Here is a 98,959-nt window from a genome sequence, read left to right as displayed (position 1 = left end):
ATTATGGCTCTGGCTGAAAAGTTAACCCACGAAAATGCGGGGGCTAGCACTTTTACAGGGAGTCATTGTGTCTATGTAGTAAAGTAAATTTTAAGGAAGTAGAGAATATGCCTGAATGGGGAAAGACTGCGACGTGGTTAATGTTAGTTACTGCTATCGTAGTGTTTTTGGCTGCTGTATTTGTAGTTGGTTCAACGATTGGGAGGCTATTCATATTAGGGGCTATTGAACTATCCATTCCCCAAATCGGAATCATTTGTGCTGGGGTCACTTCTGTTTCTGTTTTTGTACGTTGCGTTAAAAAATTGGAAGGTCGGGTAAAGAACGTGGGTGTGTAACATGCCACTTTATAAACAGCATGGATATAAAATTCAGTGGGTTTAACACGGGTATTCTAAAACAGATTGTAAGTAAAGTACTGCTAATAAGGTTTTCAAAATGGGCAATGAAAGTCATAACATGCACCTGCATTCATACTCACTAAGGTAGTTATGAGTATTGAAAAACCAACAATTTGGGGGAATGGTTCATACAAGCCTTCAGCTAAATGTCCTCAATGCGCATTGATAATGCACCTCAAAAACCAATGCCCACACTGTCATTATTGGTTAACTGATTTTGAAAAGCGGAAGCAGCAATACTTTTGGAAACAACAAAAGAGAGCTTCAATTCTAAAAGGTATTGTACTATTTCCTGCATTGCTCTTATTGTTGTACGTGGTTTTTACGTTATTTCTATACTGAGATAGCTATTTTGTATATTCACGCAAGGATGTTCCATGAATATTAGTGTAAATTTCATTTATATCGTTTTAATAGTTTTCTCCATCGCTCCAACCATCCTGTCTGTTTTTCTAGCTCGAAAACAAAAGCGCTCAATGTGGATTGCGGGTCTGGTCACTTTTTTTCTTGGCCTGTTCACATGGATAGGTAGTTGGATTTATCTTGGTGTTATGAATCTCATGCCTCCCAAACATGCAGCTAGTGAGTAGCCGTATAGCATCGCGCTCAACGTTTTACATGACCACATGAGCAAACCATTTGAGCACACGTCAATACGCCTTACACTTCGGCGTCTATCGGGCTAAAAAAGAGTGATAATTTTGCTTAGGTGAGTTATTGAAATATAGAAAGGATTAGAATGGTTACCCTGAGAGACTTCAATCAAAACGATATTGATAGGTTAGTGCACATCTTAAATGATGAGGCGGTCACCAAGTTTCTTTCTACTAAAATCCCTAATCCTTATACAAAAGAGGATGCGGCTTGGTGGGTTAATGAGGGCAGTCAATCTGGCATCATTAAAGCCATTTCTTACGACGATGTTTTAGTTGGTTGCATTGGCGTTAATCGAGGGCAGTTTGAATACGAGCGTTCTGGTGAGGTTGGCTATTGGCTTGATAAGCGCTATTGGCGTAAGGGCATAACAGCCGAGGCTATTCGGCAAATATCTGACTTTGTATTTACCCATACCAATATCGTGAGACTGTTTGGCGCTGTGTTTGCGGGTAACCACGCCTCTATGCAGTTGCTTTTGAAATCAGGCTTTAGCGAAGAAGCTATACTGAAAAAAGCCATTTATAAAAATGGAGGTTTTTACGACAAGCATGTTTTCGCGAAATTGAACTAGATTCATTACTGACTTTTTAACGCTATGTATAGTTAAAGAGCGCTTCTCAGGTAAAACCATAAAAGCTGTAGGGAAATAAAACACTTCTTTTAATACATCCCTAGCGAGCATATATCTCAGCCTTCGTTCAAGTAACAATATGATAACAACATGGGCTAATCACACGTAGTGATGGTATAAATAGAAATATTGTCACTGCGAGCGCCGGTGTGCTCGCCAATAACTTAAAAATTAAGGTGCTATTGTGGACTTTTTACTCAATATTTTAATTTCAGTTGGGTTTGTTATTTTTATCATTTTTATTGTCGGGTTGATGGCGGCAAAGAAGCTAAATTCGAAACAAGATTAACGGAGGCTCCCTCCCCCGTTATTACTGCTACTTATTGATAGATACCGCACTTAAAAAGGCGCAAATTTATCTTGCGGTTGAGATGGTACTGTCCACCTTTCAAGGGCATCAACATCAACGCTTTTTACACTTTGTGGTGGCATTTGACCGCGATTACCATACAACCAGAGTACGAAGTTGGTTCTTTCGCCACTGGTGATAGGCTGTGCCGCATGCGGTACGTTTCCACGGTGAAGCATAGCGCTGCCAGGCGTAAACGTTAGTGGGTTTACTTTCCCTGCTTTTACATCATAAAAATCCACTGTCGAACCCGTAAATGTTTCACCCGGAACGTTTAGATTAATATTTAACGTTACTGCTGACGCGTCGGTATGCGGTCTTATCGACGTATCGGTATTTGGCTGATAATGAATTGAAAAGCCAAAGGTTTGCGCGTCGTATCCCATAATTTCCGGAAACAACAATCGAGCGATAGGGCGCATATATGTGTCTAGCATAGTGCGATAAAACGCTTGGAAACTTGGCGCAGCCAAATAACCTTCTGAACGCTTATCTAGCATGGCACCACGGCGATTTAATACTATGCCGTACGGCGGTCTTAGTGCAATTTTGGCATCCCACACTTTTTCAAGATAGGCGCGTAACTCAACCAGCCTTTCAGGGTCGAAGAATTGGAATTGATACACGTCAGGTGATACCTCTTCTAATAGCGCTTTCACCTCTGTTTCTTTTTCAGGATTTTCCCACGCTTGCGTGACTGCGCTGCGTAATTTGGCATCTAGTAAAGAATCATCAAGGGTGAATAGGTTGTCTTTTTCACTGGCTTCCCACTCGCTCCACGCGTTGCTAAGCAACTCGTTATTTGTACTCCAAAACTGTTGCACAGAGGGCGCACGATGAAGCATAGCCTCGCGGCTTGGTAAATCTAAAGCACGTGCTTGCTGTAATTGAGTAAATGTCATAATAAATTATCTCCAATGGCAAAATGGGGGACAGGCGTTGTATTTCAAACCGAGCCCCAAACCTATGCCTATAATCTATTACACCTGATTTGGTTAATAAATGCGGCTATTCTGGAAACAGAATTTAGATTTAGAAGATAATCAAAAATGGATATTCGCTGCGATGATTTGCGATTTTAGCTTCAGTACATCAGTATGGTTTCCACCAGCGGTGTTAGTAAACTACACCGAATAGTTTTGGAAAAGGAGCATACCAATGAAGTTTCTTATTTTTTTAGGCACTGTTCGGGATAGCACGCCACCTAGGCCCGCTCGTCTTGGGGAGCGCGTGGCAAAAGCGGTAATGGCCTGTTTGCAGCTTCGCTATGACGAGCATGAAGTGGAGTTAATAGACCCATTAGATTATCCCTTAGACGCTATCTTTAAGCCCCATTTTGCCTATGCCAAAGGTAAGGCGCCTGCAGAATTAAATACATTGGCAGAGAAAATTGCCAATTGCGATGGTTATGTCATGGTTAGCCCCGAGTGCAATCACTCTATGAGCCCTGCCCTTGCTAATTTGCTTAATCACTTCGGTAGCTCGTTATTTGCTTACAAGCCTAGTGCTATTGTCACTTATTCAGCTGGGCAATGGGGTGGTATGCGGGCAGCGGTAGGCATGCGTACTTTTTTGTCTGAGTTAGGCTGCTTGCCAGTGTCGGCTATGATTCATATTCCCAAGGCGCAACAAGTATTCGAAGAGAATGGTGAGATGTGTTCAGGGGAAGACCAGTCTTCGTGGTTTGATTACTTCACTCGTACTTTGAATCAATTGATGTGGTGGGCAGAAGCAGCCAAGCGCCATAGTGAAGATGTTAACCCTCATGAGGTGATTCAAAATTTTAAAACAGCACCGTCAGAGCGTAATGCGCCCTAAGGTAAAAAGCGCAATGCCTTCTAAATTAAAGAGGGCAATCGGGGCAAACTACCCAACCCGCACGTTGACGTGCTTTTAATTTGAGTTACTGCCGGTAAGTATGACGAAACCTATCTACATCGCTTTAGCTTTGCTGTATAACAAGCCTCTTCTTACCTTGTCGAGCGCACAGGAAACAAAATGAAAATATTAATACGTAATTTAGACAGACAAACTACACAAGAAGAGCTTGCGAGTTTATTCGAAGCTTTCGGTTCTGTGCAGTCTTGCACCATTGTGGTTGATGAAAAGAGCGGTGCCTCTAAAGGCTTTGGATTTGTAGAAATGCCTAAGCCAGGTGAAGCTAAAGCGGCCATTAAGTCGTTAAACAATCATGCGTTAGGCGATGCGAATATCCGCGTTAAGAAAGCAGAAGATAAACCCGAAACAAAGTAAATCCGATACAAAGAAAATAGTGGTAGTGCAAACCCTCCAGCATTGGTTCTCATTTTAAGTGGGATCTATATCAAGCTGGGGTCATATAAAGAAGTGAAGGTATGTATGAATATAGAAATCATAAAAGCAGATTATTTTGACGACGCACATAAGCAAGCTATTCCTTATTTGCTAAACGAATATGCGAAAGATCCTATGGGCGGCGCTGAGGCACTTTCTAAACATACCTACGACAACTTAGTCGATAAACTCTCTACACTACCCCATGCCTTTAGTATTCTTGCTTATGTTGACGGCAAACCCGCTGGGCTAATAAATTGCTTTGAAGCATTTTCTACTTTTGCCTGCAAACCACTTATTAATACTCACGATATCGCTGTGTTGCCAGAGTTCCGTGGTTTAGGACTTAGCCAAAAAATGTTAGATAAAGTAGAGGAAATAGCGCTAGAGAAAGGCTGCTGCAAGATTACCTTAGAAGTATTAAGTAATAACACAGTGGCAAAATCGGCCTATGAAAAGTTTGGTTTCACCAGCTATGAACTGGCGGAAGGTGAAGGCCACGCGCTATTTTGGCAAAAGAAGCTAGGATAGCCTAATCGTGGAAAACGCACTTTTAATTATAACCACCGTGGTAGTTGGCCTAATTTGCGCCACGGCACTTATATTAGGCGCTATAGACTTACTTGCTAGGGCGTCTGAAATAGGGGTGAAAGGGCTTGTTCTTTACGTGTTGTGCTGGCTATTGTTAAGCCCATTTATTGCAGCAGTTTCATTGCTGGTAGGCTTTTACGTTCTGTACAAGATAGTTGCACTTGCCTTCACAAAACGCACGCCATCGTAACGTAGCGGGTTTAGTTAGAATGCTTAGCATTCTGCTAATGTGATCCTAGCCCCACTTCCACCAAACAAATAGCAGTAAAAAGCCAAACAAATACACCAAGCCTACATAGCTAAGCAATGTTACCCACCAGCTGGCTTTTGCATCTTCATGCAGCGAAGCACTTTTTACCAAACGATGATTTAGCCATGCAAACATGGGCGTGGTAACAAAGGCCAGTGTCATAGCAAAGCCTAACATGGCCAGTAGCGCAGATTTAAAAAACAGTACGATACTAAAACTAATGGCTGCCATAGCCAGCAGTACGGGAACGAATACCGCATCACGCGCCATTTTATGTGGCGATACCAATGATATGGCTTCGGCAATCACGCGGGCATAACCATCGTAAACCGTTAATGCCGACCCAAATATACAAAGAAAGGCTACCACGGCAATAAGCCAGTGTGCCCAATCGCCAATTGTATTGGCATATAAGCTGACCAGTTGCTGTGAAAAGCCTATGCCACCTGTTGCGAGTGTTTCACCACTTCCATGTAATACTAAAGCGCCTAAGCCTAAAAAAAGTAAGGCTAAAATAGTGGTCACCGCATAACCTAAGTTAAAGTCGAACAGCGCATTTTTGGGTGTAACGGCTTGGGTTTTACATTGGCGCTTTAACCATAACGATGTAATGCTAGATATTTCTATTGGTGCGGGCATCCACCCCATCGTTACCACTAGAAAACCTACAGTAGCAAGTGTCCACGGTGAGGGTGACTCAAAGTTGGCTGGCCTAGGCTCAATATTTATTATTGCCGCACAAAAAGCCGCAATAGTGGCTAAAACCAGCACCCCCATAATGGCTTTTGCCACGCCTTCAAGGGCTTCAAAATGCCCTGCCAGTAAGATAAATAATATGGCACCGAGAATCGCCGCAGAAGTGATAGCAATAGAGATATTGAAAGGCAAAAAATAAGACAACAAACTTGCAGCAAATAACAAAAGTGCGGCGGCATTCACCACTGAAGCCAAGGCATTTAGGCACAATGCCACAATTAAATAACCCTTACCCATCTTATGGTAACCGAACTGCAAGGTTTGCCTAGTACTGATGGTATAGCTAACGCCTGCACGGAAAAAAGGGTACTTTAAAACGTTAACCGCCAGAATAAGTACCACCAACTGCCAACCGAATTTCGCACCCGCTTGGGTGGAGGCAACAAGATGGCTTCCGCCAACGGCGGCAGTGGCCATTAGAACGCCTGGGCCAAGTAACTGCACCATGCGCATGAAGCGTTGATAATGTGTGAGTGAAGTACTGTCGCTCAATCTTTTCCCTTAATCGCAAACTGCTAGAAGCGGTTACGGAGTATACCTATTCCCGTCACAAAATTGCGAGCTTCCAACAGTATTAGATTAAAATGAGTAAGAATTAGTACTTATTTAAAACGTATATAGCGCGCCGGTAAATACAAATTGGCTATCATCAGGGTAATCCCCTCGCTCGAAGCCGTCGCCTTTCAGCAGATAAGCCGCACCAATAGCTAGCCTAAGTGAAGGTTTTACCTCCCAACGCCATCTTGCTTCTAACTGTTGCCCAATGAAGTTATCTACAGACTCTGGGGCTTTTTGATACCACATGGCCTTATAGCTCACCATGATATTGTGTTTTTTCGAAGGTTTGGTCACACTTCTCGCGCCCACTGTGTATAAGTTTCTTCGAGGCATAGCCTGATAAACATCTGTTGGGCCAAAATCGAAACGCCTTACGCCATAAAGGCTATCAAAGTCGGTAATGGTATTATCTGCGCTATTATTGTCGCCGCTAATCGCGTCTACTTCTGCCCTTAGAAAAGTAAAGTCAGTGATTTTTTTCCCAAAATTAGCGTGCACCATCCAGCTTTCTACATCTAGCTCAGTGGTGTCAGTTGCACTTGCGGTTTGATGTGACGTGCCGGTTTGCCCAATCACTTCAATATTCGCTTTCCATGACTCTGCAAACGGTTTAGTGTACTCAACGGCAAGTGTATATAGGTCACGATTTTTCGTGGCAAGTTTTTCAGAGTCTTCCTCTTTTAACCAGTAACTGTGAACCTTCAGATTTTTATCTGGCGAAGTAACATATAAACCAAAGAACTCTCGCTCACTGTAGCTTTTATCAAAAGCCCGTTCTGCGTCGGCCAATGCCCCGCTGTCGCTGGGTAATCGACTGACCGGCAGCAAGTAAAAACCACGAAGGCTCCAATCGCTAACTTGATAATCTACCAGTACCCCATCGAATGCATTTTTGGTATTGCGGTACACGCCTTGTCCTATCAGCCTGCGACTGCCGTGATCGAAGGTCACTCGTCCCGCGGTAATCCCTTTTAAATACTGACTGTCTTTGGGCGTATAATGAGCGAAAAACTGTAAGGGTTCTAGCGTATTCACCTGCGCTGATTTTAACGTGGGGTCATTATCATCTAGCCATACGCGGGAGTCGGCTAACTCAAGGGTTACATTAAACACATCCCAATTAGCCTGTGCTTTCACTAACAGGCGAGATGAAACTCGTCGATTTACTTGGGCTCTATCTTCACTGGAAGAAGGAAAAATGGGGTTATTGAGATGTTCGTATTTAAGCCTATAAGAGCCACTAATATCAAATATGGGGGCTTGGGCTTTCAAGATCTGAGGTTTCAATGTCTGAGTTTTCAAGGTCTGAGTTTTCAAACTGTCAGCAGAACTGCTATTTGGGCTAGATGTAACACTTACTTCTGGAATGGGCTCTGCGCTGGCATTGGCATTGGCGGAAAACGCGAATGCAGCGGCCATAATAGTGCAGGGTAAAAAAAGATAAAACGCAACATTCTTAACTGGGTTTGGCCACCCATTTATACTACTGCATGTATACATTTAGTGCTCTCTCGCTGGTTTTCCGCCGCTTTAACAATGCTTACAGCATTGTTGAACTACCAATTGGCAGACTAATCATTGAGCATATTCTCAACGCCTGAATTATATATGCGCATTGAAAACTTTCCTTATATCTTTGGTATACACAGGAAGTAACTATTTATTTTTCCGTCATTTTTAGCCCACAAAAAAAGAGAGCAAGCTCTCTTTTTTTTGTAGCAAATTTTAGTATAGCCTTTACCGGTTATCGTATTCGCGCGAGTACAAAACCGTTAGCGCCTGTCGAAGTTAACCGGCTTTTTAGGATCTTGGTAAAAGCCGTCTTTTAACAACCGTTTGAAGCGAGTTAGCTTCCCTTCTAATGTTAATTCTTCCAGGCCTTTGTTGAAAAGCTCAATAAGAAGTCTGTCGTCATTTCTCCCCTTTGCTACCAGTAAATGCGTGGTGACGGTAGAGATAAACGGGTCGATGGTCATTACCGCTTGGCGCTGCTCGTTAGTGAAGTCGCGTTGAAGTAAATACCAACCAGTGAGGTCATCGATGGGAAACAAATCAATTTCCCCACTCACCAAGGCTTCAAGGTTCTCTTTATCTGTAGCGTAGGTGGTTACCGAAGGGGTATTTTTAATATAAGCGGCCAATTCGTTATTGTACAAATAGCCTTCTGTCACCCCCATTTTTTTATCTTTAAGTTCATCAAAACTAGACCATGAGGCTATGTCAGATTTTACATTTACATAAAAGACTAAGCTTTCGGCAGTGATAGGGTCGCTGTGCCAGAATTTCTCACCACGCGCGCGCACAAAATTACCGTAAGACAGTGCATCAAATTCGCCTTTCAATGTGGCTTCCACAGCTTCATCCCACGGCATTGAGACAAATTCAACCACCACTCCGGTTTCCAGAAAAGCTTGAGATATAATATGATTAATATAGCCATTATGCTCCATCTCTGAAGAGGTGTAAGGCGCATATTCAGTGGTAGCAATTTTAATTTTTAACCAGGCATGCCCCCAGCTTTGCAGTGGGACTAACGCCAAAAGTAGTGTGAAAATAGCTAATAAACGCATAATCTTCCCTTAGAAATAGATACCTAAATTAATATTCAATCTGTGTGTTGTTTCTTGTCGACCACCTAGGTCTAAGCCCACGCCTGGACCACCAGAAAACCACATATTTTTCCCTTGAATACTATCTACATAAACAAACAATTTGTCCCAGCCAAAACTACAGCCATTTATCCACTGCGATGAATCTCGGCCTGACGCTTCGTCACCCTGCGCCACACTGTACTCGGTGTAGCACGTAAGTGAGTCAATACGGGTGAATTTATAAGGTACGGAATACACCAAATTCGCCGAATACGTCGACCCATCGGCCGCAGCTAAGAAAGGAAAGGTGAATGCAGAAAGCGAAATTCTATCGGTCGCTTGGCCCTCAGGCGCAGCTAAATCGTATTCGTAATCAATGTATTGTAGTTCTACTTTAAAATCACCTTGCTGATGACGAACGTGAACAGCGTAAGCCGTCATGTCACCATCTTCTAGTGTATCTAAGTTTAAGATATCGCCATATTGGTAAGACACACCAATGTCGGTAGTACTTCTAGGCAACAGCTTCGCGGTATAGTTCGCACGTAAGTTGTATTGGCCATCTTCTTGGTTACGAAACTCACCATCATCGGCCACATCGAATGAGTAACGGCCAAATTCAGCGGCATCGTTATATTCATCATTCATGAAGTAAGCGGCTTGAAAGTCCCAATTACCGTAATCATGATTTATCTTAATACCGGCTTCATAGTCATCTTCAAAGCCTAAGTAATAATTTACCGAAAACCAGAAGTTGTTTGAACCAAAGGGCTGTAAGCCGAAAGGGGTTTGGGTGATACCTGCCGTAATGTCGGTCGATTCGTCCCAATGGTAGGTAAGTTCGGCAAAGCGAATTGTGTCGAAATCGGTATTCTCGTACCATCGGTATTCTGCTTTATAGCTAAACTGATCTGACTCGCCAGCGACACCTAACTTGATAGATTCAAATTCGAATCCATCTCTTATCTCAGGGAGCTGCCAATCTTGGTGCCCATAGTTAACCCGTACGTGGCCACTCAGCGTAAAAGGAAGCTCATCTGCCTGCACTGCTAAGGAGTTAGTGCCTAGTAGCGCGGCTAAGGAAAGTAGTGGAAGTTGTCTGTTCATTCCTTGTCCTAATGTCAATTTATTCACAATTTAGATCACTCCAATTTGGAGAACCTCGGTGTGATATATATTCCTTCAATACAAATTTTATAGAGTGAACCTTACAAAAAGATCATTGTCGTACACGAAATATGTAAAGCGCATTTGTCGATGAAGCGCATTTCATTTGCGTTAAATTATGGGTAAGATTTCACAAAATTCACGTAAAACAAGATTCTATGCAACATCATATTTCAGCTATTACCTTCCTTGTAGACAATTACGACAGTGCTATTGCCTATTTCACCCAAACCCTTAATTTTTCACTTACCGAAGACAGAGATAAAGGGGAAGGAGCACGCTTTGTATTAGTCACACCGAAAGGCAGTGCAACGTCACTTTTGTTAGCTAAAGCTAAATCGGAAGAAGATAAAGCGATGATTGGAAAGCAAGCTGGGGGTAAAGTGTTTATGATTTTGCATACCGACGACTTTTGGCGCGATCATCAATCAATGTGTGATAAAGGCGTTGAGTTTTTAGAAACGCCGCGAGAAGAAGCTTACGGTACAGTAGCTATTTTTAAAGACTGTTTTGGCAATAAGTGGGATTTACTTCAGCCTTCGCCTGCCAACCTTAATTAGGTGTAACTACACCCTCTGGAGATTTGTTTTGTCCCCCATGAAGCGTTCGATCATTACCGACATTGTGGCTATATTGGCCATTGCGATTCTCATTGCAACGGCGTTTTATGGGCTTGAAGCCAGAAAAGAAGTTATTTATTTATGTGATAACTTTACGCCAGGGGTATCGAAAAATAGTGTGGAACGACAATTAAATACCACCAATTTACTGGTATGGGATACCGAATTTTTAGCGGTTGGTAGCCGAATAGTGGCCTATAGCCCGCTAAACTTCGGCTACATGCACTGCCGTGTTGAATTCAATAGACAAGACATTGTAGTGTTTTCAGTGGTGGAATAACCCATTTTTCGCTCATAAATGGTGCAATATTTACAAGTCGGCAACTTACCGTTTACCCTGCGGTTAAAAGTCGTAAAGCTGTGCGTACCAATAGATTTTAAGCTTAGCATGTTATCTAACCACAACCCTGTATACCCCACCAACGTAAACGTATAATTACAGCGTGTCTTATCAACTAAGAATCGCCACTTATGCAAAACTCCAATCACAGTGTTATCGAAGATATCTTTGCATTAGTTAGTGCCGGATTATTCGTAGCATTTGGTGTCTTTCTGTTCCAATCACAAGATTTGATGGTGGGTGGCGCTGCGGGTATCGCATTGCTGGGGACTTACGCAATTGATATGGACTTTGGTGTTCTATTCTTCCTGATTAACTTACCCTTTTATACCCTTGCTTGGACTCGCATCAGCAAGCGCTTCACATTAAATACGTTTATTTCTGTGACCACGGTATCTGTCTTGACTGAGCAGATCCCAGCCTTCGTCGACATTTCTAGCATCGATCCTATTTTTGCTGCCATTTTTGGTGGCTTGCTTATTGGTGTAGGCATGCTGATTATGTTCAGACATAGCTCTAGTTTAGGTGGTTTGGGTATTTTAGCGTTTTACCTGCAGTCTCGATTTAATGTGCGCGCAGGTACGTTTCAACTTACGGTAGATAGCGTTATTCTGCTTTGTGGGCTTTTCTTTATTCCATGGCATCTAGTGCTTATTTCGATTCTAGCCGCGTTCTGCCTAAATATGGTCATTTCGTTAAACCATCGCCCTGAACGTTATATACCTGCGAACAAAAAGAGTGAAAAGTCGCCTGAAAAAAAGGGGCCTAGCGTGCAGTCGTGTGCAACAGTAAACACTAATCTACACGCTCAAAATAACTAATCTGTTAATTTTCGCCTGCGCTAAACGTAAAAAACCCGGCCATATCAATGCCGGGTTTTTATATTATTCCTAACGTAACGCTTTGTATCCTTGTCGCTACCCTACTGCTTTTTTCTGCACAGGCTTAAACGGTCGACTTACTAGTCCTCGATTCACCCTAGGGCGAGAAAACGAAGTACGCATACAAACCTCACTTACGTGATATACCCACAACAGTCGAAGATGAAATATTCATCTCAATACTGAAAGTGAGACGTTAGTATAGGCACAAGCGAGTGAAAAATACCCCATTGTTTCGGTGAATGGTCATCCATCAGCGCATTTTCAAGAATGTAAAATACTGTAAATACTAGCGATATTTCACTATGCGAGGTACACGGGCTGATACTCGGGTTAACAATTCGTAATCTATGCTACCGGCAGCTTCTGCCACTTCGTTAATAGGTACATTCTCACCCCAAAGTTCTACTCTATCGCCAATGTTAACGTTCGAAATATGGGTAACGTCGATGGTGATCATGTCCATAGACACCCGCCCTGCTAGGCCAGCGCGCTCGCCGTTTACGGCAACAGGCGTACCGTTAGGGCAATGTCTTGGGTAACCATCAGCATAGCCAATACCTACCGTAGCAATGCGGCTATCTTTTTGTGCCACCCAGTTTTGGCCGTAACCAACCGACTCGCCTTTTGGCACATCGCGAAGGGCAATAATACTAGAACGTAACGTCATGGTAGGGGCTAATGCCACATTGGCCGTATTAGGCTGGCCGCCGTAAACAGCAATACCTAGGCGGTTCCAATCGCCTCGACTTTGTGGCCATTCAATGGTGGCCGGAGAATTAGCAATACTGACAGGAAGCGCTAACTGTGTAGCTATCTGTAAAAACGCACTAAGTTGCTTCTGCGTGAAGTCGTTGCTGGTGTCGTCTGCACAGGCTAAATGAGTAACTAGCACGGTATCTCGCGTAATAAGCGACGCATATTGCTTAACAATACTCGGTAGCGTGTTCAGCGCGAAACCCAACCGATGCATACCACTGTCGGCTTTTAGCCAAATAGTAGGGCGACGGTCTTCAGGGCAGGCTAACATCCATTCTAATTGCGCTTGATTGTGCATCACTAGAATACAGCCATGTGCTGCAGCCATAGCGCACTCTTTAGCTTGGTGTGCACCTTCTAATACTACGATAGGCGCCGTTATCCCTGCCTCTCTAAGTGCAATAGCTTCTTCAATAATTGCCACTGCAAACCGGGGGGATACATGTTGTAGAATACGTGAAACGTTAACTGCACCATGCCCATAAGCATCTGCTTTTACCACCGCCATTGAACGACTTGTAGGGGCTAATTCTGCTAATAGTTTAAAGTTACTTAAAATAGCATCAGCGTGAATAATGGCTTGGGTTTGACGGCTCACAGTAAACAGATAATCCTTTGTATTTGCATAGGGGCTGAGTGTATCACGAGTTGAATGAAATCGAATTCTCGGTATACAAATTTATGCGTGCATGTACGAACTATGCTTCTGTTATGTTAAGCCCTATGGAGCACGCCTTGTTGATTTGCGTTTCTCTCGTATGCGCCTTGGTTTGCGCCTCTCTGGTTTACGCTACAGGTCCGCCACATTATAATGCGTTGTAAATATGGTTAATTTGCTCTTACACATATGTACAACTTCAGTATGCTAGCCAAGACATCCAGCATGAATGTATTTTATGCATGTACTGAATACGTGTACTGAATGCGGGTATAGCAAATTAACTCCCTTTGTCTTTCGTAAGGTATCACCATGCAGCCCACCGACTCATCACGCAGTATTCACCACCTCGCTAAAGATTTAGAACGGGTAGTGTCTGAAGGGCGAAACCCCAATACTGTAGATATTGATACCCTTTCTACAGAAGGGATGCTGGCGCGAATTAATCATGAAGACGCCAAAGTTGCACCAAGTGTGGCTACAGAAATTCCAGCCATCGCCAAAGTGGTAGACGCCGCAGCTCAAAGCATCGCAAAAGGGGGGCGACTCATTTATATAGGCGCGGGCACCAGTGGCAGGCTAGGTATTTTAGATGCGGCCGAATGTAGGCCCACCTTCAGTGTGCCAGATGGGGTTGTAGTAGGCATTATTGCTGGCGGCGAACGAGCGGTTTTACACGCAGTTGAAGGGGCAGAAGATAATCAAGAAGCCGGCAAGCAAGACGTTATTAATATTACGCTTAGTCAACACGACACATTAGTTGGGTTGTCGGCGAGTGGGCGCACGCCTTATGTATCAGGCGCTCTTGCGTATGCGCAATCTATTGGCGCGACGACAGCAGCTATCGCTTGTAGCCCAAACTCGGCCATATTTGAACATGCCGATGTTACCATTTGTCCAGTGGTTGGCCCCGAGGCACTTACCGGTTCAACAAGAATGAAGTCTGGCACTGCGCAAAAGCTGGTACTTAACATGATAAGCACCGCCACCATGATCAAACTGGGCAAAACCTTTGAAAACTTAATGGTAGATGTCAACGCAACTAACGAAAAGCTAAAAGCCCGGGCCCTACGCATTGTGATGCAAGCCACGGAATGTAATGAACACGATGCCACTACCGCGCTAAAAGCCTCGAACAACAATGCAAAGCTGGCTATCTTAATGGTGCTAACGGGGGCCAATGCCGACGACGCGGCTAAACAATTGGTGGCAAGCAATGGCTATTTGCGTCACGCTGTAAAACAACCGCTTTAAAAGGCCACCTTCATAAATGCCTATCAAGTCGCTACTAACATTCGTTTTGCTATTAAGCGCTGCTATTACTTTTAGTAGGCCAAGCTATGCCCAAACTGCTACAAATACCAAAGCTTATGAGGGGGCTGACGTTGCTGAGCGTAGGTTACAAGTGGGTGCGGCGCAATTTGATGAATATTTGCCTTTACTTGAAGGCAAACGAGTCACTCTGGTGGTTAACCAAAGTTCAATTATAGAAGGCTCGGGGGTAGAAGGCTCAACTATAAAAAGCTCGGCTGTAAAAAACAGTTCGTTGGAGCCTATTCACTTAGTCGACGCGCTGCTAAGTCGTGATATCAATGTGGTGAGCATTATGTCACCTGAACATGGCTTTCGCGGCAAGGCGGGAGCGGGTGAAAAAATAGATAACGATGTTGACGCTAAAACGGGCCTTCCTATTCACTCCCTTTACGGTAAAACGAAAAAGCCAACGGACGACATGTTAGCCAATACCGATATTTTGGTGTTCGACATTCAAGATGTAGGGGTGCGTTTTTATACGTATTTAAGCACCTTACATTACGTGCTAGAGGCCGCTGCTCAGGCGCACATTCCTGTCATAGTATTAGACAGACCCAACCCTAATGGCGCCTTTACTGATGGCCCTATTTTACAGCCTGATTATGTATCGTTTGTAGGCATGCATGCCATTCCTGTATTGCACGGTATGACGTTAGGCGAACTCGCATTAATGATAGTGGGTGAACAGTGGATTGCGACCGATGCTAGTGATGCCAAACAGCCAGCGCAGCAGTATCAATCTAAGCCCCAGACACTTCAGTCGCAGCCGCATCAGCCCAAGCCGCAGGCGCAGGCGCTGTTAACGGTTATTCCCGTGGCCAATTACCATAAACAAATGCCTTACTCTTTGCCTGTTGCCCCCAGCCCGAATCTGCCTACTGATGCTGCCATTACCTTATACCCCACCCTTTGTTTTTTTGAAGGCACGGACGTAAGTGTGGGAAGAGGTACACCGCTTCCTTTTCAACTTATCGGCCACCCTGTTGTAGCGCTTGGCGATGAAAGTATAGGCGTAGCTGCTAACCAAGCAGCACCATCGCCTAAACACAATAACACTACCCTGAAGGCTTCATTAATGACTCAAGCCCTTGTTTCAGGGTTAGATATTGAGGTACTACTTAGCGCTTATGCTCAGTTTAAAGAACAAGGCATTACCTTTTTCACTCGCCCAGATTTTTTCGATAAATTAGCCGGTACGGATTCACTCCGCCAGGCCATTATCGCAGGGAAAACCAGCAAGCAAATACAAGCAAGCTGGGCTGAAGGCTTAGCCACATTTAAACAACTTCGCGCCCCCTATTTGCTATATCCGGCAACGGCTTCTGAATTACCTAGCGAAGGAAAAGGCGGCGTTAACACTATCAATATGAAAGCAGAAACGCATCATGAATAACCATAATGGGAAGGGAAAAGCCAAGACCGAACAGGTAGTGGATAACGCAACTAATAACTTTCATGCCTTTTTAACGGGCATTAGTGAATGGTTAGCGCCTGATAATATTATTAGCGATAAACCTAGGCTAATTGCCCTTGCTACTGACGCCAGTTTTTACACCAAAATTCCTAAGTTAGTCATAAAAGTGCCGAGTATTCACGTTATGGGCCGCGTATTAGCGATGGCTAATCGCTTAAATATTGCCCTGACATTTCGTGCGGCGGGCACCAGTTTATCTGGTCAAGCAATTACAGACTCGGTATTGGTCATGCTAACCCCAGATTGGCAACAGTTTGAGGTAATAGATAACGGCGAGGCAATATCATTAGCGCCGGGGATTATTGGCGCCAAAGCGAATCGAATATTGGCAGGCTATGGCCGAAAAATTGGGCCAGATCCGGCTTCGATTAACGCCTGTAAAGTGGGCGGCATTGCAGCGAATAATGCGTCGGGCATGTGCTGTGGGGTAAAAAATAACTCGTATCACACCCTGCGTCACATTCACGTATTGTTGCCCGACGGCAGTGAAGTCAATACCGCTGATGCGCAAAGCGTTGCAGCGTTTGAGCAAAGCCATAGTGTATTATTAGCCTCTCTTGCTGCGCTTCGCAGCACGTTATTAGCGAATAAAGCACTGACTGAAAAAGTGCGCTATCAATATCGTCTTAAAAATACCATGGGCTATGGCCTCAACGCCTTACTTGATTATGAAAACCCGCTAGATATTTTTACACACCTAATGATTGGTTCAGAAGGTACATTGGGCTTCATTGCCAACATTACCTACAACACCGTACCTTTGCCTCGGGCGCGAGAAACCGGGTTGTATTTATTTGAAAACTTCAAAGACGCTTGTGCAGTTATTCCTGCGCTAAAAACCTGTGATGTAGATGCTGTAGAGTTGATGGACGCCAGAGCATTGCGCGCAGTTGCGCCTTTGATAGACAAGGTGGTGGTTAGCAAACCCAATCACGATATTAGCAACCCAGATGCTGTTGCCCTACTTATTGACGTGGGTGCCCCTTCACAGGCTGAACTAGATAGTAAGCTTAAGACGGTGCGCAAAATTTTAACCCAGCCAGCAGTGGGTATAAGCAAAGAACATGAGCACCCACCTAAACAAGAGCATAAGCAAGAGCAGAAGCAAGGCCAGCCTCTGCAAGATTTTACCGCAGAGCCCAACATCATCGAAAACTTGTGGAGCATTCGAAAAGGGCTATTTCCCGCAGTAGGCGCAGTAAGGCCCACTGGCACCACGGTCATTATTGAAGATGTAGCCTTTCCATTGGAAAGTTTGGCCGATGGGCTAAATGCGTTAGTCGCCTTATTTGAAAAACACGATTACCACGACGGCATTATTTTTGGGCATGCGCTCGATGGCAATGTGCACTTTGTGTTTAGCCAAGGTTTCAATACCCCAAATGAAATCATCCGCTATCACGCCTTTATGGCCGATATAAGCGTGCTTGTTACGCAGCGCTTTGCGGGAAGCCTAAAGGCCGAGCATGGAACGGGGCGTAATATGGCACCGTTTCTTACCGCACAATGGGGTGATGAAGGTGTGGCGTTAATGCGTGCTCTTAAAGATATTATTGATCCTAAGGGTATTTTAAACCCAGGGGTTATTTTAAATGACGATCCTCAAGCGCATATTACTCACCTTAAGCCGATGCCTGCAGTACAAGACACGGTAGATGCCTGTATTGAGTGCGGCTTTTGTGAACCTCAGTGCCCCTCGCTCAATTATACGTTGTCGCCCCGTCAACGTATTGCATTAAAGCGCCGACAAACGTCTTTGACAGAACCTGCGGCTATTAATGAAATTAACGAAGCATTTTCACATCTAGCCGTAGATAGTTGTGCCGCAACGGGGCTATGCGCAAGCGCTTGTCCGGTAGGCATTGATACAGGGCAGTGGATAAAACAAATACGTGGCCAGCGTGCTAGAGGTCCCGCGACCAAACTAGTCAGTGACCTTGCCGCTAAACATACCGATAAGGCGTTATCAATTGCACGTTTTTCACTAAATGCCGGCCATAAAATAAAAGGGGTAATTGGTGAAAAGGCATTCAATTCTATTACAGGTGCACTACATTTACCGCAGCTTCATAATGCGGTACCCCAAGCTTCGCAGTATAACCAAAATGCTTCGCAGTATAAAAACGAGGCAAGTTTTAAAGCTATTACCCACGCTAATGAAATAGCATATGAAGCACATACTGCGACTAAAAAAGATGCTGAATACATCGCAGAATTACCTACTCATTTAGGTCAACAAAACTGCTCTGAAAATACCGCTGAGAAAGTAGCTGAGAGAATGACTGAGAAAGCGCTTTCTGAGGCGGTTTCTCAGACGGCTCCTCAGACGGCTCCTCAGACGGCTTCAAAAGTAGTTTACATGGTAAGTTGCCCAAGCAAAGTTTTCGGTGGCAACGCTAATGAAAAAAGTGTTATTCAGGCTGTGGTTTCTTTGTGTGAAAAGGCCAACGTGGAAGTGGTGTTCTCTAGCGCAAAAGACCATTGTTGTGGCCAGCCTTGGGATAGTGAAGGTGAAGCAAGCACCGCGAGAGATAAACTCGCGGCGTGGACACAAGAGGTTTACACACTTTCAGAACAAGGGCGCTGGCCTGTCATCATTGACAACAGCGCTTGTGCTTATAACGTAACTTCAAAAAACACCAACAACTCAGACTTCAACAAAATAGAGATATTGGAAGTTAGCAAGTATTTACTTCAGTACATTTCACCTCGGGTAAAGGTGGTTAAAACAGATGCCCCTACAATGCTTCATATTGGGTGTTCAAGTACTAAGCTAGATTCAGGGGTTGCTATTAACGCGTTGACGAACCTTTGCACTTCAAACGTTATTGTTCCTACTGACATCACCTGTTGCGGCTTTGCGGGTACTAAGGGCTTCACTAATCCGGATTTGAACCAAAGTGCACTGGCACCGCTTGCCAGTCAGGTGCCTGAAGATTGTTATAGAGGGGTATCGAATAGCGCAACCTGCGCGATTGGTTTAAGCCTGCACAGTGGGGTGGTTTATTCACACATCGCGGTGCTGCTCGACGAGGTCAGCCAGCCGCTTTTCTAACGTCGCTTTGTGTGTTTTCAACTGTTCTTTTTCGTCCCCCTCTGCGATCTCAAGTTGCTTGCTGATAGCCGCTATTTGCTCGGCTAGACCTTCTCGATTTTTCTCGTGCTGCTCAGCCTCTTCCGCTTTATCAAAAACGATGGCCTCGGGATTAGTTTCCTCCTCTTCCTTAGAAGCAGCTGCCTCTTTTGATGAGCCAGGTTGCCGAGGAATCATTTGCACACCGTCTACTTGAGGCCGCTGATTCATGAAGGTCGGTGAGACAATTTCAATGCCCGTGTTATGCAATGCATCAAGCACCGATTTGTGTAATCGCGAGCGCGCACTTAGCATGCTTTTCACTTCTTTAAGCAAACCTGCAACTCGGTAGCTAACCGAGAAATCTCCTAAGGAGATCACTTGAACGAAAGGTTCTTCCAATTCAGCATTGGCCGCTGCAGTTAGTAAGTGCTTCTCAACCTCTGAATGGTGAATATCGTATCCTAAGCTTAAATCAACCGAGACAATCGCACCTGAGGCACGGGTTACTCTCACTGGTGTGTTCACCATTAGGGTGTTTGAAAAAGCGATTAACTCACGAGTTTCAGTTTGAATTTCCGTGTCTAGTAAGCCCATCTCAGCTACCCTTCCGCTGTAATCTTCTACGCGAATAAAGTCTCCCACTTTGAACGGTTTATTTACACGTAATACCAAACCTGCCATCAGATTTCCCACCATGGTGGTAGATGAAAACGCGATGACACCGGATAACAAAACGCCAATTAACGCGATCACCTGATTGCGCGTACTTTCGTTCACCGGCAGCGCCATGGAGATGACGACCAAGCCTATAATAGTAAGTACTAACAAAGTAACTTGGCGTGGCAATTTTTCTTCACTGGTTAAGTGAGATTGTCGCGCAAGTAGCACGTAATGAAGTGCACCTAGCCCCAATACCACCAGTACAATTGCTAGTACTAGCGGAATAAAAGGCATGAGAAAAGCCACCACTGTATCCACACTGAAACTCCATTTTATTCTTATTACCAAGTCACACTTAACTTAGTGTTTCGCCGTATGGCGTCGTATTTTTGCGTTACTTTGTTTTTAGTTTATTAGCACGGCTTACTGTAAACCACTAAACTTAATTGCTTATTATCAATGCGTTATACGCGCTATCAATTATTTAAATTTCCACTGACTGGTCGACTGATCGGCGCCATAACGCTAACACTAATCAGATGCGCCGCTCCACTGAACAGGCACATAGTCGTTGGGTCTGTTCAGACCTAATATGGTTTCTATTAAAGCATCAAAAATAGGGCTATATATCTCACTATCTACGTTGTAACTGAATGTAGCAATAGCGATATCGGTGTGCGGCTGCATTTCTTTAGCTATATAGGGCATACGAAGCGGCACTAAAACCGTGGTAAGCCCTTGTTTTTTAGCTTGTTGCAAGGCTGATTTAGTAAATCTATGCACATCATCTAGCGGTGCCCTTGAAGCCATCGCTTCTTCATTATCGAAGCCTTTCATCTCATAAACGGCATGTTGCGGTGAGATATCCCCCACGATTAACAGGTCAGCTTGCTTAAATGCATATTCGAAGGTGGCTTTGTTTGGCAGCTTAGTAAGCGGCAGGCAAGCCATTCCCAGCGTGGGCGCAATACTAGTCAAACTTTTTTCAAGCGCTAAACACCTAAGCGCATCAGGCATTAACGCCAGCCAGGTTTTCTGAGTAACAGGGAGTTTTTCGGCGCCATAAAGTGATGTGATCGCCGCCCTAGAAAGCGCTTTCTCAATTTGAATATTACGTGTTTTTTTAACATTATTCTGTACGTCTGAAACCCGCCAGGAAAGCGCTTTCTCAGCGTACCTATTCAGGCTAAATTTAGCTTTAAGCAACGCAATGCGTTGTACGGAAGTTGCAAGCTGTGTTGAGGGAACTTCACCACTGCTTATTCGCTTACTTACCTTGCCCATTAATGCAGCAAACATGTTGATATCTTGTGGTGTTCTAATGGTGAACGGCATTAAGGCAATGTCGGCACCCGCTTGATAGGCTTTTATCATGGCATCTTCTGGTGAGAAGTATTTAGCAATGCCCGCCATATCTAATGCATCGGTAACAACCACGCCTTGGTAACCCAGCTCGTTTCGCAATACATCATGGAGAATCTTACGTGACAAGGTTGCAGGAATGGTCATCTCCCTCCCCTGTTTGTCTTTGACGGTAGTGCTATCTAATGATGGGTATTGGATATGCGCACTCATCAACATACCTGGCGGGTTTCCACCGCTGATAATTCGGCTAAAAGGTAATAGGTCACCTTTTAGCGCTTGCGCTTTTGAATGCTTAACGTTGGGCAGGCCGGTGTGGCTATCTGTTTGTGTATCGCCATGACCAGGAAAATGTTTAATAGCACTTATTACACCGCTTGATTGCAACCCATCTACAAACGATTGCCCTAGCACCGCAACATCGCTAGGTGTTTCGCCAAAACTACGTACATTAATGACTGGGTTTTTAGGTTCACTGTTAATGTCTACAGACGGGGCGAAATTTGTATTTATCCCTAAGGAGCTCAAACTACTTCCAATGCCCTTCGCTACGTTTTCGGAAAAAGCAGTGCCGTGCTGATAATAGCTTGCCCCTATTGCCAAATTTCCGGGGAAAGGCGCGAGCATAGAAGAAGGCAAGCGGGCCACTCTTCCCCCTTCCTGGTCTACAGCAATAAATAGCGGTGGCAGCTTCGCTTTTGCCATGGCCTGTTGCATGGCGTAATTCAACTCTATTAGCTGCTTGTTGGTTTTAATATTTTCAGAAAATAAGATAACGCCACCAATGTTGTGGGTGATGAGTAAGTCTTTAAGCGCATTTGGTAGCGTGGTTACCGGCTTTTTACATGCTTTCGAGCTAGTGCCATCATCGCAGTAGAATCGAAAATCTAGAATGATTTTTTGGCCAAGAGATTTTTTTATCTGTTCATGCTGGTTTGATTGGTTCGCATAAGTACTAGGCAACAGTAAAATGCATAGACTAAATAAAAAAACGCGAGATAAAACGGTTGCTAACGAGGGAATAAGGCGCAAATAAGATCCTAGGTAATTATAGATTTTTTAACAGTTAACGGTGTACTTATAACGATAAGTTAAGCTTTGATACGCATAATAATTGCCATAGTATCAAAAACCAATGCATACAGAATAAATACGTGTCATTCTGTGGAATTAACCGTGTGCTCTGCGGTACGCTAGTCGCTATTGCTCACATTAATGCATATGAATGGCTAATAGATGTGCAGTTTACTAGCAAGTCGATGGTTTCACATTCTCGAACATCGACGTTTCGATTTAGTATCAACGTACAAGCTCAGATATTCGCTCTTTAAGCGAATGGCAGTATTTCACAATAATAAAGTATGGAAAGTAGTATGGATTGGGTATCAATTATCCCCCCATTGGTTGCGATCATTGTCGTATTCTGGAAAAAAGAAGTTATCTTGGCATTGCTATTAGCGGTGCTGTGCTCTGAAGCACTTATTTTGTTAACTGCAAGCCCCGCCACCAGCTTTCTTGCTCCAATAAATGCTATAGAACGCGTAGTCGATACCGCTTCCAGCCCAGGTAATACCCGAGTCATTCTATTTTCTGTATTAGTAGGCGCGCTATTAGCATTTATTCGCGACTCTGGCGGAGTAACGGCTACGGTTAACTACTTAGTTGGTAAAGGGGTAGCTAAGAATAAGAAACAAGTTGGCAGCCTGACTATGTTTACCGGTATTGCGGTATTTATAGAATCGAATTTAAGTGTGCTAACGGCAGGTATTTTTGCCCGAGGGTTATTCGACCGCTTCGGCATGAGCCGCGCCCGCTTAGCGTATATTATCGACTCCACCAGCGCACCAGTATGCATACTCATTTTACTCAATGGTTGGGGTGCATTCATATTAAGCTTGCTCGACACCTACGAACTGCCAGCGTCATCAGCCTCAATATTATGGGGCAGCGTGTTTTTTAACTTCTACGCTATTTTTACCTTGCTAATTGTGGCTTACACCATAGCTGCAGACAAAGTGCACGGCCCATTGGCAGTGGAAGAGAAAACCCTATCGAAGACAGACATTCCCCAACAAACAGAAACGGCCACCAAAGCGCGTTACATGTTAGTGCCATTGCTTACCATGGTATTAAGCATGGTGGGCTTTATGTTTTGGACCGGTAATGGCACTTTATCTGAAGGCAGTGGCAGTAAATCTGTGCTTTATGCCACGGCACTTGCCACCGCTATCGCTTATGGTCTTTTACTTTGGCACAAACGCTTTACCCATAAAGAAGCCGTGGAAATCGGCTTTAAAGGCATGGGGGAATTGCTTCCCCTCGTCACCATTGTGCTGCTATCTCTTACCTTAGGGAATAGTTTAAAAGACTTAGGCACTGGCGTATTTGTTGCCGGTGTGGTGGGTGAATACCTACCCCTTGTTTTCATCGTACCTATGTTGTTTATTGCAGGGGCGGTAATGTCGTTTACCACAGGCACCTCGTGGGGCACATTTGCCATTCTTATCCCTATTGGCGTGCCACTAATTCAAACCCTTGGATTACCGCCTTCGTTAGTAGTTGCAGCTATTTTAGGTGGTGGTATTTTTGGCGATCACTGTTCGCCTATTTCCGACACCACTGCCGTATCGTCGTTAGCCGCTGGTTGTGACGTATTAACCCATGTAAAAACCCAGTTTCCTTACGCGCTTGTGGCAGGCGGGTTAACTTTGGTGGGTTATCTTATTGCTAGCATTATTATGATTGGCTAGCGGGAATTACGACAAGCTTGCGCTAGGTCTATTTTTCACAATTCTGATAATAAGTTTTATCTAAGTTTCTCAATTTTAAGGAGTTAGACGGTGTTGAAGAAAACGTTTTTTCTGTTCTCATTTGTAATTCTGACAGCGTGTAGTCAAACAGGCGTTGAAGTAACGCAAACTCAACAGCAAGCCGTCGCGATGCCCGATACTTTTAGTGCCGACGCCGCATATGCTGTTTTAGAAGACGGCGGTAATGCGGTAGATGCTGCCATTACGGCGCAGTTTGTGCTGGCAGTGACTTTACCTGAAGCAGGTAATGTGGGCGGCGGAGGCTTTATGACCATTGCGTTTGAAGGCATCACTGACTTTCTTGATTACCGTGAAATGGCACCGTCTGATGCACACCGAGATATGTACTTGGATGACGAGGGGGATGTGAAACCTTACGAATCACTTTTTGGCGCGAAAGCAGCAGGTATTCCAGGCACGGTTGCCGGTATGTGGGCTGCCCATCAGAAATACGGCAGTTTGCCGTGGAGTCGCTTAGTAGCACCTGCGGTTGAACTTGCTGAAAATGGCTTTTTAGTGCCTGAAAAACTTGCTAGCAACATCACTCGATATTTAGCTCGTACCCGCGAACAAGGATTAAACAGCAACTTTGCTAGTTACTTTGAACAAGCTAAAGCCAATACAATATTCAAGCAACCTGAATTAGCCACTACGTTAAAGGCGATTCAACAGCATGGCCAATATGGGTTTTACCAAGGCGAGGTTGCTGAGAAAATTGTTTCCTTTATGCAAGAAAACGGTGGGCTAATTAACCACACCGACCTTGCGGCTTATAAAGCCGTATGGCGTAAACCTCTTGAACTGAATTGGCAAGGGTTCACACTAGTTACAGCACCACCACCAAGTTCAGGCGGCGTGGCGGTAGCCCAGTGGATTGGTATGCTTGAAAGCTATGGAAGCAATCATACACTGCCAGATCATAACAGCGCGGAATACCTGCATGTTATGTCTGAAATTGGTAAACGCGTATTTGCAGATAGAGCAGAATACTTAGGCGATCCTGACTTTGTTGAAGTCCCTGTAGCTAAGCTTGTTGCTCCTGATTATATCAAAGCCCGCGCTGCGCTTATTCAACCCAATAGTATTTCAGACACGCCAAGTGTTAAACCTGGCTTGAAAGAAAGTGAAGATACCACCCACTTTTCTATTATGGATAAATGGGGCAATGCTATTGCCAACACCACCACTATTAACCTTACCTTTGGTAGCGGCGTGGTAGTAACGGGTGCAGGGTTCTTGCTTAATGATGAGATGGATGATTTTAGTGCTAAGCCTGGCGTGCCTAATTTCTTTGGTGCTGTTGGCGGTGAAGCGAATGCCATTTCGCCTTATAAGCGCATGCTATCTTCAATGACACCTACCCTAGTAACACAAGGCGGTGATGTGGTTTTAGCAACCGGCTCGCCTGGTGGCACAACCATTATTTCGTCGGTAGCACAGTCGTTATTAAACGCATTATTGTTTGATTTTGATGCCACAAAATCTGCTAACGCTCCTCGCTTTCACCACCAATTACTGCCTAAAGATACTATTCGTGTTCACCCGGGGTTTGACGAGTCAACATTGGCTGAATTAACTGACATGGGCTACACCATAGATGCCCGCCGCTTTGGAGATGTGCATTTAATTAAGCGCACCTCACAAGGTGTAGAGGCGGCTTCTGAAGCAAGTGGTCGCGGTAAAAGCATAGTGTCTGCGCGCTAAATCGTGCTATTGCTGTAGCGCTTTCGCCCTAGAAAGCGCTCACGGTTCAATACAGGCTAATCAGTCGCAAATAACTGTTCGATAGAGGCAAATGCTTTGAACTCCAGCGCATTACCGCAATAGTCCATGAAGAACATAGTGGCTTGCTCGCCTGGCTGATCTTTAAATCGAATGTAAGGCTCTATAACAAATTCAATATCGGCGGCGCTTACTTTGTCAGCCAGCGCCTGCCATTGAGACATTTCAAGCACCACGCCAAAATGCGGAACGGGCACAGCATGGCTATCTACCCCATTATGGGAAGGGGGTGAAGGCATTTTCTCAACGCAATGGGTAACCAACTGATGACCGAAGAAATTCCAATCAATCCATTGGGTATCACTGCGCCCTTTTTCACAACCTAATAGTTCGCCGTAAAAGGCCTCTGCATTGGCAAGGTTACTGACGGGTATTGCTAAATGAAACGGCTGCGCCATGGTCACGTCCTATAAAAATTTCTTTAGTAACGATAGTTTGAATTTAGAAAATGGCGCATAACGTACGGGGGCATCTAAAGCGAAAGCCCGCTTCATTACGGTTTTGACATGACTAAAAGTATCAAACCCTGCTTGGCCGTGATAACTGCCCATGCCGCTATTACCCACCCCACCAAAGGGAAGTTCTGGGTTAGTCATAAATATCATCGTATCGTTAGTACACACACTGCCAGAGCTGGTTTTATCAATAATACTATTAAGTACTTTATCGTCGTCGCTGAACGCATAAAGCGCTAGTGGTTTTGGCCTATCGTTGATAAAACCGATAGCTTCGTCGATAGAGGCAACAGGCACTATGGGTAAAATAGGTCCGAATATCTCTTCTTGCATAATAGCGCTGTCTTTCGCGGGGTCGAGCACCAAGGTGGGTGTCATGGCAGGTCGCGCTTCGTTAATATCGCCACCGTAAACCACATTTACACCATCTAGATATCCTTGAAGGCGATGCAAGTGGCGAGTATTAATAATGTTGCCATAATCATCTGAAGAAAATGGGTTTTTACCAAACTGAGATTTGAGCTCTTTTTTAATGGCGTCTATTAGCTTTTGTTCAAAACCTTTCACTACTAGCACGTAGTCGGGCGCAATACAGGTTTGCCCGGCATTCATCCACTTACCCCAAACGATTCGACGCGCGGTAATTTTCAAGTTGGTGCTGCTATCAACAATACAAGGGCTTTTACCGCCAAGTTCTAACGTAACAGGGGTTAAATGCCTAGCGGCTGCAGACATGACAATTTTGCCAACTGCTTCTCCGCCAGTATAAAAAATATGATCCCATTTACACGCAAGTAATGCCGACGATTCTTCCTTCCCGCCTTCAATGACTTCTACACATGAAGTATCCATGTACTGGGGGATGAGTTTTGCCACAATCGTTGAGGTTTCAACGGCCAGCTCAGACGGCTTTAACACCGCGCAATTACCCGCTGCTAGTGCTGCAATGTAAGGCGCTAGCAACAACTGAAGGGGGTAGTTCCACGCGCCTATGATAAGCACTGTACCCAAAGGTTCTGGTTGCTGAAAGCTTTTACCCGGCCACGCAATAAGTGGGGTGGATACCTTTCGAGGCTGCATCCATTTATTTAAATGCTTTAGGGTATGCTTAATATCCGTTAGCAAAAAGCCATGTTCAGCCACGTAGGCTTCACTTTCACTTTTGCCTAAATCTTGATGAAGTGCATGTAGAATATCTTTCTCATTTTCAATCAGCAGGCGCTTTAGCGCGTCTAATTGACTCTTACGCCATTCTAGTGAGTGGGTTTTGCCAGATTTAAAACTAGTTTGAAGCGAGGCCACCGTATCAAGAAAGCAAATGCTGGGTTCTACGGCGTGAAGCGTTGGTTGATTAGACATAATACATTCCACCTACATATGAAGACTGTTGACCTGCTGGGATTTAAATTCAGGTTCAGGGGCAATCGGATAAGCTGTTATTCATCTTATAGTAATGAGGGCGATAAAACACAACCCAATTATTTTGTTAATTGATGTTTAATTATTACCTGAATATCAGTTGACTGCCTACACGAAAAAGCCCGGTACTTAAAAATAAGTACCGGGCTTTTAAAGTGTCTAACTAGACGGGTTAGTTTACGCGTCGTATGGGTTACGTAAAACAATCGTCTCGTTTCGATCAGGCCCGGTAGAAACGATATCTACTGGAACACCGGTAAGGTGCTCTAGGCGCTGAATATAATTTTTCGCAGCTTGTGGTAAGCCCGCAAACGTAGTGACACCATACGTGTTGTCGCTCCAACCTGGCATTTCTTCATACACTGGGGTGACTTTATCGTAACCGTCAGCCGCCATTGGAGGCACGTCTTTTACGTTACCGTCTGCATCTTTATAACCGATACAGATTTGTAAAGTTTCAAGGCCGTCAAGCACGTCTAGCTTCGTTAAGCAGAAACCGGTAATCGAGTTGATTTGTACCGCACGTTTCATTGCCACGGCATCGAACCAACCAGTACGGCGTTTACGACCGGTAGTCGCGCCGAACTCATGACCTTTAACACCTAAATGATTACCCACTTCGCAATCAAGCTCGGTAGGGAATGGGCCAGAACCTACACGTGTGGTGTATGCCTTAACAATACCCAATACATAATCTAACTTTAACGGACCAAAACCAGCGCCGGTGGCTACGCCGCCAACAGTAGTATTAGAAGACGTTACATAAGGATACGTACCGTGGTCGATATCAAGTAATGTACCTTGCGCACCTTCGAACATGATTGGCAAACCCGCTTTGTGGGCTTTATCTAGTTCGTCGGTAACATCAACCACCATCGCTTTAAGGATGTCAGCAACGGCCATGGCACCTTTTAAGGTTTCATCAAAATCGACCGCTTCTTCACCGTAGTATTTAGTCAATGTGAAGTTGTGTACATCAAGTACTTCTTTGAGCTTAGCTGCAAAGTCTTCTGCATTGAATAAATCGCCAACGCGCAAACCACGGCGAGCCACTTTATCTTCGTACGCTGGACCAATACCACGGCCAGTAGTACCAATTGCTTTAGCACCACGGGCTTTTTCACGCGCCACATCTAAAGCAATGTGATAAGGAAGAATAAGCGGGCATGCTTCACTGATTTTCAAACGCTCACGAACTGGAACACCACGCTCTTCAAGCATAGTCATTTCAGTCATCAGAGCGTCAGGGCTGAGTACTACGCCGTTACCAATAATGCAGGTAACGTTGTCACGCAGAATGCCTGATGGGATTAAGTGAAGAACGGTTTTTTCACCGTCGATTACTAGAGTATGACCTGCATTGTGACCGCCTTGATAGCGAACCACAAATTTTGCTCGATCAGTAAGTAGGTCTACTACTTTGCCTTTACCCTCGTCACCCCATTGAGTGCCGAGTACCACAACGTTCTTTGCCATGAATCATATTGTGTAAGAAAATTAGGCGGGGATTCTACCAAAATTTCATACCCTTTATCATCTGTTTTATGCGCAAAAATACGCCAGTTATTGCAGATTTATGGACTTTATTAGTCTGAACCTCGCTAACCATCTGTATATTAGAGCTATTTTTAGTTACGCATTCGAGCTTATTAAGACAAGTAAAAAAGGCAAACCACACCGATGACAACTAAAACACCGCCGGTTTGGCGTAATTGATTGGTCGGCATCTGACTTATTTGCAATAAATATAAGCGCCAGCGCGTAGGAAATAACAAAGGGCCAATTCCCTCTACAATAAGCACTATTGCTAGCGCGGGCCAAAGCCAGTCCATTCTATACCTCATTGTTTTATTTAAATTATTGTTACCTAAACCGTGTAACATACCATAAAGCGTACTAGCAGCTAGCGGCGCTTAAGGTAATCACGTAAGCATAGTAATCACTCATCAGAGAATAACGCACACATAAATACCTTATTTTGCTAACCTAATGGTTATTTGAGTATTTAATATTCAACCTACTGAAATTTTTCACTTTTTTTAACGCAAAATAGTGCAAAAAATCTATCATCTGCTATACGTAAAGTATTGCACTTAATCACACGGAAACAAATTCATGCGTTTTCCTAAATATGGAAACTATGCGTTAGATATCTCTGGGAATGTATTGGAAGTGTTTGCTACGGGTGCGTGGAATTTAAAAACCGCTGAAGCCTTTTCTGAAGAAATGCATGACCTAGTGGACAGGTTCGAAGATAAACCATGGGGCGCCATTCTAGATGGCCGCAGATGGGTATTGTCTACGCCAGATACACAACAAGTCGTCATTGACGCTATTAAATATAGCATTACTAAAGGGCTACGACGCTCTGCCTATGTGTTAGACACCGGCATGGTAAAGCGCGCGCAGCTAGAATATACCCACCCTGCCAAAGAAAGAGACTTTAATCTTCAAGGCTATGAAAGAAACTACTTTCAGCATTACTTCTCGGCGCTTAATTGGCTAGACAAAGAAGGCTTTTCACCTATAGCCAAAACGTAAGGGCACATAAGCGCCCTTACATTCAATGTTAATAAAGCAAGCTGTAGACCTTGCGTCTATATTCAGATTTGAGCGCATCACCGTCGGTTAATGCATTAATCATATCCAGCATTATTTTACGTGCATCCCCAAAGCCTAGCTCTTTTTTAAGTACGCTGAGCAACAAGGATAACGCCTCTTCCGATTTATTAGCTTGGTGTAACTGCACAGCCAAATCCACTTTAAGTTGTAAGTCATCTGGATTAGCCGCTACCGACGCCTGCAATTGGCGAATTTCAGGTGTATCAGCTGCCTGTTCAGCAAGTTCTATTTTACCGTTAAGGGTATTATAACGCGCATCTTGATCGACTAACTTAATCTCGTCCAACATGGCTTTAGCCTGTGTTATCGACCCTGTCTCAATGTAGCAATCAATAACCATATACTTGGCATTGATGTTGTCAGGGCTCATCTCTAAAACTTGTTTCGCATTCGATAAGCCTTCTACATAGTCGCCCCGTTGAATAGCTTGTCCTGCCGCCGCAAGAAAATCATCTTCTGGATTAGGCAGATACTTAGCTAGCATCTCACGAATTTGCGCTTCGGGTTGCACACCCGCAAAGCCATCTACAGGTTGACCGTTTTGCACTACCATTACGGTCGGCAAACTACGGATACCAAATTGGCCTGCAACTTCCTGCTGCGTTTCACAGTCTACTTTGGCAAGAATAAGGTGTTCGGCATACTCTCCTGCTATCTTTTCTAAGATAGGCAGTAAATCTTTACATGGCTCACACCAGTCTGCCCAAAAATCAATAAGCACTAGCTTTTCTTGTGATGCTTCTAAGATAACTTGCTGAAAATTTTCAACAGTGATATCAACGATAGTTGCCGCATTGTTCGCAACAAGATTGTCCATAACGTGGGCCTTTTAAAACATTTATTTTCTGACAATGAATATGGGGTAACTGATAGCAAAAAACAACCGCTACAAAAAATCGGCAACAATGTCGTATTCACGACATACTTACCTTGGCTGGCGTGTTAATTTGTTGTTAACTCACGCATAACGATACTCACTGGAGGGCTACGTCATGGCTACCGAGTCAAACGTTCAAACTCAATTTCAATCTTTTAGCGAGTTCTATCCTTATTACCTTGCAGAACATGCCAATGTAACCTGCAGAAAATTACACTTTGTTGGTTCTTGGTTAGTGTTAGGTGTCATCGCCAGCAGCTTAATTACGAGTAACTTCGCATTGTTATGGCTGATCCCAGTAGTAGGCTACGGCTTTGCGTGGGTGGGGCATTTCTTTTATGAGAAAAATAGGCCTGCGACTTTTCGCCACCCGCTTTATAGCCTGCTGGGAGACTGGGTGATGTTTAAAGACATTCTAATAGGTAAAGTAAGTCTTAGCGCTTAACGACGGTAAAACCCTACCACCTTTTCAGTACAAAAAAACAAAAGAGCCAGACGCACGCAGTGAAGTGACACCCAGTACGCTGGCTTTTGAAATCATAGTCTCAGTATTTAGCCGTTTTCAACACGGCAAAAATAAGGCTACGCCACTCATTTACTTGGCAGGGGTAAGCTTTAACACTTTGCCGTTGGTGGCATCGGTTAGCAGATAGATAGCGCCGTTAGGCCCAACTTCTACATCACGAATACGGGCTTGATTGTCACGCACATATTCATGCTGCTCACCAGGCTTACCGCCATCCATCTCGATACGTCGTAAGTGAGTGAACTTTAACGAGCCTACCAACAAATCTCCGTTCCACTGTGGAAACAAGTCACCTTGGTAGAACGTCATACCGCTTGGTGCAATAGAAGGGTCCCAGTAAAGTACTGGTTGTTCCATGCCATCCATATGCGTTTTATCACTGATAATGTCGCCGCTGTAATCAATACCATAGGTAATGACCGGCCAACCGTAGTTTGCACCTTTCGACAGCAGGTTAACTTCATCACCGCCCTTTGGCCCGTGTTCCATTGCCCATACTTCACCCGTTTCTGGGTGAATGGTAATGCCTTGAACATTTCGGTGGCCGTAACTATAAATTTCAGGCGCTTTACCGTCAGTAAAAGGGTTATCGCTAGGCACACTGCCATCGCGGTTAATTCGCACAATAGTACCGAAATGGTTATCGGTATTTTGCGCTTCCTTCATATATTTATAACGGTCGCCCAGGGTGATAAACAATTGCTTGTTCGCATCAAACGCTAAGCGACAACCAAAATGAAAGCCATTATCAATAAGTGGCGCGGCACTAAAGATAGTTTCTACATTTACCAGCGCATTACCGCTTAGTGTTGCTTTGGCAACACTGCTGCCACTTCCACCCTCGCCAGGTTGGCTGAAACAAAAGTAAACCGTGTTGTTAGCTTCAAACTCAGGGTCGATAGCAATATCTAACATACCGCCTTGGTTGTTCGCTTCTACCTTAGGCACATTTGATAAGCGTGGCGATAGTTCACCGGATTGACTTAGGCGCCTAATACCGCCCTCGCGCTCGGTAATCAGCATGTCACCGTTAGGGAGGAAGGTCATCCCCCAAGGGTGAACTAACCCTTGTGCTAATTCAGTAACAACAAGATTTTCATCTGTCGGTGTTTTAGCGTCTGCTTGTTGCGAAAACGCTGGCTGAGTTGCCCCAGCCAGCGTTAATGTACAAACAGACAGCACGTTAATCATAGTGCGTGTCATAATTTTTCCGCCGTGAAGTATATTCCGACTTATTTTGCCAACATTGCGCGAAGCATCCAAGCAGACTTTTCGTGAACGCGCATACGATCGCCAATAAGTGCAGCAGAAGACTCGTCATCTGCGTCTTGCGCTAACTTAAGTGAATCACGTGATGTTTTAACTACTTGCTCATGACCATGGGTAAGTAACGCCACCATTTCTGATGCTTCAGGTACACCTTCCACTTCATCAATTGCGCTTAATTCAGCGAATGATTTGTAAGTACCTGGCGCCGAAACACCCAGTGTACGAATACGTTCAGCAATTTCATCTACGGCTTCTGCAAGCTCTGTGTATTGCTCTTCAAACATCAAATGTAGTTGTCTAAATTGTGGACCTTCTACATTCCAATGGAAGTTATGGGTTTGTAGGTAAAGCGTGTAAGAATCTGCTAATAGTTTTTTAAGGCCTTCAGCCACTGCATTACGATCTTCTTCTGAAATGCCGATATCAATCTTGCTCATATATCTCTCCTTGGGTTAGCAACTAATTCACTAATTTAGAATTGGAAATACCATTCAAATGTTACCTTAATGATACTCTAAGAATATTGATTTGGATTATAATTTTAACGATTGTACACATCTACTTTGACGATTTACTTCAATGATGATGCTGATGACCTGCTTCTTTATCCATTCCTTTTACCGGTAATTCTACGATGTAGTCAGCGGCGGAATCAAAAGACAAGGTCAATGACACACTATTGCCTTCAACAAGACCTTTTTCTAATCCCAACAACATCACGTGATACCCGCCAGGCGCAAAGGAAAGCGAATCATTTGGCGCAATGACTATCCCTTCTTTTACTTCTCGCATACGCATCATGTCATCATTCATTTCGGTGGTATGAATTTGCGCGTCGCTGGCAATATCACTGCTGACCGAAACGCCCGTTATTTTAGTCGGTGTTTCGCTTTGATTATGCAAAGTGAAATAAAGTGCTGCAGATTGTGCCATTGGAAACGTAGCGCGGGCGTAACCGTCACTAATAGAAATAGGGTGCGTAGCTTGAACCCTGCACGCCGACAGCGCAAACATAAACAGGGCGAGTAATTTAAAGGGTAAAGAATGAGTAATAGGTGTCATACCGCTGCTTCCAAAAAAAAGTTGGCTGCTAGTGTACGGTAGGTTTATTTAATAAAGAAGAGAATATAGAAAATCTGGAGATATATCCCGAAAGGGAAAAACTATAACAACGAAGCTAACCTAGAAAGCACTAGGTCAAAACATTGTATGAAGACCTTTATGTGAGAGAATGGTGCCGACTGCCGGAATCGAACTGGCGACCTACTGATTACAAGTCAGTTGCTCTACCAACTGAGCTAAGTCGGCACACTTTTCACACCCGCTGGGTTAACAGCGGATGCGTATAATAGCCACAATTAAAAGGTTGTCAACCTTTTAAACGTTTTGCCTCGCCAATCAGTTTCGGAAAGTACTCTAACGGCAAATATTGGCTCAAATCGTGTAATTTTTCGCCCAATTTTGCGTAGTTGTCAGTAGTCACATTAATATGACCCATCTTGCGTTTTTCGCGCACCGACTTTCCATACCAGTGCAAATGACTGCCATCAATACTCAAAAGTTCTCTTGAGAAACTGCTGCAGCCAATAATATTAATCATTGCGCTTGGGCCAATAGCCGATGTGTCACCCAAAGGTAAACCACAAATGGCACGAAGATGATTTTCAAATTGACTGGTTACTGCTCCCGATTGACTCCAATGACCAGAATTATGCACTCTTGGCGCAAGTTCATTAACCAGGAGTTCATCACCACACTGAAATAATTCCACCGCTAACACGCCGACATAGTCCATGCCTTCAGCCAGTTTCACGAAAATATCGTGCGCTTTGGCTTGAAGTGCTTCGTCCACGTGGGTAGCAGGGGCAACCGACACATGAAGTTGGCCTTGATAATGTAAGTTTTCAGCAAGCGGGTAAGTGCGCACATCACCCTGCTTATTTCGTACTCCAATTAATGAAAGCTCACGTTCAAAAGGCACCATCTTCTCTACCACAAGAGGCACTTTCTCTAAATTTAAGGTAGCTAAAGCCCGTTTAAGCTCAGGCAACTCTTCTTTATTGGCTAATCGCCATTGGCCGTAACCATCGTAGCCATCACGACTGGATTTTAGAATGAGCTTTTCACCAAGCGTTTCAATGCATTCATCAAGCTGTTCTAGGTGAGTCACAATGCGGTGCGCACTGTTAGCGACCTTCATGCCCTCAAGCAATGCTTTCTCTCGCACTCTATCAGCACCGACTAAAATGCTTTCAATGCTGGGCATTAACTTACCCGTTTTGGTAGCTTCTTCAAGCAGGTGCTCTGGCACGTGCTCAAATTCTACCGTGAGTGCATCAGCACCTTCTAAGGCTTGATCTAAGGAAGTATCTAAAGGGCTTTTACTTACAGGGTGCACGACAGTATCGTTGTTTACGTCGACAGCCTGCACTTCAATGCCAAGCGGACTGCCCGCCAAATACATCATTTGCGCCAATTGGCCTGCACCGTAAACGACTACTCTCATTCGTCAAGCTCCAAAGTATTGCTAGAAGCCAATACTGTTTCAGTCTGCTGCTTTCGAAAGGTAATAACCGCATCGCGCACATTCGTATCTTGCAATGCCACCACTTGCGCCGCTAGCAAACCTGCATTGGCTGCACCCGCTTCGCCGATGGCTAATGTGCCAACCGCAACGCCTTTGGGCATTTGTACAATTGATAACAGGGAATCAAGACCACTTAATGCTTTAGACTTTACTGGACAACCGAATACTGGCAAGTGCGTGTGCGCAGCAATCATTCCCGGTAAGTGTGCTGCACCACCTGCGCCAGCAATAATGGCACTAAAGCCTTCATCTGCTGCCCCTTCGGCAAATTCAACCAACAAGTTTGGCGTTCTGTGTGCTGACACCACTTTTGCGTCGAATTCAACACCAAACGACTTCAGCATTTTTGCTGCTTGTTGCATGGTGGGCCAGTCTGAGGTCGAGCCCATAACTATTGCGACTTTTGCCATCTAGAAATCCTCTGAGATAGGTAAATTGGATAACCGGAAAAGCCCGCGATTGTAGCCTAATTCGCCAACAAATCCCACATATTAGCCGTAAGTGATCTGGCAAGGCCTTCATTTTCGTAAAACCCCTATATAATTACAAATAGTTAATCCTTCCAGTGCCACTTGGTATTCTTTATGACTACCTTTTTCACTTGGCTGGTTGTGGGCCTTCATAAGGCTAAGGTAAACGGAGGTATCGATAATGTCGAAAGCACATCAAACAGACGTAATTGATGACGCGATTAAAGAAGTACAGGTTGTAGTATCAGATTTTCTCAATCGAGAAGCCGCGCCTGGCATTTTACTGATGATTGCTACTGTACTGGCACTTATCATTGCTAACTCCCCTCTTAATCACCTATACGACCAATTAATTAGCCTTCCAGTGCAAATTTCAGCGGGCACGTGGGCAATTGATAAACCCTTATTGTTATGGATTAACGACGGCTTTATGGCCGTTTTCTTCTTTCATGTTGGATTAGAGTTAAAACGTGAAATATGTGAAGGCGAGTTATCAAATCCTAAAGACATTGTTTTACCTGCCACCGGTGCGATTGGTGGCATGCTTTTACCTGCTCTGATTTACGTAGGCATTAACTGGGATAACCCTGTGGCCATTGCCGGTTGGGCAATTCCAGCGGCAACCGATATTGCCTTTGCATTGGGTATTTTGGCGTTATTAGGAAGTCGAGTACCCACTAGCCTTAAGATTTTCTTAGTCACCTTAGCCATTATTGATGATATTGGCGCTATTGTGATAATTGCGCTTTTCTATACTAACCACATCACTATGGGGGCGCTGTTAGTGGCAGCGGCGTGCTTACTGCTGTTGTGGCAAATGAACAGACGAAATGTAGTGGATATTCCCGCCTATATGATGGTAGGTATTATATTGTGGGTAGCCATGCTCAAATCTGGGGTGCATGCTACGCTAGCAGGTGTGATATTAGCGGCTTTTATCCCTATGCGAGATAGTAGGGATGAAACCTATTCACCGGTTACGCGCTTAGAACATAGCTTGAATAGCACGGTAAGTTTCGCCATTTTACCCCTTTTTGCTTTCGCTAATGCAGGAATAAGCTTCGGTAATATTAGCCCCGAGGGTATTTTCCACCCCGTTACTTTTGGCATATTTTTAGGCCTAGTACTCGGTAAGCAGGTTGGTGTATTTGGTTTTTGTTATCTGATGATTAAACTCAAGCTAGCGACCTTGCCTGATGACCTTAACTTAAAACATATTTACGGGTGTGCACTGCTGTGTGGTGTGGGCTTTACCATGAGCTTATTTATTGGTGGTTTGGCTTTTGAAGAAACCGGTATTAATCAGATTTTTGATGAGCGAGTAGGTATTTTGGCCGGGTCAGTTGTATCAGCAATCTTGGGTTACATTGTATTGTATTTCGTAGGCAATAAACCGGTTAACAATGAAGGTAAGATAGCCTCAAACGCGAGCAAGCTCACGGGCAATACTGTCGATTAATACCTGCTTCCTAATTGGCTTGCTTAAATGTGCATTCATACCCGCGGCTAAACATGCCGCTTTATCATCTGCATAAGCATTTGCCGTTAGTGCGATAATGATTACTTTGTCTTTATTTTTAGCTTGTTGGCGAATGTGTTTCGAGGCAGTCAGCCCGTCCATAACGGGCATTTGGTAATCCATCAAAATGACATCAAACGCATGACGCTTTGCGGCTTCAATCGCTTCCATACCGTTTTTAGCCCTGAAGCGCTTAACGCCAACAGAGCCAAGCATATCCATTACAATATCGGCATTTACATCGTTGTCTTCAGCAAGCAATACCCGTAATGTACTTGGTAAAGACTGTACTTTTAAATTGGAGGAAGCTTCTTGCGCTTCGCCTTTCTCACACGGAAAACTAAAACAAAACGTGGTTCCCGTGCCTTCATTGCTATCAACTGAAATACTGCCACCAAGTAGCTCCACTAAGCCTTTTGTGATGGCTAAGCCCAATCCAGTTCCACCATAATCTCGGGTTATAGTGGCATCAGCCTGTTCAAATTGGTCGAATATACTCTCTACTTTTTGTGCAGATATGCCAATGCCCGAATCAGTAACCGAACAAGAGAGCTCGCCCTGTCTGTACTTGGCCTCAACCAAAATGATGCCTTGGTGAGTAAACTTAATTGCATTACTGACCAGGTTATTAATGATTTGACTAAGCTTACCACCATCAGTAATGACCGCTTTTGGCACACTTTCATCAATATTAACGTTAATCGAAATGCCCTTCTTACTAGCACTTCGCTCATATAGCACACTACATGCATCGATAGTTTGCGCGACGGAAATACTACGCTTATCTAGCAACATTTTACCAGATTCAATTTTTGACCAATCTAAGATGCTATCAAGGATCATTAATAGGCGGCTGGCAGAAGTCGAAATCGTTTCCGTTCTATGCCGTGCCCCGCTAGGTAAGGGTAATTCCATCATTAATTCACACGATCCAATAATGCCGTTCATTGGGGTACGTATTTCATGGCTCATATTGGCTAAGAATTGGGTTTTAGCCACGCTCGCCGCTTTTGCTTCTTCGAGCGCCTTAGCTAAATGTCGCGTTTTCTCTTCTATCTTATTTTCTAAGCTATGGTTAAACTCAGCAAGCTCTACGTTCAACGTTTGTTCTTTAACGCGGGCAAATTCAAGGGCTTTAAATGCATCAACTAGGCGCCCTTCTAAGCTGCTGAACTCGTCATTAAGTGAAGCGAGTTCCTGTATATGCAACGTACTCCCCACCAAGTTAGGCTCTCTACGCACTTCTGAGGGCGTAAAATTGGCAATATAACGTATAAGCCCGCGAATAGGAGACTCAATCATTCGTGCCACCACAGAGCCCATAAATGTACCAAATACAGACAAGACAAGTAGCAACAATAAATCAGTCAACAAATACTCACTCATTACCGACAACAAACGTCGATAATCGTAGTAATAGCTAACCTGCCAATTTGCAGTAGGCAGCTGACCTTGCAGCCTCAACCACTCCTTATTGAGCGGTCCGTCTTCAATTTTTATATCACACTCACCTTCGCACAAATACGAAGGTGCTTTGTTCAGTGGTTTTAAGCCTAGCTCTGATGATGCGTAAATAACCTCGCCCTTTGCATCTTCGAGCAAAAGCGAAAACCCATCGAGATTAAGGGCATCTACTGAAGAGAAGCTGCGTAAAGATAATGAGCCCTCCACGATACCAACAGGTACGCCATACTCATTAATAATAGGTGAAGACATGGCGACAATGGCGTCGTTTCCAAACCCTTGGCCTTGGAAAACGTTAGAAAGATACGGCCCGCCCATTTCCATTGCCTGAGAAAAATAAGGCCGATAAGCCACATTTGCAGCCCCAGCTACCTGTGCTTTATTTAGCAGCCCAGGTGGGTAGGAATGGGTTATATTCCCACTTTCATCAGCCACTAAGAAAGTGATGAATTCAGGATAGTGCGCGGCTAAAACTGAAAGTTGATTGTTGCTAGCCTCTTCTAATTTTTCAATTGCATAGGGCGTAGAAAGTGACTGCGAGGCAACCGCTATCGCTTTTTGGTGTTGCCCAATAAAATCGGATAGTTGTTGCTCTAATACCGCGACACGTTGTTGCATGTAGCGAATAATTTGTGCTTCTTGATCGTCTTGATAAAGTGCCACAGATAAATACACCACCGCCATGGAGGCGGCAAAAAAACAACCTGAGAAGAAATAACTGAACAGGAAATGCAGTGAAACTTTTTCTTTTGAACCTGTATTAGTGTGTTTAAGCCCTTTATTCGCTAGAAAGACAAAATGCCCAGAGATAAGCCCAAACACGCCACTTACCCAAGTAACAAGCACGCCAGAAAACATCATCGTTGGCTGGTCGGCTTCGTAAAGCGCGTGCTCTAATAATAAAATGGGGAGGAAAATAAGTGACCAAAAACCAGCACCAACTTTAATGACTCGGCTCAGGGATTTTTTATATCCAAATAAACTTACTACGATAGGCAGTAAAGACAGGCTTTCTTTACCCACAATACTGCCGTGAGTTAGCCATAAGGGGACGCAGATAATTAACGCAATAGGAATTGCGACTATAGGAGGGAACCGTAGTGCGGCGTATACGCCAACCCCTACCCCGAATACAGCGATACCGCTGCTATCAAATGGCGCAGGCACTGCATTTAATGCAATACCCACAACCACTACAAGTAACAGGTGTAATACCAGAGATAACGACCACCGATGTTTATCGTACAACAACGCCCCCCACTGGCATCACCATGATTAATGTTGCGCCATGTAATCTAACGTAAAGTTAGTCAGTAGTTTCACGCCTAACTTCATACCCGAATCGTCTACGTAAAATTCAGGTGTGTGGTGAGCAGGGCTATCTTGCTCGGAAACATCTAGAGGCTTACCACCTACCCAAACGTACAAACCTGGTACTTTTTCTTGGAAAAAGGAAAAGTCTTCAGCACCGGTAACCGGCTTTGAAACGATAGCATTTTCAGCCCCTGCGGTGCGTTGCATGGTTGGTACCATGGCTTGCGTAAGTGCGGGATCGTTATAGGTAATGGGGTAGTAGTAATCTAAAGGAAGCGTAAGTTCCGCTTTTGCGCCCATGCTCTCGGCGATAGCGTTCACTTTTCGCGGAAGCGATTCGTAAATATGTTCACGGGCCGCTTTATTTAGTGTGCGAATGGTGCCTACCATCTCTACTTCATTGGGAATGATGTTAGAGCGGTTTCCACCATGAATTGAGCCAATAGAAACCACTGCTGCATCGTCAATAAGCTTAAGTTCACGACTAACAATGGTTTGAATAGACATGATCATTTGCGCCGCAGTGACCACTGGGTCGACACTTTTCCACGGGTATGCGCCATGGGCTTGCTTACCATGAATAACAATTTTGAACGGGTCTACCGCAGCCATGGTGCCACCAGAATTGTAGCGCACTGTGCCTACATCAGTGTTCGAACTAATATGTAACCCGAAGATAACGTCTACATCAGGGTTTTTAAGTACCCCTTGTTTAACCATGACTTCAGCACCGCCGGTTTCACCAGCAGGGGCGCCTTCTTCAGCAGGTTGAAAGATAAACTTCACTTTACCTTTAAGTTCGCCTTTAATACTGGTCAGTATTTTTGCCGCCCCCATTAGCATGGCCATGTGCGTATCGTGCCCACATGCATGCATAACAGGCACTTCTTGGCCGTTATATTCACCCATTTGCGTAGAACGGTAGGACAAATCACCCTGTTCTTTAACCGGTAAGCCGTCCATATCTGCACGAAGTGCAACTACAGGGCCTGGTTTGCCGCTATCGAGTATTGCAACTACGCCAGTGCTGGCCACACCCGTTTCAACTTCTAGGCCTAGCGATGTTAGGTAGTTAGCTACGTATTTTGCGGTGTTAAATTCGCGATTAGAAAGCTCAGGGAATTCGTGAAAGTGGTGGCGCCATTCAATAACGTCTGTTTCTACTTCCGTAGCCAATGCATCAACATCGACTTGTGCAAAGGCAAAAGTGGCACAACTTGCCATTGCGAGCGAGATTAACTTTCGATACATAACATCTATTCCGTTGTAGAGTAAAACGCCAGAATAAACTATCTGGTAGCTAAAAAATACGAGTACCAATTGCGGTGTGACTTTTAAAACTAACCTATTTAATGGGCAGTGAACATTAGACAGAAGTATAATAAGAATTATTTCGATTAAGTGGGTAGTGAAATTCGGACACAAAAAAAGCGCCCTTAGGCGCTTTTTCTATAAAAACGGGTTAGCTCTTTTGACGCTTCATTGCGTTGAAGAACTCATCGTTAGTCTTAGTCATAGCGAGCTTATTAATAAGGAACTCTATGGCATCAATCTCTGACATCTCGTGCACAATTTTGCGTAAGATCCACATTTTCTGTAGTTCTTCTTGTGACGTTAATAGCTCTTCACGACGGGTACCTGAACGGTTGAAGTCGATAGCTGGGAATACACGCTTTTCAGCAATCTTACGATTTAAGTGTAATTCCATGTTACCGGTACCTTTAAACTCTTCATAGATAACTTCATCCATTTTAGAGCCAGTATCGATAAGCGCTGTAGCGATAATAGTTAAGCTACCACCTTCTTCAACGTTACGTGCAGCACCAAAGAAACGCTTAGGCTTATGCAGTGCATTGGCATCAACACCACCGGTAAGTACTTTACCTGATGATGGGATAACCGTGTTGTAAGCACGTGCCAAACGAGTAATTGAGTCAAGTAAGATAACCACATCTTTTTTGTGCTCAACCAGGCGCTTCGCTTTTTCGATAACCATTTCAGCTACCTGAACGTGACGGCTTGCAGGTTCATCGAACGTTGAAGCAACCACTTCACCTTGTACCAGGCGATGCATTTCTGTTACTTCTTCTGGACGTTCGTCGATAAGCAATACCATCAATTCACATTCTGGGTGATTGGCTGCGATAGACTGGGCAATATTTTGCAGTAGTAATGTTTTACCTGCCTTTGGCGGCGCAACAATAAGACCACGCTGACCTCTTCCGATTGGCGACGCTAAATCAAGTACACGAGCCGTGATATCTTCGGTTGAGCCATTACCACGCTCCATACGCAAGCGATCGTTTGCGTGTAAAGGTGTGAGGTTTTCAAATAAAATTTTGTTTCGTGAGTTCTCTGGTTTATCAAAGTTTACTTCACGAATTTTAAGTAATGCGAAATAACGCTCACTGTCTTTCGGAGGACGAATTTTTCCTGCGATAGTGTCGCCGGTTCGTAAGTTAAATCGACGAATTTGGCTTGGTGATACGTAAATATCATCAGGCCCTGCTAAATACGAAGAGTCTGCTGACCGCAAGAAACCAAAACCGTCCTGTAAAATTTCCAGAACCCCGTCACCGAAAATATCTTCGCCGCCTTTCGCATGCGATTTCAGTATCGAGAATATGATGTCTTGTTTTCTAGCGCGAGCCATATTTTCCAGGCCCATTTCTTCGGACATGGCGACTAATTCGCTAATCGGTTTGTTCTTTAATTCTGTTAAATTCATACTGGTGGGTCTTTGTGCTTGGGGTTTGCTTACAGGACTGGTAGTCACTCTGTTCTAATTTTTGATTTGATTATGCCTGAATAGAGGCTAAGCAGAATGCTGCTCGGGTGAGCGCTAAGGAAAAGTTAGCACTAAAATTAATCAACGTCCAGCGTTTTACTCGTCAATTGTTAAATAACTTGTATTCACACTGTTGTAGGCGTTGTAACTACTTATTTTCACGTGAAAATAAAAAACCGGTAGCTCGGCCACCGGTTTTTTCTGTACTACTCTATTTTACTAAAGGTTTTCGTTTAAGAACTCAGCTAACTGAGTTTTAGATAACGCACCTACTTTCGTTGCCGCCACGTTACCGTTTTTGAAAAGTAGTAATGTAGGAATACCACGAATACCATATTTAGGTGGAGTTTCGTTATTTTCATCGACATTCAACTTGCCAACTGTTAACTTGCCTTCAAACTCGTTCGCAACTTCTTCTAAGATTGGCGCGATCATTTTACAGGGGCCACACCATTCGGCCCAAAAGTCAACCAGTACAGGACCTTCAGCATTGATAACATCTGCTTCGAATTTATCGTCAGATAACTGGATAATTTTGTCGCTCATTCTTTTCTCCATTTTTGGTCGGTCGCTGATTTGTTTCAGCTCTACCATAAGTGTTATATAGAAACCGTTTTTAATGCAAGCACTGATAAGCTATAAGCTATGCCTACTCACTTAACTGATACTCATTTTTCCGACCTGCCGATTAATAGCAAGGTTGTTGACGCCTTAACGGCGGCAAATTTTAATAATTGTACACCAATACAGGCGTTATCTCTGCCTCCGTTGCTTGAAGGCTTAGATATTGCCGGACAAGCTCAAACGGGTACAGGTAAAACTATTGCCTTCTTGGTTGCTACTTTTCACTATTTGCTAAGCAAAGCAGATAATGACGAGAACAGCAAATCAAAAGGACCTCGAGCCATCATAATGGCACCGACGAGAGAGTTAGCCGTTCAGATTTTCAACGATGCCAAACTGCTCAGTGAGCATACCGGTTTATCGCTTGGATTGATTTATGGGGGCGAAGGTTACCAAAGTCAACGGGAAACCCTAGAAGAAGGGGTAGATATCATTATTGGTACGACAGGACGCATTCTGGATTATTATAAACAGAACGTGTTTACCTTGAATAATATTCAAGTTGCCGTACTTGATGAAGCCGATCGCATGTTCGATTTAGGCTTTATTAAAGATATCCGCTTTTTGTTCCGTCGCCTACCGCCTGCTACTGAACGCCTAAGCATGCTGTTTTCAGCTACACTTAGTTATCGCGTTCAAGAACTCGCTTACGAACACATGAACAACCCAACTCACGTTCAAGTTGCGCCAGAGCAAACGACGGCGACACGGGTCTCGCAAGAGCTGTTCTACCCTTCAGATGATGACAAGATGCTGCTGCTTCTTTCGCTATTTGAAGAAGAATGGCCAGATAAAGCTATTGTGTTTGCTAACACCAAATACAGTTGTGAGCGCGTGACCGACTGGCTTACCGCCGATGGCCACCGTGTGGGCTTGTTAAGCGGCGATGTACCACAGAAAAAACGCTTGGGTATTTTGGAAGACTTTACCAAAGGTAAGCTAGACATTTTAGTGGCTACGGATGTTGCCGCACGTGGCTTACATATTGATTCTGTCACCCATGTGTTTAACTACGACTTACCTGATGATGCAGAAGACTATGTTCACCGAATTGGTCGAACCGGTCGCGCTGGTCAAAGTGGAATAGCGATAAGTTTTGCGTGCGAAAAATACGCGATGAACTTGCCAGATATTGAAAAATATATTCAACATGCTATTCCTGTTACTGATTACGATGCGAGTGCTTTGCTTGATGATATAAATGCGCCTAAACCAAGACGCAGACGCACACCAAACACGAGAAACTCGTCTCGACGCGGCAACGGTAAAGGTCGTGGCAACAGCGGTGGAAATAGAGGTAAACCGTCTAACCGCGGAAACAGTAACTAACATTCGAGACAATATGCAGGCAGAACTTCAACACGACTCTGAAAGCTATGGCGAGTATTACGCCGCTGTAGACTTAGGCTCTAATAGCTTTCACATGGTCATTGTTCACGTAGTTAATGGTAGTGTTCAAATCATTGGCAAGGTGAAACAGAAAGTACGTTTAGCGGCAGGGTTAGATGATGACTTTGCACTAGATGAAATGAGCATGGAGCGTGGTTGGCAGTGCCTGCAAACCTTTTCCGAACGGTTACAAGATATTCCTCCCTCGAATATTAAGGTAGTGGCTACCGCTACCTTACGTCTTGCTACTAATGCCCAAGTGTTTATTGGGAAAGCCGAGCAAATTCTCAAGCATAAGCTCAACGTGATAAGCGGTGAGGAAGAAGCACGCCAGATTTATCTTGGCGTAGCCTATACCTCTGCGAATCAGGGTAATAGCTTAGTGATAGATATAGGCGGTGCCAGTACTGAAATTGTTATTGGCAACGACATGCAACCCATCCACTTAAAAAGTTTAGATATGGGCTGCGTGACCTTTATGGAACGCTATTTTGATGGCGGAAAGATCACTGCTGAAAACTTCGAAAAAGCCAAGCAAGCGGCGAAAGCATTACTTTTACCCGAAGCGGACGCCTTTCTTTGTTTTGATTGGGAAAATTGCTTAGGTGCCTCTGGTACACCACAGGCCATCACTGAAATATTGGTGGCACAAGGCATTAGCGATTCAATACGACTTGATTACCTTTATCACTTAGAAAAACAATGTGTTGAATGTGGTGAAATTAACCAGCTTAACATTGAAGGTTTAGAAGAGAATCGCAAGGCTATTTTTCCTTCTGGCTTAGCCATTTTAATTAGTTTATTTGAAGCCTTAGCTATTCAAAATATGAATATTTCTGGTGGCGCACTTCGTGAAGGGCTTATTTACGGCATGTTAGATAACATGCAGGAAAATGATCGTCGCCACCAAACGCTAAACCAGACGATGGCGCGTTACCATATCGATAAAGCCCAAGCGAATTCAGTTAAAAGTGTAGCAACCCAGCTGTGCTCGCAGTTATGTTCACAGCAAAATATTTGTCATCTTGATACCGAAGCTATTATAGGTGCAGCGGCACTTCTCCATGAAACCGGCTTGCATATAGAGTATAAAAAGCATCATGAGCATGGCGCTTACATTCTGTCTTTTATTGACTTGCCTGGCTTCACACGCTTGCAGCGCGCGGCTATTCGCGACCTTGTTGCCCATCATCGTTTAACCATCCCCACTGATGCTTTTAGCAATTACCATGATGACTCACAACCTATGTTGTTGGGTTTACTCAGGCTATTGCGTATTTCTGTGGTGCTGTGTTTACGAAGACAAAATAAGCATATCCCCCATGTAGACTTAGTCTGCGAGGGTGATAAATGGGAAATCTCCTTCCCTGATGGCTGGTTGAAAGCTCACCCGTTGATTAACGCTGAATTGGCCAATGAAAGCTGGTTACAGCACAAAGCAGGCTGGGAACTCGTTTGTAAATAACCAGTGCAGCAAAGCAGCAAGAATAAAAAAAGGGATGCGACCTTAAGTCGCATCCCTTTTTTGTTTTTAGCAACTGGCCTGTTGGCCTATATGCTTTCCTCTTTGTTTCTCTATTCGCTTTTCTCTATGCTTTTCTGTCGCAGCGCTAGTTACCGGCGAGAAGTGCCGCCGCTTTAGGTGCGAAGTAAGTAAGAATGCCGTCTGCGCCAGCGCGCTTGAAAGCCAATAAAGATTCTAGAATTACCGCCTCTTCGTTTAGCCAACCATTCGCAAATGCCGCTTGATGCATGGCATATTCGCCGCTGACTTGATACGCAAAGGTAGGTACCTTTAACTCGTCTTTGCAACGGCGCACAATGTCTAAATAGGGCATACCTGGCTTCACCATCACCATATCAGCACCTTCTTGCACGTCTAAGGCTATTTCGTGTATGGCTTCGTCGCTGTTGGCAGGATCCATTTGATAGGTTTTCTTATTACCGCCTTTTATGTTCGCTGAAGAGCCGACAGCGTCGCGAAATGGTCCATAATAAGCAGATGCGTATTTTGCTGAATACGCCATAATGCAGGTGTTAATAAACCCCTCGCGCTCAAGTGCATCACGAATAACCCCAATACGGCCATCCATCATGTCAGAAGGTGCCACAATGTCTGCGCCTGCTTCTGCATGTGACAATGCTTGTTTGACTAACACATCGATAGTCACATCATTCATCACGTAACCGGCCTCATCCACCAAGCCATCTTGCCCGTGAGACGTAAAGGGGTCTAATGCGATGTCAGACATCAACATCACATCTGGAAACTGTGCTTTTAATGCACGCATAGCCGTTTGTGCTAGGCCTTCTGGATTAAACGCTTCTTTGGCACACTCGGTTTTAAGTGACATGGGGGTAACGGGAAAAAGGGCTAGCGTACGAATACCAAGCGCTACCCATTTTGCCGTTTCTTCTAATAATAAATCGATAGATAGACGCTCTACCCCTGGCATTGAAGGCACTTCTTCACGCTGGCCAGTGCCAGGAAGAACGAATACAGGGTAAATAAGATCGTTGGTAGTAAGATGTTGCTCGGCAACTAAATCTCGCAGTGCATCTTTGGCACGAAGGCGTCGCATACGACGAGCCGGAAATGAAGCATTCATAAATTATCCTGAAATCGGTTTAAAGAGTACTTTGTTTCTTCCTGATTCTTTCGCAGCATAAAGCTGCTCATCAGCCAACCGAAGCAACGCCGCAGCATGATCTTCATCCGTGATAATACTGGTGGCCAGCCCTGCACTTATGGTTAGTTGTATTGCTTCTCCATCAAACATGATGGGAGATTTTTCGATACGATCGCGAATCGCTTCTACCACATGATAGGCGCCATCGCTGTCGGTATTCGGAAGAATAAGTGCAAATTCTTCCCCGCCTATTCGACATAAATCATCGGATAAACGAAGCAACATACCTTGAATAATGCCTGTTATATGAATAAGACAAGCATCTCCGCCAGCATGTCCGTATTTATCATTAATACGTTTAAAATGGTCAATATCGATGACTGCAATAGATAAAGGGGTTTGCTCGCGGCGACTCCGTCTGCCTTCTGATTTTAACTTTTTATCAAAGTGACGACGATTATTAATTCCAGTAAGCGGATCGATTGCCGTTAGGCGCTCTAGCTCTTGGTTAACTTCAGACAGCTCACGCAAGGTAATTTCAAGCTCTAACGTTCGCTCTTCGACTTTGTATTCTAAGTCATCTTGGTAACGCTTTTGCACTTCTAGTAAATCTTCTTTTGCCTTACTCGCCTGCTGCTCTTGTTCAAGGGCAAACGCTTGCGTGGTAATGAGTTCATCGTAACTGTGGCTATAATTGATTGCCAAAATAAGGGCTAAAATCACTGTTTCGACGGTGCCAGCGATAATAAGTAAATAACTCGTAGAAATACCTAAATTTATTATATTCACGCTATCTAGGCTAACAACAAAGCCGCTAACCAATAAAAATAGCCACGCCACAGAGAAGTATCGAGCAATCGCCACGCCTTTAAAAGATAGCCAACCACCTATGAACATTGCGACAAACACAATTATCGCCAACATGACTAAATACAGCTTTATCGCGAATGGGTAAGGCAGCAATGTACTCGTTAATATACAGACTCCAAATGCCCACGCTGCTACCTGGGATATTTTATCGACCAAAGGGCTAAATTCAGCAATAGGCAGTAAATGCCGGGAAAACAGTACGGCAAACAAAATCGTCGCATTACCAAAAATGAGTACCGCCTTACCCTGCAACCATACCTGCTCAGGCCATAAATAGGCATAGCCCAACCCCTGCAATGAAGCCAAGGTTAAGCCTAAGCTCAGTGCGTAGCCGGTATAGAATAAAAACGAGCGATTTTTGGTAGTAAAAAATAAGAAGATATTGCTTATGGCCATGGCACATAGGAAGCCGAAAAATAGCCCTAGCGCTAGATTTTGGCTTGCTGCGTATTCTATAAATTCTCTTTCTTCCCACACCGCGATGGGCATGCGAATAGTGCCGCTAGATTCAACGCGAACCACTACGGTTTGCGGTTTAGCACTTAAGGGCAAGGAAAAAAGCGGCGTATTATTTGCGATGGGACGTACATCAAAGGCGAGGTTATCTCCCGCTTGGTAACGCACAATGGCTGAACTTGATGACGGCGGGTAAACCGCAACTTCCACACTATCTAGCAAAGCATAGTCAATCTCGAAAAGGTAACTGACTGCGCGGGAACTATCAGGCGTGACAACAAAAGAGAACCAATGTACGTCGCTGCTCATTCCTAAATTAACTGGCGACACCGTTGGCGTCCACAGTGCTGGGGAGTTATCCGCGGTGTTATCAAGTACTGTTTCAAAAGTTAACCGTTCCTCGGGATCGCTAATAAAGGCTAGCTGAGAAATTCGGCTATTTGTGGTTCGCTCGGGCACTACACTTAGTGCAACAAACGCAAAAATCGATACCGCCACAACGGTAATAACGAAGAGATAAAGATCGTAGTTGCGAACCTCTTGACGATTTATGTGCATTACCATTAATCACTGATACAAAATAAACGACAAGTATTAGCATAACTGCTATCTCGCAATTTATCAGGGGCAACCTGCATTAGTTCGCTAATTTGTTCACCAATATGGGGTAATAGCGCAGGCTCGTTGTTACGTTTTCTTGGACGTAGGGTTTTGGGGAATAAGTAAGGGGCATCAGTTTCTAAAATGATACGTTCTAAGGGAATGGTTGGAATGGCACTACGAAGGGATTCTCCGCGCTTTTCATCGCATGCCCAGCCGGTAATACCAATATACAGCCCCATGTCTAAATACGTAGTAAGCTGCGTGGTATCTCCTGTAAAACAATGGGCAATACCGCCGCTAAGAGACGGCAGCACCTTTTGCAGACAGGACACTTGTTGTTCAAACGCATCTCGCTCGTGAAGATACACTGGCAAGTTCAATTCTACCGCCAACGCTAATTGGGCCTCGAACACACTTATTTGAACATCTTGGGGAGAAAAGTTGCGATTAAAATCTAAACCACACTCGCCCACTGCCACTACGCCAGGCTCTTTTGCCATGCTTCTTAATCGCGCGTAATCACTTTCAACCACATCTTTAGCATTATGGGGGTGTATGCCTAAGGTATAGCTGCATACCTGCGGGAACTGCTGATGAAGTGCTGCTGCCGCATCCCACTCATTAGGGTGAGTGGTAATGATACACAGCTTGGAAACACCGGCATCCAGAGCATTTGAAATAATCTCTTGAGGATTAAATCTGCGATCTAATAGATTAACGCCAGCGTCAAACCAGGGCATATTATTTTACACGTTTTACTTTCATGCGTTTGTTAAGCCCTTCTTTTTTCAAATAGAAAGCACCTAATAATCCACGCTCAATGAGCACGGTTTCACCCTCTTTTACTTTCAATGTGGTATCTGTAGTTTGCTGCCAAACCGAACCGTTATCAAAGGTTAAAATGAGCTTACCCCGAGCGGTTTTCTTAATCTTAGTTACCTTACCTGCGAATGTGTCGGCTAAGGTTTCGGTTTTTACTTTGTGCTCTAAACCAAACTGTTCGTCTTTAGGCGCTGGGGTTTTGCTTACCGGTGCTTCGCGGCGACGTTCAGAGGCAACAGTCGGTGTATTGCTAGGTATTGCTGCGGGTATACCCGCCTGAGTACCTGAGAGGCGGTTTACTTGCTTTTCTACGCGGTCATAACACACTAAACGTTGAAGGCTATTCTTAGTCTCGCTGCACTTAGCTAGTGCCTCGCCTACGGTTTCCGCTTGTGCTAAAAAGGCACTAAAAGGGAGCACACTTACTAGTAGTAATAATGCACGTTTGTTCATAGTAAATCCTTTGTTCTACTTAATTGTTATTCGATTTCAGTGCCAGTTTCTTCGTCGCTATTCCGGCGGCCTTTACCCGCATACAAACTGCCTACCACGACACCTATTTCAAACAGTATCCACATAGGAATAGCTAAGAGCGTTTGAGAAATAATATCTGGTGGCGTAAGTAACATGCCCACCACGAACGCACCAACTACCACATAGGGGCGTTTTGCTCGAAGTGACTTTGCATCGGTTACCCCTGTCCAGCACAGTAAGATAATGGCAATGGGAATTTCAAATGAGACCCCAAAAGCAAAGAAGAGTTTCAATACAAAATTAAGATAACTAGAGATGTCGGTACTGACCGTAACACCTTCTGGTGCCACACTATTAAAGAACGCAAATGCGATAGGAAATACCACAAAATACGCAAATGCCATGCCCGCATAGAACAATAAAGTACTTGAGAGTAGAAGCGGCGCAACAAGCTTTTTCTCGTTACGATAAAGCCCCGGCGCAACAAAGCCCCATACTTGGTAAAGTACATAGGGAATAGCGATAAAGAATGACAACACCAGCGTAAGTTTAAACGGTGCGAAAAAAGGTGAGGCAACATCGGTAGCAATCATGCTAGCGTTTTCTGGCATAGAATCCAGCAACGGCAACGCGAGCCATTGATAGAGGTCTTGCGAAAAGTACGCCAAACACAAAAATACCACCAGCACACTTAACAGTGCTTTTAGGATGCGGCTACGAAGCTCAATTAAATGAGATATTAAATTGTTTGCGTCAGACATTTACTGTTTTTTATATGGTTCCTGAACCGACTCAGCCGCTTTTTTAAGCTCATCAACACTTTGTTCAAGCTCTGGCGAGAGATCTTTCAAGCCTTGCTGCTCAGCTTTCTTCAGGTTTTCGTGTAATTCGTGCACGCGCAACTGATGCTCAACTTCTTGCTTAAAGCCCGTTGCTGTATTTCGTACACTTCGAATAGTGTTAATGGTGGACCGCATGGCACCTGGCAAACGTTCTGGACCTAGTATCAACAAGGCCATCACACCAATTACCAATAGCTCCCAAAAGCCAATGTCAAACATCAGGATTTTTCTTTAACGTCGCTCTGCGTTTTCGTTGAAACAGTGTCAGCAGTATCATTGTCTTCTACCTGCTTCTTCTGCTCGAAATCGGCATCTTGTTCGTTTTCAGTTACTGCTTTTTTGAAGCCTTTGATTGCGCCACCTAAGTCGGTGCCAATCCCTTTCAAACGTTTTGTGCCAAAAAGTAAAACTACAATTACTAAGATAATGAGTAACTGCCAGATTCCAATACCGCCCATAAAAATAATCTCCGATACAACAGTAAGGACAGTATGCCACCCAAAGCGCTAGCTTTCACGTGAATATTTACGTGGATGAATAATCGTTGACGTTTATTATCACAACAAGCATCCTGATGGTAATTAACTGATACGGATATCATTTCACCGAGTAATCGTTAGAGGGAGTTTGGGTTGTTATGTTGTGTTTAGCAGTCTCATTGTGTTTATTGCTTACTGACCAGAGTGATAACCAGCCTATTCCTACCCATGAGGTAGTGAATAATGCACAAAACAATGTTGAACCTCACCAGCCTATGCAATGGTTTGATGTGTGGCAACGCAGCTTCACCGACTCTATGGACTTTACCGTAAGTAAGTTCGATGGCTTGTTCTCCGATGGTTCACAAGCCAAAGGAAAGGCGAAAGCAGAAGGGAGAATTCAACTTAGCTGGGAGCCTAGAACCAGAGATATCGCAGAAACCGATCTTCGTTTTCGTATTCGTGTTTCACTCCCCCACCTCGAAAATCGCGTAGACTTGCTATTAAGTGACAACGAAGATGAAACCCAAAGCGATACGATAAAAGCGGCGCGTTCTCCCTCACTGGGAAGACAAGACAATACGACCATTTCGCTGCGGTTTCGCCCCAATATAAACTCTCACTATTCATTTCGTGTTGGTGCAGGAAGACGGGATCAGCTCTATGTAAAAGCTCGTTACCGTGATGCCTATGCATTTAACTCCCATTGGGCCATGCTTTACGACACTGAAATATATCAATACACGCGGGATCAATTTGGCGCAGAGTTAGGCACCTCTATCCAGCATGTTAGTAGTAACAACAACGTCACTCGGTTAAACAACCGCTTTTATTTTCGAGACAATAGCAACGACTGGTTGTGGCGACACGAGATACAACACTTGTACCCTATCAACAACCACAATGCTTTGGTTTATAGCTTTATGGTGGAAGGCTTGAATAAACCTACCTATCAAGTAGAAGAGGTGTACACAGGTTTACGTTGGCGCAGCAATCCAATAAGAGAATGGCTTTATTTCGAGGTAGAACCATTTGTATTATGGCTTCGAAGTGAGGACTTCTCGCCGTCTTATGGTATGGCACTTCGCTTAGAAGCTTATTACGGAAAAGGCGAGTAACTCTCGTTACTCGCCCTTTTTCATTTCTTTGGCGCTTTATGTGCTTCGCTTTGCACGTTAATTTTCACCCGTTAAGGGCGTAACGCGCGCTCGCCTCTTGCTAAACCACACACGCCTGTGCGTGATGATTCAATCACTTCCGCACATTGGGCCATGGTAGCCGCAAAAGCGTCTAGTTTGTCGGTAGTGCCCGTAATTTCAATGGTGTAGTTATTCGCATGAACATCTAAGATGCGCCCACGGAAAATATCACTATTGCGCTTTACTTCAGCACGTACTGATTCAGTGCGAGTCGCCACTTTAATTAGCATCAACTCACGCTCAATATGAGTGCCTTCAGTTAAATCCACCACTTTAAGCACATCAATAAGCTTATTCACTTGCTTAGTAATCTGCTCAATGACTTTATCATCACCATGGGTAATGATGGTAAGGCGAGATAAGCTGCCATCGTCAGTAGGGGCTACACAAAGAGAGTCTACGTTGTAACCACGCTGTGAAAAAACACCTACGATACGAGATAACGCGCCAGGTGCGTTTTCCATTAATACAGAAATTATACGTTTCATTAGGTACGCTCCGTCTTACTTAAGCGCATATCATCCATAGCGCCAAACTTAATTTGCATTGGATATACGTGCTCGTTCTGATCTACCGCTATGTCCATAAACACAAGGCGGTCTTTAAGACTGAAACATTTCTCCATCGCTGCATCTAATTCATCTAATTTATCTACTTTGATACCTACATGGCCATAAGACTCTGCAAGCTTCACAAAATCTGGCATTGAGTCCATATAGGAATGCGAGTGACGACCTTTGTAAATCATATCTTGCCACTGACGAACCATGCCTAATGCGCGGTTGTTCAAGGTAATGATTTTAATCGGCAAGTTGTACTGCAAACAGGTAGATAGTTCCTGAATATTCATTTGAATACTACCGTCACCCGTTACCACTACCGAGGTAGACTCAGGGTGTGCAAACTGTACGCCCATCGCTGCAGGTAAACCAAAGCCCATGGTGCCTAAGCCACCTGAGTTAATCCACTGGCGAGGTTTATCAAATGGATAATATAAGGCAGCGAACATTTGATGTTGACCAACATCAGAACTTACATAAGCTTCACCATTGGTGTGCTTGTAAATGGACTGGATAACTTGCTGTGGCTTAATTACCGTATCGCCTTGCTCGTAGTTCAAACATTCACGAGAGCGCCACTGGGTAATTTGTTGCCACCAATCCGCTAACTTCTCTTTTTGACCAGACAAGTCTTTATTAACAAGCTGTTCTAAAATTTGGTCGAGTACTTTATCGACTGAGCCAACTACCGGAATATGCGCGTTAATGGTTTTAGAGATAGACGCCGGGTCGATATCCACATGAATAATATCGGCATGCGGACAGAATTTCGCTACGTTGTTAGTAACGCGATCATCGAAACGTGCACCCAAGGCAATAATGCAATCAGCATTATGCATGGTTTTGTTTGCTTCAAGTGTGCCGTGCATACCTAGCATACCCACGAACTGCTCGTGTGTGCCTGGCATGGCACCTAGCCCCATTAACGTACAGGTAACTGGTGCATTTAACTTTTCAGCTAATTCGATAACTCGTGACGACGCTTCAGATGTAACCGCGCCACCACCAACATAAAGTACTGGACGTTCGGCTTTTACCAAAGAAGCGACGGCTTTCTTAATTTGCTTTGTATGCCCACGCTCGGTTGGGTTATACGAACGCATTGTCACATCGGTTGGGAACACGTAAGGGTGATCTTCAGCAACATTAACAATGTCTTTTGGTAAATCGACTACCACTGGGCCAGGGCGACCCGTATTTGCAATGTAATACGCTTTCGCAATGGCTTCTGGAATATCTACCGCGCGCTTTACTAGAAAGCTGTGTTTTACGATTGGACGAGAACACCCTACCATATCAGTTTCTTGGAAGGCATCTTCACCAATATGCATTGAAGGTACTTGCCCAGACAATACAACCATTGGAATTGAATCCATATAAGCGGTAGCAATACCGGTGATGGTATTGGTTGCGCCAGGGCCTGAAGTGACGAGGACTGTGCCGGTTTTGCCAGTTGAACGTGCATAACCATCCGCCATATGAGCGGCTGCCTGTTCATGACGCACGAGGACATGTTCGACATCTTCTTGCGCATATAAAGCGTCATAAATGTCTAGTACGGCACCACCTGGGTAGCCGAACACATGTGTTACTCCTACATCTTTTAGCGCTTCTACCACCATGGCAGCGCCCGACATCATTTTCACAGTTCTCTCTCCTGTATCGGTTTGGTGTATTGTCAGCGAATGTTGACGATGAGCGGACTATAACGAAGGAAGTAGGAAGATAAAACACCAAACCGCACAAAAGTGAGATATATATCCCAATATTCAAGATAATTAGGATGAATCTTTTGATGCGATGAAATTAATAGCTAATATTAGGATAAGCTTCACAATAATTTAACAATTAATCGTCATCTATATTTATTTCTAGGTCATTATCGTCATCTATTTCGACAGTATCGTCTGTATCTTCGGTAACTACTCGCTTTGAACCATAAATACTGGCTGCTTTGGGCCGGTTAATTCGGTTTTGATATTTTATCCATGCTTTTGCCTGAGGCGTTTGTGGCTCACATTGCCCTAACGCAGCATTAAGATAGTTAATTTCGACATCAGAACTAGGTTCAATCTTGCCATCTACTAAGGCTGCAAACAAACTACCATGGGCTTGCAATAACTTACTTTCAGAAATTGAAAAATCACCGGAGCGAGCGAAGCCATATGGGTAATGCTTTTTATCAGCAAACGGACGGTTGATCAGTTTCTCTCTGGATAATGTTGTCATATGACCCCTTATCTCAGCCTTTATAGCTATTATCATACTCCCCATCGTGCGCCGATGAGGACCCATTAGCCGCGCATCTGTGTCGCTTGGCTCATTACACTGATAATTAGATAGTTGGGATTAAGAATGCTGTCAAACTGAAAAACGAGATAAGAGAAAACTTAATAAAACTGTAAAATGCTTAGATTGAACATGCGCGTTACATACGCAACGCACACATGGTAATCAGGCGTACTCGGCCTATTTTTTAAATACAGGTACTACTTCCTGCTTTTAGGCACCCAAGCCCAAATCATTTCACACAGAACAGGCTCGATACCTTGAGCATCGGTTACTTTAACCGCTACCGTAACTTCACCTTTCTCTTGAGTTTGCATTAACGCTATTTGTTCATCGGTAAGGTGCGCTACTGCATGCATATCGCCCTGTGCGCGCTTCACATATTTAAAATTCATTTCTTTAATCAGCGGTAACTTGTCACCAGGAAGGTTAACTCCAACTACAAAGCCCGTAGAAGACTCCGCTAGCAATGCCATTGCAGCCGCATGCACACTGCCAATATGATTTTGTGCTTTCTTGTAGTTTTTTTGACGAAACGTTACCGATTTCAAATCGGTTTCCAGAATATCGATACTGACCGTGCCCGTTAGTTTCACTTTGTAGCGGAACATCCAAGTCAACATGCGTTGGCGAAGCCATGTTGGATAGGTATTGGCTTTTTTCGCAAAGTTGCGCAACGGGTTTGGTACGGACATAATTTTCTCTCTGAAATACACTTCTTCTGGTTAGACCAGTTAACTTAATATTAACGCTGTGCTGTTGCAAGTATATTTGTTGTATAGAACAAAAAAGCAGCGCTGAGCGCTGCTTCTTAAGTCACTTAACTAATTAATGTTACTCAAGTCGCATATCTATCCCTACGAAGTAGAATCGACCTCGAGCACTAGCTGGGTAGGCGAAATTGGTCAAAAACGGCTCTTCGTTAGTCACATTTTTGATTCCACCATACACCATAAGCTCTTCGTTAATATTGTAAGAGAAATTGATATCGTGCTGCCAAAATTCATCCATAACGACCGAGTCATCATAATCGCCTCGTTCGTAGTCTTCAATTTCCACGTAACCGACTAGCTGCTCATCCATATATTGTGTTTGCCAACCAATTTGAATGTCTTCCCACTGCCAAGTCAGATTAATGTTGCCAGCAAGCTCTGGTTTATTAACCTCGCCCAACTCTGGATTTACATCGTTTAGATCATTAGGGTTAGTGTACTGATCAATCTCATTAACTTTAGTACCAGATACTTTCGTCATAAAATTATGTGCACCGACGGCGAAATCGTAACCTACGCTAAAATCAACTCCTGATGTTTCAAGACGTGCAAAGTTAACCGCCGTTGTACGAAGAAAGTTGAACCCACCAAATTGTGGAGAGCTTGAATCAGTATTTCTTGTAAATAACGAACAAAAGTTTTCGTTCAGCGTTTCGCCAGAATAACAGCCATTAACTATATCGTCTGATGTTACTGAACTGATTGCTGATTCAATTTCGATACTCCAGTAGTCTGCGGTTAACGAGAAGCCTTCTAGCCAACTCGCCTGATATACAAAACCTAGGGTTGTGGTATCTGCCGTTTCTTCTTGAAGTTCAGCGTTACCTCCGGTCACACCAGGGAAAGCTGCCGACAATGGATCGGTGTAGATATAATTGCCATTTTCATCAATAGGATCGAAGCCGATGGACTGAAGGTCAGCAACACAGTTTGCTTGAATAATATCGGCAGCATTTGCGTCGTTGCCTCTTATCCCTTCGATAACACTCGCATTACATGGATCGGTAGGACGGAACGTGGCTCCGACCTCAGGCCCGAATAACTCATTGATATTCGGAGCACGGATGGCTTGCGACTGAGACAGACGAATCATCAAGTCATCAAACGGCGAGTACATTAAATTTGCTCTCCACGTTGTTGTATCACCGATGGTAGAGTAATCAGAATACCGAGCTGCCAAATCTAAAGTAAGCTCTTCTACCAGCATCTCTCCTTCTATCAGAGGTAAAGACACTTCAACAAATATCTCGCTAACATCAAAATCACCTGTTTCGTTCGCAACTTTGATTGAAGGTTGAAACACTAAGGAGTTATTGGTCGAATACTCAGATATTAACGTACCAGATTGGTATTGTGAGCCTTCAGGAAGGACACCTAACTGCCAATTATCAAACGTTGCTTCAGATTTCTCTTTGCGATATTCACCACCTAGAGCGAAAAAGACTGGGCCGTAAGGCAACTCAAAGTAATCAGAAGAGTCGCCAGCAATAGAGCCGCTTATAACTAGCTGTTCTAGCGTGGTTTGATCACGGCTATCATTGGTGATCCAATCTACTGCTTCTTGTGAAATACCCGTCGCACCTGCCCATATATTCAGTGGGACACAGCTACCGTCTCCGGGTGTAAATGAAAAATATCCAGGGTCATAAACCGGAATGTTAAAGGCGGTTGTTACCTGAGGAGTATTCGCGTCTAGATTGACGCGACAAGTAGCTTCACCGGTAGAGGGGTCGGTAACAGCGTCAATTGCTGAGAAAAAGCGATCAACAATAACGTTATTTTCAGTTCCTTTTTGTTCGAATTCGAACCTGCCATAATTTACAGCTAAGTTGTATTCCCAATCATTTTCAAAATAACCTTCAATACCTAAAACCGCACGAAGTGTGCGACGTTCGTTTTCAATTTTACCTTGGCCAATGCCAATAGGGTCTGCGGTAATTGCAACACCACCAAGCTCATTAGCAATAGGTTGGATAAACTCTGGCAAATAAGGGTTATCAGCTGCACCAAAAAGTAGATCCCAATAAGAGGACGGTTGGCTTTCATTTTCTGTTGTTTGCACCACGTACTTTAATTCACCAAAAACTGTCATGCTCTCGGATAAATCGTAGTGACCTAAGAAATTAAGCGATATTTTATCGTTAGGCGTAATAAGGTAACCGCGTTGCTGTTGAATTGTATTAAAAGAGTCTCCACCGAAACCTTCAAAATTCCCAGAAACTAAACCATCTTGAATAGGTCGGTATGAACCGTTTTCTGTAACATTCCAACACCCACCTAATGCACCGAATGACGCGGCACCAAATGAACTGTTGTAGCCTGAAAATGAGTCTAAACAATCGGGAGTTCCGTTGCCATCTAAGTCTATGTTGGTTGAAGGATCGAACCCTTCAAACGTGTAGGGGTTACCCGGCACGATATAGCCATACCCAGATGTAAATGGAAATGTCCTGTAAGGAAGAACTGCACGAGGATTAACGCTAGTAGCACGTTGGAATAAGGCTAATTCTTCAGCGGTAAGATTGGGCGCACTACCAAATTGATCAGTGAAATTTTGTATAAAATCATCTTGACTTGGTATGCTTAAACCAAAGTTGAATAGGCCTGTATTATCGTAGTTGTAATACTGTGACAAATTCGGAGTACTGCTTCCAATATCCCCTTGCTGAAAGCGTAACGCAGGGTTTGTCCAATCTCGTGCTGAGCCAATGATCAACCCATTATCACGCTCACTTACCCTTACACCTTCGTCATTCTGATACTCAACACTAACGGCAAAATTACCTTTATCGTTATCAAAGTTCCTACCATACAAGGCCGACATGCTAATTTGCTCACCGTCGCCTTCTGATGAAATCCCAGAATTTACATCAAATTCGAACCCTTCATAATCATCACGAAGAATAAAGTTAACTACACCTGTAACAGCATCGGCACCGTATACAGCAGACGCGCCACCGGTAAGCACCTCAACAGATTTGATAAGCTTAACCGGAATAGAACCAACATCAACGGCGGCCGAACCCGCTACGCCACCAACATGTCTTCTACCATTTACCAAGGTTAACGTACGGTTGGTCCCCAAACCTCTCAAATTTAAAACGTTTGCCCCATCAGCGAAAGTTCCTGAGTCGATAGAGCTTTCTGAACTCGTAGATGAAAATAACGCAGGAATATCATTGATGACGTCAGTAATTGAGAATTCGCCTGAAAGCTGAATATCTTCTTCTGAAATAGATTGAACAGGTGAAGGAGATGCTAAATTTGGATCTCTAGCAATACGTGAGCCCGTAACAAGTACCTTCTCAACATCCTGTTCTTTTACTTCGGCATCTTCCTGTGCCTGTGCTAAGCCTGCATTCAGTGCAAGCGCAGATGCTATTGCACTTGCTAATAATGTGGTGCAGTAATGCTTCGATGATTGAAAAGCCATTTGTGTGTTTCTCCAGCTAGTTTTTATTATTCGGTAACGATTGTGTTTTATAATGTTTCTTAACAATGCATGGGCGCGAAAATGGTGCGTTTACGAAAACTGTTGATTTATAGTTTTTATTTCGACAATTTATGCAGCTCAATTGCAAGGTCCATGCCTATGTAAATTAGGCGTAAAGTGCATTGACGGCCTTATTGCGCCGAGAATTATGCATAAGTATTTAATAAAATCTATTTAAAATGCAGAGAAATTAATTTGAACAACATGGAAAGCTCTAAATAAGTGCAAATGTTTTTTTAAAAACACAATTAAGCTTAATTTGCACTACAGAAATGCACAATTGCACTAAATTTAAACAATTACTTGTACCTAACTTCGAATAAGTATTCACTATTGAATAATTGGAGCGGGAAAAGTGATTTGTGACTGGCCGACATTCGCTGGGCCGACACTCGCACGCCGGGAACCGGTCGCGGGCCCACGGGGGTCGCATTATTCAAACTGAAGTAGGTTGATTTAATTTTACATTTGAAAATTTGGAGCGGGAAACGAGATTTGTGACTGGCCGACATTCGGTCGCGAGCCCACAGGGGTCGTATTAATCAAACTGAAGTAGGTTGATTTAATTTTACATTTGAAAATTTGGAGCGGGAAACGAGATTTGTTGCTCGCCGGGAACCGGTCGCGGGCCCACAGGGGTCGTATTATTCAAACTAAGTAATTTTAATTGATTACTTAAATCATGAAAATTTGGAGCGGGAAACGAGATTCGAACTCGCGACCCCGACCTTGGCAAGGTCGTGCTCTACCAACTGAGCTATTCCCGCATAGAGTCGATGCTGTTGCATCTGATGATACTCACTACCATTTGGATTGTGATAGGAGTTTTTTTTGGAGCGGGAAACGAGACTTGTAACTGGCCGACACTCGGTCGCCGGGAACCGGTCGTGACCCGTGGGGTCGCGCTTTCACACTCTGAGTATAAACCTTTCGATTCACACTAAGTTTTTTTGGAGCGGGAAACGAGATTCGAACTCGCGACCCCGACCTTGGCAAGGTCGTGCTCTACCAACTGAGCTATTCCCGCATGCAAAAAAAGGCACTTCGTTTTGAAGTGGTGCGCATTGTACAAAAATATTTTTATTTGGCAACCATTAATTGGATTTTTTTGTACAAACGCACCTTTCCCGCTTAAATCGTGAACACTTTCTCACGATAGTAGCGCATTTCTTCAATAGACTCTCGAATATCATCAAGGGCTAGGTGAACCCCCTTTTTATCAAATCCATCTAATACTTCTGGCTTCCATCGCTTAATCAGCTCTTTTACGCTGCTCACATCAATACTGCGGTAATGAAAGTAATCTTCTAGCTCTGGCATGTACTTCACCATAAAGCGTCTGTCTTGCCCTATAGTGTTTCCGCACAAAGGAGATTTACCGGCATCAACATAGTCAGATAAAAACGCCATCGTTTGACGGGCGGCTTCAGCTTCATTCACCGAACTGGCTCGACAACGTGCAGTAAGCCCAGTTTCACCGTGTACACGGGTGCACCACTCATCCATATTATCAAGTACATCATCAGGCTGATGCACTGCAATAACGGGGCCTTCAGCAAGCACATTTAGCTGTGCATCTGTCACTATGGTTGCAATTTCCATCACCACACAAGTCTCTGGATCGAGCCCTGTCATCTCCATATCAATCCACACTAAATTACTGTCGTGCTTTGTCATCGGCTTCCTCTTAGTACTGAGGCATGGCAACCATGCCCTACAAACGTTATTATAAGCGCAGTATACGTGAACTAGAAAAGAATCGTGGCGAAAAAACCAAAACTTACACATAGACAGAAACGCCAAGTCGCAGCTAACAGAAGCAAACGGCTGCAAGATAAGCATGGTGACAACAAGCAAACGTCAGTAGATGAAAGCCAACTGATGAGCGGCGTTGTGACGGGTCGCTTTGGCAAACATGCCGATGTTGAAGACGCCGAGGGCAATGTGTCACGGTGTCATATCCGCCGTACAGTAGACTCTGTGGTATGTGGTGATAAAGTACTATTCAGTAAAGGCGACGATGCCGACTCTGGTAGTGTACGTGGTGTTATTGAAATAGTTAACGATCGCCATTCAGTCCTCACCCGCCCCGACTTTTACGACGGCATAAAGCCCATTGCGGCTAATATCGATAAAATTATTGTGGTAAGCGCTACCCTTCCATCACTCTCTACGCACATTATCGACCGCTATTTAGTGGCTTGTGAAGACATTGGCATTACCCCTTTTATTGTTTTAAACAAAGTGGAGCTTCTTTCACAAAGCGAAAGAGAAACCATTAATGAACAATTAAAGGTTTATAACGATTTAGGTTATGAAGTGCTTTTCACCAGCTGTAAGACCGGTGAAGGTATTGATGAACTTAATGCCTATCTTGATAACAATGTAAGTGTTTTCGTAGGTCAGTCGGGTGTAGGGAAATCTAGCTTAATTAATAAAGTATTACCTGGTGCCGACATACTCACCGGGGAAGTATCAGATAACTCAGGCTTAGGCCAACACACCACCACCGCAGCCAAGCTACTGCATTTACCGGCTGGCGGTGATTTAATAGATTCTCCAGGCGTCCGAGAATTTGGCTTATGGCACATTCCTACCGAACGCATTACTTGGGGCTTTATTGAATTTAGGGATTACTTAGGTGGGTGTAAATTCCGTGACTGTAAACACCTTAACGACCCTGGCTGCATTCTTCGGGAAGCCGTAGAAGAAGGTAAGATTAATGCCGAGCGTTTTGCTAGCTACCACAAAATATTAACCACCATGGACGAGCAACGTCCGAGCCACAGCCAACCACCTGGCGCATAAGGCTTATATTTACGCTTTGTTTGGCTTGTTGAAACAGAATATAGACACGACTTCAACAAGCCCAACCTTTCTGGCTTATTCCAAGTTTGTAGCATACATAATCTTAAAGTTGCTTACGCGCTTATAAGTTAGGGTACAATTAACCTGTCTTTTTAATGGAGAGCTTTCGTGCTGGACTGGCTTAAAATAAACTTACAATACATTACCCCTAAACATTTGTTGTCTCGCCTAGTAGGCAAATTAGCGGCAGCAGAGCTTGGTGGTTTCACTACGTTTCTTATCAAGCTTTTCATCAAGCAATATAATGTTGATATGAGCGAGGCATTGCATTCAGATCCTGCGCATTATCGCAGTTTTAATGCCTTCTTTACTCGCCCACTAAAACCTGAAGCGCGCACCGTTGACCCACGAGAAGACGTGTTAATTCAAGCGGTAGATGGGGCGGTAAGTCAATTTGGCGACATTGAAGCTGACAGTATATTTCAAGCTAAAGGACACGATTACAGCCTAACCAGCTTATTAGGCGGTAAGCCAGATTTAGCGGCGCCGTTTAAAGACGGAAAATTTGCCACCATTTATTTAGCCCCTCGAGATTACCACCGCATTCATATGCCGGTAGAGGGCACGCTTACCGACATGGTTTATGTGCCTGGTGAGTTGTTTTCTGTAAACCCGCTTACCGCACAAAACATTCCAAGTTTATTTGCCCGTAACGAGCGCGTTGTGGCGTTATTCGATACGCCCGTAGGCAAAATGGCTATGGTACTAGTGGGCGCTACGATTGTTGCCAGTATAGAAACCGTTTGGGCAGGTACTGTGTCGCCGCCTACAGGTAAAAATGTACAACATTGGACTTACGAGAAAGATACCGAAGCGAGCGTACACCTTGCAAAAGGTGACGAACTAGGTCGCTTTAAACTAGGCTCTACCATTGTGGTATGTTTCGAAAAAGACATGATAGATTTTGATGCATTAGCGCCTGGGCAAATAACTCGCCTAGGTGAACCCATGGCTTTTGTTACGAACGCGCCAGTAAATACTGATGCGAGCGCTGATTTAGGCGATAACACTGGCGATGACGCAAGCGCTGATTTAGGCACGCAAGCGACAACAAGCTAGTTTATGAATGCAGTAAAACGAAGTTTGATATCACTGCACTTTACCGTTGTATTATTGGGCGGTACCGCACTTTTTTCACATTTAGTGCCCCTGAGTGCCAGTGATATTACGCTAATGCGATCGGTATTTGCCTGTATCGCATTATTTCTCTTCCTGAAATTTTCTAGCGAAAATTTGGCGCTGGCAAGCCGCAAGGATTATCTTATAGCCATAGGGCTAGGTATCTTAATGGCCTTGCACTGGGTAACCTACTTTGCGGCGATGCAATACTCTAGTGTGTCGGTGGGTATGATTGCACTATTCACGTTTCCGGTGATTACGGTACTGATAGAGCCGTTCTTCGAAAAAGTAAGCTTGGTATGGCAAGATATTGTATCTGCGCTGACCGTTATTGCAGGCGTGTATTTTATTGTGCCTGAAACGTCACTGGATAATGACATCACTTTAGGGGTGCTCATTGGCGTGGGTTCTGCGGTGCTTTACGCGTTCAGAAACCTAATACATCGAAAACACTTCAAACAATACAGTGGCGCTAAAGCCATGGCATGGCAAACCTTGGTGATTGCTATTTTCCTGCTACCTACCGGCAGTAATGAAATTGCAAATGCCTCGTTGAGTGCATGGTTAATGCTTTTGCTATTAGGTACGGTTTTTACCGCGTTGCCACATGCACTAATTGCGGCAAGTTTACGGCATTTACGCGCTAAAACCTTTTCGCTGATTGCCTGTATGCAGCCTTTCTACGGGGTTATTCTTGCCGTATTGCTGCTAGATGAAAACCCCAGTGGAAACACGCTATTGGGCGGTATTCTTATTACTTCTGCATCTATCTATGAAACACTCAATACCCATAAGCTGCACGGTAAGTCAGAAAAGGACAGCGACTAAATGCTTATTATTGCCCACAGGGGCGCGAGTACGCTTGCGCCTGAAAACACGCTTAAAGCATTTACGCTAGCCTTCGAGCAGCAATCTGATGGTATAGAATTCGACACCTACCAGCATGATGACGCCATTATAGTATTTCACGATAAAACCCTTGGGCGCACCACAAATGGTTCAGGATTTTTATTACAAACTTCACTGGCGGATTTAAAGCAGCTAGATGCTGGGGAAGGTGAAGTTATTCCTACCTTGGAAGAAGTGCTGGCTACCGTACCAGATGGTGCGCTGTGTAATATTGAAGTGAAGCACTTGCGCAATGCTGAAGCTTGGGTGCAAGACGTAAAGCGTGCAGTAGAAGATGCACAGATAAACCCAAATTCCCTACTTATTTCTTCGTTTAATCACCATTGGCTAGCCGAAATAAGCGCATTATGGCCACAGGTGGCCATTGGCGCATTAACCGCCACCTACGCACTTGATGCAACGTACTGTGCCCGTCAGCTTAAAGCGAAATCTATTAATATTGCGTTAGATGTGGTGAATGCTGATTTTGTAAATGCGGCGAAACAAGAAGGATTGGATGTGTATGTTTATACGGTAGACGAGCCAGAAGATATGCTTCAATTGAAGCTATGGGGCGTAACCGGTATTTTTACCAACGTGCCCGAAATTGCAAAGCGAGTTGTGGGTTAAGGGCTAAGGATTAAGAAGCTAAAACTTAGCGTTATTTATAAAGCTTTGGGCGTAAAGCTTGAGTTAAAAATTTACGCCGGTTGGCTTACAAAAGCGCCTATTCTACTTCGGTAGATAAGTGACTAGAAAATACCGTTTCTTTACAGCACTTACATTGACGGCACAAACGCATGTTAACCCAATGCCCCGCCACGATAAGTAGCGCACCCACAGCGATGGTGAACGGCTCATAGGCTTCACCAAACATGTTTTTGTTCCAATAAATTGCACCACCCGTAAACAGCAATGCCAACGGATAATAACGGCCATGATAGCGAGTGGCCCCGCCGATAAGTGCAACCGCACCAATAATTAACGATATAGTTAATATGGTTCGTTCAAACCAAATTTGGGCGAAAAACGAAGAACCGATAAGTGGCAATAATGGCACAACAACAGGTAGCGCTAGGCAATGCAACGCACACAAGCTCGACACCCAAATGCCCAGTCTGTCTAATTTTGTTGGATTGTCTTCTACCGGATTCATTTACTGTACCTTTACAACATCAAAAACTTTAAAACACGCCACTTCACACACGCTTTAATCATATGACTCTTGTCACAGAAGCTCTTGTTATAAGCGCTTTCGTGATATCACAATAGCCGCACGTGCACTGTAGCCACAGAATAACTCTGCAAGAGACGTTATAATATAACATTTTAAAGCAAATGCGAAACTTTCCCCTATGATATTTTCAATCTTTAAAAGAACGAAATGCCATAAGTGGAGATTAGAGTCGGGAAATGGCTGATTATTATTAATAATTAAATGCCGAGGTGCGAATCACGGAAAAAGTAGAAAGGAAGAAACTTATGCTTGTTGCACGAGCAAAATTAACGAGGGCTATTCATTCGGCGCAGAGGCGATTCATTCGGTGCGGAGACTATTCATTCGGCGCGGCCGCTTCAGTTTCTAACAGCGGCTTTGGATGAACCTCTTTAACCAAAGTGTTATTGGGGATGCTATTGGGGATATTAGCCACCAGTGTGAAATAATCGTTTACTGACGCTAAAGCAATTCCTTCGTTTGCCAGGCTAGGCAACGTGTGCGCTAAAAAGGTAATCGTTTCTGGGTAAGGATGTGCAATTACCACAACGGTGCCGTTTCGTTTGGCCAATCGTTTTGTGTATTCAAATTGCTTACTAAGCGATGCAACCGAGCGATCATTATCAAGAAATACCTGCCGGCTTGCATTCGGCACCCCCACTCTATCCGCTACCTGTTGCGCTGTAGTATTTACGCTAGTTCTGCTATCTACAAAGAAAAGTCCTTGGCGCTTTATCTCTTCCATAATGGTTTGCATGGCGGGCTCTTCAACCGTAAATGCACTGCCCATGTGATTATTCACTCCTACTGCGTTCGGCACACTTTTAAGCGCTGCTCTTAGCGTGTGAGTAATGGCCGCAGGATACATATCGGTAGATAACCCTAAGGGACCCATGGCTTTGCCGCTGGTCGACTGCATTGGCATGTGTAACATGACAGCGCGGCCTTGCTGCTCGGCTTTACGAGAAATTGTTTGTGCAAGAGGGGTTCGCGGTAAAATTGAAAAGGTCACTTCGCTGGGAAGCGCAAAGGCCGCCATATCTGATTTTCTGTAACCCAGATCATCAAGAATAATAATAACACGAGGATTTACCGGGATAGTCGCTGACGCCGCAGCATGACTCGTAAAACTCGTCATTATCATTAACGATAAAACACACAGACGCCAAAGCACCTTCATCTACGTTTCTTCACTTCCATTATTGATTTTATTATTTCCACGCGCACTGCTGATATTAACAACGAGATACTAAACCGAATAAGAAATAAGTCTTATAAGAACTGAGCCAGACAACAATAGTATGGCTGTATCTCGGCTCCATTGAACCAGCATTTATGCAGCATACCAATTTACAAAAAGGAAACAAGCTCTGCTCAGCTGTTCTTAGCGTGTAAAGGTTGCGTAAAGAGTGACCGCCAAGCTCAATTTCAGCTTTAATTGTCGATAAGGTTACAACGTATACTATTTATTGTGGAGTAATTATGATTTCTTCTGTTAACAGCTCAACCATGCAAGCTGGCATGCCGCCACGCCCTGAAGGCCAAGCCCTTAGCGATACACAAAAAGAGTCTGTGAGCGCTATTTTGTCATCTTACGATCCGGAAAACTTATCAAGCGAAGATGCGGCTTCTATTGTAGAGCAATTCAAAGAGGCAGGTATCGAGCCAAGTAAGTCTTTGAATTCGGCGTTAAGCAGTGCAGGTTTTGAAGGTAAAAACATTGCTGAATTAGCAGGAATGGGCAAACCACCGCCTCCTCCACCACAACAAGAAGCGTCGAATTTACCTGACAATTCCACATTTTCGATAACGGTATAACCGTAAAAAATGTTTAACTTGTCACAGTGTAGCCTGCTTATATAGCGTGCTTAGCGATCAGTTAAACCAAGCGGTGGGATTTAACGCTTTTCCCTTATGGCGTATTTCAAAATACAAATTAGGGTAATCTTGTCCGCCGCTTCTTCCTACTAAGGCAATACTTTCACCTGAAAGAATATCGTCGCCAGCTTGTTTCAACAACGCTTGGTTGTGCCCGTAAACACTCATGTAACCTTCCCCGTGATCGACAATGGCCACTAAACCAAACCCGCGAAGCCAATCGGCATAAAGTACTTTGCCCGATGCCACGCTCTTTACCGCTTCGCCTTCCGAACCATCGATAATAATGCCTTTCCAGCGCACTTGTCCTTGCCTGCGATTGCCAAAGAGTTTACGAATGTGACCTTCAACAGGCACTGACAACTTCCCCTTTAACTTGGCTAACCCATCCAGCGATACCTTAGCTCTAGCCGCAGCGCGTTCAGCAGCAATACGGGCAGCTTCAATAGCATCAAGTAACGCCTTTTCATTTGCCTGCAAGGTGGCAATTCGTCCGCTTTCACTGGCGATAGTTTTATTAAGTTTGGCTAAGGTTTGCTTTCTATCATCTTGGCGAGTGAGTAACACCCCCCGCTGACTTTCTTGTGTCTTGCGAAGGGCAAGCAAGGATTCCGCTTTTTCAGCAAGCTCTTCGGTTACCGCTTCAAGGCGAGCCACGTTGTCTCTAAATCGGGTAATTTCTTGCTGACGTGCCTTTGCCAAATATTGATAATACGTAATGACCCGTTCGAAATTACGGGCATCTTCTTGATAAAATAACATTTTGGCGTAGTCGTAATGCCCCGCCATAAACGCACTTTTCAATTGACTTGAAAGCAAGGACTGTTGCTGGCGAATAGCTTCTTTTAACCCTTCCTGCTCTTTTACAAGCACTTCTTCTTCCGCTAACACACTATTTAATTGCTGTTTGTTTTGCGCCAAGGCTTTCGCCACTTTCGCTATTTCAAGCTCTGAACGCTTGAGCACTTGCTCTAGTTCTTGTGCGCTAGCTTTGTTATTTTCTAAAACCTGCTGACGCGCTCTTAATTCAACTTGTAGTTCTGCCAGCTTCTCTTGGCTAACATCTTGCGCCTTCACGGTAGATGAGACTAACCCCATACCGAATATGACAGCAAGTAAAAAGACAATTGCGCAAAATCGTTGAATAAACATAAAAAGGTAATAGCGGCCTTTGGCGGTGTATTGGTGGCAAAAACAGATTGCAGAATTCGCCTACAATCATGATGATAGTTAGCGTATCAGTGTATCTGAGGGCTAGATTAAATCCCAGTGCAATTTGGTTGTAATATCAATCCGCTATTGTACCGCACACAATTACAAGACACGCTTGACTATTGCAGGGTGGTTTCTCGCCCGTTTTTCTATATACTTTGCACTCTTTTTATGGTCTGTAGACAAGGTTAGAAGTAATGGATCAGCTAATAGCGTTTGCCAGCGATAATATTGTACTTGCTGGTGTATGGGTTGCTTTGGTGGGCATGTTGGTGTTTAGCTACATTTCAACGTTTACCTCTTCAATCAAAGAAGTTAATACACACGAAGCCACTTTGTTAATGAATAAAGACGACGCGATTATCTTTGATACTCGCGCGGCTAAAGACTTTAAAGCGGGGCACATTTTAGGTGCTAAGCAAATAAAACCAGAAGAATTGCGCGAGAAAAACTTCGCTAAGCTTGAAAACAGCAAAGATAAACCCATTATCGTTGTATGCGCTATGGGCAATCAAGCTCGTGGTACAGCCGGTGCGATGTCAAAAGCGGGCTTCACTAATGTCAAAGTCCTTAAAGGCGGCATGAACGCGTGGCAGAGTGCAAGTTTACCGATTTCAAAATAATAGGTGATCATAGTGAGTAAAGTAGAAATTTACACCAAGGGCCATTGCCCATACTGCCATCGTGCTAAAGCACTTCTCGCACAGAAAGGTGTTGAGTTTCAAGAGTACCCTATTGATGTTCAACCAGAATTGCGTGACGTAATGATTGAGCGCGCGAATGGCGGTTGGACAGTGCCACAAATTTTCATCGACGATAAGCACGTAGGTGGCTGCGATGACATGATGGCACTAGAAGCACAGCAAAAACTAAATCCTATGCTTGGGTTAGCATAACGCGTCAGCGCGTAAAGCAACGCAATACATTAAAGTAAAACGACAATTAAACAGGAAATATCATGGCTGACGATAATCAGACTACTAACGGCGCCGCAGCAGGCGACCAAGTGCAAGCCCCTCAATTCAACATTCAGCGTATCTTCACTAAAGATATCTCTTTTGAGTCGCCAAATGCGCCAGCTATTTTCACTAAAGAGTGGAAGCCAGAAATTAAGCTAGATATTGACACTAGCACCAACAAACTAGACGAAAACGTTTACGAAGTAGTGTTGTCAGTAACCGTTACCGCCACACTTGGCGAAGAAACTGCATTCTTATGTGAAGTGCAGCAAGCCGGTATTTTTGCCATTGGTGAAATGCCTGATCAGAACAAAGCGCATACGCTAGGTTCATTCTGCCCGAACATGCTTTTCCCGTATGCACGTGAAACGATTTCAAACCTTGTGAACCGTGGAACTTTCCCTCCACTAAATTTAGCGCCAGTTAACTTCGACGCTATCTTCGCTGCTTACGTTCAAAAGCGTGCACAGCAAGCCCAAGGCGAAGCGCCTAAGATGGACGCGTAAGCACCATTATGATGAACCCGAATTCGGTTTCAGTATTAGGGGCGGGGTCGTATGGCACCGCCCTTGCTTTTTGCTTAGCCAGAAATGGTAACCCTACCTTGTTGTGGGGGCGCGACGAAAAGCATATGGAAGCGCTGGCTTCAAGCAGAGAAAACGCGCGCTATTTGCCAGGTGCTACCTTTCCTGATGCGCTTAATGTAGATGCCAATTTAGAAACGGTCATTGCCACTAGCCAAGATATTCTTGTGGTAGTGCCAAGCCACGGCTTTGCGGCAATGCTTCAAAGCATTAAGCCTTTGTTGCAGCCCAACCATAGAATTATTTGGGCAACCAAAGGGCTTGAACCTAAAACCGGCAGATTGCTTCGAGAAGTTGCAGAAGAAATTCTGGGTACTGCCTATCCGCTAGCCGTATTATCTGGCCCCACATTTGCCAAAGAAATGGTGGCAGGCTTGCCTACGGCTATTTCGTTATCGTCCACTGACGAAACCTTTGCTGACGAATTTGCCGCTAAGCTACATTGCGCGAAATCGTTTAGGGTATACAAAAACCCAGACTTCACCGGCGTACAATTAGGCGGTGCAGTGAAAAACGTGATTGCCATAGGCGCTGGTTTGGCAGATGGGTTAGGTTTTGGTGCGAATGCCCGTACCGCATTGATTACTCGTGGTCTTGCAGAGCTTACTCGTCTTGGCGTGAAGCTAGGTGCTCAGCCAGAAACCTTTATGGGCATGGCTGGCCTTGGCGACTTAGTGCTCACCTGCACCGATAACCAATCACGTAACCGTCGATTTGGCTTAGCCTTAGGCCAAGGTAAATCTGTCGACACGGCGATTGAAGAAATTGGGCAAGTGGTAGAAGGCTATCGCAACACGGAAGAAGTACATGTGTTATCGCATAAAGTCGGTGTTGAGATGCCAATCTGCGAGCAGATTTACGCGGTACTTTATCACGGTAAATCGCCAAAAGAGGCCGCATTAACCTTACTGGGTCGCGATCTTAAAAACGAAGCCTGATTAAAAATTATACAAAACTGATAAAGCGCGCAGCATCAACACTGCGCGTTTTTTTATGTCTAGCGTGCGCCGTCGTAGCCTAGTTGACGCCAGCTTTCATAAACAAAAACCGATACCGCATTCGATAAATTCATACTTCTGCTGTCGGGTAGCATTGGAATACGTACTCGCTGTTCTGGCGGTAGCGCGTCAATAACATCGTCGGGCAAACCTCTGGTCTCTGGCCCAAACAATAAAGCATCGCCTTTTTTGTATTGTGCATCGCTGTGAAATGCTTTGCCTTTGGTAGTACAAGCAAAGATTCGGCTTGGCTTTTCACTTTCAATGTAAGCTTCTAATGATGCATGACGCTTAACGTGAGCAAATTCGTGGTAATCCAGCCCTGCCCTACGTACACGCTTATCGTCCCACTCAAACCCAAGAGGCTCAATCAAATGCAGCATAAAGCCGCTATTGGCGCATAAGCGGATAATATTTCCCGTATTGGGGGGAATTTCTGGCTGGTAAAGTACGATGTCTAACATGCTGGCTCACTGTCGAAATGCTAAATTGCCACGCTTTTAAATGGCGATATGACGAACGGGCGCTCATCGCCCATTAGCGTTATTTTACGCGCTTAAAAAATCAAATACAGTAGAGAGTGCAGCATCACGAATGTCGTCCGATTCGGTAAGCACCTCATGATACGCCACAGGAATAATTTCTACCTGAGCATTGGGGAACTTAGCGGCTACGCGACGTTGGCGTTTATTCTCTATAATACTGTCGCCATCTGCACTTAAAATTAACGAGCGCGTAGTAATAGCAGCCGCATTAAGTTCAATGGTATTCATCGCGGCTTGTGCTGCCCGCAACCATTCAGTGGTTACACCACCAAGTTGAATTTGGCGCTCTTCATCATAAAGCTGGCGAAATAAGCTATAGCGATTCTTACTATGCGTAAGTTTATTTAAGGCATAAGGAAATGCAATGTAAGGCGTTTGCCCAAAGAAATAACCTGACTCACGCTTTTTCATTTTATTAATACTAAGCCCTACTTTTATAAGGCTATTGGCCAACCAATTTGGTAGTGCAGGCTTAATACCGAACATCGGGGATGCGAGTACTGCTTTGTCGAATAAGCTAGGGTCTCTTAATAGGGTTAGTGCGCCAATTGCGCCGCCCATAGAATGGCAAAGTAACTGCAACTCACCCTGTTGGCGCGGCTTCACAATATCGTTTACGAAGGTGATTAAATCATCCACGTAATCGGCGAAATCCGCCACGTATCCATGTTGAGGATCGTGAGTCATACGCCCCGATAACCCTTGCCCTCGGTGATCAAGAATAAAAACTGCAAAGCCATTTTGATACAAATCGAAAATGAGTTCTTTGTATTTTAAGTAGGACTCGATACGTCCAGAACTGATCACCACCGTGGATTTGGGGGTTTCTGGTATGCACCACGCGTAATGCACATCGATGTTATCTTTACCAACAAACTCGCCAAGGGTGACAGAAGTTTGCCAAAAAGGGTTTATTTCAGTGGCAAAGGTCGAAGCTAAGTCTTGCTCTGACGTAAACGTCCAGCTCATACAGGCATATCCTAATAGAATCGTGAGGCAGTGATAACTTGAACGCTACACGGCAATGAAAATTTATGCGCGTTAAGTGTTTTCTAACTTGCGAGGGAAGGACAGTGTGACGCTTAGGCCACCTTCTTCTCTTGTCACTGCTTTTATTGCGCCATGATGCAATTCTACAGCAGCTTTTGCAATGGATAAGCCCAAACCTACCCCACCAGAAGCTCTTTCTCTGGCTAAGGTTGCACGATAAAAAGGGGCAAATACCCGTTCGCACTCTTCACTTGATAAACCTTCACCGTCGTCGCAAACGGTCACCGACCATTCGGTGTCGGTGACGGTAAACTCAACCGTTGTTAAATAGGTGCTGTGGCGGATGGCGTTACGTAGAACATTCTCAACTGCACGGCAAAGTAAAACTTGGTCTACCAGCACGGTCAGCTTGGGTATTTCATTTATATCGAGGGCTTTATTGCTATTTGCGGCTTCAAACTGACCATCAGTAAAAATATCGCGAAACAACAGAGATAAAGAATAAGATGAGAAGGTGGTTACCCCATTTTCAGCGCGGCTTAATTCCAGCAATTGGCTCACTAAAGCTTCCATACGCTCAGCCTCTCGCTCAATACGGGCCAGCGATGCTGGGTCTACATTTTGCTGATGTGCTAAACCAAGTGCCATCTGCAGTCGAGCCAAGGGAGAACGAAGCTCGTGAGATATATCGGCCAGGAGCCGTTTTTGTCCGGTCCACATTTTCTCTAACTGACCTGCCATTGAATTGAAGTCGCGACCTAGTTGACCAAGCTCATCCTGTCGCTTCTCAGTATTATCAATTCTCGCTTCCCAGTTACCAGTAGATAATGAACGCGCAGACTTCTGCAGCCGAAGAATTGGTCGTGTGAGAGATTTCGCAAACAGCCAAGATAACAACGTCGTTGTCACTAAGGCGATACAAAGAAACAATACAAAGGGAGGAGCATTTTCACCAGGCAAATCCATTTTGGCAAAGAACAAAGCAAACCTTTTACCATCACGCTCAAAGAGCATTGGCCCAGTTATTTTTAGCGCGCCCCGATTTAGTGTGATTGGTACTTTTTGATCGACGATGCGCTCTATATCTCTTCGGTCGTCTTCACGTAAAGGCGGGCCGCCAGCAGCGATCATCCGGCCTGTGTCGACATCAACTGCGATTGCTCTTCCTCTAACGGCACGTCCATTTCTATCTAGCGCTACTCTTAGCGGCGCTTGCATGGCGCGCTCGCTAGTTATGCCGCCAAGCAAACGCTCTAAATGTTGAATTTCCTGTGGAGACGCGGTGTTTACCTGAAGTTCTTCAAAGAAGAATCGACTTCCCCAAACAGCCAGTACAGCAGTAACAATGAAGGTAGCCCAGAACCACAAAAAAAGGCGCCCCACAATGGCGCGAGCAGGGTTTATTTTACGGAAAAACGTCATTGACCAGATAGCAACATATAACCCACGCCGCGGATGGTTTTAATTTTTTCGATATTACTAATAGCGGCTATTTTTTTGCGCAAGTTACTTACGTGCATATCGATACTTCTATCAAACGCTTGAAGAGATTTACCTAATACCTTCAAACTGATTTCTTCTTTCGTCACTCGGCTTCCTGTGTTTAGCATAAGCAACCGAAGTATAGAAAATTCTGTACTGGTCAAGGTCATTTCAACCTCACCGACTTTGGCGACTTGGCTACTACTACTTAAAAATAATTCATTCACAATCAAGTCTTGTTCAATAGTACCACCGCTGTGAGTCAATGACAGTCTTCGGAATATGGCTTTTATTCGCGCTACCAACTCTCTATGATTGAACGGCTTTGGCAAGTAATCGTCTGCTCCAAGCTCTAACCCTAGAATGCGGTCGTAGTCATCACCGCGCGCCGTTAGCATAAGCACGGGTGTCGCATGACTCACTCTTAACTTCTTAAGTACATCGAAACCGTCCATTTTAGGCATCATGACATCAAGCAGAATGAGGTCGTAATGACCACCTGCCGTTGCTTCTGCTAACCCTGCTTGGCCATCATTACTGACCTGAATTTGATACCCCATGCTTGATAGATAGGTGGCTAGCATGTCAGTTAGTTCATTATCATCATCGATAATAAGAATGGACTGTAAATGAAACTCTGAACTCATGTTTTTGAAACCTACGACGGCTTGATTCATCTTTCGGATACCCAAGTATAATGCATAGAGGAATGACAACGGTTAAATACTGCGCGTTGCGTTAAAAAAACTAGGAAACGCCACAAGCGACGACCTAGCCATTCCCACACACAAACGATGGAAATGATAAGCTTTGTGACCGATAGAATCTGCGCATGGTTCAAACTTTACACAAGCTTTACAATGCGTTGACTGCTTTTGGCCGCAGAGCTAGTAAGATTCTGGGGTGCGAATACAAAGGAGACGCCCGTGAAATCAATTCTCATTGCTGGGTTATTAGCGACAACTTTTAGCCTAGCCCACAGCGCAAATGCGGCCCCTCAAGGCCCCAAAATGCGTGATCATGCTCCTGGGATGGAAATGATCAAAACCTTAAGCCGCCTTTCTCTTTCTTCAGAGCAAATGGATGAGGTGAAAAAGCTTGTTACCGCGTTTAAAGCCAATCATGAACGCCCAGACGCCTCGTCGGAGCACCCAGATAAGCCCGACCTCGCTACCCTTTCAGAAAGTGAAATTCGTAGCCTTGTTGAAACCAGGATACTGAAACAACAATCGCGTCATTTTGCTATTGCAGAACTTCGCAGTGAGATTTACAACCTGCTTTCAGCGTCGCAACGTAACATGCTAACCGAGTTTGAAGCTAAACGAGAAGCCAAACGAGAAGTCGCGCACGGTGGGAAAAGAAATACTGTCAGAAGCGCTATGCGAGGCCAGCCGCCAAGAGGACCTCGCCTGCCGTTTAAAGAACTGCAACTGACTGACGAGCAGTTAGTATCACTTGAAACCTTAAACGCCACTTTTCGTGAAACCCGCTTTCAACATAAAGTCACAATGGATGCACTCAGAAACGCTGAGCAAGCCCTTGTGCGAAGTGGCAATTTCTCCGAATCTGCATGGGATGCACTTTATGCTGAATATAAAGATGATCTCGTTAATGCAGCAATAGAAAACATGACTCATAAACAAGCCACGTTTGCAGTGCTTACCGACGCACAGCAAGCCGAGGTATTGGAGAAGCGCGAAAACGTAGACGCGCTTCGCCGTTTGTTTAGCGATAATTAAGACTACTCGCTAGAAAAAGATAACAACTTGGAACGTAAGCAAAGACGCAAACTTTAGTTTGCGTCTTTTTTTTGTACTGGCGAAACGATGTCATATAAGTGAACTGCCGATTCTGCGCCTTCAACCTTTAATACACTCACTTCATCACCTAAATGGGTAATAGCAAACTGCCCATTCTCTACCGGCAACATCACGCTCTTAGTTGGCGATAGAAGTACCGGCAACGACTGCTGTTTGTATAACTGAAAGCTATCGCCTTCGCGAATACCTTGGGCAATACCTAAATCGACAATCAACTGCTGGTTACTGGTATTAACCACCCGCGCAAAGGTAGGCTCGCAGGTAATGGCGGCAGAAATATCGGTTAGCGCAGCATTTACGGTGTTTAATACCATTCGCCCGTACTCGCTACGCCAAAATAAGCTGTTATTGGTATCCACTTGGTAGCTGTTTTCAAACTCCCAATCTGCTTCACTGTGATAACTGTCGTTATAAATGATACGTTGCCTGAAGGTATCTAGCACGAACACTTGAAGGGTAAAGTTGCGCCTAACCGCCACCTCGTCGCTGTCGAAAAAGGACTCACTTTGTGCTATTTGCTCAAACAAGCTTACATCTTTAATGTAGCCGAATAGTGCGAACTGCTGACCATAGGTATCGCGTAAGTAAGTCGATTTTTGTTGTAACTCTACGCCTGAGAGTGCTTCGGCAGACCACATATCGGCGCTAGCCATGGCTTGTGATATCTGCATGACATTAGGTGTATCCGCGGTATTTTTCAGTTGCTGCGCAAATCGTTGTGTAATGTGTTTACCAATATTATAAATACCGCCTGTGGCCGCCTGTCGTGAGTCGAGTAGGGCAAAATGAGTCACCAGTAAGCGCTTTTGAAAGCGATTGGGTTCACAATCAAACAAGGGGGTTAAATTGACATTCACCACTACCGATAGCACATTATCTTGAACACTTTCGCTAATGATTTCGACTCGCTGTATTCGGCCTGCGGTACGAAGCTCTGCTTTGCTGCTGAGTATTAACCCATCGATTAGAACATCTTCGGCGGCAATAACACTTCCGCTCTTATAAGACGCATCCGCGATAGCATTTTTAATCACCGTAGGGCGCACAGAATCTAAGTCGGCACCGGTAAAATTAAGACTTGCTTCACCTTGTACCCATATGGCCATGGCCGTGCCATGCCACATAGTTATTATTGCTATACCTAGACGAAGATAGCCTTTCATGCTTTTCACCTACTAACCGAATATTGCGAACAATTTATCTATCACAGAGCGCTCTTGATTCTCTTGCAAATCCCCAGTGCCGCTATATTCAATGAGTGCATTACCCACTTTTGAAGACACCACGGTATTGCTTTCATCAACATCTTGCTTGCGTACTTCACCTGAAAAACGAATATATTCTTTTCCTTTATTCATGGTTATCCATTTTTCCCCTGTGACCAGCAAGTTTCCTGCTGGCGTAATAGCGGTGACATAAACGGTAATGCTGCCTTGCAATGAGTTTGACTGGCTTGATTGTGCCGAACTGGTAAATTCGCTGTCCTGTTCATGGTCTACTTCAAGGTCATCGCCTTCAATTTGAATTCCCCCTACCCGCACAGTTAAAGGTTCTATATCAAAGGTGCTGTTTTTATCTTGGTTGTAATCAAGTGACTTCTCAGACTGGGTGGTCTCATCCAGCTTTATTAAAATCATATCGCCCACTTTGTACTGGCTGTGGCGCTGGTACAGCCCCATGGCAAGCTCCGGATTAAACAAAGAGCCGCTAGGAATACGAACTTGTTCAACAGAATACGCCCGCGGCGGCGCATAAGTAGGATCGCCCGGAGCAGGTTCATCAGAGGTGGGCGATATAGCGCGCTGCTCTACTTTTGGATTAGTTGGACTGCTTGCCACCACTTCTTCTTCATGTGAAACCGTTTGGGCACAGCCGGTCATTGTAAAGATTAGGGCAAGAAACACTTTCTGGCATCGAATTTTCATAATGTGCTCTGAAGGAAATAAAAAATAACGTTGATTAAGTGCCATCCATGACCCGAACAGGAGCAAGTTTAAACGAATAATTTCAACACGAAATACGTTCTTTAGTAACTTTGCAAAACCTTTACAAAACAATGATATGCCTGCGGGTATGGGGAAGTTATGGCCATTGAAACATCTACACAAGGCACAATAAATTCGTTGCTTTCAGCAGTGCCATTAGCGGGGGAAAATTCCACCTCGAATACGGCAGAGGAAGCGGCAACTACTAGCCAGTCTTTGCCGTCTATGTTTGCCGCTTTGTTGTCAAATGAAGAAGCCAGCAATGACGACACGTCAGAAACGACAGATTCACAAAGCAGCACTACCACAAGTCAATTTGATACCAGCTTGTTGTCGAACCTTGTCACCGATGACGCTATTAGTCTAATGCAAAACCAATTGCTTGGTGCGCTACAAAATAATGTCTTCGCGGCACTTACTGCGGCAGCATCAACGTCTTCTACCGACACTGCAACACAAGCATCAAGCAGCGCTGCCACTTCAACTACCACTTCAACTTCTGTTGAAGCAGCAACGACTGCAACCGAAACAACCTCGATGTTCGATAACATGATGACATCGGCATTCGGTGAGGACGGACTGGGGCTGCAAGACGGATTCGACGCGCTCAACATTGTGAACCATTTGCCGGTAGTGTCTGATATTTATGAGGCGACGACATCAAGCCATATTGCAGCGGCATCCAGTATGGCAGGCAGCTTCTTATATGGCGGACTCGGTGGTTTGCTTTATAACGCCGTCGACCTAACCGTAGAGGGGCTTACCGGTAAGAGTATCTCAAATAATTTATGGGATGCGGGCAAACAAATAATTAATGGCAATGCCACCACTGAAAGCACAGGTGAAAATAGCCTAATGATAGATGCGGCCGATGGCGAGACATCATCAACACCTGCTAGTGACGTTTATGAATTTGTACGTCGACAAGCTGGGGGTTAAGGGGTTACGCAAACTTTGGGGAGGTAACGTACGAGAGCTATTAGCGGCGGCTAGCGCCGCCACGCTTAAAAATTGGGTTTGATTGGTTTGTATTCAGACGATAAGAAAAGCGGAGATGTTACCATTAAATCGGCGGTGGCTGGTGTACATGCCACTGGCACATTCCACACTGAACATAATCGCAATAGTGCGCGAACATCAGGATCGTGAGGCGCTGCATTTAATGGATCCCAAAAGAAAAACAGCGCATCAAGCCTGTTTTCAGCGATTAATGCACCAATTTGCTGATCGCCGCCAAGTGGTCCACTTTTAAACCGTTTTACTTCTAATCCAGTTTCGTCACTGATGAGCCCGCCCGTAGTGCCAGTTGCCACTAGGTCACATTGCTTCATTATTTCGATGTGATTATGTACCCATGCAAGTAATTCGGGCTTTTTATGATCGTGAGCCACCAGCGCAACGGTAAGTTTACTCATACTTAGAAATTCCACCTGTCGATTGTTTAACCATGCTTAATCTGTATCATCGCCGATTTATGCGATAATTAGTATAAATATTCAGTTTTATACACTCAATTGTCAACATTATGTCATATCTCAGTGGCTACTATAGGTAAAACTCTTACCCATCTGTTTATTGGTATATCTGTAGCGCTCAAGACCAAAAATATTTATACATTTTTATTGCATAAATATTCCATATAAGTAAACTAGTCGACGGTTAAGGCATCCATCCCATTTTTAGGGTTGATACAGACACAGGAAGCACTGATGACACAACCAACTCTCGTTCGTGGTAGTAATACTGGGAACGTCAATGAGTTAACCACTCCCCTGGATAGCTGCACATTGCATTGCTTGCGACGACGAATGTCTGCGATTATGCTTTTTCGGTAGCACACTTTTTACCTTTGTAATGTGGTAGCGGTTAGGCAATGCATTTCGCCAAATCAGTTTACAAAGGTAAAAAGTGATTTTTTTCTCCATTTATTGAATTTCTCATTATGTATAACGTATCGATTATTGGTGCCAGTGGTTACACCGGCGCACAGCTAGTTCAATTAGTTCATCAACATCCTGCTTTGTCGCTTGAGGGTACTTATGTTTCAGAAAACAGTGCCGATGCGGGAAAAAACATTGCGGCTCTTCATGGCAACCTAGCACACCTCAACTATACGTTGACGCCTATTAGTAATGACATATTAGTAGAGTTGGCGACGGAGATGGACTTCGTATTACTGGCCACGCCACATGAAGCCAGCCACGATTGGATGGAAACCTTGTCTGCGGGCAAAGCAAAAATACTCGACTTATCTGGTGCGTTTAGAATTAAAGATACCCAAGTCTTTGAGCAGTTTTATGGTTTCCCTCATACCGCAACAACAAGTTTGAAAAAAGCGATATACGGGCTGGCTGAATGGTACGAAGACGATATTGCACAAGCCGATATTATTGCCGTACCTGGCTGCTACCCAACTGCGAGTTTGTCAGCGCTAAAACCTTTGGCTGCGAGTGGCCTATTAGATGATGCGGTTCGCCCTGTGATCAATGCGGTATCGGGTGTATCCGGTGCCGGCCGAAAAGCCAGCCTAACGTCAAGCTTCTATGAAGTGAGCTTGCAAGCTTATGGTGTGCTCGGTCATCGCCATACGCCAGAAATTGAAGCTTATTTAGCGACACCGGTTATATTTACACCTCATTTAGGCAACTTTAAACGGGGCATACTTGCCACTGTTACCGTTAAGCTTAATCAAGGAGTGACTAGCGCTCAACTAGATGCTGCATTTACCGAAGCTTATGCTAATGCGCCAATAGTAAGGTTACGTGCTAGCTTCCCCAAAATTGACGATGTGGCGCATACGCCTTTTGTTGATTTACACTGGAAGTTTGATGAAGCATCTGGTTATGCAGTTATTACGGCTGCTATCGACAACGTCATGAAGGGGGCAGCATCGCAGGCAATTCAATGCCTTAATATTATGACTGCCCAACCGGTTGAAACAGGACTCGTGCAATAATGAACAGTTCACCTGTAGTAATTAAAGTAGGTGGCGCGTTGCTAGACGACGCAGCCGCAATGCAAAAGCTATTTTTAAGCATTAAACAAGTTAGCGAATCGCGCCCTGTTACCGTGGTTCACGGTGGCGGCCCTTTGGTTGAAACCCTGATGGCAAGTTTAGGTTTAGCAAGCACCAAAATTGATGGTCTTCGGGTAACGCCTGATGAACATATGCCTTTTATCTGTGGTGCGTTGGCGGGAGCGGCAAACAAACAACTATGTGCTGCGGCGATTGCCTCAGGATTAACGCCCGTCGGCCTTTCTTTACTTGATGGCAATATGGTAGTGTGCCAACCGATGGCACAGAAGTATGGCGCTGTAGGTATTCCTTCAACTGCCGATGCTTCTTTCCTTAAGAGTGCGCTAGCGCAAGCCACCTTGCCGATAATAAGCTCAATTGGCAGCAGCCCTGAAGGGCGTTTATTAAATATAAACGCAGATCAAGCCGCCACTGTCGTTGCCGAGTTGCTTGATGCTGAATTGCTGTTGTTATCGAACGTTGATGGCGTACTTGATGCTGATAAGCAGCTCATTGAAGTGCTTAATCAAGACTCAATTGCCGAGCTTGCTCAAGCTGGGGTAATTACTGATGGTATGAAAGTTAAGGTAGATGCCGCGTTGCAGTCTGCCAATACCCTTGGACTCCCCGTTTATATTGCTAGCTGGACAGCTGACATTACTGACATTTTAACTAAGATTACGGGCACGCAGGTATTACCTACATCGCAAGCACCGGAACATGGCGTACTAGGAGACGCATTATGAAACAAGACCTACTGACTTTTTCCAATTGGACACCCGAAGCAATGCATAAGTTGTTGAATTTGGCTCTTGAAATTAAACAATCACCTTCAAGCTACAGCAATGTATTAGCCGGAAAATCGGTAGTCGCCTTGTTCGAAAAGCCATCTTTGCGTACCCGTGTCAGCTTCGATATTGGTATTAACCGCTTAGGCGGCCACATGGTGTATTTAGACAGCCAAAGCGGAAAGCTTGCTGGCCGTGAAGACGCGGTTGATATGGCGGCTAATCTTGCATGCTGGGCTGATGCTATTGTTGCTCGTGTATTTTCTCACAGCACACTAGAGCAGTTTTCTGCTGCCTCTAAAGTACCTGTAGTCAACGCACTGTGTGATAAGTATCACCCTTGTCAGGCATTGGCCGATTATCTCACCGTATTTGAACGTTTCGGTAAGACCCAAGGCCTTACCATGGCATACATTGGAGATGGCAATAATGTAACCCACTCTTTGTTAATTGCAGGCGCGTTACTAGGCTGTAATCAAGTAGTGGTTACGCCAGAAGGTCACGAATGTGATGCCGAGATTGTTGCGCATGCTAAAAAGCTTGCTGAGCAAACTGGCGCGACTATTGTAGAAAGCTATGATGTTAGCGCTGCAAACGGTGCAGATGTCATCTACGCTGATACCTGGTTGTCCATGGGTGACGAAACACCGCTGGCTGATATCAAAGCGAAGTTTATGCCTTACCAGGTGAATGAAGCGCTAATGGAATCTACCGGTGCAAGCTATGTTATGCACTGCCAGCCAGCCCACCGCGACCTAGAAATTACAGGCTCGTTGATTGATAGCGACAAGTCGTTATTGATGCAACAAGCCGAAAATAGAATGCATGGCCAAAACGCCATTCTCACTCAATTATTAAGTGCCTAAGAGGACTCTTTTAGATGCAAAACGTAAAGAAAATCGTACTCGCCTATTCAGGCGGTCTTGACACTTCAGCCATCATTCCATGGCTTAAAGAAAACTATAACTGCGAAGTCGTTGCCTTTGCGGCCGATGTCGGCCAAGGCGACGAAGAGCTTGAAGGCTTACACGAGAAAGCGATTGCTTCTGGTGCTAGCGAATGTCACATCGTTGACCTAAAAGAAGAGTTCGTACGCGAATATATCTACCCAACGATTAAAACGGGTGCGGTATATGAAGGTGAATACCTACTTGGTACGTCTATGGCGCGCCCTGTTATTGCCAAAGCACAAGTAGAAATCGCCTTAAAAGTTGGCGCTGATGCACTTTGTCACGGTTGTACGGGTAAAGGTAACGACCAAGTACGTTTTGAAAGTACATTTGCGGCCCTTGCTCCACAGCTTACGGTAATTGCGCCATGGCGTGAGTGGGACATGGTATCTCGTGAAGACTTATTAGCTTATTTAGCTGAACGTAATATCGAAACTACAGCGTCTGCTACCAAAATCTACAGCCGCGATGCAAACGCATGGCATATTTCTCACGAAGGTGGGGAATTAGAAGATCCATGGCAAGAGCCTACTAAGCAAATCTGGACGATGACGGTTGACCCAGAAGATGCACCAGATGCGCCAGAGCGCGTCACGCTTTCTTTCAACGAAGGTGAACTTACTCACGTTGACGGTGAAGCCTTATCGCCTTACCAAGCATTAGTTAAGCTAAACACAGTGGCAGCTGCACACGGTGTTGGCCGTATCGATATTGTTGAAAACCGTTTGGTTGGCATGAAGTCTCGTGGTTGTTATGAAACACCAGGGGGCACGGTAATGCTTAAAGCATACAAAGCCCTTGAAACGATGGTGCTTGATAAAGCCGCGCTTAAATATCGTGAGCAAATTGGCCTTGAGTTCTCGCACGTAATGTACGACGGCCGTTGGTTCACTGCCTTAAATGATGCCCTACTAGCGGGCGCAGAATCTTTCGCTAAGAAAGTGACTGGCGACATCGTAGTGAAACTTTATAAAGGTCAGGCGACCGTTACACAACGCCGCTCACCTAACAGCCTTTACTCTGAAGATTTTGCTACCTTTGGTGCAGATGACGTTTACGACCAAAAACACGCTGAAGGCTTTATTCGCCTGTTCAGCCTTTCAAGTCGTATTGCTGCATTAAAAAATCAAGGTTAAGGAGTAACACATGGCATTGTGGGGTGGTCGATTCGAATCAGGCGCTAGTAGCATGTTCAAGCAGGTTAACGATTCGTTGCCGTTTGACCAAGTGATGGCAAGCCAAGATATTCAAGGCTCTATTAGCTGGTCTCGTGCACTGCAAAAAGCAGGTGTACTAACCACAGACGAACAAGCACAACTTGAAGGTGCACTTAGCGATTTAAAAGCGAAAGCTGACGCGGGTGAACTAGACTTCAACGCTTCTAGCGAAGAAGACATTCATAGCTTTGTTGAGTCTGCACTTATTGAGCAACTTGGTGACATTGGTCGTAAATTACATACGGGCCGAAGCCGTAACGATCAGGTAGCTACAGATTTTCGCTTGTGGGTACGTGAGCATATTGCGTCACTTCGTAGCGATGTAGTGGCCGTTATTCGCTCACTCCTTAATGCCGCAAGTCGTCACCAGGAAGCCATTATTCCTGGTTACACCCACTTGCAACGTGCTCAGCCTATACACTTCGCTCACTGGTGCTTAGCGTATGTTGAAATGTTCAAGCGCGATTTAAGCCGCTTAGACGATTTAAAAGTACGTATGAACCAGTGCCCTCTAGGCTCTGGTGCGTTGGCTGGTACAACTTACCCGGTTGATCGTCATGCTATTGCCGAAGAACTGGGATTTGACTCTCCGTGCTTAAACAGCCTTGATGCTGTTTCAGATAGAGATTTCGTACTAGAGCTATTGTTTGTCGCGAGTACCAGCATGATGCACTTGTCTCGCGTGGCTGAAGACATGATTTTCTATAACTCTGGTGAAGCGGGCTTCTTGCAACTTGGCGATAGCGTAACCTCTGGTTCTTCACTCATGCCTCAGAAGAAAAACCCTGACGCATTAGAGCTTATGCGCGGCAAATGTGGCCGTGTATTCGGTTCACTACAAGCCTTGCTTGTGACTATGAAGGGCTTACCACTTGCGTACAACAAAGATATGCAAGAAGACAAAGAAGGCGCTATCGACACGGTAAATCAATGGCATATTTGTTTGTGTATTGCTACCGAGGTGCTCGATTCATTGCAACTTAATGAAGACCGTTGCCGTGAAGCTGCCACACAAGGCTTTGCTAACGCGACTGAGCTTGCCGACTACTTAGTAGGTAAAGGTATTCCGTTTAGAACGGGTCATGATATTGCCGGTAAAGTGGTGCTAGAGGCCATTGAAGCAGGCTGTGCGATTGAAGATTTACCATTAGAAAGCTTGCAAGCAGTATGCGATAAAATTGAAGACGATGTTTATACCGTATTGCAATTAGAGTACGGCGTAAATCAGCGCAATATACTAGGTGGCACTAGCAAAGAAACAGTGACTAAAGCACTGTATCAAGAGCTAGAAAACCTAGATAAGCAAGGGTAATCACATGGTGCTTGCCCATCATGACGGCGTTAAACTTTTCAGAAGTTCACTGCCATATATCAATGCTCATCAAGGGAAAACCTTTGTTTTGATGTTCGGTGGCGAAGCCATTGAACATCAAAACTTCCCCAATATTATTCATGACATTGCCCTGCTGAATACCTTGGGTGTTCGCGTGGTAGTGGTGCATGGTGCACGGCCGCAGATTGATCAACGTGTTGCGCTTCGCAATATTGAAGGTCGATTTGAACATGGCGTGCGTATTACCGATAAGCAAACCCTAGAGTGCGTTAAAGATGCCGCAGGCTCTGTGCGCTCACAGGTAGAAGCCTTACTTACCATGGGACTACCTAATTCACCGATGCACGGCGCACAAATTCGCGTGTGCTCAGGTAACTTGGTCGTTGCTAAGCCTATGGGCGTAAGAAACGGTATTGATTTTGAGAATACCGGCATGGTGCGTCGAATAGATACCACGGGTATTAATGACCACCTGAACGATGGCTCTATTGTGCTGCTCTCCCCTATGGGGTATTCCGCTACAGGGGAAGTATTTAATCTTTCCCATGAAGATGTAGCAACCCAAGCGGCCATTGCCCTTAAAGCTGACAAGCTTATTGTTTTCTCTAACTTAGACGGTATTTACAATAGTGAAGAAAAGTTACTTCGCACTATTGAGCGCCCTCAGTTAGAACAGCTTATTTTAAGCGGTAATATTACTACTGAAGATACGGTGTTAAAGGCGTTAACCACCAGCGTAGCAGCTGGTATACCTCGTGCGCACTGCATTAGTTACGAGAAAGACGGCGCGTTGCTGCAAGAGCTATTCACCCGCGATGGTACAGGCTCGCTGGTAATGGAGCACCACTACGAACAACTTCGTGCCGCGACTATTGACGATGTGGGCGGCATTTTAAAGCTCATTAAACCGCTAGAAGAAAGTGGTGTGTTGGTAAAACGCTCACGTGAACGCTTAGAAAGTGAAATCAATCAGTTTATTGTGATTGTTCGCGATGGCATGATCATCGCGTGCGCGGCACTTTACCTTTACCCCGAAGATGGCTGTGCTGAGTTAGCCTGTGTGGCTACCCACCCTGATTATCGTGGTAAAAATCGTGGTGAGCGAATTTTAGATGAAGTTAAAATACGCGCCCGCGAAGCGGATATCAATCGTGTATTCGTACTTACCACAGTGACTGCACACTGGTTCTTAGAGCAAGGTTTTGAACACGCAGATATTAGTGCTCTGCCTGAAGTGAAAAAAGAACTTTATAACTTTCAGCGAAACTCTAAAGTGTTCACCTTAAACATTTAGTAAAGTTATAGCGCGCTAAAGTGTTAGCGCGCCGTTTTTTAACACAGAAAATTACTAATAACTATCAGTTATTTAAAACAATATTCTCGACAAACAGGCTAGGCTGAGATAACGTTGACGATAGAATAATTACTCGGTTATATGTAGTGTTTAATCGTTGCAGTACGTTACTCAAACGTTATCTTCTTCTTGATGTAGAGCATGTTCGCGCCCCAGACGCTGATACATGGAAGCTTAGCGTGCTGCGAATTATCCTTCTTATCGGTGTTACCCTAACTTCAGCCATCGTACTGCACTCTTCTTATGCTGCCTATCAAAAGGGCATGTATTACGTGTTGTATCTTACCATCGGCTTTTCAGCATTACTTTACGCCACACTGGGGCTTCGTAAAGGTCAAATAAAACTCGCGTCAGCCAGCCTTACCCTCACTATTGTATTAGCCGGGCTGTGCATACTTTTCTTCACGATAGATATTGCCTCGGCTCGTTACGGCTTACTATTTTTCTTCACGCTTCCCATTATTTTACGGCTATTTTATGGCAATAAAGCTGCCATAATCGGCATGTTTTTGAACCTCATTCCTTTTGCGGTACTAATAAACAACCAGCCAATTGCTCCACTTTTCGGCATCGACATCACGTTACCCGACACTCACACCTATTTAAGTTCGCTAATATTCATGTTTTTTAATTTTTGCCTTCCCATGGCAGTGATTCGCGTGATGACATCATTGGAAAGTCAGTCATCGTTAAACTTGAAGCAAACGAAAAAGATGGAAAAACTGGTAAGTCGCTATCAAGAAATTTTTAACAACGGCGGCACCCCTTCCCTTTTTTGTGATCAGCAAGGGAAGATATTGCAAGCTAACAAAAGCGCCCGAAAACTGATTAATCAATTACCGGAACCCTGCCATTATATTCATCAACTTTTTGAGCTAAATGAGCCGCTAAGTGCAGGTCATCGGCAAAAGACACATATATCGGGCAATCCACAGGCCACCTTCGAGCTTCAATCAGCTAGCCTTCAGCACCACAAAAAACAATTGATCCATTGCTTCGACGTATCTGAGGCAACGGAACATGACCGCAAGTTTGACGCTTTTAAACGCCAGCATTTTGAAAAGCATTATTACGATGAGCTCACCGGCCTGCGAAACCACCATTATTGGAATTGCAGTATTAATCAGCCCGTTCCCGCAAACACACACGCGGTCATGCTAAAACTTGCGAATTTACGTGACATTAATTTGCAGTATGGTTACACCCAAGGTGATAAAGCATTGGCCAGATGTGCGGCGCAGATACAAAGTGTGCTGCCCGCATCGGTGAACGTATATCGATTACCTGGCGCTAGATTTCTGGTCTCAAGTCAACATGACTCCCGCAAGTCCAAAGACTTTAATACTTGGCTTCGGAATAAGCTTCCCCGCACTATTCAGATTGATGACAATTTCGTAAAGCGAACTCAAACACTAAACTGGTTGGGCGGTTTTGTACAAGTAAACACCCCCAAGTCGCCCTCTCAGGTTACTGAGTCTTGTGCCATTGCCTTAAGCCAAGCCAGTAGCGACAAAGATTTCAGTCAGTTCGATAGCAATGTAGTAAAGCTTATTCGAAAAGACACGCAACACAGAGACAAGGTAAAGCGGTTACTCGACAACCGCTGTTTAGCGTTATGGCTACAACCTCAGGTTTCAATTGATAATGCAATTGTAGGTTTTGAAGTGCTTGCTAGGCTCAAAGATGATGAAGAAAATAAGATACTTCACCCTTATCAATTTCTTCCTGTTATTGAAAAGAACAACTGGCACATTCTCTTTACCCAAAAAGTGCTTGATAACACTATTGAGCTTATTGAAAACTGGCCAAGCAGTATTCCGCCAGTTCCTGTGGCTATAAATTTATCGGGCCCTGAACTCCTCAGTGATTTGTTCTACGAAAAATTACTGCGCCGCTATTCAGAGAGCGCATTTTTACGAGATCGCCTGAAACTGGAATTGACAGAAACGTCGGTATTGGCGAGCCACCAAGAAACAAAACGCAGGCTAACTTCATTGGCCAATGTGGGCGCGACTATTATTATTGATGATTTTGGAACTGGCCATGCGTCACTGTCGCAACTTATCGATATGTCTGCATCGGTGTTGAAAGTAGATAGAGAATTCATAGACCGGATAGATAGCTCAGAACGTCACCGTAAGATTGTTCAAATGACAATAGAGTTGGCAAAAAGCCTAGATATGCAGACCATTGCTGAAGGAGTAGAAACTCAAGCTCAGCTTAACTTACTTGTCGACATGGGCTTCACACTTTTCCAAGGGTATCTGTACGGAAAACCAGCCCCAATTGAAGCATGGCAGGGAATGGACAAGGCTATTACTGTAGGAAAACCTGCCGTTTAATAACAGTCTATAACAAATTTAAATACCTATTCTCTTGCATTTTCAAGCACTCCTCGCTTTACTGGTAAGACCAGAAGAGCGAGAATGATAGATGATCAAAGATATCAGCGTTACCTGTGAAGACAGTACTCACTTAACCGCAACACTCTACACACCGAAACGCGCTATTAAAGGCGCAGTAATGATAGCGCCTGCCACGGGAATTAAGCGTCAGTTTTACGCGGCGTTTGCTAACTATCTTTGTGAGCAGGGTTTTGGTGTGATTACATTTGATAACCGGGGTATTGCTGAATCGTTAAAAGGTAAGATTAAACACAGTAAAGCGTCGCTAGTCACCTGGGGGCAACAAGATATGCCCGCCGTTTTAGAAACCCTAAAAATACACTTCCCTAAGACCCAATATTTTTTAGTTGGCCATAGCGCAGGTGGGCAACTTTTAGGGCTAATGCCAAACGTTAACGACCTTACTGCATTTTGTAACTTCGGTAGCTCTTCAGGCAGCTTACGTAACATGCGAGCAGGTTACTTGCTCAAAGCGCACTTTTTCATGAATTTCTATATCCCTTTGAACAACTTACTTTTCGGGCACACTAAGTCTCACTTAGTCGGCATGGGTGAGCCCTTGCCTAAAGGCGTAAGCAGGCAGTGGCAAAAGTGGTGTAATGGTCAAGGGTATGTGAAGGAAGCCTTTGGTAAAGAAGTACTCAGGCACTGGTATGATGATATACGCCTGCCATCTAAATGGATATTGGCCACCGATGATGACATAGCAAACTTGTCGAATGTGAAAGACATGATTAGTGTTTTTCCAGAGCTCGAAGCGGATATTCGTCTGCTCAACCCCGATGACTATAACCTTGCAGAGATAGGCCACATGAAGTTTTTCTCAAGAAAATGTCAGGCATTGTGGCCTGAGGTTAGTGATTTTCTATCATCACATAATGTATTGTCCGCGTCCGAGACTCAATCCCCTGTAATATGAACCCAGTCTCTGCAGTATAATTTCCACAGAGACTGGGATTAAGCTTATCTAGTCGCAACTATCTGGGCTGGTGTGATTACCAAGGGACTAGGCTTGATCTCACAAAAATAGAACTATTAGGGGCTATAAACTAGCCCCTCGCTGGCAGGCACAAGCCCATTGCAAATCGACTCAAAATCGCTCGCTAGGCTGTCAATACTACGTTGGTTTTTGACCGTTAACCACGACGCCGTCCACATCATAGCTTCTTTAACAAAAGCCCCGCTCCTAGCGTGAAACACACTCGCACCTAACTCAGCCATTCTGGTTTGAATATGTGCAGGGGCAAAGAAAAACTCATCTTCCTTATCAGAGGTCTCCAAAGTGTTTGATGAGGCCTCATCGGCTTTAGCATCTTGCCAATGGGTTAATCCCACTTGCACATAGCGCATTAGATCATCACCAAGCCTATTCTTAAGCCGCAGCTTTATCTTATTGTTGCCTGACATATCTACTACAATGCTGGATTTGCTGGCGATGTCATCTAGGTTGTCGTAACAAACCACTTGATGGTAAACATCTAGTCCTTCAACAAACTTTTGGCTTTTACCTGAAGTCACACCTACTACGTGATAGTCATCTTTTCTAAGGGCATAAGCCAACCCTAAACTGGTTTTGCTTGATGCGCTTAATACAATCACTTGTTTAGGTTTAGGCATATTGCACTGGTCAATTAAATCCCACAGACAATAAGACGTAATATATAAAGGCCAAAGTAACATTTGCAGACTTTCGCGGTGTGTTTGCATTTCGTCAGCATGACTATCTAACGGGCGATACAGATTATATCCCTGTGGTAACGGCCTTCTATGCGCGCTGGTATCAATCAAGTTGTTTTGAGCAAAGGTGACAGAGTCCATATGAAGGTGTGTTGCAGGCGGGAAATACCCAAAATAGCGACTGCCTACGTCCACACCTTCTACACTAGATGCTGTTACCTTCCCTATTCCCCATACCGGAATAACGCCCCAATTTTCTTCGTTATTGTTTTTAGTTGAATGACTATTGATAGGTGGGAAAAACTGCCAATAGCCAAGCTTATCGCCCATCATAAAGTAGGTGAGATTATTAGCAGTAAACGCAAAGCGCTCGACCTCAAAGGTCACCCCTGCTTGGGTTAAGGGTAAGTCTTCACTTTGCACTACACGGTATTTACTTAACTCTTTTTTATTAACTTGAAACTGTTTCACAGCCTTCTCCCTTATTAGCTAAGACGCTAGTTTTCCACTTGCTTTTAACCCATGCATGTATTCCATGAGTTTTCCCATAGCAGGTTGCGAGGCTGCTTTTAGACGCCCTAGCACTTGTAGTTTCGACATATCGTCTTTGGCCACACCATGAACAATTTTTGAAAAACCATCGAGCCTGCAATTGTGGATCCATGCACGAAGCTCAGGCTGCTCCCCCCAAATATGCATATTTCGCAGCATTGCTGCTGTCATAGGTACCCAATCAATATCACGATTAGGCAACGGGACAACTTGCGTCAGTTTCTGCTTTGTAGCTTCATCATCGTAGGCCGCCTCAACGTGCGCAATTAACGCTGCACTGAACACCGGCTGGTAAGCTCGCACGGTTTGCGGCGTAATAGTATTGCCTTCAAAAACAGGCTTTATCTCTAAATTGGTGAGTGCTGACGCCGAACAGTCCACCACCAATGCATCTTCTGGCATTGCCCACTGAGCATCCTTAAATGTAAGCGCCTCTTTTCCCACATGCGTTACTCTGCCATGGCGAATTATATTAGGTAAGGTTTGCAGCGCTGCCAGCTCGGCTTCACTTACCGTTGCACCATGGAACATTGCGGGCCTAACGTCTTTATCAATACGCAACATGACGCCCTTTTCCTCTAATTTATCGAACATGTCATCGATAGAGGTCGACTGTGCAATGGCTTCCATTTGGTTAGCTTGTGCGCCAATGGTATCGAAGAAAAAATCACTGAGTGGCTGGGTGTTTTTTCTATTTAGCAGCCATGCGTCACGAGATACCACCCAATGAATGTTTTCAGGATTTACAAAGTTGCTAAGCAACCATAAACACGTGTCAATCCCCGTTTTACCGCCGCCTATGACCACATAGTTTTTATGACCTCGTACTCGTTGGGTTAAGGTATTTACCGGTGTAAAATCAACCTCGTCGTCAAGGGTAAAACTGGGCTTGTGGGTAATAGGAATACTGGTTTTTAAGTAGGTCGCATCCACGATTTTTTTGTTGACAGTAACGTCGTAAGTTTTACCGCCAGTGATATTGGTAAATTTGCCGTCGCCTTCGTATTGGCTGAGGGGAAAGTATTGAACGCGCCCCGAAGGCAAAAAGGTTTCTTGCATGACTGAATCGAAGTAAGCACTCACCTCAGCACCAGAAGCTAAGCCCATCAAGCCCTCATTCATTCCTGTTTTATCAATCACTCCGCGATTTAGCTCTCGTGAACAAACACCATAGAAAGCAGAAGGCTGATGTAAGGTGACAAAAGGGTAAGCTAAGTTCCAATGGCCGCCAGGCTTGGCATATTTATCGACTATGATAATGCTGGCATCGGTTTCCCTGAGTAGTACATCGGCAAACGCCATACCTACCGCCCCACTTCCCACAATCAAATAATCGCAAGTTAATTGTTCTGCTTTCATATACTATGTCCTTTATGTATAAACCTGCCTGCTCGCGGGTTTAATAAATGTAGTCACGCTAATCGACAATCTAATGGAACGATTGAATATAACGCCGTTATATTGCGCAACATGTAAATTCAATGTAAATGAAAAAAGATACTCGTCAGAAAATTTTAGAAGCTGCTTCAACCTTGTTTTTAAAGGGCGGAACTCACGCTCTTAGCGTTCGCGCTATTGCTGAAGGTGCAAGCATGTCTACAATTGGCATTTACAGCCATTTCAAAGGGAAGCAAGGAATTCTTGATGCCTTGTATATTGAAGGCTTTACGCTTGTCGATGAGATGATGAAGCAGTCTGAGGGTAATACCCCGGCAGATAGGTTGCTTAATGCCTGTGAACACGTACTTCAATTCTCAGAAGCACATGCAGCACATTACAATTTGATTTTTGGCTCTAACTTAAAAGACTACGCCCCGAGTGAAGACGCACTTGCTGCTGGAGAAAAGGCATTTATCACCTTAACTAAAGTAGTATCAGCGATAATTAAAAAAGAGATTGCTGTAGAAGAGCGTCAAGATATAGCCATGCAGATTTGGGCGCTGTGTCATGGTTATATCAGTTTAAACCAACATGAAATTCGCAATAGAATAAATTGGGTAGACTGGAAAGCACGGGCGTTAAATGCTATTCGCTTACATGTTTACGCGTTGGTTGCTGCGCACAACAGTCACTCATAAAAAGAGCACAAAGCAGCAACACATTAACCGGCCTATCACGAGTAGGTACGAAATAGGCGGCGGTTTATATGTTGCTAACTTATGCAGTGATCGAGGCTTATTTCGCTTCGTTTAGCGCATCATCGATGTCTTTCGCGCTGTGCCTATCTTTAAGCTGCGCATCGCCCCACGTACGATTAACAATCACGCCGCGCTGAACTGCAGGACGGGCTCCAACCTCAGTAGCCCAGCGTAGAACATGCTTGTAGTCATTAACTTGCAAGAAAGTGGCTGCGTCATAAAGATTACCGAGTACCAGATTGCCGTACCATGGCCAAATAGCCATATCAGCAATACTGTATTCCTCACCGGCAAAATAGGTATTTTTGGCGAGATGTTTGTCTAGCACGTCCAGCTCTCGCTTCACTTCCATGGTAAAACGGTTAATAGGATATTCCATTGGGTACGGCGCATAACTGTAAAAGTGCCCAAACCCGCCGCCCAAATAAGGCGCTGAACCTACTTGCCAAAATAACCAATTGAAACATTCCACTTTTGCAGCAGGGTCGTTAGGAATAAACACATTAAACTTATCCGCTAAATAACGAAGTATTGACCCCGATTCAAATAGCTTTGTTTCCGGTGTCGTCGATGTATCTACCATGGCAGGAATTTTTGAATTTGGGTTTATATCAACGAAGCCAGATGAAAATTGATCACCTTCGCCGATATTCACCAACCACGCATCGTAATCAGCGTCAGCAATACCTGCGGCTAAGAGCTCTTCCAACATGATCGTGACTTTTTGTCCATTGGGCGTTGCTAAAGAATATAGTTGAAGTGGATGCTGGCCTACGGAGCGTTCTTGCTCATGAGTGGCTCCCGACACTGGTCGATTGATGCTAGCCCACTTGTTACCGTCACCTTCATTTTGGCTCCATACTTTGGGCGGCGTATAGGTATTACTGTCAGACATATCAGATCCTTTTCTATTGCATTAGCATGATTATAAATTTGATGTGTGTGCTGAATAGGGAATTACAAGGGATAGGCTAAATGATATACGACCAAGCGCTTCTCGCTGGGACAATTCGCAAAGAAGGCAGAGTAAAATCGTTTTAAAGCGTATTTTAAACTGCCCCCGCGTTAATAAAAGGCGCGCAATCCATTGCCCGCAAACTGTGTGGTTATTCGGTGCGTGCTGTTAAATAGCGTATTCGCTATAACTAGCATCACCAATAACCGAAATCTCTAATAAGTACTATTCCTAGCAAGTACTAGTAGCCGTTTGAAAAAACCTAGTCTTGTTCCAAGGAGGACAGTGCATCAAGCAACATGCACGTATTGAAATCGTTCGTCATGAGCTCGTTTGACACAAGCTCATTAGCAAAAATGGTTTTGGTAAAGTTCCTTACTATTGCAAACATACGCTTCCTCCCTGTGGGTATTGCTTTGAGGCGCAATACCGATGCTGCCATTGCTTCACGCTTAACCTTGATTAAGCAGCATTTGTGCCACCACAACAAATGCACAAATATCAATAACTTACCCAAAATCATGGAGCAGGTGGAATAAGAGACGCTGAGAAAATGTTGCACTCTCGCAACACTTTTTTACTGACTAAGCAAATAGAGGGAATGTGGGGCTAAAGCATGGAGTGAATAAAAGAATGCGTCAGAGCGAGTAAACCTAACAGCAGGGATAAAAAAAGCAGCCCTAGGGCTGCTCTTATAGACTTTTATTAACGCTTACATAAACGCGCAGGTTTAAATGCTAACGCGCTTGTATGGTCTGTATTCAGCTTTCCAGAAATTACGCTCAATATGGTCATTCAACGCATCGTCTGACAAGTCAAGGGCAAGCCCTTGCGCCATTGCAACCTTACCTACTTCAAACGCTATTTTACGGCTAAGCTCAGCAATAGCACCGAGTGGTGGCAATAAGGAACCCTCGCCGGTGTTTACCAAAGGCGACGCATCTGCAAGTGCGTTACTTGCAGCCATCAGCATTTCATCACTGATTAATTTTGCTTTTGCAGCAACCACACCCAAGCCTATGCCAGGGAAAATATACGAGTTGTTACACTGGGCAAAGGTAAATACTTTACCTTTGTATTCAACTGGCTTGAACGGGCTTCCCGTTGCAATAACCACTTCGCCATCGGTCCATTCAATAACCTGCTCTGGTCGTGCTTCAACCTGACGAGACGGGTTACTTAATGGAAAGATAATCGGTAGCTCACAGTTTTGCTTCATGGCGCGAACCACCTGCTCAGTGAACAAACCAGGTTGCCCCGATACGCCAATAAGAATATCTGGCTTGGCACAGTGCATAACATCAAGTAGCGATGCGTAGTCGCCGCTAAAGGTCCAGGTTTCAAGGTCAACTAACTGCTGATTGAGCTTTTGCTGGAAATCACGTAGGCCTTCCATGCCTTCGGTTACTAATCCGAAGCGGTCTACCATGAAGACTTGCTTACGCGCCTGCGCATCGCTAATACCTTCATGCACCATTTGCTGAATAAGCATTTCAGCAATACCACAGCCGGCTGAACCTGCCCCAACAAACACCACTTTCATGTCAGATAGCTTTTGTTGCTTCATGCGACACGCCGCTAAGATAGTGCCTAATGTAACCGCAGCAGTACCTTGAATATCGTCGTTAAAGCAACACACTTGATTGCGATAGCGGTTTAGCAATGGCATAGCATTTGGCTGTGCGAAGTCTTCAAACTGAATCATTACTTCAGGCCAGCGGCGTTTTACAGCCTGAATGAACATATCGACAAATTCATCGTAGTCTTCTTGCCCAATACGAGGATGACGTGCCCCCATGTACATTGGGTCGTTAAGCAACTTCTCGTTGTTCGTTCCTACATCAAGCATAACCGGCAAGGTGTACGCAGGGCTAATACCACCACAAGCGGTATATAAAGATAGCTTGCCGATTGGAATACCCATACCACCAATACCCTGGTCACCAAGACCAAGAATCCGTTCGCCGTCAGTCACTACAATCACTTTGACTTTACGCTTCGTGGCGTTACGAACAATATCATCTATTTGGTGGCGCTCTTCCCACGATACAAACAATCCGCGCGAACTACGATAAATGTCCGAGAACTGCTCACAAGCATCACCCACTGTTGGGGTGTATATAATTGGCATCATCTCATCAATATGCTTTTGAATAAGACGATAAAACAAGGTTTCGTTGTTATCTTGAATAGCGCGTAAATAGATATGCTTGTTCAGTACTTCGTCGAAACTACTGTATTGCATGTACGCACGCTCAACTTGCTCTTCAATACTTTCGTAACGAGGCGGTACTAAGCCTGTTAAGTTAAACGCAGCGCGCTCTCTCGAGGTAAAGGCACTGCCCTTATTTAATAGGGGCGTTTCCAGCAGCGAGGGTCCAGCATGAGGAATATAAAGATATCGATTTGAATCTTCTGACATGGGTTATCCGGTTTTATTTACAGGCAATTACTTAGCAGCAACCTGATGAGCGCGCTTTTGCACGCTCTTTATTAAAATATTTCTTCAGGCTCAGGCGTCGTTGTTTTATCTTGCGAGGCAGGGTCGACCACTTCATCATCAAGAACATATGAGGTGGGTTCGGTGCCTTGCAAGAAATATTCAAACAGTGTCGTATGGTCTGTCCTTCGGGTCAACTTACCACTGGTACGATCAATGCGAACACGTACTATCTTCTCAGGCACAGGAATCGGTGAATGCGGCTTCTCTGCCAATGCATATTCCATAAATCTTATCCATGCCGGACCTGCTGCTTTTGCACCGTCTTCAGTGCCAATTAACGCATTACCGATCCAATTAAATTTTTCAGGGTTACGATTAATGAGATTTTGGTTACGAGTGGCACGGCCTAGTTGTCTGCCCATGTTGTCAAAACCCACCCACGCAGTCGCAACGATATCTTTTTGGAAACCACTGAACCACGTATCTCTTGAATCGTTTGTAGTACCGGTTTTACCGGCAATATCGGTGCGCTGAAGAATATTTCGTGCACGCCAACCTGTACCAAGCCAATAAGTCTTCTTACTCCAATTCCCATTTGCTCGCACACCTGTACGCATCATCTCACCTACCAAGAAAGCATTTTGTGCGGTAATAACTTGCGGTGCACTTTGTTTTTCAGTTACTTCGCTTTCGGCTAGCAATACATCTTTATTAAGCTGGGCTTCAAGTAAGGCTTCGACATCAACCTCGTCATTGTCTACATCGCTTTGTGAG

Annotated in this window: 91 protein-coding genes and 3 tRNA genes (1 of these 94 running past the window's edge); 41 read left to right on the top strand and 53 right to left on the bottom strand. The window is 44.4% G+C overall.

Translation table 11 applies throughout. From position 1 onward, the window contains the following. Nucleotides 1-107: 107 nt before the first annotated feature. The 3 genes from J5X92_RS13935 (at nt 108) to J5X92_RS13925 (ending at nt 1,629) form a co-directional block, all read left to right on the top strand. Entirely contained in the window at nt 108-338 is a 231-nt protein-coding gene (locus J5X92_RS13935; protein ID WP_013785566.1) for a hypothetical protein, read from the top strand. Nucleotides 339-778: 440 nt separating this feature from the next. Then, entirely contained in the window at nt 779-991 is a 213-nt protein-coding gene (locus tag J5X92_RS13930; RefSeq protein ID WP_013785567.1) for a hypothetical protein, read from the top strand. Nucleotides 992-1,140: 149 nt separating this feature from the next. Continuing rightward, nucleotides 1,141-1,629, top strand: coding sequence for a GNAT family protein (locus J5X92_RS13925; RefSeq protein WP_013785568.1), 489 nt, complete (start codon nt 1,141-1,143; stop codon nt 1,627-1,629). Between the two features lie 399 nt (nt 1,630-2,028). On the opposite strand, the gene J5X92_RS13920 is transcribed toward J5X92_RS13925, so the two are convergent. Beyond that, nucleotides 2,029-2,940 carry a 2OG-Fe(II) oxygenase family protein gene (locus J5X92_RS13920; RefSeq protein WP_208805966.1) on the bottom strand — a complete coding sequence of 304 codons (912 nt, stop codon included), beginning with the start codon at nt 2,938-2,940 and terminating at the stop codon, nt 2,029-2,031. A 256-nt stretch (nt 2,941-3,196) separates the two neighbouring features. On the opposite strand from J5X92_RS13920, the gene J5X92_RS13915 reads away from it, so the two are divergent. From J5X92_RS13915 to J5X92_RS13900, 4 genes are all read left to right on the top strand, one after another. After that, nucleotides 3,197-3,856 (top strand): NAD(P)H-dependent oxidoreductase, encoded by a 660-nt coding sequence (locus J5X92_RS13915; protein ID WP_208805965.1) that lies wholly within the window; start codon nt 3,197-3,199, stop codon nt 3,854-3,856. 180 nt (nt 3,857-4,036) lie between these two features. After that, nucleotides 4,037-4,291: an RNA-binding protein gene (locus J5X92_RS13910; RefSeq protein WP_013785571.1), complete on the top strand. Its 255-nt coding sequence runs from the start codon at nt 4,037-4,039 to the stop codon at nt 4,289-4,291. A 105-nt stretch (nt 4,292-4,396) separates the two neighbouring features. Continuing rightward, nucleotides 4,397-4,882, top strand: a complete 486-nt coding sequence (locus J5X92_RS13905) for a GNAT family N-acetyltransferase (RefSeq protein WP_129736178.1) — start codon at nt 4,397-4,399, stop codon at nt 4,880-4,882. A 7-nt stretch (nt 4,883-4,889) separates the two neighbouring features. Next, the gene (locus J5X92_RS13900; RefSeq protein WP_129736174.1) at nt 4,890-5,132 is read left to right on the top strand and encodes a hypothetical protein; all 243 of its coding nucleotides are present in this window, start codon (nt 4,890-4,892) and stop codon (nt 5,130-5,132) included. A 45-nt stretch (nt 5,133-5,177) separates the two neighbouring features. On the opposite strand, the gene J5X92_RS13895 is transcribed toward J5X92_RS13900, so the two are convergent. The 4 genes from J5X92_RS13895 to J5X92_RS13880 form a co-directional block, all read right to left on the bottom strand. Then, a complete protein-coding gene (locus J5X92_RS13895; RefSeq protein WP_208805969.1) occupies nt 5,178-6,401 on the bottom strand; it encodes a divalent metal cation transporter in 1,224 nt (407 codons plus the stop codon). 153 nt (nt 6,402-6,554) lie between these two features. Beyond that, complete coding sequence (locus tag J5X92_RS13890) at nt 6,555-8,006, bottom strand: alginate export family protein (RefSeq protein ID WP_208805964.1); 1,452 nt, start codon at nt 8,004-8,006, stop codon at nt 6,555-6,557. 272 nt (nt 8,007-8,278) lie between these two features. Then, nucleotides 8,279-9,076: a transporter substrate-binding domain-containing protein gene (locus tag J5X92_RS13885; protein ID WP_208805963.1), complete on the bottom strand. Its 798-nt coding sequence runs from the start codon at nt 9,074-9,076 to the stop codon at nt 8,279-8,281. A gap of 9 nt (nt 9,077-9,085) precedes the next feature. Beyond that, nucleotides 9,086-10,204, bottom strand: coding sequence for a hypothetical protein (locus J5X92_RS13880; protein WP_208805962.1), 1,119 nt, complete (start codon nt 10,202-10,204; stop codon nt 9,086-9,088). A gap of 218 nt (nt 10,205-10,422) precedes the next feature. Between J5X92_RS13880 and J5X92_RS13875 the strand changes: the two genes are divergently transcribed. From J5X92_RS13875 to J5X92_RS13865, 3 genes are all read left to right on the top strand, one after another. Next, nucleotides 10,423-10,824 carry a VOC family protein gene (locus J5X92_RS13875; RefSeq protein WP_129736163.1) on the top strand — a complete coding sequence of 134 codons (402 nt, stop codon included), beginning with the start codon at nt 10,423-10,425 and terminating at the stop codon, nt 10,822-10,824. Nucleotides 10,825-10,861: 37 nt separating this feature from the next. Beyond that, on the top strand, nt 10,862-11,164 hold the full coding sequence (locus J5X92_RS13870) for a hypothetical protein (protein WP_013785580.1): 303 nt from the start codon (nt 10,862-10,864) through the stop codon (nt 11,162-11,164). Nucleotides 11,165-11,355: 191 nt separating this feature from the next. Next, entirely contained in the window at nt 11,356-12,045 is a 690-nt protein-coding gene (locus J5X92_RS13865) for a YitT family protein (protein ID WP_129736160.1), read from the top strand. 349 nt (nt 12,046-12,394) lie between these two features. Here the strand turns inward: J5X92_RS13865 and alr are convergent, their stop codons facing one another. Next, a complete protein-coding gene (gene alr / locus J5X92_RS13860; RefSeq protein WP_208805961.1) occupies nt 12,395-13,462 on the bottom strand; it encodes an alanine racemase in 1,068 nt (355 codons plus the stop codon). Between the two features lie 372 nt (nt 13,463-13,834). Here alr and murQ point away from each other — a divergent pair, with 372 nt between their 5' ends. Genes murQ through J5X92_RS13845 form a run of 3 tightly spaced genes read left to right on the top strand, consistent with a single transcriptional unit; the run spans nt 13,835 to nt 19,365 of the window. Further along, entirely contained in the window at nt 13,835-14,776 is a 942-nt protein-coding gene (gene murQ / locus J5X92_RS13855; protein ID WP_208805960.1) for an N-acetylmuramic acid 6-phosphate etherase, read from the top strand. Between the two features lie 16 nt (nt 14,777-14,792). Then, on the top strand, nt 14,793-16,229 hold the full coding sequence (locus J5X92_RS13850; RefSeq protein WP_208805959.1) for a DUF1343 domain-containing protein: 1,437 nt from the start codon (nt 14,793-14,795) through the stop codon (nt 16,227-16,229). After that, on the top strand, nt 16,222-19,365 hold the full coding sequence (locus J5X92_RS13845; protein ID WP_208805958.1) for an FAD-binding and (Fe-S)-binding domain-containing protein: 3,144 nt from the start codon (nt 16,222-16,224) through the stop codon (nt 19,363-19,365). Before J5X92_RS13850 ends, J5X92_RS13845 begins: the two co-directional genes overlap by 8 nt. Here the strand turns inward: J5X92_RS13845 and J5X92_RS13840 are convergent. Both J5X92_RS13840 and J5X92_RS13835 read right to left on the bottom strand, forming a co-directional pair. Further along, nucleotides 19,318-20,340, bottom strand: a complete 1,023-nt coding sequence (locus J5X92_RS13840) for a mechanosensitive ion channel domain-containing protein (protein WP_244360814.1) — start codon at nt 20,338-20,340, stop codon at nt 19,318-19,320. The genes J5X92_RS13845 and J5X92_RS13840 overlap by 48 nt on opposite strands. A gap of 237 nt (nt 20,341-20,577) precedes the next feature. Continuing rightward, on the bottom strand, nt 20,578-22,440 hold the full coding sequence (locus tag J5X92_RS13835; RefSeq protein WP_208805956.1) for a glycoside hydrolase family 3 protein: 1,863 nt from the start codon (nt 22,438-22,440) through the stop codon (nt 20,578-20,580). Nucleotides 22,441-22,781: 341 nt separating this feature from the next. On the opposite strand from J5X92_RS13835, the gene J5X92_RS13830 reads away from it, so the two are divergent. Then, complete coding sequence (locus J5X92_RS13830; protein ID WP_057794231.1) at nt 22,782-24,158, top strand: Na+/H+ antiporter NhaC family protein; 1,377 nt, start codon at nt 22,782-22,784, stop codon at nt 24,156-24,158. Nucleotides 24,159-24,284: 126 nt separating this feature from the next. Further along, nucleotides 24,285-25,922 carry a gamma-glutamyltransferase gene (gene ggt, locus J5X92_RS13825; RefSeq protein WP_339890940.1) on the top strand — a complete coding sequence of 546 codons (1,638 nt, stop codon included), beginning with the start codon at nt 24,285-24,287 and terminating at the stop codon, nt 25,920-25,922. Between the two features lie 56 nt (nt 25,923-25,978). Here ggt and J5X92_RS13820 read toward each other — a convergent pair whose 3' ends face one another. From J5X92_RS13820 to J5X92_RS13805, 4 genes are all read right to left on the bottom strand, one after another. After that, nucleotides 25,979-26,398 (bottom strand): VOC family protein, encoded by a 420-nt coding sequence (locus J5X92_RS13820; RefSeq protein WP_129736140.1) that lies wholly within the window; start codon nt 26,396-26,398, stop codon nt 25,979-25,981. A gap of 9 nt (nt 26,399-26,407) precedes the next feature. Next, the gene (locus J5X92_RS13815) at nt 26,408-27,814 is read right to left on the bottom strand and encodes an aldehyde dehydrogenase family protein (protein ID WP_208805954.1); all 1,407 of its coding nucleotides are present in this window, start codon (nt 27,812-27,814) and stop codon (nt 26,408-26,410) included. Between the two features lie 237 nt (nt 27,815-28,051). Next, nucleotides 28,052-29,350, bottom strand: coding sequence for an adenylosuccinate synthase (locus J5X92_RS13810; RefSeq protein ID WP_126872903.1), 1,299 nt, complete (start codon nt 29,348-29,350; stop codon nt 28,052-28,054). Between the two features lie 173 nt (nt 29,351-29,523). After that, complete coding sequence (locus J5X92_RS13805; protein ID WP_013785593.1) at nt 29,524-29,706, bottom strand: DUF2065 domain-containing protein; 183 nt, start codon at nt 29,704-29,706, stop codon at nt 29,524-29,526. A 283-nt stretch (nt 29,707-29,989) separates the two neighbouring features. Here J5X92_RS13805 and J5X92_RS13800 point away from each other — a divergent pair, with 283 nt between their 5' ends. Beyond that, nucleotides 29,990-30,415 carry a hypothetical protein gene (locus tag J5X92_RS13800; RefSeq protein ID WP_013785594.1) on the top strand — a complete coding sequence of 142 codons (426 nt, stop codon included), beginning with the start codon at nt 29,990-29,992 and terminating at the stop codon, nt 30,413-30,415. 28 nt (nt 30,416-30,443) lie between these two features. On the opposite strand, the gene trxA (J5X92_RS13795) is transcribed toward J5X92_RS13800, so the two are convergent. After that, nucleotides 30,444-31,313, bottom strand: coding sequence for a thioredoxin (gene trxA, locus J5X92_RS13795; RefSeq protein ID WP_013785595.1), 870 nt, complete (start codon nt 31,311-31,313; stop codon nt 30,444-30,446). A gap of 175 nt (nt 31,314-31,488) precedes the next feature. Here trxA (J5X92_RS13795) and J5X92_RS13790 point away from each other — a divergent pair, with 175 nt between their 5' ends. Beyond that, nucleotides 31,489-31,818 carry a DUF962 domain-containing protein gene (locus J5X92_RS13790; protein ID WP_126872904.1) on the top strand — a complete coding sequence of 110 codons (330 nt, stop codon included), beginning with the start codon at nt 31,489-31,491 and terminating at the stop codon, nt 31,816-31,818. 150 nt (nt 31,819-31,968) lie between these two features. Here J5X92_RS13790 and J5X92_RS13785 read toward each other — a convergent pair whose 3' ends face one another. The 6 genes from J5X92_RS13785 to purE form a co-directional block, all read right to left on the bottom strand. Beyond that, on the bottom strand, nt 31,969-33,102 hold the full coding sequence (locus J5X92_RS13785; RefSeq protein WP_126872905.1) for a PQQ-dependent sugar dehydrogenase: 1,134 nt from the start codon (nt 33,100-33,102) through the stop codon (nt 31,969-31,971). A gap of 29 nt (nt 33,103-33,131) precedes the next feature. Beyond that, the gene (locus tag J5X92_RS13780; RefSeq protein WP_013785598.1) at nt 33,132-33,605 is read right to left on the bottom strand and encodes a Dps family protein; all 474 of its coding nucleotides are present in this window, start codon (nt 33,603-33,605) and stop codon (nt 33,132-33,134) included. Between the two features lie 139 nt (nt 33,606-33,744). Next, on the bottom strand, nt 33,745-34,230 hold the full coding sequence (locus J5X92_RS13775; protein WP_126872906.1) for a copper chaperone PCu(A)C: 486 nt from the start codon (nt 34,228-34,230) through the stop codon (nt 33,745-33,747). Nucleotides 34,231-34,400: 170 nt separating this feature from the next. Next, a tRNA-Thr gene (locus J5X92_RS13770) sits at nt 34,401-34,476 on the bottom strand. Between the two features lie 61 nt (nt 34,477-34,537). After that, nucleotides 34,538-35,674 (bottom strand): 5-(carboxyamino)imidazole ribonucleotide synthase, encoded by a 1,137-nt coding sequence (locus J5X92_RS13765; RefSeq protein WP_126872907.1) that lies wholly within the window; start codon nt 35,672-35,674, stop codon nt 34,538-34,540. Beyond that, nucleotides 35,671-36,165 (bottom strand): 5-(carboxyamino)imidazole ribonucleotide mutase, encoded by a 495-nt coding sequence (gene purE / locus J5X92_RS13760; protein ID WP_126872908.1) that lies wholly within the window; start codon nt 36,163-36,165, stop codon nt 35,671-35,673. The genes J5X92_RS13765 and purE overlap by 4 nt, the downstream gene beginning before the upstream one ends. A gap of 241 nt (nt 36,166-36,406) precedes the next feature. On the opposite strand from purE, the gene nhaA reads away from it, so the two are divergent. After that, nucleotides 36,407-37,684, top strand: a complete 1,278-nt coding sequence (gene nhaA / locus J5X92_RS13755; protein WP_013785602.1) for a Na+/H+ antiporter NhaA — start codon at nt 36,407-36,409, stop codon at nt 37,682-37,684. Here the strand turns inward: nhaA and J5X92_RS13750 are convergent. From J5X92_RS13750 to trxA (J5X92_RS13735), 4 genes are all read right to left on the bottom strand, one after another. Next, complete coding sequence (locus J5X92_RS13750) at nt 37,646-40,456, bottom strand: ATP-binding protein (RefSeq protein ID WP_126872909.1); 2,811 nt, start codon at nt 40,454-40,456, stop codon at nt 37,646-37,648. The two genes, nhaA and J5X92_RS13750, sit on opposite strands and share 39 nt — an antisense overlap. Nucleotides 40,457-40,483: 27 nt before the next feature. Further along, nucleotides 40,484-41,773, bottom strand: coding sequence for an amidohydrolase (locus J5X92_RS13745; RefSeq protein WP_126872910.1), 1,290 nt, complete (start codon nt 41,771-41,773; stop codon nt 40,484-40,486). Between the two features lie 211 nt (nt 41,774-41,984). Beyond that, entirely contained in the window at nt 41,985-43,250 is a 1,266-nt protein-coding gene (rho, locus tag J5X92_RS13740) for a transcription termination factor Rho (protein ID WP_013785605.1), read from the bottom strand. Between the two features lie 279 nt (nt 43,251-43,529). Continuing rightward, the gene (trxA, locus tag J5X92_RS13735) at nt 43,530-43,856 is read right to left on the bottom strand and encodes a thioredoxin TrxA (RefSeq protein WP_013785606.1); all 327 of its coding nucleotides are present in this window, start codon (nt 43,854-43,856) and stop codon (nt 43,530-43,532) included. Between the two features lie 99 nt (nt 43,857-43,955). Here trxA (J5X92_RS13735) and rhlB point away from each other — a divergent pair, with 99 nt between their 5' ends. Together rhlB and J5X92_RS13725 are read left to right on the top strand one after the other, a co-directional pair. Then, a complete protein-coding gene (gene rhlB, locus J5X92_RS13730; RefSeq protein ID WP_208805953.1) occupies nt 43,956-45,263 on the top strand; it encodes an ATP-dependent RNA helicase RhlB in 1,308 nt (435 codons plus the stop codon). Nucleotides 45,264-45,276: 13 nt separating this feature from the next. Then, a complete protein-coding gene (locus J5X92_RS13725; RefSeq protein ID WP_208805968.1) occupies nt 45,277-46,788 on the top strand; it encodes a guanosine-5'-triphosphate,3'-diphosphate pyrophosphatase in 1,512 nt (503 codons plus the stop codon). 145 nt (nt 46,789-46,933) lie between these two features. On the opposite strand, the gene hemB is transcribed toward J5X92_RS13725, so the two are convergent. From hemB to tatA, 7 genes are read right to left on the bottom strand one after another with little or no spacing between them, the layout of a single operon-like run. Then, nucleotides 46,934-47,932 carry a porphobilinogen synthase gene (gene hemB / locus J5X92_RS13720; RefSeq protein WP_013785609.1) on the bottom strand — a complete coding sequence of 333 codons (999 nt, stop codon included), beginning with the start codon at nt 47,930-47,932 and terminating at the stop codon, nt 46,934-46,936. Nucleotides 47,933-47,935: 3 nt separating this feature from the next. After that, nucleotides 47,936-49,837: a diguanylate cyclase gene (locus J5X92_RS13715; RefSeq protein ID WP_041453060.1), complete on the bottom strand. Its 1,902-nt coding sequence runs from the start codon at nt 49,835-49,837 to the stop codon at nt 47,936-47,938. 5 nt (nt 49,838-49,842) lie between these two features. After that, nucleotides 49,843-50,622, bottom strand: a complete 780-nt coding sequence (locus J5X92_RS13710; protein ID WP_013785611.1) for a TatD family hydrolase — start codon at nt 50,620-50,622, stop codon at nt 49,843-49,845. Between the two features lies 1 nt (nt 50,623). Further along, nucleotides 50,624-51,157, bottom strand: a complete 534-nt coding sequence (locus tag J5X92_RS13705; RefSeq protein ID WP_013785612.1) for a hypothetical protein — start codon at nt 51,155-51,157, stop codon at nt 50,624-50,626. Between the two features lie 26 nt (nt 51,158-51,183). After that, the gene (gene tatC / locus J5X92_RS13700) at nt 51,184-51,939 is read right to left on the bottom strand and encodes a twin-arginine translocase subunit TatC (protein ID WP_013785613.1); all 756 of its coding nucleotides are present in this window, start codon (nt 51,937-51,939) and stop codon (nt 51,184-51,186) included. After that, nucleotides 51,940-52,239, bottom strand: a complete 300-nt coding sequence (gene tatB / locus J5X92_RS13695) for a Sec-independent protein translocase protein TatB (protein ID WP_013785614.1) — start codon at nt 52,237-52,239, stop codon at nt 51,940-51,942. Continuing rightward, complete coding sequence (gene tatA / locus J5X92_RS13690; RefSeq protein ID WP_013785615.1) at nt 52,239-52,478, bottom strand: Sec-independent protein translocase subunit TatA; 240 nt, start codon at nt 52,476-52,478, stop codon at nt 52,239-52,241. Before tatA ends, tatB begins: the two co-directional genes overlap by 1 nt. 179 nt (nt 52,479-52,657) lie before the next feature. Here tatA and J5X92_RS13685 point away from each other — a divergent pair, with 179 nt between their 5' ends. Further along, entirely contained in the window at nt 52,658-53,617 is a 960-nt protein-coding gene (locus J5X92_RS13685) for a hypothetical protein (RefSeq protein ID WP_126872916.1), read from the top strand. A 71-nt stretch (nt 53,618-53,688) separates the two neighbouring features. Here J5X92_RS13685 and ilvN read toward each other — a convergent pair whose 3' ends face one another. From ilvN to orn, 8 genes are all read right to left on the bottom strand, one after another. Further along, complete coding sequence (gene ilvN / locus J5X92_RS13680) at nt 53,689-54,186, bottom strand: acetolactate synthase small subunit (protein ID WP_013785617.1); 498 nt, start codon at nt 54,184-54,186, stop codon at nt 53,689-53,691. Beyond that, complete coding sequence (locus J5X92_RS13675; RefSeq protein WP_013785618.1) at nt 54,186-55,904, bottom strand: acetolactate synthase 3 large subunit; 1,719 nt, start codon at nt 55,902-55,904, stop codon at nt 54,186-54,188. The genes ilvN and J5X92_RS13675 overlap by 1 nt, the downstream gene beginning before the upstream one ends. 202 nt (nt 55,905-56,106) lie before the next feature. Beyond that, nucleotides 56,107-56,487 carry a DUF413 domain-containing protein gene (locus J5X92_RS13670; RefSeq protein ID WP_013785619.1) on the bottom strand — a complete coding sequence of 127 codons (381 nt, stop codon included), beginning with the start codon at nt 56,485-56,487 and terminating at the stop codon, nt 56,107-56,109. 260 nt (nt 56,488-56,747) lie between these two features. Continuing rightward, complete coding sequence (locus J5X92_RS13665) at nt 56,748-57,242, bottom strand: DUF4442 domain-containing protein (protein WP_013785620.1); 495 nt, start codon at nt 57,240-57,242, stop codon at nt 56,748-56,750. Between the two features lie 139 nt (nt 57,243-57,381). After that, entirely contained in the window at nt 57,382-60,753 is a 3,372-nt protein-coding gene (locus tag J5X92_RS13660; protein WP_126872917.1) for a TonB-dependent receptor, read from the bottom strand. 751 nt (nt 60,754-61,504) lie between these two features. Continuing rightward, a tRNA-Gly gene (locus tag J5X92_RS13655) sits at nt 61,505-61,580 on the bottom strand. Nucleotides 61,581-61,764: 184 nt separating this feature from the next. Then, nucleotides 61,765-61,840, bottom strand: a tRNA-Gly gene (locus J5X92_RS13650). A gap of 104 nt (nt 61,841-61,944) precedes the next feature. Then, nucleotides 61,945-62,490 (bottom strand): oligoribonuclease, encoded by a 546-nt coding sequence (gene orn / locus J5X92_RS13645; RefSeq protein ID WP_013785622.1) that lies wholly within the window; start codon nt 62,488-62,490, stop codon nt 61,945-61,947. A gap of 84 nt (nt 62,491-62,574) precedes the next feature. Between orn and rsgA the strand changes: the two genes are divergently transcribed. The 4 genes from rsgA to J5X92_RS13625 all read left to right on the top strand — a co-directional run bounded on the left by rsgA (nt 62,575) and on the right by J5X92_RS13625 (nt 66,318). Continuing rightward, on the top strand, nt 62,575-63,621 hold the full coding sequence (rsgA, locus tag J5X92_RS13640) for a small ribosomal subunit biogenesis GTPase RsgA (protein WP_126872918.1): 1,047 nt from the start codon (nt 62,575-62,577) through the stop codon (nt 63,619-63,621). A gap of 168 nt (nt 63,622-63,789) precedes the next feature. After that, the gene (asd, locus tag J5X92_RS13635; RefSeq protein ID WP_126872919.1) at nt 63,790-64,740 is read left to right on the top strand and encodes an archaetidylserine decarboxylase; all 951 of its coding nucleotides are present in this window, start codon (nt 63,790-63,792) and stop codon (nt 64,738-64,740) included. A gap of 3 nt (nt 64,741-64,743) precedes the next feature. After that, on the top strand, nt 64,744-65,628 hold the full coding sequence (locus J5X92_RS13630) for a DMT family transporter (RefSeq protein ID WP_208805952.1): 885 nt from the start codon (nt 64,744-64,746) through the stop codon (nt 65,626-65,628). Then, on the top strand, nt 65,629-66,318 hold the full coding sequence (locus J5X92_RS13625) for a glycerophosphodiester phosphodiesterase family protein (protein WP_126872921.1): 690 nt from the start codon (nt 65,629-65,631) through the stop codon (nt 66,316-66,318). It abuts the gene before it with no gap. A gap of 97 nt (nt 66,319-66,415) precedes the next feature. Here the strand turns inward: J5X92_RS13625 and J5X92_RS13620 are convergent, their stop codons facing one another. Continuing rightward, nucleotides 66,416-66,844 carry a MerC domain-containing protein gene (locus J5X92_RS13620; protein ID WP_126872922.1) on the bottom strand — a complete coding sequence of 143 codons (429 nt, stop codon included), beginning with the start codon at nt 66,842-66,844 and terminating at the stop codon, nt 66,416-66,418. A 397-nt stretch (nt 66,845-67,241) separates the two neighbouring features. Next, nucleotides 67,242-68,084: a divergent polysaccharide deacetylase family protein gene (locus J5X92_RS13615; RefSeq protein ID WP_208805951.1), complete on the bottom strand. Its 843-nt coding sequence runs from the start codon at nt 68,082-68,084 to the stop codon at nt 67,242-67,244. Between the two features lie 302 nt (nt 68,085-68,386). Here J5X92_RS13615 and J5X92_RS13610 point away from each other — a divergent pair, with 302 nt between their 5' ends. Then, entirely contained in the window at nt 68,387-68,722 is a 336-nt protein-coding gene (locus J5X92_RS13610; protein WP_208805950.1) for a hypothetical protein, read from the top strand. A gap of 57 nt (nt 68,723-68,779) precedes the next feature. On the opposite strand, the gene J5X92_RS13605 is transcribed toward J5X92_RS13610, so the two are convergent. Continuing rightward, nucleotides 68,780-69,880 carry a peptidoglycan DD-metalloendopeptidase family protein gene (locus J5X92_RS13605; protein ID WP_208805967.1) on the bottom strand — a complete coding sequence of 367 codons (1,101 nt, stop codon included), beginning with the start codon at nt 69,878-69,880 and terminating at the stop codon, nt 68,780-68,782. 311 nt (nt 69,881-70,191) lie between these two features. On the opposite strand from J5X92_RS13605, the gene J5X92_RS13600 reads away from it, so the two are divergent. The 4 genes from J5X92_RS13600 to gpsA all read left to right on the top strand — a co-directional run bounded on the left by J5X92_RS13600 (nt 70,192) and on the right by gpsA (nt 72,475). Further along, a complete protein-coding gene (locus tag J5X92_RS13600) occupies nt 70,192-70,617 on the top strand; it encodes a rhodanese-like domain-containing protein (protein ID WP_013785631.1) in 426 nt (141 codons plus the stop codon). 12 nt (nt 70,618-70,629) lie between these two features. Beyond that, nucleotides 70,630-70,890, top strand: coding sequence for a glutaredoxin 3 (gene grxC, locus J5X92_RS13595; protein WP_013785632.1), 261 nt, complete (start codon nt 70,630-70,632; stop codon nt 70,888-70,890). A 62-nt stretch (nt 70,891-70,952) separates the two neighbouring features. Continuing rightward, nucleotides 70,953-71,459, top strand: a complete 507-nt coding sequence (gene secB, locus J5X92_RS13590) for a protein-export chaperone SecB (RefSeq protein WP_126872925.1) — start codon at nt 70,953-70,955, stop codon at nt 71,457-71,459. An 8-nt stretch (nt 71,460-71,467) separates the two neighbouring features. Further along, the gene (gene gpsA, locus J5X92_RS13585; RefSeq protein ID WP_126872926.1) at nt 71,468-72,475 is read left to right on the top strand and encodes an NAD(P)H-dependent glycerol-3-phosphate dehydrogenase; all 1,008 of its coding nucleotides are present in this window, start codon (nt 71,468-71,470) and stop codon (nt 72,473-72,475) included. Between the two features lie 59 nt (nt 72,476-72,534). On the opposite strand, the gene trmL is transcribed toward gpsA, so the two are convergent. From trmL to J5X92_RS13565, 4 genes are all read right to left on the bottom strand, one after another. Beyond that, nucleotides 72,535-72,999 (bottom strand): tRNA (uridine(34)/cytosine(34)/5-carboxymethylaminomethyluridine(34)-2'-O)-methyltransferase TrmL, encoded by a 465-nt coding sequence (gene trmL / locus J5X92_RS13580; RefSeq protein WP_126872927.1) that lies wholly within the window; start codon nt 72,997-72,999, stop codon nt 72,535-72,537. 84 nt (nt 73,000-73,083) lie between these two features. Then, on the bottom strand, nt 73,084-74,049 hold the full coding sequence (locus J5X92_RS13575; protein ID WP_126872928.1) for an alpha/beta fold hydrolase: 966 nt from the start codon (nt 74,047-74,049) through the stop codon (nt 73,084-73,086). 72 nt (nt 74,050-74,121) lie between these two features. Further along, complete coding sequence (locus tag J5X92_RS13570; protein WP_232363150.1) at nt 74,122-75,438, bottom strand: ATP-binding protein; 1,317 nt, start codon at nt 75,436-75,438, stop codon at nt 74,122-74,124. A gap of 50 nt (nt 75,439-75,488) precedes the next feature. Further along, complete coding sequence (locus J5X92_RS13565; protein ID WP_041453065.1) at nt 75,489-76,199, bottom strand: response regulator transcription factor; 711 nt, start codon at nt 76,197-76,199, stop codon at nt 75,489-75,491. A 279-nt stretch (nt 76,200-76,478) separates the two neighbouring features. Between J5X92_RS13565 and J5X92_RS13560 the strand changes: the two genes are divergently transcribed. Then, nucleotides 76,479-77,291 carry a Spy/CpxP family protein refolding chaperone gene (locus J5X92_RS13560; RefSeq protein ID WP_126872930.1) on the top strand — a complete coding sequence of 271 codons (813 nt, stop codon included), beginning with the start codon at nt 76,479-76,481 and terminating at the stop codon, nt 77,289-77,291. A 53-nt stretch (nt 77,292-77,344) separates the two neighbouring features. On the opposite strand, the gene J5X92_RS13555 is transcribed toward J5X92_RS13560, so the two are convergent. After that, nucleotides 77,345-78,535 (bottom strand): flagella assembly protein FlgT middle domain-containing protein, encoded by a 1,191-nt coding sequence (locus J5X92_RS13555; RefSeq protein ID WP_126872931.1) that lies wholly within the window; start codon nt 78,533-78,535, stop codon nt 77,345-77,347. A gap of 12 nt (nt 78,536-78,547) precedes the next feature. Further along, complete coding sequence (locus tag J5X92_RS13550) at nt 78,548-79,297, bottom strand: flagellar basal body L-ring protein FlgH (protein WP_041453066.1); 750 nt, start codon at nt 79,295-79,297, stop codon at nt 78,548-78,550. 159 nt (nt 79,298-79,456) lie between these two features. On the opposite strand from J5X92_RS13550, the gene J5X92_RS13545 reads away from it, so the two are divergent. Next, nucleotides 79,457-80,296, top strand: coding sequence for a hypothetical protein (locus tag J5X92_RS13545; protein ID WP_013785642.1), 840 nt, complete (start codon nt 79,457-79,459; stop codon nt 80,294-80,296). A gap of 65 nt (nt 80,297-80,361) precedes the next feature. Here J5X92_RS13545 and J5X92_RS13540 read toward each other — a convergent pair whose 3' ends face one another. Beyond that, nucleotides 80,362-80,772, bottom strand: coding sequence for a methylglyoxal synthase (locus J5X92_RS13540; protein ID WP_013785643.1), 411 nt, complete (start codon nt 80,770-80,772; stop codon nt 80,362-80,364). A 527-nt stretch (nt 80,773-81,299) separates the two neighbouring features. On the opposite strand from J5X92_RS13540, the gene argC reads away from it, so the two are divergent. The 8 genes from argC to J5X92_RS13500 all read left to right on the top strand — a co-directional run bounded on the left by argC (nt 81,300) and on the right by J5X92_RS13500 (nt 91,339). After that, on the top strand, nt 81,300-82,313 hold the full coding sequence (argC, locus tag J5X92_RS13535; RefSeq protein ID WP_013785644.1) for an N-acetyl-gamma-glutamyl-phosphate reductase: 1,014 nt from the start codon (nt 81,300-81,302) through the stop codon (nt 82,311-82,313). Next, the gene (gene argB, locus J5X92_RS13530) at nt 82,313-83,119 is read left to right on the top strand and encodes an acetylglutamate kinase (RefSeq protein ID WP_208805949.1); all 807 of its coding nucleotides are present in this window, start codon (nt 82,313-82,315) and stop codon (nt 83,117-83,119) included. The genes argC and argB overlap by 1 nt, the downstream gene beginning before the upstream one ends. Beyond that, nucleotides 83,116-84,027: an ornithine carbamoyltransferase gene (locus J5X92_RS13525; RefSeq protein ID WP_208805948.1), complete on the top strand. Its 912-nt coding sequence runs from the start codon at nt 83,116-83,118 to the stop codon at nt 84,025-84,027. Before argB ends, J5X92_RS13525 begins: the two co-directional genes overlap by 4 nt. A gap of 14 nt (nt 84,028-84,041) precedes the next feature. Continuing rightward, nucleotides 84,042-85,247, top strand: coding sequence for an argininosuccinate synthase (locus J5X92_RS13520; RefSeq protein WP_013785647.1), 1,206 nt, complete (start codon nt 84,042-84,044; stop codon nt 85,245-85,247). 10 nt (nt 85,248-85,257) lie between these two features. Next, nucleotides 85,258-86,640: an argininosuccinate lyase gene (gene argH / locus J5X92_RS13515; protein ID WP_126872934.1), complete on the top strand. Its 1,383-nt coding sequence runs from the start codon at nt 85,258-85,260 to the stop codon at nt 86,638-86,640. Between the two features lie 4 nt (nt 86,641-86,644). Further along, the gene (argA, locus tag J5X92_RS13510) at nt 86,645-87,955 is read left to right on the top strand and encodes an amino-acid N-acetyltransferase (protein WP_126872935.1); all 1,311 of its coding nucleotides are present in this window, start codon (nt 86,645-86,647) and stop codon (nt 87,953-87,955) included. Nucleotides 87,956-88,101: 146 nt separating this feature from the next. Then, a complete protein-coding gene (locus tag J5X92_RS13505) occupies nt 88,102-90,357 on the top strand; it encodes an EAL domain-containing protein (protein ID WP_208805947.1) in 2,256 nt (751 codons plus the stop codon). A gap of 91 nt (nt 90,358-90,448) precedes the next feature. Then, nucleotides 90,449-91,339 (top strand): alpha/beta fold hydrolase, encoded by an 891-nt coding sequence (locus J5X92_RS13500; RefSeq protein ID WP_208805946.1) that lies wholly within the window; start codon nt 90,449-90,451, stop codon nt 91,337-91,339. 116 nt (nt 91,340-91,455) lie between these two features. Here J5X92_RS13500 and J5X92_RS13495 read toward each other — a convergent pair whose 3' ends face one another. Further along, nucleotides 91,456-92,568 (bottom strand): DUF2855 family protein, encoded by a 1,113-nt coding sequence (locus J5X92_RS13495; protein ID WP_208805945.1) that lies wholly within the window; start codon nt 92,566-92,568, stop codon nt 91,456-91,458. An 18-nt stretch (nt 92,569-92,586) separates the two neighbouring features. Next, nucleotides 92,587-94,008 carry an NAD(P)/FAD-dependent oxidoreductase gene (locus J5X92_RS13490; RefSeq protein ID WP_208805944.1) on the bottom strand — a complete coding sequence of 474 codons (1,422 nt, stop codon included), beginning with the start codon at nt 94,006-94,008 and terminating at the stop codon, nt 92,587-92,589. A gap of 128 nt (nt 94,009-94,136) precedes the next feature. Between J5X92_RS13490 and J5X92_RS13485 the strand changes: the two genes are divergently transcribed. Then, complete coding sequence (locus J5X92_RS13485; RefSeq protein ID WP_126872940.1) at nt 94,137-94,727, top strand: TetR/AcrR family transcriptional regulator; 591 nt, start codon at nt 94,137-94,139, stop codon at nt 94,725-94,727. A gap of 97 nt (nt 94,728-94,824) precedes the next feature. Here the strand turns inward: J5X92_RS13485 and yghU are convergent, their stop codons facing one another. From yghU to J5X92_RS13470, 3 genes are all read right to left on the bottom strand, one after another. Continuing rightward, nucleotides 94,825-95,682: a glutathione-dependent disulfide-bond oxidoreductase gene (gene yghU, locus J5X92_RS13480; protein ID WP_126872941.1), complete on the bottom strand. Its 858-nt coding sequence runs from the start codon at nt 95,680-95,682 to the stop codon at nt 94,825-94,827. A 790-nt stretch (nt 95,683-96,472) separates the two neighbouring features. Further along, nucleotides 96,473-98,164, bottom strand: a complete 1,692-nt coding sequence (locus J5X92_RS13475; protein WP_208805943.1) for an NAD-dependent malic enzyme — start codon at nt 98,162-98,164, stop codon at nt 96,473-96,475. A gap of 71 nt (nt 98,165-98,235) precedes the next feature. Then, nucleotides 98,236-98,959 carry the final stretch of a penicillin-binding protein 1A gene (locus J5X92_RS13470; protein ID WP_208805942.1) on the bottom strand. It continues 1,955 nt past the right edge of the window, so the window shows 724 of its 2,679 coding nt (coding positions 1,956-2,679); its start codon lies beyond the right edge, outside the window; it ends in the stop codon at nt 98,236-98,238.

Origin of the sequence: Alteromonas sp. K632G, from assembly GCF_017653625.1 — a bacterium.
GTDB lineage: Bacteria > Pseudomonadota > Gammaproteobacteria > Enterobacterales > Alteromonadaceae > Alteromonas > Alteromonas naphthalenivorans.
This window is presented reverse-complemented; position numbering and strand designations above follow the sequence as displayed.

Bases quoted from the DNA above. Each gene is read 5' to 3' on its own strand.
- J5X92_RS13935 (WP_013785566.1), top strand. From the start codon at position 108: ATGCCTGAATGGGGAAAGACTGCGACGTGGTTAATGTTAGTTACTGCT.
- J5X92_RS13930 (WP_013785567.1), top strand. From the start codon at position 779: ATGAATATTAGTGTAAATTTCATTTATATCGTTTTAATAGTTTTCTCC.
- J5X92_RS13925 (WP_013785568.1), top strand. From the start codon at position 1,141: ATGGTTACCCTGAGAGACTTCAATCAAAACGATATTGATAGGTTAGTG.
- J5X92_RS13920 (WP_208805966.1), bottom strand. From the start codon at position 2,940: ATGACATTTACTCAATTACAGCAAGCACGTGCTTTAGATTTACCAAGC.
- J5X92_RS13915 (WP_208805965.1), top strand. From the start codon at position 3,197: ATGAAGTTTCTTATTTTTTTAGGCACTGTTCGGGATAGCACGCCACCT.
- J5X92_RS13910 (WP_013785571.1), top strand. From the start codon at position 4,037: ATGAAAATATTAATACGTAATTTAGACAGACAAACTACACAAGAAGAG.
- J5X92_RS13905 (WP_129736178.1), top strand. From the start codon at position 4,397: ATGAATATAGAAATCATAAAAGCAGATTATTTTGACGACGCACATAAG.
- J5X92_RS13895 (WP_208805969.1), bottom strand. From the start codon at position 6,401: ATGCGCATGGTGCAGTTACTTGGCCCAGGCGTTCTAATGGCCACTGCC.
- J5X92_RS13890 (WP_208805964.1), bottom strand. From the start codon at position 8,006: ATGTATACATGCAGTAGTATAAATGGGTGGCCAAACCCAGTTAAGAAT.
- J5X92_RS13885 (WP_208805963.1), bottom strand. From the start codon at position 9,076: ATGCGTTTATTAGCTATTTTCACACTACTTTTGGCGTTAGTCCCACTG.
- J5X92_RS13880 (WP_208805962.1), bottom strand. From the start codon at position 10,204: ATGAACAGACAACTTCCACTACTTTCCTTAGCCGCGCTACTAGGCACT.
- J5X92_RS13875 (WP_129736163.1), top strand. From the start codon at position 10,423: ATGCAACATCATATTTCAGCTATTACCTTCCTTGTAGACAATTACGAC.
- J5X92_RS13870 (WP_013785580.1), top strand. From the start codon at position 10,862: ATGAAGCGTTCGATCATTACCGACATTGTGGCTATATTGGCCATTGCG.
- J5X92_RS13865 (WP_129736160.1), top strand. From the start codon at position 11,356: ATGCAAAACTCCAATCACAGTGTTATCGAAGATATCTTTGCATTAGTT.
- murQ (WP_208805960.1), top strand. From the start codon at position 13,835: ATGCAGCCCACCGACTCATCACGCAGTATTCACCACCTCGCTAAAGAT.
- J5X92_RS13850 (WP_208805959.1), top strand. From the start codon at position 14,793: ATGCCTATCAAGTCGCTACTAACATTCGTTTTGCTATTAAGCGCTGCT.
- J5X92_RS13845 (WP_208805958.1), top strand. From the start codon at position 16,222: ATGAATAACCATAATGGGAAGGGAAAAGCCAAGACCGAACAGGTAGTG.
- J5X92_RS13840 (WP_244360814.1), bottom strand. From the start codon at position 20,340: ATGCCTTTTATTCCGCTAGTACTAGCAATTGTACTGGTGGTATTGGGG.
- J5X92_RS13830 (WP_057794231.1), top strand. From the start codon at position 22,782: ATGGATTGGGTATCAATTATCCCCCCATTGGTTGCGATCATTGTCGTA.
- J5X92_RS13820 (WP_129736140.1), bottom strand. From the start codon at position 26,398: ATGGCGCAGCCGTTTCATTTAGCAATACCCGTCAGTAACCTTGCCAAT.
- J5X92_RS13815 (WP_208805954.1), bottom strand. From the start codon at position 27,814: ATGTCTAATCAACCAACGCTTCACGCCGTAGAACCCAGCATTTGCTTT.
- J5X92_RS13810 (WP_126872903.1), bottom strand. From the start codon at position 29,350: ATGGCAAAGAACGTTGTGGTACTCGGCACTCAATGGGGTGACGAGGGT.
- J5X92_RS13805 (WP_013785593.1), bottom strand. From the start codon at position 29,706: ATGGACTGGCTTTGGCCCGCGCTAGCAATAGTGCTTATTGTAGAGGGA.
- J5X92_RS13800 (WP_013785594.1), top strand. From the start codon at position 29,990: ATGCGTTTTCCTAAATATGGAAACTATGCGTTAGATATCTCTGGGAAT.
- trxA (WP_013785595.1), bottom strand. From the start codon at position 31,313: ATGGACAATCTTGTTGCGAACAATGCGGCAACTATCGTTGATATCACT.
- J5X92_RS13790 (WP_126872904.1), top strand. From the start codon at position 31,489: ATGGCTACCGAGTCAAACGTTCAAACTCAATTTCAATCTTTTAGCGAG.
- J5X92_RS13785 (WP_126872905.1), bottom strand. From the start codon at position 33,102: ATGACACGCACTATGATTAACGTGCTGTCTGTTTGTACATTAACGCTG.
- J5X92_RS13780 (WP_013785598.1), bottom strand. From the start codon at position 33,605: ATGAGCAAGATTGATATCGGCATTTCAGAAGAAGATCGTAATGCAGTG.
- J5X92_RS13775 (WP_126872906.1), bottom strand. From the start codon at position 34,230: ATGACACCTATTACTCATTCTTTACCCTTTAAATTACTCGCCCTGTTT.
- J5X92_RS13765 (WP_126872907.1), bottom strand. From the start codon at position 35,674: ATGAGAGTAGTCGTTTACGGTGCAGGCCAATTGGCGCAAATGATGTAT.
- purE (WP_126872908.1), bottom strand. From the start codon at position 36,165: ATGGCAAAAGTCGCAATAGTTATGGGCTCGACCTCAGACTGGCCCACC.
- nhaA (WP_013785602.1), top strand. From the start codon at position 36,407: ATGTCGAAAGCACATCAAACAGACGTAATTGATGACGCGATTAAAGAA.
- J5X92_RS13745 (WP_126872910.1), bottom strand. From the start codon at position 41,773: ATGTATCGAAAGTTAATCTCGCTCGCAATGGCAAGTTGTGCCACTTTT.
- rho (WP_013785605.1), bottom strand. From the start codon at position 43,250: ATGAATTTAACAGAATTAAAGAACAAACCGATTAGCGAATTAGTCGCC.
- trxA (WP_013785606.1), bottom strand. From the start codon at position 43,856: ATGAGCGACAAAATTATCCAGTTATCTGACGATAAATTCGAAGCAGAT.
- rhlB (WP_208805953.1), top strand. From the start codon at position 43,956: ATGCCTACTCACTTAACTGATACTCATTTTTCCGACCTGCCGATTAAT.
- J5X92_RS13725 (WP_208805968.1), top strand. From the start codon at position 45,277: ATGCAGGCAGAACTTCAACACGACTCTGAAAGCTATGGCGAGTATTAC.
- hemB (WP_013785609.1), bottom strand. From the start codon at position 47,932: ATGAATGCTTCATTTCCGGCTCGTCGTATGCGACGCCTTCGTGCCAAA.
- J5X92_RS13715 (WP_041453060.1), bottom strand. From the start codon at position 49,837: ATGCACATAAATCGTCAAGAGGTTCGCAACTACGATCTTTATCTCTTC.
- J5X92_RS13710 (WP_013785611.1), bottom strand. From the start codon at position 50,622: ATGCCCTGGTTTGACGCTGGCGTTAATCTATTAGATCGCAGATTTAAT.
- J5X92_RS13705 (WP_013785612.1), bottom strand. From the start codon at position 51,157: ATGAACAAACGTGCATTATTACTACTAGTAAGTGTGCTCCCTTTTAGT.
- tatC (WP_013785613.1), bottom strand. From the start codon at position 51,939: ATGTCTGACGCAAACAATTTAATATCTCATTTAATTGAGCTTCGTAGC.
- tatB (WP_013785614.1), bottom strand. From the start codon at position 52,239: ATGTTTGACATTGGCTTTTGGGAGCTATTGGTAATTGGTGTGATGGCC.
- tatA (WP_013785615.1), bottom strand. From the start codon at position 52,478: ATGGGCGGTATTGGAATCTGGCAGTTACTCATTATCTTAGTAATTGTA.
- J5X92_RS13685 (WP_126872916.1), top strand. From the start codon at position 52,658: ATGTTGTGTTTAGCAGTCTCATTGTGTTTATTGCTTACTGACCAGAGT.
- ilvN (WP_013785617.1), bottom strand. From the start codon at position 54,186: ATGAAACGTATAATTTCTGTATTAATGGAAAACGCACCTGGCGCGTTA.
- J5X92_RS13670 (WP_013785619.1), bottom strand. From the start codon at position 56,487: ATGACAACATTATCCAGAGAGAAACTGATCAACCGTCCGTTTGCTGAT.
- J5X92_RS13665 (WP_013785620.1), bottom strand. From the start codon at position 57,242: ATGTCCGTACCAAACCCGTTGCGCAACTTTGCGAAAAAAGCCAATACC.
- J5X92_RS13660 (WP_126872917.1), bottom strand. From the start codon at position 60,753: ATGGCTTTTCAATCATCGAAGCATTACTGCACCACATTATTAGCAAGT.
- orn (WP_013785622.1), bottom strand. From the start codon at position 62,490: ATGACAAAGCACGACAGTAATTTAGTGTGGATTGATATGGAGATGACA.
- J5X92_RS13630 (WP_208805952.1), top strand. From the start codon at position 64,744: ATGAATGCAGTAAAACGAAGTTTGATATCACTGCACTTTACCGTTGTA.
- J5X92_RS13625 (WP_126872921.1), top strand. From the start codon at position 65,629: ATGCTTATTATTGCCCACAGGGGCGCGAGTACGCTTGCGCCTGAAAAC.
- J5X92_RS13620 (WP_126872922.1), bottom strand. From the start codon at position 66,844: ATGAATCCGGTAGAAGACAATCCAACAAAATTAGACAGACTGGGCATT.
- J5X92_RS13615 (WP_208805951.1), bottom strand. From the start codon at position 68,084: ATGAAGGTGCTTTGGCGTCTGTGTGTTTTATCGTTAATGATAATGACG.
- J5X92_RS13610 (WP_208805950.1), top strand. From the start codon at position 68,387: ATGATTTCTTCTGTTAACAGCTCAACCATGCAAGCTGGCATGCCGCCA.
- J5X92_RS13605 (WP_208805967.1), bottom strand. From the start codon at position 69,880: ATGGGGTTAGTCTCATCTACCGTGAAGGCGCAAGATGTTAGCCAAGAG.
- J5X92_RS13600 (WP_013785631.1), top strand. From the start codon at position 70,192: ATGGATCAGCTAATAGCGTTTGCCAGCGATAATATTGTACTTGCTGGT.
- secB (WP_126872925.1), top strand. From the start codon at position 70,953: ATGGCTGACGATAATCAGACTACTAACGGCGCCGCAGCAGGCGACCAA.
- gpsA (WP_126872926.1), top strand. From the start codon at position 71,468: ATGATGAACCCGAATTCGGTTTCAGTATTAGGGGCGGGGTCGTATGGC.
- trmL (WP_126872927.1), bottom strand. From the start codon at position 72,999: ATGTTAGACATCGTACTTTACCAGCCAGAAATTCCCCCCAATACGGGA.
- J5X92_RS13575 (WP_126872928.1), bottom strand. From the start codon at position 74,049: ATGAGCTGGACGTTTACGTCAGAGCAAGACTTAGCTTCGACCTTTGCC.
- J5X92_RS13565 (WP_041453065.1), bottom strand. From the start codon at position 76,199: ATGAGTTCAGAGTTTCATTTACAGTCCATTCTTATTATCGATGATGAT.
- J5X92_RS13555 (WP_126872931.1), bottom strand. From the start codon at position 78,535: ATGAAAGGCTATCTTCGTCTAGGTATAGCAATAATAACTATGTGGCAT.
- J5X92_RS13550 (WP_041453066.1), bottom strand. From the start codon at position 79,297: ATGAAAATTCGATGCCAGAAAGTGTTTCTTGCCCTAATCTTTACAATG.
- J5X92_RS13545 (WP_013785642.1), top strand. From the start codon at position 79,457: ATGGCCATTGAAACATCTACACAAGGCACAATAAATTCGTTGCTTTCA.
- J5X92_RS13540 (WP_013785643.1), bottom strand. From the start codon at position 80,772: ATGAGTAAACTTACCGTTGCGCTGGTGGCTCACGATCATAAAAAGCCC.
- argC (WP_013785644.1), top strand. From the start codon at position 81,300: ATGTATAACGTATCGATTATTGGTGCCAGTGGTTACACCGGCGCACAG.
- argB (WP_208805949.1), top strand. From the start codon at position 82,313: ATGAACAGTTCACCTGTAGTAATTAAAGTAGGTGGCGCGTTGCTAGAC.
- J5X92_RS13525 (WP_208805948.1), top strand. From the start codon at position 83,116: ATGAAACAAGACCTACTGACTTTTTCCAATTGGACACCCGAAGCAATG.
- J5X92_RS13520 (WP_013785647.1), top strand. From the start codon at position 84,042: ATGCAAAACGTAAAGAAAATCGTACTCGCCTATTCAGGCGGTCTTGAC.
- argH (WP_126872934.1), top strand. From the start codon at position 85,258: ATGGCATTGTGGGGTGGTCGATTCGAATCAGGCGCTAGTAGCATGTTC.
- argA (WP_126872935.1), top strand. From the start codon at position 86,645: ATGGTGCTTGCCCATCATGACGGCGTTAAACTTTTCAGAAGTTCACTG.
- J5X92_RS13500 (WP_208805946.1), top strand. From the start codon at position 90,449: ATGATCAAAGATATCAGCGTTACCTGTGAAGACAGTACTCACTTAACC.
- J5X92_RS13490 (WP_208805944.1), bottom strand. From the start codon at position 94,008: ATGAAAGCAGAACAATTAACTTGCGATTATTTGATTGTGGGAAGTGGG.
- J5X92_RS13485 (WP_126872940.1), top strand. From the start codon at position 94,137: ATGAAAAAAGATACTCGTCAGAAAATTTTAGAAGCTGCTTCAACCTTG.
- yghU (WP_126872941.1), bottom strand. From the start codon at position 95,682: ATGTCTGACAGTAATACCTATACGCCGCCCAAAGTATGGAGCCAAAAT.
- J5X92_RS13475 (WP_208805943.1), bottom strand. From the start codon at position 98,164: ATGTCAGAAGATTCAAATCGATATCTTTATATTCCTCATGCTGGACCC.